At 64.0% G+C, this 110,931-nt stretch carries 111 protein-coding genes and 1 riboswitch (1 of these 112 only partly in view); of the genes, 57 read left to right on the top strand and 54 right to left on the bottom strand.

What is annotated here, in order from left to right; translation table 11 throughout:
• A protein-coding gene (locus ABEH27_RS16725; RefSeq protein ID WP_346614669.1) for a helix-turn-helix domain-containing protein crosses the window boundary here: on the bottom strand, positions 1-398 show its 5' portion. It extends 46 nt beyond the left edge of the window; only the first 398 of its 444 coding nucleotides appear in the window; its start codon is at positions 396-398; its stop codon lies off the left edge, out of view.
• Between the two features lie 104 nt (positions 399-502).
• Here ABEH27_RS16725 and ABEH27_RS16720 point away from each other — a divergent pair, with 104 nt between their 5' ends.
• The gene (locus ABEH27_RS16720; protein ID WP_346614668.1) at positions 503-1,708 is read left to right on the top strand and encodes an MFS transporter; all 1,206 of its coding nucleotides are present in this window, start codon (positions 503-505) and stop codon (positions 1,706-1,708) included.
• Here the strand turns inward: ABEH27_RS16720 and ABEH27_RS16715 are convergent.
• The 5 genes from ABEH27_RS16715 to ABEH27_RS16695 form a co-directional block, all read right to left on the bottom strand.
• Positions 1,696-2,379: an OmpW family outer membrane protein gene (locus tag ABEH27_RS16715; protein WP_346614667.1), complete on the bottom strand. Its 684-nt coding sequence runs from the start codon at positions 2,377-2,379 to the stop codon at positions 1,696-1,698. The genes ABEH27_RS16720 and ABEH27_RS16715 overlap by 13 nt on opposite strands.
• A 109-nt stretch (positions 2,380-2,488) precedes the next feature.
• Positions 2,489-3,004, bottom strand: a complete 516-nt coding sequence (locus tag ABEH27_RS16710) for a DUF3299 domain-containing protein (protein ID WP_346614666.1) — start codon at positions 3,002-3,004, stop codon at positions 2,489-2,491.
• 9 nt (positions 3,005-3,013) lie between these two features.
• The gene (locus tag ABEH27_RS16705; RefSeq protein ID WP_346614665.1) at positions 3,014-4,279 is read right to left on the bottom strand and encodes an ABC transporter permease; all 1,266 of its coding nucleotides are present in this window, start codon (positions 4,277-4,279) and stop codon (positions 3,014-3,016) included.
• Positions 4,279-4,989 (bottom strand): ATP-binding cassette domain-containing protein, encoded by a 711-nt coding sequence (locus ABEH27_RS16700; protein ID WP_346614664.1) that lies wholly within the window; start codon positions 4,987-4,989, stop codon positions 4,279-4,281. The genes ABEH27_RS16705 and ABEH27_RS16700 overlap by 1 nt, the downstream gene beginning before the upstream one ends.
• Positions 4,990-5,562, bottom strand: coding sequence for a DUF2796 domain-containing protein (locus tag ABEH27_RS16695; protein WP_346614663.1), 573 nt, complete (start codon positions 5,560-5,562; stop codon positions 4,990-4,992).
• A 133-nt stretch (positions 5,563-5,695) separates the two neighbouring features.
• Here ABEH27_RS16695 and ABEH27_RS16690 point away from each other — a divergent pair, with 133 nt between their 5' ends.
• On the top strand, positions 5,696-6,040 hold the full coding sequence (locus ABEH27_RS16690) for a hypothetical protein (RefSeq protein ID WP_346614662.1): 345 nt from the start codon (positions 5,696-5,698) through the stop codon (positions 6,038-6,040).
• Positions 6,041-6,170: 130 nt separating this feature from the next.
• On the opposite strand, the gene trxA is transcribed toward ABEH27_RS16690, so the two are convergent.
• Genes trxA through ABEH27_RS16675 form a run of 3 tightly spaced genes read right to left on the bottom strand, consistent with a single transcriptional unit; the run spans position 6,171 to position 8,199 of the window.
• Complete coding sequence (gene trxA / locus ABEH27_RS16685) at positions 6,171-7,055, bottom strand: thioredoxin (protein WP_346614661.1); 885 nt, start codon at positions 7,053-7,055, stop codon at positions 6,171-6,173.
• 31 nt (positions 7,056-7,086) lie between these two features.
• On the bottom strand, positions 7,087-7,746 hold the full coding sequence (locus ABEH27_RS16680) for a 50S ribosomal protein L11 methyltransferase (RefSeq protein WP_346614660.1): 660 nt from the start codon (positions 7,744-7,746) through the stop codon (positions 7,087-7,089).
• Entirely contained in the window at positions 7,747-8,199 is a 453-nt protein-coding gene (locus tag ABEH27_RS16675) for a YbaY family lipoprotein (RefSeq protein WP_346614659.1), read from the bottom strand.
• A 105-nt stretch (positions 8,200-8,304) separates the two neighbouring features.
• Here ABEH27_RS16675 and nrdR point away from each other — a divergent pair, with 105 nt between their 5' ends.
• The 12 genes from nrdR (at position 8,305) to ABEH27_RS16615 (ending at position 16,990) form a co-directional block, all read left to right on the top strand.
• Complete coding sequence (gene nrdR, locus ABEH27_RS16670; protein ID WP_016393425.1) at positions 8,305-8,769, top strand: transcriptional regulator NrdR; 465 nt, start codon at positions 8,305-8,307, stop codon at positions 8,767-8,769.
• 2 nt (positions 8,770-8,771) lie between these two features.
• Positions 8,772-9,902, top strand: coding sequence for a bifunctional diaminohydroxyphosphoribosylaminopyrimidine deaminase/5-amino-6-(5-phosphoribosylamino)uracil reductase RibD (ribD, locus tag ABEH27_RS16665; protein WP_346614658.1), 1,131 nt, complete (start codon positions 8,772-8,774; stop codon positions 9,900-9,902).
• Between the two features lie 42 nt (positions 9,903-9,944).
• Positions 9,945-10,610 (top strand): riboflavin synthase, encoded by a 666-nt coding sequence (locus tag ABEH27_RS16660; protein ID WP_346614657.1) that lies wholly within the window; start codon positions 9,945-9,947, stop codon positions 10,608-10,610.
• A gap of 18 nt (positions 10,611-10,628) precedes the next feature.
• Positions 10,629-11,720: a bifunctional 3,4-dihydroxy-2-butanone-4-phosphate synthase/GTP cyclohydrolase II gene (ribBA, locus tag ABEH27_RS16655; RefSeq protein WP_346614656.1), complete on the top strand. Its 1,092-nt coding sequence runs from the start codon at positions 10,629-10,631 to the stop codon at positions 11,718-11,720.
• Between the two features lie 91 nt (positions 11,721-11,811).
• The gene (gene ribE / locus ABEH27_RS16650) at positions 11,812-12,288 is read left to right on the top strand and encodes a 6,7-dimethyl-8-ribityllumazine synthase (RefSeq protein ID WP_176518320.1); all 477 of its coding nucleotides are present in this window, start codon (positions 11,812-11,814) and stop codon (positions 12,286-12,288) included.
• Complete coding sequence (nusB, locus tag ABEH27_RS16645; protein WP_346614655.1) at positions 12,285-12,785, top strand: transcription antitermination factor NusB; 501 nt, start codon at positions 12,285-12,287, stop codon at positions 12,783-12,785. Before ribE ends, nusB begins: the two co-directional genes overlap by 4 nt.
• 18 nt (positions 12,786-12,803) lie before the next feature.
• Positions 12,804-13,763, top strand: a complete 960-nt coding sequence (gene thiL / locus ABEH27_RS16640) for a thiamine-phosphate kinase (protein ID WP_346614654.1) — start codon at positions 12,804-12,806, stop codon at positions 13,761-13,763.
• Positions 13,760-14,263, top strand: coding sequence for a phosphatidylglycerophosphatase A (locus tag ABEH27_RS16635; protein WP_313714135.1), 504 nt, complete (start codon positions 13,760-13,762; stop codon positions 14,261-14,263). The genes thiL and ABEH27_RS16635 overlap by 4 nt, the downstream gene beginning before the upstream one ends.
• Before the next feature lie 16 nt (positions 14,264-14,279).
• Complete coding sequence (locus tag ABEH27_RS16630) at positions 14,280-15,023, top strand: transporter substrate-binding domain-containing protein (protein ID WP_346614653.1); 744 nt, start codon at positions 14,280-14,282, stop codon at positions 15,021-15,023.
• 121 nt (positions 15,024-15,144) lie between these two features.
• Positions 15,145-15,762: a GTP cyclohydrolase II gene (gene ribA, locus ABEH27_RS16625; RefSeq protein WP_346614652.1), complete on the top strand. Its 618-nt coding sequence runs from the start codon at positions 15,145-15,147 to the stop codon at positions 15,760-15,762.
• Positions 15,759-16,178, top strand: a complete 420-nt coding sequence (locus tag ABEH27_RS16620; protein ID WP_346614651.1) for an MFS transporter — start codon at positions 15,759-15,761, stop codon at positions 16,176-16,178. Before ribA ends, ABEH27_RS16620 begins: the two co-directional genes overlap by 4 nt.
• Positions 16,178-16,990, top strand: a complete 813-nt coding sequence (locus tag ABEH27_RS16615) for a cobalamin-binding protein (RefSeq protein ID WP_346614650.1) — start codon at positions 16,178-16,180, stop codon at positions 16,988-16,990. Before ABEH27_RS16620 ends, ABEH27_RS16615 begins: the two co-directional genes overlap by 1 nt.
• On the opposite strand, the gene ABEH27_RS16610 is transcribed toward ABEH27_RS16615, so the two are convergent.
• From ABEH27_RS16610 to ribB, 5 genes are all read right to left on the bottom strand, one after another.
• The gene (locus ABEH27_RS16610; RefSeq protein WP_346614649.1) at positions 16,968-18,845 is read right to left on the bottom strand and encodes a TonB-dependent receptor; all 1,878 of its coding nucleotides are present in this window, start codon (positions 18,843-18,845) and stop codon (positions 16,968-16,970) included. The two genes, ABEH27_RS16615 and ABEH27_RS16610, sit on opposite strands and share 23 nt — an antisense overlap.
• Before the next feature lie 106 nt (positions 18,846-18,951).
• Entirely contained in the window at positions 18,952-20,847 is a 1,896-nt protein-coding gene (gene dxs / locus ABEH27_RS16605; RefSeq protein WP_346614648.1) for a 1-deoxy-D-xylulose-5-phosphate synthase, read from the bottom strand.
• Between the two features lie 101 nt (positions 20,848-20,948).
• Positions 20,949-21,836, bottom strand: a complete 888-nt coding sequence (ispA, locus tag ABEH27_RS16600; protein WP_346614647.1) for a (2E,6E)-farnesyl diphosphate synthase — start codon at positions 21,834-21,836, stop codon at positions 20,949-20,951.
• Complete coding sequence (locus ABEH27_RS16595) at positions 21,833-22,075, bottom strand: exodeoxyribonuclease VII small subunit (protein WP_008092375.1); 243 nt, start codon at positions 22,073-22,075, stop codon at positions 21,833-21,835. The genes ispA and ABEH27_RS16595 overlap by 4 nt, the downstream gene beginning before the upstream one ends.
• 211 nt (positions 22,076-22,286) lie before the next feature.
• A complete protein-coding gene (gene ribB, locus ABEH27_RS16590; RefSeq protein ID WP_346614646.1) occupies positions 22,287-22,937 on the bottom strand; it encodes a 3,4-dihydroxy-2-butanone-4-phosphate synthase in 651 nt (216 codons plus the stop codon).
• A gap of 80 nt (positions 22,938-23,017) precedes the next feature.
• Positions 23,018-23,159: riboswitch (FMN riboswitch) on the bottom strand.
• Between the two features lie 249 nt (positions 23,160-23,408).
• On the opposite strand from ribB, the gene ABEH27_RS16585 reads away from it, so the two are divergent.
• Complete coding sequence (locus ABEH27_RS16585; protein ID WP_346614645.1) at positions 23,409-23,627, top strand: hypothetical protein; 219 nt, start codon at positions 23,409-23,411, stop codon at positions 23,625-23,627.
• A 61-nt stretch (positions 23,628-23,688) separates the two neighbouring features.
• Here ABEH27_RS16585 and ABEH27_RS16580 read toward each other — a convergent pair whose 3' ends face one another.
• From ABEH27_RS16580 to ABEH27_RS16570, 3 genes are all read right to left on the bottom strand, one after another.
• Entirely contained in the window at positions 23,689-24,579 is an 891-nt protein-coding gene (locus ABEH27_RS16580; protein ID WP_346614644.1) for an alpha/beta hydrolase, read from the bottom strand.
• Positions 24,580-24,660: 81 nt separating this feature from the next.
• Positions 24,661-26,007: a sensor histidine kinase gene (locus ABEH27_RS16575; RefSeq protein ID WP_346614643.1), complete on the bottom strand. Its 1,347-nt coding sequence runs from the start codon at positions 26,005-26,007 to the stop codon at positions 24,661-24,663.
• Positions 26,007-26,699: a response regulator transcription factor gene (locus ABEH27_RS16570; protein WP_346614642.1), complete on the bottom strand. Its 693-nt coding sequence runs from the start codon at positions 26,697-26,699 to the stop codon at positions 26,007-26,009. Before ABEH27_RS16570 ends, ABEH27_RS16575 begins: the two co-directional genes overlap by 1 nt.
• A gap of 194 nt (positions 26,700-26,893) precedes the next feature.
• Here ABEH27_RS16570 and ABEH27_RS16565 point away from each other — a divergent pair, with 194 nt between their 5' ends.
• Entirely contained in the window at positions 26,894-29,071 is a 2,178-nt protein-coding gene (locus ABEH27_RS16565; RefSeq protein WP_346614641.1) for a TonB-dependent siderophore receptor, read from the top strand.
• A gap of 523 nt (positions 29,072-29,594) precedes the next feature.
• Here the strand turns inward: ABEH27_RS16565 and ABEH27_RS16560 are convergent.
• The 9 genes from ABEH27_RS16560 to ABEH27_RS16520 all read right to left on the bottom strand — a co-directional run bounded on the left by ABEH27_RS16560 (position 29,595) and on the right by ABEH27_RS16520 (position 38,740).
• Positions 29,595-30,296: a S24 family peptidase gene (locus tag ABEH27_RS16560; protein ID WP_346614640.1), complete on the bottom strand. Its 702-nt coding sequence runs from the start codon at positions 30,294-30,296 to the stop codon at positions 29,595-29,597.
• Positions 30,297-30,539: 243 nt separating this feature from the next.
• A complete protein-coding gene (gene ppa / locus ABEH27_RS16555; protein ID WP_016484715.1) occupies positions 30,540-31,067 on the bottom strand; it encodes an inorganic diphosphatase in 528 nt (175 codons plus the stop codon).
• A gap of 92 nt (positions 31,068-31,159) precedes the next feature.
• Positions 31,160-31,975: a M90 family metallopeptidase gene (locus tag ABEH27_RS16550; protein ID WP_346614639.1), complete on the bottom strand. Its 816-nt coding sequence runs from the start codon at positions 31,973-31,975 to the stop codon at positions 31,160-31,162.
• Between the two features lie 8 nt (positions 31,976-31,983).
• Entirely contained in the window at positions 31,984-32,631 is a 648-nt protein-coding gene (locus ABEH27_RS16545) for a DedA family protein (protein WP_346614638.1), read from the bottom strand.
• A 189-nt stretch (positions 32,632-32,820) separates the two neighbouring features.
• Complete coding sequence (locus ABEH27_RS16540; RefSeq protein ID WP_346614637.1) at positions 32,821-33,279, bottom strand: GNAT family N-acetyltransferase; 459 nt, start codon at positions 33,277-33,279, stop codon at positions 32,821-32,823.
• Positions 33,280-33,389: 110 nt separating this feature from the next.
• Positions 33,390-34,208, bottom strand: a complete 819-nt coding sequence (gene eutC, locus ABEH27_RS16535) for an ethanolamine ammonia-lyase subunit EutC (protein WP_346614636.1) — start codon at positions 34,206-34,208, stop codon at positions 33,390-33,392.
• An 8-nt stretch (positions 34,209-34,216) separates the two neighbouring features.
• Positions 34,217-35,611 carry an ethanolamine ammonia-lyase subunit EutB gene (locus tag ABEH27_RS16530; RefSeq protein ID WP_346614635.1) on the bottom strand — a complete coding sequence of 465 codons (1,395 nt, stop codon included), beginning with the start codon at positions 35,609-35,611 and terminating at the stop codon, positions 34,217-34,219.
• Between the two features lie 47 nt (positions 35,612-35,658).
• Positions 35,659-37,107, bottom strand: a complete 1,449-nt coding sequence (gene eat, locus ABEH27_RS16525; RefSeq protein WP_346614634.1) for an ethanolamine permease — start codon at positions 37,105-37,107, stop codon at positions 35,659-35,661.
• A gap of 112 nt (positions 37,108-37,219) precedes the next feature.
• A complete protein-coding gene (locus tag ABEH27_RS16520; protein ID WP_346614633.1) occupies positions 37,220-38,740 on the bottom strand; it encodes an aldehyde dehydrogenase family protein in 1,521 nt (506 codons plus the stop codon).
• A gap of 256 nt (positions 38,741-38,996) precedes the next feature.
• Here ABEH27_RS16520 and ABEH27_RS16515 point away from each other — a divergent pair, with 256 nt between their 5' ends.
• The 4 genes from ABEH27_RS16515 to ABEH27_RS16500 all read left to right on the top strand — a co-directional run bounded on the left by ABEH27_RS16515 (position 38,997) and on the right by ABEH27_RS16500 (position 43,302).
• Entirely contained in the window at positions 38,997-40,976 is a 1,980-nt protein-coding gene (locus tag ABEH27_RS16515; protein ID WP_346614632.1) for a sigma-54-dependent Fis family transcriptional regulator, read from the top strand.
• Between the two features lie 66 nt (positions 40,977-41,042).
• Positions 41,043-42,392 carry a UDP-N-acetylmuramate:L-alanyl-gamma-D-glutamyl-meso-diaminopimelate ligase gene (gene mpl / locus ABEH27_RS16510; protein ID WP_346614631.1) on the top strand — a complete coding sequence of 450 codons (1,350 nt, stop codon included), beginning with the start codon at positions 41,043-41,045 and terminating at the stop codon, positions 42,390-42,392.
• The gene (gene ubiX / locus ABEH27_RS16505; protein ID WP_346614630.1) at positions 42,389-43,018 is read left to right on the top strand and encodes a flavin prenyltransferase UbiX; all 630 of its coding nucleotides are present in this window, start codon (positions 42,389-42,391) and stop codon (positions 43,016-43,018) included. Before mpl ends, ubiX begins: the two co-directional genes overlap by 4 nt.
• Positions 43,015-43,302 (top strand): YceK/YidQ family lipoprotein, encoded by a 288-nt coding sequence (locus tag ABEH27_RS16500; protein WP_346614629.1) that lies wholly within the window; start codon positions 43,015-43,017, stop codon positions 43,300-43,302. Before ubiX ends, ABEH27_RS16500 begins: the two co-directional genes overlap by 4 nt.
• Positions 43,303-43,310: 8 nt before the next feature.
• On the opposite strand, the gene ABEH27_RS16495 is transcribed toward ABEH27_RS16500, so the two are convergent.
• From ABEH27_RS16495 to ABEH27_RS16485, 3 genes are all read right to left on the bottom strand, one after another.
• Positions 43,311-43,955 (bottom strand): oxidoreductase, encoded by a 645-nt coding sequence (locus tag ABEH27_RS16495; RefSeq protein WP_346614628.1) that lies wholly within the window; start codon positions 43,953-43,955, stop codon positions 43,311-43,313.
• Positions 43,956-43,982: 27 nt separating this feature from the next.
• Positions 43,983-45,716, bottom strand: coding sequence for a C13 family peptidase (locus ABEH27_RS16490; RefSeq protein ID WP_346614627.1), 1,734 nt, complete (start codon positions 45,714-45,716; stop codon positions 43,983-43,985).
• A gap of 93 nt (positions 45,717-45,809) precedes the next feature.
• A complete protein-coding gene (locus tag ABEH27_RS16485; RefSeq protein ID WP_346614626.1) occupies positions 45,810-46,265 on the bottom strand; it encodes a MaoC family dehydratase in 456 nt (151 codons plus the stop codon).
• A gap of 145 nt (positions 46,266-46,410) precedes the next feature.
• Here ABEH27_RS16485 and ABEH27_RS16480 point away from each other — a divergent pair, with 145 nt between their 5' ends.
• The 3 genes from ABEH27_RS16480 to ABEH27_RS16470 are packed head-to-tail and all read left to right on the top strand — an operon-like array spanning position 46,411 to position 48,086.
• On the top strand, positions 46,411-46,773 hold the full coding sequence (locus tag ABEH27_RS16480) for a CidA/LrgA family protein (protein WP_346614625.1): 363 nt from the start codon (positions 46,411-46,413) through the stop codon (positions 46,771-46,773).
• Positions 46,770-47,486: an LrgB family protein gene (locus ABEH27_RS16475; RefSeq protein WP_346614624.1), complete on the top strand. Its 717-nt coding sequence runs from the start codon at positions 46,770-46,772 to the stop codon at positions 47,484-47,486. Before ABEH27_RS16480 ends, ABEH27_RS16475 begins: the two co-directional genes overlap by 4 nt.
• A gap of 9 nt (positions 47,487-47,495) precedes the next feature.
• Positions 47,496-48,086: an LON peptidase substrate-binding domain-containing protein gene (locus tag ABEH27_RS16470; protein ID WP_346614623.1), complete on the top strand. Its 591-nt coding sequence runs from the start codon at positions 47,496-47,498 to the stop codon at positions 48,084-48,086.
• A gap of 137 nt (positions 48,087-48,223) precedes the next feature.
• Here ABEH27_RS16470 and ABEH27_RS16465 read toward each other — a convergent pair whose 3' ends face one another.
• Both ABEH27_RS16465 and ABEH27_RS16460 read right to left on the bottom strand, forming a co-directional pair.
• Positions 48,224-49,540, bottom strand: coding sequence for a bifunctional DedA family/phosphatase PAP2 family protein (locus tag ABEH27_RS16465; protein WP_346614622.1), 1,317 nt, complete (start codon positions 49,538-49,540; stop codon positions 48,224-48,226).
• Positions 49,541-49,543: 3 nt separating this feature from the next.
• The gene (locus ABEH27_RS16460; protein WP_346614621.1) at positions 49,544-50,236 is read right to left on the bottom strand and encodes a DNA-3-methyladenine glycosylase; all 693 of its coding nucleotides are present in this window, start codon (positions 50,234-50,236) and stop codon (positions 49,544-49,546) included.
• A gap of 204 nt (positions 50,237-50,440) precedes the next feature.
• Between ABEH27_RS16460 and ABEH27_RS16455 the strand changes: the two genes are divergently transcribed.
• The 13 genes from ABEH27_RS16455 (at position 50,441) to ABEH27_RS16395 (ending at position 62,792) form a co-directional block, all read left to right on the top strand.
• A complete protein-coding gene (locus ABEH27_RS16455; protein ID WP_346614620.1) occupies positions 50,441-51,712 on the top strand; it encodes a glutamate-5-semialdehyde dehydrogenase in 1,272 nt (423 codons plus the stop codon).
• A 1-nt stretch (position 51,713) separates the two neighbouring features.
• On the top strand, positions 51,714-52,373 hold the full coding sequence (gene nadD / locus ABEH27_RS16450; protein ID WP_346614619.1) for a nicotinate-nucleotide adenylyltransferase: 660 nt from the start codon (positions 51,714-51,716) through the stop codon (positions 52,371-52,373).
• Positions 52,374-52,418: 45 nt separating this feature from the next.
• On the top strand, positions 52,419-52,850 hold the full coding sequence (gene rsfS, locus ABEH27_RS16445; RefSeq protein ID WP_346614618.1) for a ribosome silencing factor: 432 nt from the start codon (positions 52,419-52,421) through the stop codon (positions 52,848-52,850).
• Between the two features lie 9 nt (positions 52,851-52,859).
• Positions 52,860-53,327: a 23S rRNA (pseudouridine(1915)-N(3))-methyltransferase RlmH gene (rlmH, locus tag ABEH27_RS16440; RefSeq protein ID WP_008090421.1), complete on the top strand. Its 468-nt coding sequence runs from the start codon at positions 52,860-52,862 to the stop codon at positions 53,325-53,327.
• Positions 53,328-53,343: 16 nt separating this feature from the next.
• Complete coding sequence (gene mrdA, locus ABEH27_RS16435) at positions 53,344-55,233, top strand: penicillin-binding protein 2 (protein WP_346614617.1); 1,890 nt, start codon at positions 53,344-53,346, stop codon at positions 55,231-55,233.
• Positions 55,234-55,271: 38 nt separating this feature from the next.
• Complete coding sequence (gene rodA, locus ABEH27_RS16430) at positions 55,272-56,375, top strand: rod shape-determining protein RodA (RefSeq protein WP_346614700.1); 1,104 nt, start codon at positions 55,272-55,274, stop codon at positions 56,373-56,375.
• 17 nt (positions 56,376-56,392) lie between these two features.
• Positions 56,393-57,403: a lytic murein transglycosylase B gene (gene mltB / locus ABEH27_RS16425; RefSeq protein WP_346614616.1), complete on the top strand. Its 1,011-nt coding sequence runs from the start codon at positions 56,393-56,395 to the stop codon at positions 57,401-57,403.
• On the top strand, positions 57,403-58,407 hold the full coding sequence (locus ABEH27_RS16420; protein WP_346614615.1) for a septal ring lytic transglycosylase RlpA family protein: 1,005 nt from the start codon (positions 57,403-57,405) through the stop codon (positions 58,405-58,407). The genes mltB and ABEH27_RS16420 overlap by 1 nt, the downstream gene beginning before the upstream one ends.
• 181 nt (positions 58,408-58,588) lie before the next feature.
• Complete coding sequence (locus tag ABEH27_RS16415) at positions 58,589-59,749, top strand: D-alanyl-D-alanine carboxypeptidase family protein (protein WP_346614614.1); 1,161 nt, start codon at positions 58,589-58,591, stop codon at positions 59,747-59,749.
• Positions 59,750-59,825: 76 nt separating this feature from the next.
• On the top strand, positions 59,826-60,101 hold the full coding sequence (locus ABEH27_RS16410) for a DUF493 domain-containing protein (protein ID WP_346614613.1): 276 nt from the start codon (positions 59,826-59,828) through the stop codon (positions 60,099-60,101).
• Positions 60,101-60,748: a lipoyl(octanoyl) transferase LipB gene (gene lipB, locus ABEH27_RS16405; RefSeq protein WP_346614612.1), complete on the top strand. Its 648-nt coding sequence runs from the start codon at positions 60,101-60,103 to the stop codon at positions 60,746-60,748. Before ABEH27_RS16410 ends, lipB begins: the two co-directional genes overlap by 1 nt.
• 2 nt (positions 60,749-60,750) lie before the next feature.
• Complete coding sequence (gene lipA / locus ABEH27_RS16400) at positions 60,751-61,767, top strand: lipoyl synthase (protein ID WP_346614611.1); 1,017 nt, start codon at positions 60,751-60,753, stop codon at positions 61,765-61,767.
• Between the two features lie 86 nt (positions 61,768-61,853).
• On the top strand, positions 61,854-62,792 hold the full coding sequence (locus ABEH27_RS16395; RefSeq protein ID WP_346614610.1) for an LD-carboxypeptidase: 939 nt from the start codon (positions 61,854-61,856) through the stop codon (positions 62,790-62,792).
• Positions 62,793-62,889: 97 nt separating this feature from the next.
• On the opposite strand, the gene ABEH27_RS16390 is transcribed toward ABEH27_RS16395, so the two are convergent.
• The 5 genes from ABEH27_RS16390 to leuS all read right to left on the bottom strand — a co-directional run bounded on the left by ABEH27_RS16390 (position 62,890) and on the right by leuS (position 68,869).
• Positions 62,890-64,206, bottom strand: coding sequence for a lytic murein transglycosylase (locus tag ABEH27_RS16390; protein WP_346614609.1), 1,317 nt, complete (start codon positions 64,204-64,206; stop codon positions 62,890-62,892).
• Between the two features lie 60 nt (positions 64,207-64,266).
• The gene (arfA, locus tag ABEH27_RS16385; RefSeq protein ID WP_016501800.1) at positions 64,267-64,431 is read right to left on the bottom strand and encodes an alternative ribosome rescue factor ArfA; all 165 of its coding nucleotides are present in this window, start codon (positions 64,429-64,431) and stop codon (positions 64,267-64,269) included.
• 89 nt (positions 64,432-64,520) lie between these two features.
• Positions 64,521-65,558 (bottom strand): DNA polymerase III subunit delta, encoded by a 1,038-nt coding sequence (holA, locus tag ABEH27_RS16380; protein ID WP_346614608.1) that lies wholly within the window; start codon positions 65,556-65,558, stop codon positions 64,521-64,523.
• A gap of 37 nt (positions 65,559-65,595) precedes the next feature.
• Positions 65,596-66,201, bottom strand: coding sequence for an LPS assembly lipoprotein LptE (gene lptE, locus ABEH27_RS16375; RefSeq protein WP_346614607.1), 606 nt, complete (start codon positions 66,199-66,201; stop codon positions 65,596-65,598).
• Positions 66,202-66,262: 61 nt separating this feature from the next.
• On the bottom strand, positions 66,263-68,869 hold the full coding sequence (leuS, locus tag ABEH27_RS16370) for a leucine--tRNA ligase (protein WP_346614606.1): 2,607 nt from the start codon (positions 68,867-68,869) through the stop codon (positions 66,263-66,265).
• 227 nt (positions 68,870-69,096) lie between these two features.
• Here leuS and ABEH27_RS16365 point away from each other — a divergent pair, with 227 nt between their 5' ends.
• Positions 69,097-69,411: a hypothetical protein gene (locus ABEH27_RS16365; RefSeq protein ID WP_346614605.1), complete on the top strand. Its 315-nt coding sequence runs from the start codon at positions 69,097-69,099 to the stop codon at positions 69,409-69,411.
• A gap of 133 nt (positions 69,412-69,544) precedes the next feature.
• Positions 69,545-70,306, top strand: a complete 762-nt coding sequence (locus tag ABEH27_RS16360) for a YdcF family protein (protein ID WP_346614604.1) — start codon at positions 69,545-69,547, stop codon at positions 70,304-70,306.
• 128 nt (positions 70,307-70,434) lie between these two features.
• On the opposite strand, the gene lnt is transcribed toward ABEH27_RS16360, so the two are convergent.
• From lnt to ABEH27_RS16340, 4 genes are read right to left on the bottom strand one after another with little or no spacing between them, the layout of a single operon-like run.
• A complete protein-coding gene (gene lnt / locus ABEH27_RS16355; protein WP_346614603.1) occupies positions 70,435-71,952 on the bottom strand; it encodes an apolipoprotein N-acyltransferase in 1,518 nt (505 codons plus the stop codon).
• Positions 71,953-71,960: 8 nt separating this feature from the next.
• A complete protein-coding gene (locus ABEH27_RS16350; protein ID WP_346614602.1) occupies positions 71,961-72,800 on the bottom strand; it encodes an HlyC/CorC family transporter in 840 nt (279 codons plus the stop codon).
• 25 nt (positions 72,801-72,825) lie between these two features.
• A complete protein-coding gene (gene ybeY / locus ABEH27_RS16345) occupies positions 72,826-73,299 on the bottom strand; it encodes an rRNA maturation RNase YbeY (RefSeq protein ID WP_346614601.1) in 474 nt (157 codons plus the stop codon).
• Complete coding sequence (locus ABEH27_RS16340; RefSeq protein WP_346614600.1) at positions 73,292-74,290, bottom strand: PhoH family protein; 999 nt, start codon at positions 74,288-74,290, stop codon at positions 73,292-73,294. The genes ybeY and ABEH27_RS16340 overlap by 8 nt, the downstream gene beginning before the upstream one ends.
• A 238-nt stretch (positions 74,291-74,528) precedes the next feature.
• Between ABEH27_RS16340 and ABEH27_RS16335 the strand changes: the two genes are divergently transcribed.
• Entirely contained in the window at positions 74,529-74,855 is a 327-nt protein-coding gene (locus ABEH27_RS16335; RefSeq protein ID WP_346614599.1) for a DUF1820 family protein, read from the top strand.
• A 6-nt stretch (positions 74,856-74,861) separates the two neighbouring features.
• Here the strand turns inward: ABEH27_RS16335 and ABEH27_RS16330 are convergent, their stop codons facing one another.
• The 4 genes from ABEH27_RS16330 to ABEH27_RS16315 all read right to left on the bottom strand — a co-directional run bounded on the left by ABEH27_RS16330 (position 74,862) and on the right by ABEH27_RS16315 (position 78,363).
• Positions 74,862-75,407, bottom strand: coding sequence for a tetratricopeptide repeat protein (locus ABEH27_RS16330; protein WP_346614598.1), 546 nt, complete (start codon positions 75,405-75,407; stop codon positions 74,862-74,864).
• A 219-nt stretch (positions 75,408-75,626) separates the two neighbouring features.
• Complete coding sequence (hemL, locus tag ABEH27_RS16325) at positions 75,627-76,910, bottom strand: glutamate-1-semialdehyde 2,1-aminomutase (protein ID WP_346614597.1); 1,284 nt, start codon at positions 76,908-76,910, stop codon at positions 75,627-75,629.
• A 17-nt stretch (positions 76,911-76,927) separates the two neighbouring features.
• Complete coding sequence (gene thiE / locus ABEH27_RS16320; protein ID WP_346614596.1) at positions 76,928-77,551, bottom strand: thiamine phosphate synthase; 624 nt, start codon at positions 77,549-77,551, stop codon at positions 76,928-76,930.
• 14 nt (positions 77,552-77,565) lie between these two features.
• Complete coding sequence (locus tag ABEH27_RS16315; RefSeq protein ID WP_346614699.1) at positions 77,566-78,363, bottom strand: hydroxymethylpyrimidine/phosphomethylpyrimidine kinase; 798 nt, start codon at positions 78,361-78,363, stop codon at positions 77,566-77,568.
• A gap of 265 nt (positions 78,364-78,628) precedes the next feature.
• Between ABEH27_RS16315 and ABEH27_RS16310 the strand changes: the two genes are divergently transcribed.
• A complete protein-coding gene (locus ABEH27_RS16310; protein WP_346614595.1) occupies positions 78,629-80,620 on the top strand; it encodes a 7TM diverse intracellular signaling domain-containing protein in 1,992 nt (663 codons plus the stop codon).
• 449 nt (positions 80,621-81,069) lie between these two features.
• On the opposite strand, the gene ABEH27_RS16305 is transcribed toward ABEH27_RS16310, so the two are convergent.
• On the bottom strand, positions 81,070-82,476 hold the full coding sequence (locus tag ABEH27_RS16305; RefSeq protein WP_346614594.1) for a PAAR domain-containing protein: 1,407 nt from the start codon (positions 82,474-82,476) through the stop codon (positions 81,070-81,072).
• A gap of 263 nt (positions 82,477-82,739) precedes the next feature.
• Between ABEH27_RS16305 and ABEH27_RS16300 the strand changes: the two genes are divergently transcribed.
• The 3 genes from ABEH27_RS16300 to ABEH27_RS16290 all read left to right on the top strand — a co-directional run bounded on the left by ABEH27_RS16300 (position 82,740) and on the right by ABEH27_RS16290 (position 86,611).
• The gene (locus tag ABEH27_RS16300) at positions 82,740-84,392 is read left to right on the top strand and encodes an acyl-CoA dehydrogenase family protein (RefSeq protein WP_346614593.1); all 1,653 of its coding nucleotides are present in this window, start codon (positions 82,740-82,742) and stop codon (positions 84,390-84,392) included.
• 116 nt (positions 84,393-84,508) lie between these two features.
• Complete coding sequence (gene amn, locus ABEH27_RS16295) at positions 84,509-85,972, top strand: AMP nucleosidase (RefSeq protein ID WP_346614592.1); 1,464 nt, start codon at positions 84,509-84,511, stop codon at positions 85,970-85,972.
• 6 nt (positions 85,973-85,978) lie between these two features.
• The gene (locus ABEH27_RS16290) at positions 85,979-86,611 is read left to right on the top strand and encodes a pseudouridine synthase (RefSeq protein ID WP_346614591.1); all 633 of its coding nucleotides are present in this window, start codon (positions 85,979-85,981) and stop codon (positions 86,609-86,611) included.
• Here the strand turns inward: ABEH27_RS16290 and ABEH27_RS16285 are convergent.
• A complete protein-coding gene (locus tag ABEH27_RS16285) occupies positions 86,608-86,811 on the bottom strand; it encodes a DUF2788 domain-containing protein (protein WP_346614590.1) in 204 nt (67 codons plus the stop codon). The genes ABEH27_RS16290 and ABEH27_RS16285 overlap by 4 nt on opposite strands.
• 54 nt (positions 86,812-86,865) lie before the next feature.
• On the bottom strand, positions 86,866-87,342 hold the full coding sequence (locus ABEH27_RS16280; protein WP_003249795.1) for an Lrp/AsnC family transcriptional regulator: 477 nt from the start codon (positions 87,340-87,342) through the stop codon (positions 86,866-86,868).
• A gap of 394 nt (positions 87,343-87,736) precedes the next feature.
• On the opposite strand from ABEH27_RS16280, the gene ABEH27_RS16275 reads away from it, so the two are divergent.
• Positions 87,737-88,576 carry a DUF6515 family protein gene (locus tag ABEH27_RS16275; RefSeq protein WP_346614589.1) on the top strand — a complete coding sequence of 280 codons (840 nt, stop codon included), beginning with the start codon at positions 87,737-87,739 and terminating at the stop codon, positions 88,574-88,576.
• 3 nt (positions 88,577-88,579) lie between these two features.
• Here ABEH27_RS16275 and ABEH27_RS16270 read toward each other — a convergent pair whose 3' ends face one another.
• The gene (locus tag ABEH27_RS16270) at positions 88,580-89,449 is read right to left on the bottom strand and encodes a cation diffusion facilitator family transporter (RefSeq protein ID WP_346614588.1); all 870 of its coding nucleotides are present in this window, start codon (positions 89,447-89,449) and stop codon (positions 88,580-88,582) included.
• A gap of 25 nt (positions 89,450-89,474) precedes the next feature.
• The gene (locus ABEH27_RS16265; protein ID WP_346614587.1) at positions 89,475-89,894 is read right to left on the bottom strand and encodes a polyribonucleotide nucleotidyltransferase; all 420 of its coding nucleotides are present in this window, start codon (positions 89,892-89,894) and stop codon (positions 89,475-89,477) included.
• Positions 89,895-90,011: 117 nt separating this feature from the next.
• On the opposite strand from ABEH27_RS16265, the gene hrpB reads away from it, so the two are divergent.
• Positions 90,012-92,537: an ATP-dependent helicase HrpB gene (gene hrpB, locus ABEH27_RS16260; RefSeq protein ID WP_346614586.1), complete on the top strand. Its 2,526-nt coding sequence runs from the start codon at positions 90,012-90,014 to the stop codon at positions 92,535-92,537.
• A gap of 55 nt (positions 92,538-92,592) precedes the next feature.
• Here hrpB and ABEH27_RS16255 read toward each other — a convergent pair whose 3' ends face one another.
• Complete coding sequence (locus tag ABEH27_RS16255) at positions 92,593-93,249, bottom strand: YciC family protein (protein ID WP_346614585.1); 657 nt, start codon at positions 93,247-93,249, stop codon at positions 92,593-92,595.
• Between the two features lie 154 nt (positions 93,250-93,403).
• Here ABEH27_RS16255 and ABEH27_RS16250 point away from each other — a divergent pair, with 154 nt between their 5' ends.
• From ABEH27_RS16250 to ABEH27_RS16235, 4 genes are all read left to right on the top strand, one after another.
• Entirely contained in the window at positions 93,404-94,159 is a 756-nt protein-coding gene (locus tag ABEH27_RS16250) for a DUF2076 domain-containing protein (RefSeq protein ID WP_346614584.1), read from the top strand.
• A 65-nt stretch (positions 94,160-94,224) separates the two neighbouring features.
• On the top strand, positions 94,225-94,704 hold the full coding sequence (locus ABEH27_RS16245) for an NYN domain-containing protein (RefSeq protein WP_346614583.1): 480 nt from the start codon (positions 94,225-94,227) through the stop codon (positions 94,702-94,704).
• Between the two features lie 494 nt (positions 94,705-95,198).
• Entirely contained in the window at positions 95,199-96,119 is a 921-nt protein-coding gene (gene yedA, locus ABEH27_RS16240; protein WP_346614582.1) for a drug/metabolite exporter YedA, read from the top strand.
• Positions 96,120-96,174: 55 nt separating this feature from the next.
• Positions 96,175-97,494 carry a DEAD/DEAH box helicase gene (locus tag ABEH27_RS16235; RefSeq protein WP_346614581.1) on the top strand — a complete coding sequence of 440 codons (1,320 nt, stop codon included), beginning with the start codon at positions 96,175-96,177 and terminating at the stop codon, positions 97,492-97,494.
• Between the two features lie 36 nt (positions 97,495-97,530).
• On the opposite strand, the gene ABEH27_RS16230 is transcribed toward ABEH27_RS16235, so the two are convergent.
• Complete coding sequence (locus ABEH27_RS16230) at positions 97,531-98,772, bottom strand: TIGR03862 family flavoprotein (RefSeq protein WP_346614580.1); 1,242 nt, start codon at positions 98,770-98,772, stop codon at positions 97,531-97,533.
• Positions 98,773-98,920: 148 nt separating this feature from the next.
• Complete coding sequence (locus tag ABEH27_RS16225; RefSeq protein WP_346614579.1) at positions 98,921-99,835, bottom strand: histone deacetylase; 915 nt, start codon at positions 99,833-99,835, stop codon at positions 98,921-98,923.
• A gap of 113 nt (positions 99,836-99,948) precedes the next feature.
• Here ABEH27_RS16225 and ABEH27_RS16220 point away from each other — a divergent pair, with 113 nt between their 5' ends.
• The 4 genes from ABEH27_RS16220 (at position 99,949) to ABEH27_RS16205 (ending at position 103,222) form a co-directional block, all read left to right on the top strand.
• Positions 99,949-100,521, top strand: a complete 573-nt coding sequence (locus tag ABEH27_RS16220) for a GNAT family N-acetyltransferase (protein ID WP_346614578.1) — start codon at positions 99,949-99,951, stop codon at positions 100,519-100,521.
• 91 nt (positions 100,522-100,612) lie between these two features.
• Positions 100,613-101,482 (top strand): acyl-CoA thioesterase II, encoded by an 870-nt coding sequence (gene tesB, locus ABEH27_RS16215; protein WP_346614577.1) that lies wholly within the window; start codon positions 100,613-100,615, stop codon positions 101,480-101,482.
• Positions 101,479-102,069, top strand: coding sequence for an HAD family hydrolase (locus ABEH27_RS16210; protein WP_346614576.1), 591 nt, complete (start codon positions 101,479-101,481; stop codon positions 102,067-102,069). The genes tesB and ABEH27_RS16210 overlap by 4 nt, the downstream gene beginning before the upstream one ends.
• Before the next feature lie 142 nt (positions 102,070-102,211).
• Positions 102,212-103,222, top strand: coding sequence for an NAD(P)-dependent alcohol dehydrogenase (locus tag ABEH27_RS16205; RefSeq protein WP_346614575.1), 1,011 nt, complete (start codon positions 102,212-102,214; stop codon positions 103,220-103,222).
• A 204-nt stretch (positions 103,223-103,426) separates the two neighbouring features.
• On the opposite strand, the gene ABEH27_RS16200 is transcribed toward ABEH27_RS16205, so the two are convergent.
• Entirely contained in the window at positions 103,427-104,125 is a 699-nt protein-coding gene (locus ABEH27_RS16200; protein ID WP_346614574.1) for a FadR/GntR family transcriptional regulator, read from the bottom strand.
• A gap of 263 nt (positions 104,126-104,388) precedes the next feature.
• Here ABEH27_RS16200 and ABEH27_RS16195 point away from each other — a divergent pair, with 263 nt between their 5' ends.
• Together ABEH27_RS16195 and gudD are read left to right on the top strand one after the other, a co-directional pair.
• On the top strand, positions 104,389-105,741 hold the full coding sequence (locus ABEH27_RS16195) for an MFS transporter (protein ID WP_346614573.1): 1,353 nt from the start codon (positions 104,389-104,391) through the stop codon (positions 105,739-105,741).
• Positions 105,742-105,760: 19 nt separating this feature from the next.
• Positions 105,761-107,116 carry a glucarate dehydratase gene (gene gudD / locus ABEH27_RS16190; RefSeq protein WP_346614698.1) on the top strand — a complete coding sequence of 452 codons (1,356 nt, stop codon included), beginning with the start codon at positions 105,761-105,763 and terminating at the stop codon, positions 107,114-107,116.
• 173 nt (positions 107,117-107,289) lie between these two features.
• Here gudD and ABEH27_RS16185 read toward each other — a convergent pair whose 3' ends face one another.
• Entirely contained in the window at positions 107,290-108,177 is an 888-nt protein-coding gene (locus ABEH27_RS16185) for a LysR substrate-binding domain-containing protein (protein ID WP_346614572.1), read from the bottom strand.
• A 99-nt stretch (positions 108,178-108,276) separates the two neighbouring features.
• Between ABEH27_RS16185 and ABEH27_RS16180 the strand changes: the two genes are divergently transcribed.
• On the top strand, positions 108,277-109,218 hold the full coding sequence (locus ABEH27_RS16180; RefSeq protein WP_346614571.1) for a 2-hydroxyacid dehydrogenase: 942 nt from the start codon (positions 108,277-108,279) through the stop codon (positions 109,216-109,218).
• A gap of 154 nt (positions 109,219-109,372) precedes the next feature.
• Entirely contained in the window at positions 109,373-110,716 is a 1,344-nt protein-coding gene (locus ABEH27_RS16175) for an MFS transporter (RefSeq protein WP_346614570.1), read from the top strand.
• Positions 110,717-110,931 lie beyond the last annotated feature (215 nt).

Below are 110,931 nucleotides of genomic sequence, written 5' to 3'. Positions count from 1 at the left end.
ACCCGGCCATCCTGCGCCCGTACCAGCAGCGTCTCGATCGGCTTGCCGCTGGCGCTGTCGAGTAGCTCCGAGCGCGCCTCCCCCGCCTCGAACAAAAACCGCTCCCCCCATTGCCGCAGCCCCACCACGATCGGAAACACCGACCGCCCTTTGTCGGTGAGCACATATTCCTTGTAGGCACTGCCATCTGATGCCGGCTGCAGCTGCAGCAGGCCGCTTTCCAGCAAAAGCTTGAGCCGCGTTGTGAGGATGTTCTTCGCCAGCCCCAGGTTCTTTTGGAATTCACTGAAGCGGCGCAGGCCGTCGAAGGCATCGCGCAGGATCATCAGCGCCCAGCGGTCGCCCAATACTTCCAGGGCCCGCGCTACAGGGCATTGAGCGTTCATGTCATCGAGCATCGGGTGCAACCTTTGGTGATCATCTGGTTGCAGATTAAAACCACATTTGCTAAATAGCCAGCAGGTGGTTTCAATTTGAAACCAGAAGCGCTGGAGCTGAGCCGATGAACGATGTGCTGACCCGCGGGATAACCCTGCTGCTCGCCGCCACCTGCGCCATGGCCGTGGCCACGGTCTATTTCGCCCAACCTTTGCTCGAGTCGATCGCGGCCGACCTGGGCGTGCCTCAGGCACGGATTGGCTGGGTTGTCGGTGCCACCCAGGCGGGTTACGCGCTGGGGCTGATGCTGATCGTGCCGCTCGGTGACTTGTTCGACCGCAAGCGCCTGGTATTGGGCCAGTTGCTGGTCGCGGCGCTGGCGCTGGCCGCCGTTGGCCTGGCGCAGAACTGGGCGGTAATGCTTGGCGCTTTGGCCGTGGTCGGGCTGATGGCGGTGATGGTGCAGGTGATGGTGGCGTATGTCGCGGTCCTTGCCTCACCCGCCCGCCAGGGGCAGGCCGTGGGTACGGTCACCAGCGGTGTCGTGCTGGGCATTCTGCTGGCGCGCCTGGTGTCCGGTGCGCTTGCCGATGTGGCGGGTTGGCGCAGCGTCTACTTCGTGGCGGCGGGGTTGCTGTTGCTGATGGCCGTTGTGCTCTGCCTTTGCTTGCCACCAGGGCGCCGCCCGCAGCATCGATCAGGTTACCTGGCGCTGATCGGCTCGCTGTTCAGCCTGTACCGGCAGGACCGCTTGCTGCGCCGGCGCGGCCTGTTCGGCCTGTTGATCTTTGCCGCGTTCAGCGTGCTGTGGAGCAGCATGGTCTTGCCCCTGGGGGCCGCACCTTTGGCGTTGAGCCACAGCGAAATCGGCCTGTTCGGCCTGGCAGGCATTGCCGGTACGTTGGCGGCGTCGCGCGCAGGGCGTTTGGCTGATCAGGGGTTGGGAGAGCGCACCACGGGCCTGGCGCTGGCACTGCTGACGCTGTCATGGCTGCCGACAGCCTTCGTCGGGCAATCGTTGATGGCTTTCACCCTGGGTGTGCTGATGCTGGACTTCGCCGTGCAGGCGGTGCACGTCACCAACCAGAGCCTGTTGTTGGCCGGGCGGAGCGAGCTGGCCAGCCGGTTGATCGGCGCCTACATGTGCAGTTATGCGATTGGCAGCGGGCTTGGCGCGGTGCTGGCGGGCTGGGTGTATACCCGTTGGGGCTGGGGCGCAGTGTGTGCGCTGGGGATGTCGTTCAGCGCGCTGGCGCTGGGTTACTGGCTGTGGCTGCAAACAGAAAGGGCGGCCTCGGCCGCCCTGTCTCGCAGTGGTCAGAACTTGTAGCCAAGGCCGACCATGTAGACCCACGGGTCGACTTCCACATTGACCTTGGTCTTGCTGTAACCCAGCGCGCTCGGGCCGTCGACGCTGGCCTTGGTGTCGATGTCGACGTACCAGACCGAGGCGTTGACCAGCAGGTTGTCGGTCAGCATGTAGTCCATGCCCAACTGGCCGGCGATACCCACCGAGTCCTGCAGCTTGAGGTTGCTGAAGCCCTGTTGCTTGCGCGCGCTGCTCAGGTCTTCATCGAAGAACAGGGTGTAGTTGATGCCGATACCCGCGTACGGCTGGAAGCGCGAGTTCGGCGCCATCGGGTAGTACTGCAGCGACAGGGTCGGTGGCAGTTGCTTGATGTCGGCCAGCTTGCCGTCCAGGCCGCCGCCCAGGCCTTTGACGCCAACGGTGTGCTGGAACGGCGTGGCGGCCAGCAGCTCAAGGCCGATGTGGTCGGTGAGCATGTAGGCGAAGGTCAGGCCCAGCTGGGTATCGCTGTCCAGGGTTGCCTTGGTGCCCGACACCTTGTTGCCGTCGAACTTCAGGTCGCCGCTGCTTTCGTTTGGGGCGGTGGTGATAGCGCCTGCGCGCAGGATCATATCCCCCGCCTGATAGGCGTGGGCGGCAGGGGCGACGAGCGCAAGGGCCACAAGCGAGGCGCCGAGCAAGGACTTGTTCATGGAAGCTCCCAAAGGACGTTATTAATCGAGTAGTCCAATGGTACGGAGCCGTCTAAACCGATTGTTTGACCCAGCTCAAAGAACTGCGTTCACGAATTCGAAACAGTTCTCACTTCAAGTCATAAACGTATATTTTCTCGGCTTCCATCTGGTAGCCAGCGTCGGCCAGTTCGCTGCTGGAGGCTCTAACCTGCAGCTTTCCTTCGATCCAGTAGGGCTGGTAGAGGTCTTCGACGCGAACGCCCATCTCGCTGAAAATATGCACGATCTGGTTGGAGGGCGGGGGTGGCACATGGATGCAGGCGCCGTAGTAAGGCACCAGCAGAAATTCGGTGGTGCGGCCTTCTTCGCTGACTTCCAGCGGCACGATGTAGCCAGGCAGCTTGATCTGCTGGCCATCCAGGCCTTTGACCACTGGCGCATCCGGCGCTTGCTGGCGCGCCGGTGGCGCCGACTCGGCAGACAGCGCGTTGCTCAGCTGCGACATGTCATGCAGCGGTGCCAGCTGCGGCGGGATGACCGGCGCGCCTTCCGGGATCAGCGCAGGCCAGTCGAGTTCTCGGGGCTCCGCCGCCCAGGTTTGGGCGGCGAACATCAGCAGGGTTAACAACAGCGCGCGGAGCATGGCGTTTTCTCAGAGGTGAATCGACAAGCCATCAGCCAGCGACTGCCGATAGGCGCGCCAGGCCGGCACGCTGCCCATCAGCAGCGCTGCGCCGAGGATGATAGCCAGCAACGTCCACTCGTGCGCGCTGGGCCAGGCCAATGGCAGGTACAACCCGTAGTTGGCCTGCACGTAACCTTGGGCAAGGGCGATACCGGCGTATAGCAGGCCAAGCCCGGCTACGATCCCGGCAGCCGCCAGCGCCAATGCTTCAAGCACCAGCAACCCAGCAATGTGCCAAGGCCGGGCACCCACCGAGCGCAAGATCGCCATCTCCCGGCGGCGCTCGTTGAGGCTGGTGAGGATCGCCGTGAGCATGCCGATCAAGCCGGTCAGCACGACGAACAGCGAGACCACGAACAGCGCCTGTTCGGCGGTGCCCATCAGGCTCCACAGCTCCTGCAGTGCCACCCCCGGCAAAATCGCCAGCAGCGGTTCGTTGCGGTATTCGTTGATCTCGCGCTGCAGGCTGAAGGTGGCGATCTTGTTGTTCAAGCCGAGCATGAATGCGGTGATCGCAGCGGGCTGCAGGTCCATGCCACGCGCCTGATCGGCACTGATGCGCCCGGCGCCACGGGCCGGCACGCCGTTGTGCCAGTCGATATGGATCGCCTCCATGCCTGCCAGGCTGATGTGCAAGGTGCGGTCGACCGGCGTGCCGGTGCGTTTCAGCACGCCGACCACGGTGAAGGGTTTGTCGTCGTGCTTGACCAGGCTGATCGCTGCTACGCCATGTGCCAGCACCAGCTTGTCGCCCAGCTTGTAGTGCAAGGCCTCGGCGACTTCTGCGCCAAGCACCACTTCGAACGGGTCGTCGGCAAACTCACGGCCTTGGCTCAGCGCCAGGTGCTGCCTGCGCCCATATTGATAGTGGCTGAAATAGTCGCCGGTGGTGCCCATCACCCGGTAGCCGCGGTGCGAGTCGCCTAGCGAAATAGGAATAGCCCACTTCACCCGCGGGTCCTGGGCGTAATGCTGGTAGCTGTCCCAGCGAATGTTGTTGGTGGCGTTGCCGATGCGGAACACCGAATACAACAGCAGGTTCACCGAACCTGAGCGGGCGCCGACGATCAGGTCGGTACCGCTGATGGTGCTGGCGAAGCTGGCGCGGGCTTCGGTACGCACGCGCTCTACGGCCAGCAGCAGGCACACCGACAGGGCGATGGCGAACGCGGTAAGAAAGGCGGTGAAGCGACGGTTGGCCAGGCTGGCCAGGGCAAGACGAAGCAGGTACATCAGGCCTCCCGGGGCTTGGCGGCGCGGTTGAGTTCGGCCAGTGAAAGGTGACGGTCGAACAGCGGCGCCAGGCTCTGGTCATGGCTGACGAACAACAGGCTGGAGCCAGCCGCCCGGCACTCGGTGAACAGCAGGCGGATGAACGCTTCGCGGGTGTCGGCGTCCAGTGCCGAGGTTGGCTCGTCGGCGATCACCAGTTCGGGCTGGCCGATCAGCGCGCGGGCCGCAGCCACGCGCTGCTGCTGGCCGATCGACAGGCTGTCAGCGCGCCGCGCAAGCATGGCCGGGTGGTCCAGGCCCAGGTGCGCAAGCAGCTCGGTGGCGGCCTGGTCGACACTGCCGTGACGCTGGCGCGCACGTTCGGCGCGGCTGCGCGAGAAGCGGCAGGGCAGCTCGACATTTTCGCGCACCGAAAGAAAAGGCAGCAGGTTGAACTGCTGGAAGATATAGCCGGTGTGGTCCACCCGGAAGCGGTCCCGGGCGCCTTGGCCCAACGCAGCGAGGTCCTGGCCGAGCAACCGGATACGCCCCTGGCCAGGCAAATGGACCCCGCCCAACAAGCCCAGCAAGGTGGTCTTGCCGCTGCCGCTGGGGCCTTTGAGGAACAACGCCTCACCGGCATCCAGGCGAAACGCCGGGATGTCCAGCAGTGTGGGCTGGTTGGGCCATGCGAACACCACGTCCTGCAGTTCGATCAACGGCAGGCTCATTCAGAACGCGACCATCGCTTTGGCGGGCGAGGTTTCCACGCCTTTCTGGCCGTTCGGGCCGATCAGCTGCACGTTGATTTTCTGTGTGGCGGGAAAAGCCTTGAACAGCGGCGCAAGGTCGAGCTGGGTGAGTTTCTCAGGTGCCGAGCAGTTCAGCTGATAATGGGCACCGATGTCGCTGTGCGGGTGGGTGTGTTCGTGCTCATCGCCGTCGTCATCTTTTACCGCATCACCGAACAGCGGGCTCTCAAGCTCCTGAGCGTCTTCCTTGCAGCCTGCGGCCGCCGCCAGGCCAAACAGTTTCAGCGGTTGTTCGAGCTGCTGGCGCACGGCAGCGACCTTGGCCTTGTCGGCATCAGTGCTGGCCGCGTGCTCGAAGCCGACCAGGTTCATTGCCGGGCTGTCCAGCTCCAGCTCCAGGGTGTTGCCGTCGAGCACGGCGTTGAGCTTGGCCACGCCATGCTCATGGGCACCGAGTGTGCCATGGGCGTGGTCGTGATCATGGTCGTCGTGGGCATGGGCAACGGCCAGGGGCAGCAGAGCGAAAGGCAGGGCGAGCAGCAGGCGACGCATTGACGACTCCAGGAGCGGGCTGGGAATGATTTGGTAATGTTATAACAACTTTTCTCTTGGCCGCCAGCCTGCGTGGCGCAGGTTTCATGTTGATGTAGCATGGCTCTATTGACCTGCTTGCAAGGAAAACATCGTGAGAATACGTGGACAGATCGGCAACTGGCCGGTGGACCTGACCCTCGAGCTGGAGCCGGCGGAGTGGGCACAGTTGGGGCGGCAGCTGGAAGTGCCCGTAGTTGCAGAAGCTACGTCGACGGCCATGCCGGCAGCGCCGCGTCAGGATGACGGGCAGTGGACCGCAGCGCGTGAGGTGCTGCGCGCGGCGGGGCAGATGAACGGGCCAGAATTGCTGGACCGGCTGGAAGGGCTGGCGGGCAGTACTGCGGCCGGCAAGCGGTTGCTGGTGCGGTTGCGGCACAGCAGTGAGGTGAAGGTAGAGAGTGGCGCGGATGCGCCGGTGTATCACTGGGTCGGATAAAGTTGCTGGCCTGTCCGGGCCTCTTCGCGGGGCAAGCCCACAGGTTGACCGTAGACCTGAGAACAGCGCGGTACCTGTGGGAGCGGGCTTGCCCCGCGAACGAGGGCGGAGCCCTCGCCTGATGCGAGGGTCAGAACAGGGCCGAAGACAGCCGGCGGCGGTAAACACCTACCAACGGATGGTCGCTACCTAGCAGCTCGAACACTTGCAGCAGCGCCTTTTGCGGCAACCCGTTCTCATACGCCCGGTTACGCTGGAACAGTTTCAACAGCCCATCCAGCGCCGCTTCATACTGCTGGCGCGCCAGTTGCTGAATGCTCAGCTGGTAGGCCGCTTCGTCATCCTGCGGGTTCTGCGCCAGGCGGCTTTTCAGGTCGGCCACTTCCGGCAGGCTCTCAGCCTGGCGCAGGAACGTCAGCTGAGCCTTGGCACCGGCCAGCGCCGCCTTGTGCTCGTCGGTCTTCACCGCATCCAGTACCACCTGGGCTTCACCCAGTTCGCCACGCTCTGCCAGGCAGCGGGCATACAAGATCAGCGCCTCGGCATTGCTGTTGTCTTCACCCAGCAGCACCTGCAGCAAGGCTTCGGCCTCGGCAAAACGGCTTTCGGCGAACAGCGCCTTGGCCTGCTCCAGTGGCGAAGCGGCCGGGGCGGCAGGCATTTGCACGTGCGGTTCGAGCATGGCGCGGATGCCCGACTCCGGCTGCGCACCGGCAAAGCCATCGACCGGTTGGCCGTCCTTGAACAGCACCACGGTCGGCAGGCTGCGAATGCCGAACTGGGCGACCACCTGCTGCTCCACGTCGCAGTTGATCTTGGCCAGCAGCAGCTCGCCCTGATATTCCTCGGTGATCTTCGCCAGCAGCGGCATCAGCGCCTTGCACGGCGCGCACCATTCGGCCCAGAAGTCCACCAGGACCGGCTTGTGGAAGGAGTTCTCGATGACCAGTTGCTGGAAGTTGGCATCGGTGGCATCGAAGATGTACGGCAGATCTTTACTAGGAGCTTGGCTCATCGCGACTCTCGCAAAACCGTGAATCGCACCACTATAAAGGCTCGCGGCTGGCGTGGTACAGGCTGACCCGGCGGAATTCGTGCGGCTCGGCCAGGTCCGGCAGGGTCAGCGCATCGAGCACGCCCAGTTGCCGGTACAGCGGGTGGCTGAAGTCGCGCACCCGCGAGTCGGCCACCAGGGCCTGGCGACCACGGCCCAGGAAGGCATCGAGCAGCGGCAGGTTGGCGCGGTCGTAGAGCACGTCGGCGACCAGGATCAGGTCGAAGCGGTCTGCCTCGGCGAAAAAATCACTGCTGTAGCCGAGCTCCACGCCATTGAGCAAGGCATTGAACTGGCAGGCTTGCAGCGCCAACGGGTCGAGGTCGCAGGCCACCACTTCGGTTGCCCCAGCCCGGGCAGCGGCAATCCCGGCAATGCCCGAGCCTGCGCCAAAGTCCAGCACGCGTTTGCCTGCAACCCACTCGGGGTGTGCGGCCAGGTAGCGGGCCATGGCCAGGCCGCTGGCCCAGCAGAAGCTCCAGTACGGCGGGTCTTCGAGAATGCGCCGGGTTTCTTCCATGCTGAAGGCGCGGTCCATGTTCTGGTCGTCGATCAGCCACAGCTTGAGTGCGCATTCCGGCAGCTCACTGACCACCAGGCGCGCTTCACCAATCAGGCCGCTGAGAGCCTGTTGCAGGGCAAGTGGCGCCACTTACGGTGCCTTTTCGAACTGCAGCGGGCCGGTGGTCTGGGTTTGCGCTTGCGTGATGCGCACCGGTGGCAGGTGCAGGATCAACTGCCCGGAGTTGCTGGCGCGGCCGCGCAGTTCCACCCTGGCGCCGGCCGGGAAGGCCTCAGGGTTGAAACGCAGCTGGTAGGGCAGGGCCTGGCCGGTCCCCGTCAGGGTGCTGCTGGCCAGCAACTGTTGCGGGCGGCCGCGCTCGTCGATCACCAGCAGTGCCAACTCCACGTTCGCGCCGGCGGGGATCGCCATCAAGGTCCCGCTCAGCTCGCGCTGGTAGGCCGGCAGGGGGCCGAGCGGCTGGGCTTTTTTCGCCACCTTGGCAGGTACGGGCGCGGGGGCTTGTTCAGTCTTGGGCCGGTCACTGCCGCAGGCAGTGAGCAAGGCGGCGCAGCACAGCACGGCGAGCGCTCGAAGATGCATGGGGTAGTCCTTCACGGGCAGAATTCTATGGATGTTAACCCCTTTGGCTTGTCTTGCCAGTGGGATGCGCTACCATGGCCCTCCCTTTTTTTGTTGCCTGCCACCATGCACTGTCCGTTTTGCGGTGCCAACGACACCAAGGTCATCGACTCGCGCCTGGTCGCCGAGGGCGAGCAAGTGCGCCGCCGTCGCGAATGCGTCGCCTGCGGTGAGCGCTTCACCACCTTCGAAACCGCCGAATTGGTACTGCCCCGGCTGATCAAGCAGGACGGTACCCGCCAGCCCTTCGACGAAGACAAGCTGCGTGCCGGCATGCAGCGCGCGCTGGAAAAGCGCCCGGTCAGTGTTGAACGCCTGGAGGCGGCGCTGGCGCATATCAAGAGCCGCCTGCGCGCCACCGGCGAGCGTGAGGTGAAGTCGCTGGTGGTCGGTGAGCTGGTGATGGCCGAGCTGCGCAAGCTCGATGAAGTGGCCTATATCCGTTTCGCTTCGGTGTACCGGCGCTTCCAGGACCTCGACGAATTCCGCGAAGAAATCGACCGCCTGGCCCGCGAGCCGGCTAAAGAGTGAGCATGCCGAGCCAGACCGCGATCCTCGACGCCCATTACATGGCCCGTGCCCTGGAGCTTGCCCGCAAGGGGGTGTACACCACCCACCCCAACCCGCGCGTGGGGTGCGTGATTGTTCGCGATGGTGAGGTGGTCGGTGAGGGCTGGCACGTGCGCGCCGGCGAGCCGCATGCCGAGGTGCATGCCCTGCGCCAGGCCGGTGAGCGTGCCCGCGGTGCCTGTGCCTATGTAACCCTTGAGCCGTGCAGCCATCATGGCCGCACGCCGCCGTGCGCCGAAGCGCTGGTGAACGCGGGCGTGGCGCGCGTGGTGGCCGCCATGCAGGACCCCAACCCTCAGGTCGCAGGCCAAGGCCTGCAACGCCTGGCGGATGCCGGCATCGAAGTCGCCAGCGGCGTGCTCGAAGCCGAGGCCCGCGCCCTCAACCCCGGGTTCCTGAAACGCATGGAACACGGCCTGCCATTCGTCCGCGCCAAGCTGGCCATGAGCCTGGACGGCCGCACCGCCATGGCCAGCGGCGAAAGCCAGTGGATCACCGGCCCCGCCGCCCGTTCTGCGGTGCAGCGCCTGCGTGCCCGCGCCAGTGTGGTGCTGACCAGCGCCGCCAGTGTGCTGGCCGACAACGCACGGATGACCGTACGCGGTGCCGAGCTGGGGCTGGATGAAGAGACCACCGCGCTGGCCCTGAGCCGCACGCCGCTGCGTGTGCTGATCGACGGCCGCCTGCGCTTGCCGCTGGATGCAGCGTTCTTCCGGGCCGGCCCGGCCCTCGTGGTGACCGGCCTGGGCAGCGATCCGCGCTACGCCGAAGCCGGCCACGAACTGCTGAGCCTGCCCGGTAGCGGCGGCCACGTCGATCTGCTGGCCCTGATGCAGGCGCTGGCGGCCCGCGGCGTCAACGAAATCCTGCTCGAAGCCGGCGCCGGCCTGGTCGGCGCCTTCGCCCAACAAGGCCTGGTCGACGAGTACCAGCTGTTCGTCGCCGGCACGTTCCTCGGCTCGCAGGCACGCCCATTGCTGGACTGGCCGCTGAGCAGGATGAGCGAAGCGCCACGGCTGAAAATCACCGAAATGCGCGCAGTGGGCGATGACTGGCGGGTCACGGCCATCCCTCTGCCGGCGCCCGGCGTATAATGCCGGGCTTGCCCCGCGCAAACCGTTTTTGAGGAAGACCCCATGTTCACCGGCATCATCGAATCCATCGGCACCATTCGCAGCATGACCCCCAAGGGCGGTGACGTGCGCGTCTACGTCGAGACCGGAAAACTCGACCTGGGTGACGTCAAGCTCGGCGACAGCATCGCCGTCAACGGCGTGTGCCTGACCGCCGTCGAACTGCCGGGTAACGGTTTCTGGGCCGACGTCAGCGTCGAGACCCTCAAGCGTACCGCCTTCATCGACCTCAAGAGCGGCAGCAAGGTCAACCTGGAAAAAGCCCTGACCCCGACCACCCGCCTGGGCGGCCACCTGGTCAGCGGCCACGTCGACGGCGTCGGCGAAATCATCTCGCGCGCCGATAACGCCCGCGCCATCCAGTTCCGCGTGCGTGCGCCCAAGGAGCTGGCCAAGTACATCGCCCACAAGGGTTCGATCACCGTCGACGGCACCAGCCTGACGGTCAATGAGGTCAATGGCGCCGAATTCGAGCTGACCATCGTCCCGCACACCCTGTCCGAAACCATCATGGCCGACTACCGCGCAGGGCGTCGGGTAAACCTTGAGGTCGACCTGCTGGCCCGTTACCTGGAGCGTCTGCTGCTGGGTGACAAGGCTGCCGAACCGAGCAAGGGCAGTGGCATTACCGAAAGCTTCCTGGCCGCCAACGGCTTCTTGAAATCCTGATTGAGAAGGGGGTGCCGCGTGGCGCTCAACAGCATCGAAGAACTGGTTGAAGACATCCGCCAGGGCAAAATGGTCATCCTCATGGATGACGAAGACCGCGAGAACGAAGGCGATATCATCATGGCGGCCGAATGCTGCCTGCCTGAGCACATCAACTTCATGGCCAAGCATGCCCGCGGTCTGATCTGCATGCCGATGACCCGCGAGCGCTGCGAAACGCTGAAGCTGCCGCTGATGGCTCCGCGCAACGGCTCGGGCTTCGGCACCAAGTTCACCGTCTCGATCGAAGCTGCCGAAGGCGTCACCACCGGCATTTCCGCTGCCGACCGTGCGCGTACCGTGCAGGCTGCTGCCGCCAAGGACGCCAAGGCCGACGACATCGTCAGCCCGGGCCACATCTTCCCGCTGATGGCCCAGCCCGGCGGTACCCTGGCCCGCGCCGGCCACACCGAAGCGGCCTGCGACCTGGCGCGCATGGCCGGCTTCGAGCCGAGCGGCGTCATCTGCGAAGTGATGAACGACGACGGCACCATGTCGCGCCGCGCCGAGCTGGAAGTGTTCGCCGCCGAGCACGGCCTGAAGATCGGCACCATCGCCGACCTGATCCACTACCGCATGATCCACGAGCGCACTGTGCAGCGCGTGTCCGAGCAGCCGATCGAAAGCGAGCTGGGCGAGTTCAACCTGGTCACCTACCGCGACGCGGTGGAAGGCGATGTGCACATGGCCCTGACCCTGGGCAAGATCTGCGCCGAAGAGCCGACCCTGGTGCGCGTGCACAACATGGACCCGCTGCGCGACCTGCTGATGGTCAAGCAACCGGGCCGCTGGAGCCTGCGCGCGGCCATGTCCGCCGTGGCCGAGGCCGGCAGCGGCGTGGTGCTGCTGCTGGGCCACCCGCTGGACGGCGACGTGCTGCTGGCGCACATCCGCGAAAGCGCCGGCGACGCCCCGACCAAGGCCCCGACCACTTACAGCACCGTCGGTGCCGGCTCGCAGATCCTGCGTGACCTCGGTGTGCGCAAGATGCGCCTGATGAGTTCGCCGATGAAGTTCAATGCGATATCCGGATTCGATCTGGAAGTTGTAGAATACGTGCCCTCCGAGTGACTTGAGGCGGCGCTTGCGCCCTCACGCTCGAGTCCAAACCCTCCCGAGGCCGCCAGTGCGCGGCCTCGCTCTTGAAGATGAGAACATCGGAATGACCCTGAAGACCATCGAAGGTACCTTCATCGCCCCCAAAGGTCGCTATGCTTTGGTGGTTGGCCGCTTCAACAGCTTCGTCGTCGAAAGCCTGGTAAGCGGTGCCGTTGATGCCCTGGTACGCCACGGCGTCAGCGAAAGCGACATCACCATCATCCGTGCCCCGGGCGCGTTCGAAATCCCGCTGGTGGCACAGAAAGTCGCCCAGCAAGGCGAATACAACGCGATCATCGCCCTGGGCGCAGTGATCCGCGGCGGTACCCCGCACTTCGAATACGTGGCGGGCGAATGCACCAAGGGCCTGGCCCAGGTGTCCATGGAGTTCGGCGTGCCGGTGGCCTTCGGCGTCCTGACCGTCGACTCCATCGAGCAAGCCATCGAGCGTTCCGGCACCAAGGCCGGTAACAAAGGTGCTGAAGCTGCCCTGTCCGCACTGGAAATGGTCAGCCTGCTGGCGCAGTTGGAGGCCAAGTGATTAGCGACGAAAGCGATCGTTTCAACCCGCGCGATCCAAAACCTGCGGATGCCGGCAAGCCATCGAAAAGCGCCAAGCGCCGCGAAGCCCGCAAGCTCGCGACCCAGGCCCTGTACCAATGGCACATGGCTCAGCATTCGCTGAACGAGATCGAAGCGCAGTTCCGGGTCGATAACGATTTTACCGATGTCGACGGTGCCTACTTCCGCGAGATCCTGCATGGGGTCCCGGCGATCAAGGGCGAAATCGACAGCGCACTGAAGCCGTGCATGACCATGACCCTCGAAGAACTCGACCCGGTCGAGCTGGCCGTGCTGCGCCTGTCCACCTGGGAGCTGATCAAGCGGGTCGACGTACCGTACCGCGTTGTGATCAACGAAGGCGTGGAACTGGCCAAGGTTTTCGGCGCCACCGACGGCCACAAGTTCGTCAACGGCGTGCTGGACAAGCTGGCACCTTCGCTGCGCGAAGCAGAAGTCAAGGCGAACAAGCGCTGATCCTGGCGCTGTCGAGCCATGGGTGAGTTCGAGCTGATCAACCACTACTTTGCCGCCGCGCCCTGTGCGCAGGGCGGTGAGGGCGTGGCCCTGGGTATCGGCGACGACTGCGCCTTGCTCGACCTTCCCCCCGGCGAGCAACTGGCGGTGTCCACCGACACCCTGGTGGCCGGGGTGCACTTCCCCGCGGTCTGCGACCCGTGCCTGCTTGGCCAGCGTTCATTGGCCGTGGCGGCCAGCGACCTGGCGGCCATGGGTGCCCAGGCCATCGGCTTCACCCTCGCCCTGACCCTGCCCGATGTCGGCCCTGACTGGCTCGCAGCCTTTGCCGACGGCCTCAGCCGCATGGCCGAGCGTTGCCGCATGAGCCTGATTGGCGGCGACACCACACGCGGCCCCCTGAGCATTACCGTCACCGTGTTCGGTCGCGTGCCGGCCGGTCAGGCCCTGCGCCGCAGCGGTGCGCGGCCGGGCGACCTGCTGTGTGTCGGTGGCGTGCTGGGCAAGGCGGCAGGTGCGTTGCCACTGGTGCTGGGCGAGCGCGAAGCGCCGGCCGAGCAGGCCGAGCCGCTGCTGGCCCATTACTGGTCGCCGCTGCCGCAGCTCGACCTCGGCCTGCGTTTGCGCGGCCTGGCCACGTCGGCGCTGGACATTTCCGATGGCCTGCTGGCCGATTGCGGCCATATCGCCAAGGCCTCCAGGGTCGCGCTCGAGGTGAACCAGGCGCAGGTGCCAGTGTCTCCTGCACTAGAGGCGTTTCTCGGTCGCGAAGCGGCGGTGCGGGCGGCGCTCACCGGTGGCGACGACTACGTGCTGGCATTCACCTTGCCGCCCGAGGCCCTTTCAGCCCTGGCCGATGCCGGCGTGCATGTGATCGGCCGGGTGTGCGAAGGGCAGGGCGTCATCCTGCGTGACCCGCAGGGCCAGGACATCACCCCCGTACAGCGGGGCTATCAACACTTTAGGGAGACACCGTGACCGACCACCCGAACCAGGTGCCTGCGGAGTTCGTTCCGCCATCGGTCTGGCGCAACCCGTGGCACTTCATCGCCTTTGGCTTCGGCTCTGGCACCCTGCCCAAGGCCCCCGGTACCTGGGGGTCGATGGTGGCCATTCCGTTCATCCCGCTGTGGCAGATGCTGCCCGATTGGGGGTACTGGCTCCTGTTGGGCGTGACCATGCTGTTCGGCTTCTGGCTGTGCGGCAAGGTGGCGAATGACTTGCGTGTACACGACCATGAAGGCATTGTCTGGGACGAGATGGTCGGCATGTGGATCACCCTGTGGCTGGTGCCCGAAGGGTGGCAGTGGATCCTCGCTGGGTTCCTGATGTTCCGCTTCTTCGACATCCTCAAGCCGTGGCCGATTCGCTGGATTGATCGCCACGTGCACGGCGGTGTCGGCATCATGCTCGACGATATCCTGGCCGGTGTCTTTGCCTGGCTGGGCATGCAGGTTCTGGTGTGGGCGGTTGGCTGAGACAGGGAGCGCTTTGATGGCCATACGGACTGTGCTGCTGGCAATGATGCTTGGCCTTGCCCCATGGGTGGCGGCGGCGGAGGGGACGCCGAAGCAGGTCCATCTGGTCAGCGAAGAATGGCTCGACTACACCAATGCCGATGGCAGCGGCGTAGCCTGGGACGTGCTGCGCAAGGTGTTCGAGCCAGCAGGGGTCAAGGTGGTGGCGCAAAGCGCGCCTTACAGCCGGGCAGTTGGGCTGGTCAAGCGCGGCGAGGCCGATGCCTGGGTCGGCTCGTACAAGGATGAGAACGAAGACAACCTCTACCCACGCTGGCACTTCGACATGGACCATATCTATGCCTTGGGCCTTGCCAGCAAGCCTGTGCCAACCCTGAACACCGTCGGCCAGTACCGCCTGGCATGGGTACGCGGCTATGACTACAGCAGCTACCTGCCGAACGCCAAGACCTTCCGCGAGATCCAGCGCCGCGAGGGCATCTTGCCGATGCTCGAGCATGATCGGGTGGACTTCTACATCGATGCACTGACCGAGGTGGACTACGTGCTCGGCCAGAGCCCCCAGCCCGAGCGCTTCCGCCGCACCCACGTGGCCGAACTGCCGCTGTACCTGGCGTTCGCCCGCAACGACCAGGCCAGGGCCTTGCGAGACCTGTTCGACCGGCGCATGGACGAGCTGGTGCGCAGTGGCGAGCTGCGGCCGATTTTCGAGCACTGGAAACAGCCGTATCCATTCGCTACCGACAGCCAGCCGCAGTGATGCCACCCTGCTCAGCATCGAACTTTTCGATCTTAAGCCACGGTATTCAACGAGCGCGCAGCCGCCGACCTGCTGATACAATCGCTTCACGAGAAATTTCCTACTTATCCAGGAGCACAACGTGCCCGTCGTCTTTGTTGCCGCCTCTAAACTCCCGACGCCTTTTGCGACTTTCACCATGCATGGCTTTCTCGAAGAAGCCACCGGCCGTGAGCACGTGGTGCTCAGCCTGGGTGATATTGCCGACGGCGAGCCGGTGCTGGGGCGCCTGCACTCCGAGTGCCTGACCGGCGATGCCTTGTTCAGCCAGCGTTGCGACTGCGGCTCGCAACTGGAAGCCGCTTTGCAGGCGATCGCCCGTGAAGGCCGTGGTGTGCTGCTGTACCTGCGCCAGGAAGGCCGTGGCATTGGTTTGTTGAACAAGATCCGCGCCTACGAGCTGCAGGACGGTGGTGCCGACACCGTCGAGGCCAACGAGCGTCTGGGCTTTGCCGCCGACCAGCGTGATTACGCGATCTGCCTGCCTATGCTTGAGCACCTGGGCGTGAAGTCGCTGCGCTTGATGACCAACAACCCGCGCAAGGTCAAGGCGCTGACCGACATGAACATCAAGGTCGCCGAGCGCGTGCCGCTGCACACCGGCCACAACCCGCACAACCGCTACTACCTGGCCACCAAGGCCGACAAACTGGGCCACATGCTGGGTAACGAGCACCAGGGCGAGGTGCCCCAGGCGTGACCCGGGGCGAGGTGAAGCGGCGCCTGGCGCTGGCCTGGTGGCAATACCTGGCGGTCGGCGTGGTGCCGCTGCCGGTCATGGCCTGGGCCTTTGGTGGTGGCGATGCGCTGATCCCGGTGCTGGCCATGCCGCTGTTCATCGCGGGCGCGGCGACCATGTTCCTGAGCCTGCCGCGCTTTGGTGCCTACAAACGTTCTTTGATTGCGGCCTCCAAGGTCATGGGCACTGCTGAAGAGCCCGAGGCCTGGATCGAGTTGGCGCGGGTGCGTCGTATGGCGATGCTGTACGCCTGTTTCCCTGCCTGGGTGGCCGCGCTGTCGGTGCTGGTGGGGCTTGAGGCGGTTCCGCAGATCCTCCTGGCGCTGTCCACCGTGGTCATCCTTTACCTCTACCGCATTCCGCGTCAGCTGGGCTGATGCGCATCCTGCTCTGCCTGCTGACGCTGCTGGCCTGCACCGCCCGGGCTGGCGAGCCCTTGCGGGTGGTCAGCCTCGCGCCCTCGATGAGCGAGATCATGCTTGAACTGCACGCCGATGACCTGCTGGTGGGCGTGCTCGATGGCGGCGAGCGGCCAGCGGCGCTGCGCAACCTGCCTTCGGTGGGGCGCCAGGGGCAACTGGACATGGAGCGCTTGCTGAGCCTCAAGCCGGACCTGTTGTTGTTCTGGCCTGGCAGCGTGGTGCCGGCCCAGCGCGATCAGCTCAAGCGCCTGGGCATTGCCATGTATAGCGCCGAACCCCACACCCTTGACCAGCTACTCGAACAGATCGAGGCCATTGGCGTGCGGGTCGGGCGGGCAGAGCAGGGGCGGCGCTACGTGACGGGCTTGCGTGAGCGCTTGGCGCAGTTGCGCCAGCAGTATCGGCGCGAGCAGCCGCTGCGGGTGTTCTATCAGGTCTGGGACCGGCCGTTGTACACCTTGGGTGGGCGCCAGGTGGTCAGCGACGCCTTGGTGGTGTGCGGGGCGCGCAACATATTTGCCGACTTGAGCCAGCCGGCCCCGCAGGTGAATGTCGAGTCGGTGCTGCTGCGTGATCCGCAGGTGATCCTTGCCGGCGATGCGGCGCAGCTTGCCAGCTGGAAGGCCTGGCCACGCCTCAGTGCGGTGGCCAGTAACAGCTTGTTGGTGGTGCCGGACAAGGGCCTGGAGCGGCCCAGCGGGCAAATGATCGAAGCCACTGCCCGCCTGTGCGCGTTGCTTGCGGCTAAAGCGCCGGTGTCCAGGTGACGCTGAACAGCGCTGTGCGGCCTTCTTCGCGGTAGCCGTAGCTGGCGCCTTCGTAGCTGTACAGTGCGCGGCTGTAGCCCTTGTCCAGCAGGTTGTCCAGCTTCAACTCCAGTTTCACCTCATCCGTCGCAGCCCAGCTGCCACGCAGGCCCAGCAGGCCGTAGCCACCCAGGCGATTGCGGTTGGCCTCGTCGTCGTAGCTGGCGCTGACGGCTTGCCAGCTGCCGCCGACGGTAAAGCGCTCGAACTGCCGGTCCAGATCCAGGCTCAAGGTGCGCCGGGCGCGGCGGGCGAGGGTGTGGCCGCTGTCCCGATCACGCGGGTCGATCAACGCCAGGCCGAGCTGGCTGCGCCACTCACCCCACTGCTGATCCAGGGCCATTTCAAAGCCGTTGATGCGTGCCGAGGCAACGTTACGCGGGATCGAGTCCTGCCCGAAGATGATCGCATCGCGCAAATCAGTGCGGTACAGCGAGGCTTCCAGGCGGCTGTCGTGGCTCAGTTGGCTGCGCCACTGCAGCTCGTAACTCTTCGAGTGCTCCGGGTCCAGGTTCGGGTTGCTGAACTGTGGGTAATACAGGTCGTTGAAGGTCGGGGCGCGGAAGCCTTCGCTGTAGGACAGCAGCACATCGTTGTGCGCGTTCAACGGTACGGTGACGCTGCCGCTCCAGGTGGTCTGGCCGCCGAACTGCTGGTTCTGGTCGCGGCGCACGCCGAGCTCGGTGGAGAAGTGCTCGCCACTGAAGCGGTGCTGGATGAAGGCGGCGCGGTTCCAGCGGCTGTCCTCGGTGAAGTCGGTGCTGCCGTGCACGCGGTCCTCGTACCAGTCGCCACCCACCAGCAGGTTGTGCTGCTCGGTCAGGGCCAGGTCGTTCTGCCAGGTGACCTGGTCGCGATAGGTGTTGAACACCGAGCGTTCGGCGCTCAGCTTGTCGCGCTTGTCATCCCGGTTTTCGCTGTGGCCCAGCTCCAGGCGGGAATGCCACGCGTCGGTAAGCTGGGCGTCGAAGTAAGTGCCGATGCTACTGACGCTGAAGTCGGTGTAGGGCTTTTGCCCGAAGCTTTCAAACGTCACCGGGTCAAAGCCGCCGAATGGGTTGTCGTACTCACTGCGGCCACGGCTGTCGAGCAGGTTCAGGCCCGCTTCAAAGCGTTCGCCAAAGGTGCGGCTCAGGCTCAGGTTCAGCGATTTGTTGCGGTAGGCATCGTGGTCGCCATCGCTGGCGAAGGACGGCCCGGTGGCGTCGATGCCGGCCGTTTCGTCCAGGCTGGCGCCCAGGTTGAAGCGCGTGGCGCCGTCACCGCCGGACAGGCCCAGGCTGCGTTGCCAGGTGTGGTTGCTGCCGGCGGCCAGGCGCAGGCGCGGTTGCAGGCCGGGGCCAGTGCTGCGGCGGGTGAAGATCTGGATCACGCCGCCGATGGCATCGCTGCCGTAGACCGCCGAGCGTGAGCCGCGCAGTACCTCGACGCGTTCGATCTGTTCGACATCGAGAAACTGCAGGCCGCTGTCGCCGGAGGTGGCATTGGCGATGCGCACGCCATCCACCAGCACCAGGCTCTGGGCGGCCTTGGTGCCACGGATGAAGATACCCGGCAGGCTGCCGCGGCCCCCGGTGGGCGCAACTTGTACGCCCGGTACTCGGCTGAGCAGGTCGGTGACGCTGGTGGGTTGCAGGCGGTCGATGTCGCTGCGGGTGAAGACAGTGTTGGCTGCGCTGGTGGCGGTTCGGGATTCGACCTGGCGGTTGGCGCTGATCAGCACGTCAGGGAGTTTCAGGGCGTCATCGCGGGCAGGTTCTGCTGCTACGGCAGCGGCGGGGACACAGAGCAAGGCGGCAAAGGTCGGGATCTTCATCGGTTTTTCCAAAGCATTCGCGGGACAAGCCCGCTCCCACGGGTCATGCGCTGAACCCTGTAGGAGCGGGCTTGCCCGCGAAAGGGCCGCAATGCGGCCCCGAGGATTACAAGCCGAGCTTAGCCATGCGGGCCTTCACCGAGGCTTCGATCCCGGCAGCGTCCAGCCCACACTCAGCCAGCATCTGCGCAGGCTTGGCATGCTCGACATAGATGTCCGGAAGCCCCAGGTGCAGTAGCGGCTTGATCACGGCCTGGCTGGCCAGGAATTCACCGACGGCAGCGCCCGCGCCGCCCATGATGGCGTTCTCTTCGAGGGTAACCAGCAGCTCATGGCTGGCAGCCAGTTCGAGTACCAGCGCCTCGTCCAGCGGCTTGACGAAGCGCATGTCGACCACGGTGGCGTTGATCTGCTCGGCCACCTGCAGCGCTTCGGCCAGTTGCACACCAAACACCAGCAGGGCGACTTTTTCACCCTGGCGGCGGATGACGCCCTTGCCGATCTCCAGGGGTTCCAGGTCGCCGCTGATCGGTGCGTTCGGGCCCGTGCCGCGTGGGTAGCGCACCGCCGCTGGGCCGTTGTACAGGTGCCCGGTACTGAGCATCTTGCGCAGTTCGTTCTCGTCGCTCGGCGTCATCACCAGCATGCCTGGGATGCAGCGCAGGTACGACAGGTCGTAGCTGCCGGCGTGGGTCGGGCCGTCTTCGCCGACCAGGCCTGCACGGTCGATGGCGAACAGCACGTCGAGGTTCTGCACCGCCACGTCGTGGATCAGCTGGTCGTAGGCGCGCTGCAGGAAGGTCGAATAGATCGCCACCACCGGCTTGCTGCCTTCGCACGCCATGCCTGCAGCCAGGGTAACGGCGTGCTGCTCGGCGATGGCGACGTCGAAGTAGCGCTCCGGGAAGCGCTCGCTGAACTCGACCAGGTCGGAGCCTTCCTTCATCGCCGGGGTGATGCCCACCAGCCGGTTGTCGGCCGCGGCCATGTCGCACAGCCACTGGCCGAACACTGCGGAGTACTTCGGCCCGCTGGCCTTCTTCGGCGCTGCCGGCTTGTCGGCAGGCTCGAGTTTGGTGATGGCGTGGTAGCCGATCGGGTCGATCTCGGCCGGCGCGAAACCTTTGCCCTTTTTGGTCACCACATGCAGGAACTGCGGGCCCTTGAGGTCACGCATGTTGCGCAGGGTGGCGATCATGGTGGGCAGGTCGTGGCCGTCGATCGGGCCGATGTAGTTCCAGCCCAGCTCTTCGAACAGGGTGCCGGGGACCAGCATGCCCTTGGCGTACTCTTCGGTGCGGCGGGCGATTTCCCAGGCGCCGGGCAGGCGCGACAGCACCTTCTTGCTGCCCTCGCGCATGCTCGCGTAGGTGCGGCTGGAGAGAATCTTGGCCAGGTAGTTGGACAACCCACCGACGTTGCGCGAAATCGACATGTCGTTGTCGTTGAGGATAACGAGCATGTCGGCGTTGACTTCCTGGGCGTGGTTCAACGCCTCGAAGGCCATGCCGGCGGTCAGGGCGCCGTCGCCGATGACCGCAATCGACTTGCGTGCACTGTTTTGCAGGCGGGCGGCAATCGCCATGCCCAGCGCTGCGCTGATCGAGGTGCTGGAGTGGCCCACGCCGAAGGTGTCGTACTCACTCTCGCTGCGGCGCGGGAAGGCGGCGATGCCGTCCTTCTGGCGCAGGCTGAGCATGCGGTTACGCCGGCCGGTGAGGATCTTGTGCGGGTAGGCCTGGTGGCCAACGTCCCACACCAGCCGGTCGTCCGGGGTGTCGAAGACGTAGTGCAGGGCGATCGTCAGCTCGATGACGCCCAGGCCGGCGCCAAAGTGCCCACCGGTCTGACCCACGGTGTAGAGCAGCTCCTGGCGCAACTCGTCGGCCAGGGTCTCCAGGTCGGCTTCGGCCAGCCGGCGCAGGCCGGCAGGCGTGTCAGCGCGGTCGAGCAACGGCGTGACCGGGCGTTCGCGGGGGATCTCTTGAAACGTCGTGGGCATCAGGCGAGTCGTTATAGATGTTAAGACGCGGCAGTTTACCCCATTGTGGGAAATACTGCCCATTCAGGCGGGTGTGGGATTGGGCCGCAAGGCGGCCGCAATCAATGGCGGCGTTCGACGATGTAGCGCGCCAGCGCCCGCAGGGGTTCTGCGTTTTCACCCAAGCCTTGCAGTGCGTCCAGCGCCTGGTCGCGCAGTTCGATTGCATAGGCTTTGGCAGCCTCCAGGCCGAGCAGGGCCGGGTAGGTCGGTTTGTCACGGGCTATGTCTGCGCCCTGTCGCTTGCCAAGGGTGGCGGTATCGCTTTCCACGTCGAGGATGTCGTCCTGAACCTGGAATGCGAGGCCGATGGCCTGTGCATAAATCTGCAGGGCATCCAGCTGAGCCTGCTCGGCGCGGCCGCTGGCCAGGGCGCCCAGGCGCACGCTGGCTTCGATCAGCGCGCCGGTCTTGTGCCGGTGCATGAATTCGAGTGCCTGCTGGTCCAGCTTGAGGCCTACCGAACCGAGGTCGATGGCCTGCCCGCCGACCATACCGGCCGGGCCGGCCGCTTTGGCCAGCGCCTGGACCATGGCCAGGCGGATGCTGTCGGGTTGCGGGCTCAGGCGTGGGTCGAGCAGGGCGCTGAACGCCAGGCTCTGCAGGCCGTCGCCAGCAAGGATGGCGCACGCTTCATCGAACGCCTTGTGGGTGGTCGGCTGTCCACGGCGCAGGTCATCGTCGTCCATGGCCGGCAGGTCGTCATGCACCAGCGAATAGGCGTGGATCAGTTCCACTGCGCAGGCGGCGCCGTTGGCCTGTTCGGCCGGCACACCCAGCGCCTCGCAGGCGGCATAGGCCAGCAGCGGGCGCACGCGCTTGCCGCCGTTCATCACGCTGTAGCGCATGGCGGCGTACAGGCGCTCGAGTTCTTTGGTCGGTGCGATGAACAGCGGTTCGAGGGCGGCGTCAACGCGGGCCTGGCTGCTGGCCTGGTAGGCGCTGATCATGCCTCTGGCTCCGCATCGAAGGGCTGCGCGGCGAGCTCGCCGTCACGCTCCAGCAAAATCTGTACTTTCTGTTCGGCCTGGGCCAACGCACCTTGGCAGTCGCGGGTCAGGGCAATGCCCTGCTCGAAGGCGGCAAGCGAGTCTTCCAGCGACAACTCGCCGTTCTCCAGGCGCTCGACCAGTGCTTGCAGGTCTGCGAGGGATTGCTCGAAATCGATGGAGGCTTTTTTGCGGGCCATGGCGACAGGTCTCGGTAGCGGTTCAGAACGGCGCGACACTAGCAGAGCGGGGCGGGGGGAGCAAATTGCAGGTTCGGTGAGGTTGAATTTACGGGCCTCATCGCCGGCAAGCCGGCTCCCACAGATACCGTGCTGGTAGTGAGTAAAGCGCAGAAACCTGTGGGAGCCGGCTTGCCGGCGAAAGGGCCGCATAGCGGCCCCATGCATTCGATCAGGCGAGCTCAGCTTCCAGCTCCACCATCGCCTCGCGGCAGCGCGCCAGCTCTGCAATGGTCAGCACCGGCAGGTTGTATTGCCGCGCATACACCGCCACCTGCTCGCCACGGGCCATGCTGCCGTCGGGGTTCATCAGTTCGCACAGCACGGCCGCCGGGCGCAACCCGGCGAGGCGGGCCAGGTCCACCGAACCTTCGGTATGGCCACGGCGGGCAAGCACGCCACCATCACGCGCGCGCAACGGGAACACATGGCCGGGGCTGACGATATGGCGTTGTTCCGCCGTCGAGCGCAGTGCCGCTTCGATGGTAGTGATGCGGTCCTGGGCAGAAACGCCCGTGCTGACGCCTTCGGCGGCTTCGATGGTGACGGTGAAGCCGGTGCCATGGCGAGCCTGGTTGTTCTGCACCATTGGTGCCAGCTGCAGGGCATCGACGGTGGCTTCGTCCAGGCACAGGCAGACGATGCCGCTGCAGTCGCGAATCATCATGGCCATGGTCTGCAAAGACAGGTTTTCGGCAGCGGCAACGATGTCCGCTTCGTCCTCGCGGTCGTCATCGTCGAGCAGCAGCACGGGGCGGCCGGCCTGGAAGGCGGCAATGGCGGCGGAAACATTGGGGAATTGCTGGTGATGCTTGGGGGACATGAAACGCTCCTCGTGATTGATCGATGAACGTCTCGGGGCGAACAAAATGCGCGCGCAAGGGCGCCCGAATGGCCCTTGGCTGACGCCTTCTTTCATCCGGACTATGACCGTCGGCTCTGGAGTCGCACCAGATCTGCTGACCCCCGGCATGGCCGGGGCGCTCGCGGGCTCATCTTTCGATTTACCGCCGGTGGGGACTTTCACCCCGCCCTGAAGACCCGCCAAGCATACAGCACAGTGCCACACTGCTGGCAACCCACGGGGCTAAGACTTTAGGCGACCTGCATGGCGGGCACGTTCTATTCGGAATCGACCTCAGGGACACTCTTCAGGCCGCCGCAACTGACATTTTTACCAGTTGCCCAGGTTATAGGCCTGGCGCTAAATGACCCAAACCCATCGTCCTTGACGGTTGATTTTCCATCTCCATCAATAGGCTGCTGGCGAAGCCGTACTGTGCCGAGGCGTCATATGAGCAAAGATCTTGCATCCCTGGCCAAGCGGATCAAGAAGTTGGAGGGTGTGGATATCTCGAAGGCTTCGCTGGCTGATAAGTTGGAGAGTTATATCGACGGGCCAGAGGGGCTTGTATATCTAATTTTCAATTTGGCCCCGCACACTGATCAAGACTGGTCGGAATTAGAAACAATCCAGGACTTCCTCAACATCATCCCGGAGGCGAATCTTTAGTTTCGAAAACGGTGAACCCCCTGTGGGAGCGGGTTCACCCGCGAGAAGGCCAGCGCAAATCCTACTGGGACATGCCTTCTATCACCTTCTTGAGCGAAGCCGGCAACATCGGCCCATGCCCCAGTCCCTCGAACCGCTCGTAGCGCACCTGCAGCCCTGCCACCTTGGCCAGGTCCGCCGCCAGCTCACGCGCCGGCCGCTCCACGTCGCCCTTTACCTGGGCCCGCGGGTTCGCCGGTTCATCACTTCCTCGCATCAGCATCAGCGTCGGGCGGTGATCACCCAGGCGCCCCTGCAGCCCCTGCGCTTCACCAACGATCACGCCGTCATGCCACCAGAGCGACGGGCTTGCCGCGGCGTAGTCACTGAATGCCCCAGGCCGGGTGAACAGCGCATGCAACACCGCCAGCCCACCATACGAATGCCCCCACAGCGTCTGCCGTTGCGGGTCGATTGGCGCCACGCCGGCCACCATCGGCCGCATGCGCTGTGTCAGCAGGTCGAAGAACGCATCCACGCCGCCGCTCGGCAGGCCGGTCAGCGGGTCGCGCTGCTCGGCCTGCCCGGCAATCGCCGGGGTGTAGTCATACGTCCGCCCTGCGCGCTCGATGCGCTGCTCGGTCTGGTAACCCACCGCTACCAGCAGTGGTGCCTGGCCGGCTGCCAGTTTGCCTAGCAATGCACTGTCCAGGGCGCCCAATGCGGCATTGCCGTCGAGCATCCACAGCACCGGGTAACCTGCGGCGGGTGCGGGGCGGTCCGGTTTGCCGATCCACAGGCGGTAATGGCGCTGGCCATCGGCCGAGTCCAGGTCGAGGTGGCTGAAGCGGTAGGCCAGGTCCTGGCGCTGCAGCAGGGACGTGTCCATCTTCTGCTCGCGCTCGGGCTGTGCCAGGGCAACCGGAGCCGCAAGGGCCAGCGCCAAAGCCAGGGGCAGGTAAATCTTGCTCATCAGGCGTCTCATCAGGGCTTTGCAGGGGCGCAAGGCGGGAGAACCAAGATGATAATCAGTCCTGATTGAGCGTAAAGCGCATTAACTTTCTAAACATTCCTGGGCCATAGGTAGCACCAGATGCAGGCAAAGGCCGGGGTGGCCATTGCTTGCCCACAGCCGACCGCCTTGCAGTTCGATCGCGCGGCGGGCAATGGCCAGCCCCAGGCCGAAGCCTGCGCCGCTGTCGGGCAGGCGTTGGTAAGGTTTGAAGATGCGTTCCAGGTCCGCTTGAGGTACGCCGGGGCCCTGGTCGCTCAGGCGCAGGTGCCAGCTGTCGCCTTCACGCCAGCCATCCAGGCTGACCCGGCCGTCGGCGGGCGAGTGACGAATGGCATTGCGCAGCAAGTTTTCCAACGCCTGGGCCAGGCTGTCCAGGTGCACCTGGACCCGGCAATCGGGGCCGAGCGAGCAGGGCAGGCGCTCGGCGGCCCAGCCGCTTTCGAAGCAGGCGTCCTGGGTTAACGCTTCCCACACCGACACCATCAGCACCGGCTCGGTGGGTAGCTGCGGCTGCTCGGTGTCCAGCCAGGCAAGGTCCAGGGTGTCCTCGAGCAGCTTCTGCATGTCGTTTACCTCGTGCTCCAGGCGCTCGCGCAACTGGGCCGGTGGCAGGTGGCTGTCGTGGGCGATGCGCAGCCGCGCCAAGGGTGTACGCAGCTCGTGGGACAGTGTGCGCAGCAGCAGGCGTTGTTGATCAAGGCTTTGGCGCAGGCGGCCGGCCATGTGTTCGAAGGCTTGCGCCAGCTCACCCAGTTCATCACGGCGTTTCTGCAAAGGCAGGCCAGGGGTGTCCAGATCATCCGCGCGCAAGGCGTCGGCGCGGTCGCGCAACCGGTTGAGCGGCACCACAAGGTGTCGATAAATCGCCAGGCCCAGCAGCAATGCCAGCACCGTAGGTGCTACGCCATGGGTGATGACGTGGGTCCAGGGTGTCAGGCCCGTGGGCAACAGCCGTTCTGGCAGCTGCATGACCAGCCGACCGTCCTCGGGGTGCTGCGGGAACTCGATGCTGACGTAGGGCAGTTCATCCTGCAGCCGCCGGCTCATCGGCCAGTCGAGTTTGCGCATGAAGGTCAGGTGGCTGGCCTCCTCGGCGCTTAGCGGCGTAGTGCCAAGGCTTTGCAGGTGCGGGCCGACCAGCCCCACCCAGGTGTCTTCGGCGTGCGCCAGCTTACTGCGCAAGGCTTCTGCGCCGGCCGCCCCACCTTGGCGCCAGGCCTGTTCGGCCTGCTGCGCATAACGCGCCAGGTAATCCTGGTCGGCCTGGGACAAAAAATAGGTACTGCGCTCTACCGACAGGCCCCAGGTCCAGATCAGCCAGGTCAACAGCAGGCAGAAGCTGACTTGCAGCGCCGCCAGTTTCCACAGCAGAGGGTGTCGGCGCATCACGCTTTTTCCGTGTCGACCAGGATGTACCCCTGGCCGCGCACGGCCTGGATCTGTACATGCTGGGCGCCGATATCGGCTAGCTTGCGACGCAGGTTGCACACATGCACATCCAGGCCGCGGTCCAGACGTGTGTACGCACGATGCAAGACGGTCTGGTAAAGAAATGCTTTGCTCAAGGCCTCGCCCGGGTGGGCGCTGAGGGTGGCCAGCAAGCGGAATTCTGAGCTGGTAAGGCCGGCAGTTTTGCCGTGGTGAACGACATCGTGGTGGTCCTGGTCGAGGGTCACCCGGCCCGCTTCAGTTTGCAGCAGCGCCCCGCGGCCAAAGGCGACGCGCCTTAGCAGTGCATCCACACGTGCATCCAGTTCGGCCAGGCTGAACGGTTTGGGCAGGTAATCGTCCGCGCCGCGGGTAAAGCCACTGATGCGGTCCTGCTCGGCCCCCAGCGCCGACATCAGCATCACCGGGACTGCCTGGTGGCGGCGTAGCTCATCAAGCAGGCTGAGGCCGTCAAGGCCTGGAAGCATGATGTCCAGCAACACCAGGTCGAAGCGGCTGTGCTGCACCGCGCTCAACGCCTGAGTGCCGGTGGCGCGCGCGGTTACCTGAAAGCTGCGGTTGAGGAAGTGGCGCTGGAGGTCCTCACGCAAGCGTGGGTCATCTTCGACGAGCAGGAGTGAGGTTGGCATGGGGCAGTCTTGAATGAGAATTTGTATCAGTTATCGATCATCCCATTGCGGGCAGGGGGAGGGCAATCGCCCTGTGCGAGGCGCATGTGTTAAGAAGGTTAATCCTGCTGCACCTCAGGATTTGCTCCGGTATCGTTCGCAAAAAGCAACGTATTTCGTTTGCGATTAAATATCATTTGGGCGATAGGTGCGTCATGAGCGGTTTCAAAGGTGTGGGGAGCCCGCAACGGGTTCGGGGATGGCTGGTACTGGGGTTGCTGGCGCCGTTTTCGTTGTCGGCACTGGCTGAAACGGTAGCGACGCAGTCTGCGGCTGCGGACACCTCGCTCGATCTGCCGGCATTGACCATCGAAGGCAACCGCCTGTACGACATGCTGCCCTCGGAGCAAACCGGTGGCTACAGCGTCGACGCTGCAACCGTAGGCACCAAGACCCCAGCGTCGCTCAAAGAGATCCCGCAGTCCGTCACCGTCTACACCCAGGACTACATCAAAGACCGCCAATTCGTGCACCTGGATGACCTGGCCAAATACACGGCGGGCCTACGCACGCTGACCAACGACAGCGGCCGTTCGTCGATCTACGCCCGTGGCTACGAGTACAGCGAGTTCAACATCGACGGCCTGCCCGCGCCTATGGCGAGCATCTTCGGCACCGTGCCGTCGCTGGCGGCCTTCGACCGTGTCGAGATCATGCGTGGCCCGGCTGGCTTGTTCAGCAGCACCAGTGAACTGGGCGGCATCGTCAACATGGTGCGCAAGCGTCCGACCGCCGAGTTCCAGGGCCACGTCGAAGCGAGCTACGGCACCTGGGACACCAACCACGAAGAAATCGACCTGGGCGGGCCGCTGGATGACGCTGGCCGAGTGCGTGGCCGTTTCGTTGCATCACGTGACGACAGCAACGGTGAAGTCGATTACAACGCCAACACCAGTAACAGCTACTACGGCGCGCTGGATATCGACCTGGACGACGACACCCAGTTGTCGTTCGGCCTGATCCACGAAGTGAAGAACATCACACCGCACAACGGCTATCCGGCCACGCTGTCCGGTGAAGTCCCGGACTTCAGCCATTCCAGGTTTCTTGGCGCTGACTGGAACTACTTCGACGGCAAGACCACCGACCTGGTTGCCGAGTTGACGCACCGCTTCGATAACGGCGGTTATGGCCGTATCGCCGCCCGCGGTTCGCACCGCGACACCAACTACCTGTATGCCTTTACCGCGACCAATGGCACCACCGGTGCCAACTCCGAGCGCGCCAGCGCCAGGGACTTTACCCAGGACACCTACTCGCTGGACGCCAGCTACAGCCAGCCGTTCGAAACCTTTGGCCAGGTCAGCGAGTTCGTGGTTGGCACCGACTACAAGAACTACGACACCGAGTACCTCAACGGCACCACCAACCTGGGCCCCATCAACGTCAACAGCTATTCGCCGACGCAGTTCGCCAAACCATCGCCGAACTACAGCACCGAAACCGGCATGCAAGAGGAAGAATACGGCCTATATTCAAAGGTCACCTTCCGCCCGATCGAGCGCCTGGCGCTGATCGCCGGGGGCCGCTTCAGCTGGTATCGCGGTGATTTCTACACCACCACCCTGAGCAGCGGCTCGACTGTCGATGACAACAAACGTGTCGATGGCCGCTTCACGCCGTACGGTGGTGTGGTCTACGACCTGACCGAAAACCATGCGCTGTACGCCAGTTATTCGCAGGTGTTCAAGCCCCAGTCTGATACCGATGGCAATGGCCGAGTGCTCAAACCGCGGCAGGGCGAGCAGTACGAATTCGGCCTCAAGAGCAGCTACTTCGGTGGCGACCTGAATACCCGTTTCTCGGTATTTCGCCTGACCGACGAAAACCGCGCCAGCACCGAATACGATGCCGATGGCGTCGACACTGGCTTCTCCGTCGCCTCGGGCAAGACTCGCGTAAAGGGCGCCGAAGTGGAAGTCAGCGGCAAGCTTACGCAGAACTGGGAGGTGCTAGCGGGCTACACCTGGATGGAAACCGAAACCGTGGAGGGTGATGCCGAAACCACGTTCTTCATCATGCCGCGCAACCAGGCGTCGCTGTGGAGCAAGTACACCATCAGCCAAGGGCCGCTGACCGGGCTGGCAATCGGCGGTGGCGTCTCGGCGATGAGCCACTTCTATTCCGAGAATGGCGGCGTGCGCATTGATGCACCTGGCTATGCGACCGTGGATGCGATGCTGTCTTACCCGGTTACCTCGAAGCTGACGGCAACCCTTAACGTGAATAACCTGTTCGACCGGGATTACCTGTCGCGGGTGGGGTCGACTTCGACGTTCAACTTCTATGGTCCCTCGCGCAGCATGATGGTGGGCGCGCGGTATGATTTCTGACGAACAGGCCCGGAAATCTTCAGGGTTTTCCCGTTGCGTATAGTCCATTTCTGACTAGGGCTGAGTCTATCTGGAGCCCGAGGTGGCTTCATCGCCGGCAAGCCGGCTCCCACAGGGTTCAGCAGCGCTGCGCACATTGTAGGAGCCGGCTTGCCGGCGATGAGGCCACCTCGGGCTGCAGATAAACTCAGCGCCATGGCCAAGGCCCTGATGGATGATGCGGAGCTGGGCATGGGGCACTGACAATAGCGGTCAGCATGCCGCTGACCCAGTGCGTTCTGCCGAAAAGCGGGCATTAAAAAGCCGGCTTGTGGCCGGCTTCTCGGGGACGCTTCCGACTAATTTATGGTAAGTCGCAACCGCCTTAACTGTGTGGTCGCAAGGACCTGATAGAGATGGCCAACGCCCGTATGGGGTGTCGCCGAGCCCTCTGCTACGCGGCTTGCGCCGGTAGGGGCTGAATGTGCCGCGTAGCATACAAGGGCCGGTGCAGGATGCCCAGCAAAAAATGGCACAGGGTGTTTCAGTCTGGGCGTTGCTGGCGGAAATGCGACCAGTGGAATACCCAGCCGAGGACCTGCAGTTGCTGGGCCTGGCGTTGGGCGGGGGTGTAGCGTTCCACGGTGTAGTTGTGGCGGTCGTGGCTGTGCAGGCACAACGTGCCGTTATGCCCGAGGCTGAGGCTGTTCACCCTGACCGCGCCATTGTGCAGCAGGGCATAGGTTTCACCGTCGATCACTTGCGTCACGCTGACGTCGATGGCAAGGATGGCGTCGCGGGGGACCCATGGCGCCATGTTGCCGGCTGGCATGGCCAGGCACGCGGCGTTGGCGGGCGCGACGCCCAGTGCCTTCAGTGCCTGGGCCGGCAGCTGCAGGCAATGGTTGTCGAGGGCAGCGAGTTGGCCATCCTGCACTTCGTAGAAGGGGACATGCAGCAGTTGGGTCGCCGGGGTCAACAGCGCGGTTGGCAAGGCATCCCGGGTTGGTTGAACCGCGCAACTGCGCAGGATCGAACTGGGGTGCTTGGGGCCTTCGCCGCTGCGCAACCAGCGACGGTGCACGCAGAACAGGTCGGCCAGCTCGTCGAGGCGAGCCAGGGGGATGCCGCGCTTGAACCAGTTGTTGACGTGCTGGGGTGTGACACGGCGCTGGGCGGCGAAATCGGAAGGGGTCAGGCCACACTCGTGGAGGAGGGCTTTGAGGCGGTCACCGGATGTGTTCATGCGGCCGAGTGTAGCGGCGGTGTGCGAGCAGCGATATGAACCGGGTGTTGACGCAACGTGTACGAAAAGTCCCTGGCTGTAGGGCGCTGGATTAGGAATGCGTAGGATTTTTTACTGCCTGCCGAGCGCCCACAAAAAAGCCCCAGCTCGGCGGTAATCCTTTTCACTTGAGAATGCCGGGGCCGCTTTGCGGCCCCGGCATTCTTGAGTGAACAGCCGAGGCGGGGCTTTCTGCAATCGGTATCAGCCCTTGTAGGCAGCGACCGATTTGGTGATCGCGGCGCGGGCGGCGTCGGCGCCGTCCCAGCCTTCGATCTTGACCCACTTGCCCTTCTCGAGATCTTTGTAGTTCGCGAAGAAGTGCTCGATCTGCTGAATCAGCAGGGCGGGCAGGTCGGTGTATTCCTTCACGTCAACGTACAGCTGCGACAGCTTGTCGTGCGGAACAGCGATGACCTTGGCGTCGCCGCCGCCGTCGTCGGTCATGTTCAGGACGCCGACCGGACGGGCGCGGATGACCGAACCTGGGGCAACCGGGTATGGGGTAACGACCAGCACGTCCAGCGGATCACCGTCGTCGGCCAGGGTGTTGGGGATGAAGCCGTAGTTGGCTGGGTAGAACATCGGGGTAGCCATGAAGCGATCGACGAACAGGGTGTCGCTGTCCTTGTCGATTTCGTACTTGATCGGCGCGTGGTTGGCCGGGATCTCGATGGCGACGTAGATGTCGTTCGGCAGGTCTTTGCCAGCCGGAATCTTGCTGTAGCTCATTGGGCAGTGCCCCCGTGTTTGGTCAAAAAGTGGCGGCGATTATAGGCACATTCCGCCCGTGCATGCCACGCCCCACCTGATGCGCGGGCGCATCAGGCGTGGCTTTCGCGGTAGTCCGGGTGCTCGGCCTGCAAGCGTGTCAGGCGCGCCAGCGGGTCCTGGCGGTAGAACAGCGCGAGCTGCTGGTACACCTGTGGATAAGCCTGCTGCAGCAGGTCGGGGGCGCTGAAGAAGTATTCGCTGCTGACAGCGAAAAATTCCGCCGGGTTTTCGGCCGCGTACGGGTCGATGAGGGTTTCGGCGTCCGGCGCGGCGTCCAGCTGGCGGTTGAGGTCGTCATAGGCTCGCTGCATGGCCGTGGCCCAGGCTTGCACCTGCATGCCGCTGTGCAGCGGTGGCAGGCCGTTGGCATCGCCGTTGAGCATGTCGAGCTTGTGCGCCAGCTCGTGGATCACCAGGTTGTAAGCCTCCCAGCCGCCGCTGGCCAGCACCCCGGCCCAGGCCATGATTACCGGGCCTTGCTGCCAGGCTTCGCCGCTGTGCTCGGCGTCCCACACATGCTCCACGCCGCTGGCGTCGCGATGGCGCTGGGGGCTCTTGAAATCGTCGGGGTAGAGGATGATCTCGTGGAAGCCCTGGTACCAGTTCAGCTCGCCCAGGTGCAGCAGCGGCAGTTGGGCTTGTGCGGCGAGGAACAGGCGCTGCTCATCGCCCAGCTCCACCCCAGGCAGGGTGGTCAAGTGCTTGTCGAGCAGGAACAGGATGCAGGCTTCGCGCAGCCAGCGGTCTTCGTCATCACTGATGCCGTCAAGCATCGGCAGGCGTTCGCGCACCGCCTGCCATTGCTGCGGGTCGACCGGGTAGCGCGCCAGGGTGCGTTTGCGCCGCCAGGCGCTGAACGACCACATGCCTGCTGTCAGTGCGCCTTGGCCGTGCGGCCAAGGCGGCCACGCAGCAGGCCGAGGACCATCGGCACCAGCGACAGGAAGATGATGCCGACCACCATCAGCGACAGGTGCTGCTTGATGAATGGCACGTTGCCGAAGAAGTAGCCGAGGGTCACCAGGCCGCCGACCCACAACAGAGACCCGGCGACGCTGAAGCCCAGGAAGCGCGGGTAATGCATGTGGGCGATGCCGGCGACGAACGGTGCGAAGGTCCGCAGGATGGGCAGAAAGCGCGCCAGGGTCACGGTCTTGCCGCCATGGCGTTCGTAGAATTCGTGGGTGCGCTGCAGGTAATCGCGGCGGAAGATTTTCGAGTTGGGGTTGTTGAACAGCCGTTCACCCGCCGTTCGCCCGATCACGTAGTTGGTGCTGTCGCCCATGATTGCCGCAGCCATCAGCAGGCCAGCCAACAGTACTGGGTCCATGCCGCCACCGGCGGCCACGGCACCGGCGATGAACAGCAGCGAATCGCCCGGCAGGAACGGCATGACCACAAGGCCGGTCTCGCAGAAGATCACGGTGAACAGGATGGCGTAGATCCAGGGGCCGTAGTTGGTGACCAGCAGATCAAGGTAGGCATCGAGATGCAGGATGAGGTCCAGCGGGTTGAAATCCATGTACAGCACCTGTGTTCTTGACCCGCAGCTACGGGCGCGCGGACCTGCGGGAGGGTAAATTTTCACACATGTCAGGAGGGGGCATTATACGGCTATGTAGGAAACATGCCCGGGGAGATTGTAGCGGGGGGTTACTGGGCGGGCTGCAGCTGCCTCATCGCGGGCAAGCCCGCGATGAGGCCAGTAGGTTCAGTCCAACGTAATTGGCAGGATGTAGCTCTCGAACTCAGTGTCCTTGCGAAACCCGATCGACTCATACGTCTTGCGCGCCGCCTCGTTATTCGCACTGGTCGATACCCGCATACGCACGGCCTGGGTGTCCTTGGCCATCTTCCTGGCCTCACGCATCAGGTGGTCGGCTACCAGCATGCGCCGCGAGTCTTCGGCGACGTAGATATCGTTGAGAATCCAGACGCGCTTGAGCGACAGCGACGAGAAGCTCGGGTACAGCTGGCAGAAGCCCAGCAGCTTGGCGTCGTCGTCATCCGGCAAGGCCAGGTAGATGACCGATTCGTCACGCTTGAGGCGGGTTTCGAGGAATTTGCGCGAGCTGTCCGGATAGGGCAGTTGGCCGTAGAACTCGCGGTATCTGACGAACAGCGGGGTGAGCAGGTCGAGGTGTTCCAGGGTTGCCTTGATGATGCGCATGTGCGGCCCTCAGAGTCCATTTGGGGAAACAGCGGAATGCCAGCAGCTTTCAAACGCATGCTGCCCCAATGCGGGCCAGAAGCGCAATCCGCCTTCCGTGACATGTTTTATTACCCTTCGCCGAGTAGGAAGTTTCCTTTTTGTGTGGGGGTGTTTTCACTGTCGAGCGTATGGACCTCCGCCTCATCCTTCAGACTCACGCCCGACAACTGCCTGCGGCAGGCCTCGCGCATCAGGTAAAGCAGGCGATGTGCGGCCATGCCGTAGCTCAAGCCCTCCAGGCGCACGTTGGAGATGCAGTTGCGGTAGGCGTCGGTCAGGCCGACCTTCGGCGCGTAGGTGAAATACAGGCCAAGGCTGTCGGGCGAGCTAAGGCCGGGCCGCTCCCCGATCAGCATCACGGTCATGCGCGCACCGAGCAACTGGCCGACTTCGTCAGCCACCGCCACTCGGCCTTGCTCCACCAGCACCACCGGTGCGCAGGTCCAGCCATCGGCTGCTGCCTGTTCCTCGAAGCGGGCCAGAAACGGCAAGGTATGGCGGTGCACGGCCAGGGCAGAGAGGCCATCGGCGACCACGATGGCCAGATCGAACCCGCTCGGGTTGGCCTGGGCATGCTGGCGCAGTTGCTCGACCGAGTCGTCGTTCAAGCGCCGGCCCAGGTCGGGCCGTTGCAGGTACTGGTGGCGGTCGCTGGCGGCGCTGTGCAGTACCAGGCTGTCACGGCCGCGGCCCTTGAGTTGCTCGGCCAGGGCCTGGTGGTCGAAGGCCAGGTGCACGGCGTCCCGCGCCTGGGCGTGGGCGAACTGGAAGTCCAGTTGGGCGGCGGTCGGCAGGCTGATGCCGGTGCGGCCCAGGGCGATGCGCGCCGGGGTCAGGTTGCGCAGGGCCAGCCAGGGGTTTTCGGGGGTGGGGGTGCGATGGTCCATGGTCACCTCTATGCCAGCTGTGCCAGCGCCTGGCGAAACGCCGGCGGCAGGTTGTCGCCGAAGCGCACGCGGCCATCGGCCTGGGTGAAGATGCCGGTGCGCTGCAACCAGGCCTCGAACTCCGGCCCAGGCTTGAGGCCCAGGGTCTGGCGCGCGTACAGCGCGTCGTGGAACGAGGTGGTCTGGTAGTTGAGCATGATGTCGTCGGAACCCGGGATGCCCATGATGAAGTTGATGCCGGCCACGCCCAGCAGGGTCAGCAGGGTGTCCATGTCGTCCTGGTCGGCCTCGGCGTGGTTGGTGTAGCAGATGTCGCAGCCCATCGGCACGCCGAGCAGCTTGCCGCAGAAGTGGTCTTCGAGGCCGGCGCGGATGATCTGCTTGCCGTTGTACAGGTACTCGGGCCCGATGAAGCCGACCACGGTGTTGACCAGGAACGGTTTGAAATGGCGGGCCACAGCGTAGGCGCGGGTTTCGCAGGTCTGCTGGTCGACGCCGTGGTGGGCGTTGGCCGACAGCGCACTGCCCTGGCCGGTCTCGAAATACATCAGGTTTTGCCCGAGGGTTCCGCGCTTGAGCGACAAGCCGGCCTCGTAGCCTTCCTGCAGCACGTTGAGGTTGATGCCGAAGCCTGCGTTGGCCGCTTCGGTGCCGGCAATCGACTGGAACACCAGGTCCAGCGGCACGCCACGGTTGATCGCTTCGATCGAGGTGGTGACGTGGGTCAGCACACAGGCTTGGGTGGGGATGTCGTAGCGCTGGATAATGGCATCGAGCATCTCCAGCATGGCGCAGATCGAGGCGATGCTGTCGGTGGCCGGGTTGATGCCGATCATGGCGTCGCCATTGCCGTACAGCAGGCCGTCGAGGATGCTGGCGGCGATGCCGGCCGGCTCATCGGTGGGGTGGTTGGGCTGCAGGCGGGTCGACAGCCGACCGCGCAGGCCCATGGTGCCGCGAAAACGGGTGACCACACGGATTTTCTGCGCCACCAGCACCAGGTCCTGCACGCGCATGATTTTCGACACGGCGGCGGCCATCTCCGGGGTCAGGCCCGGCGCCAGGGCGCGCAGGCTGTCCTCGTTGGCTTCGTCGCCGAGCAACCAGTCACGCAGCCCACCCACGGTCAGGTGGCTGACCGGGGCGAAGGCCTGGGCGTCGTGGGTGTCGATGATCAGGCGGGTAACTTCGTCCTGTTCGTAAGGGATCAGCGCTTCAGTGAGAAAGTGGCTGAGCGGGATATTGGCCAGGGCCATTTGCGCGGCCACCCGCTCACCGTCGTTGCTGGCCGCCACGCCAGCCAGGTAATCGCCCGAACGTGCCGGGCTGGCCTTGGCCATGACTTCTTTGAGGCTGTCGAAGCGGTAGACCAGGTGGCCAACCGTGTGTACGAAACTTGCCATACAGAATCTCCAGAGCGCCGCGGGCGGGCCCGCGGCGAGTGTCGGCGTCAGTGCAAGGCCTCTTCGGCCTTCTGGATCGCGGCGAATTCCTCTTCCGGTGTACCCGCGACCAGGTGGTGGCGGCTGTAAAACGCAAAGTAGGCGATCAATACTGCATAGATCACTGCGGCGCCAATCACCACCCGAGGGTCGACCAAAAAGCCGGCAACCACCGCGATGCAGGCCAGCACCAGGGCCAGGCCCGAGGTGAAGATGCCGCCAGGGGTGCGATACGGGCGCTCCATTTTTGGCCGACGGATGCGCAGGGTGATATGCGCGGCCATCATCAGTACGTACGACAGCGTGGCACCGAATACCGCCACCAGGATCAGCAAGTCGCCTTGGCCGGTCAGCGACAGGGCAAAGCCAATGATGCCGGGGATAATCAGCGCCAGTACCGGCGCCTTGCTCTTGTTGGTTTCGGAAAGTTTGCGCGGCAGGTAGCCAGCACGGGAGAGCGCGAAAATCTGCCGTGAATAGGCATAGATGATCGAGAAGAAACTGGCAATCAGGCCAGCCAGGCCGACCAGGTTGACGAACCCGCCCATCCAGGTGGAACCGCCATACGCCTTGGACAGCGCCTCGACCAGCGGATTGCCCGACGCTTTAAGGGCTTCGGAACCGGCGCCGCCGGGGCCGACCACCAGAATCAGCAAGGCAAAGGCCAGCAGCACCAGCATCGCGCCGATAAGGCCGCGGGGCAGGTCGCGTTTCGGGTTTTTGGTTTCTTCGGCGGCCAACGGCACGCCTTCGACGGCCAGGAAGAACCAGATCGCGTAGGGGATGGCCGCCCACACGCCAACATAGCCGAATGGCAGGAAGCTGCTGGCACCGACCGCGTCGGTCTGGGCGATGTCGAACAGGTTCGCTGCATCAAAATGGGGCGCCATGCTCACCAGGAATACCGCCAGGGCGATGGCGGCGATGGCGGTGATGATGAACATCAGCTTCAAGGCTTCACCCACCCCAAAGATATGGATGCCGATGAAGACGATGTAGAACGCCAGGTAAATCATCCAGCCGCCAATCCCGAACAGTGACTGGCAGTAGGCGCCGATGAACACGGCGATGGCCGCCGGGGCAATGGCGTACTCGATGAGGATGGCAGTGCCGGTCAAGAACCCGCCCCAAGGCCCGAATGCACTGCGTGCGAAGCCGTAGCCGCCGCCGGCGGTAGGGATCATCGAGGACAGCTCGGCCAGCGAGAAGCACATGCACAGGTACATGGTCGCCATCAGCAAGGTGGCGAGGAACATGCCGCCCCAGCCGCCCTGAGCCAGGCCGAAGTTCCAGCCGGCGTAGTCGCCGGAAATCACGTAGGCCACGCCCAGGCCCACCAGCAGCACCCAGCCGGCTGCGCCCTTTTTAAGTTCACGTTGCTGGAAGTAGTCCGAGCCGACTTTTTCGAAGTCGACGGATGCACCTGCCGGCGTGCCGGCGGATTGATCGCTTGGCATAGATTCACCTGTTGTTTTTCTTGGTGGCCGGAACGGTTCCGGCCGATGGTGATGGGTACTGCAGGAAGCGAGCCAGAGCGGTTGGTGCACGCCAACCGCTCTGCTGAGGGGCTTAGAAGAAGCCCAGTGGGTTGATGTCGTAGCTCACCAGCAGGTTCTTGGTCTGCTGGTAATGGTCGAGCATCATCTTGTGGGTTTCACGGCCAACGCCGGACTTCTTGTAGCCACCGAACGCGGCATGCGCCGGGTACAGGTGGTAGCAGTTGGTCCACACGCGGCCGGCCTTGATGCCGCGGCCCATGCGGTAGGCACGGTTGATGTCGCGGGTCCACACACCGGCGCCGAGGCCGAACTCGGTGTCGTTGGCGATGGCCAGGGCTTCTGCTTCGTCCTTGAAGGTGGTGACGCTGACCACCGGGCCGAAGATTTCTTCCTGGAACACACGCATCTTGTTGTTGCCCTTGAGCAGGGTCGGCTGGATGTAATACCCGGTGGCCAGCGCGCCCTCCAGCTTCTCGACCTTGCCGCCGGTCAGCAGCTCGGCGCCTTCGTCCTGGGCGATCTGCAGGTACGAGAGGATTTTTTCGAACTGCTGCTGCGAGGCCTGGGCGCCGACCATGGTGTCGGTGTCGAGCGGGTCGCCGCGCTTGATCTGCAGCACCTTCTTCATCACCACTTCCATGAACTGCGGGTAGATCGACTCCTGTACCAGCGCCCGCGACGGGCACGTGCACACTTCACCTTGGTTGAAGAACGCCAGCACCATGCCTTCGGCGGCTTTGTCGATGAAGCTCGGCTCGGCCTGCATGATGTCTTCGAAGTAGACGTTCGGCGACTTGCCGCCCAGCTCGACGGTGGACGGAATGATGTTTTCGGCCGCGCATTTCATGATGTGCGAGCCGACCGGGGTGGAGCCGGTGAAGGCAATCTTGGCGATGCGCTTGCTGGTGGCCAGCGCTTCACCGGCCTCGCGGCCATAGCCTTGCACTACGTTGAGTACGCCGGGTGGCAGCAGGTCGCCGATCAGCTCGGCCAGCACGGTGATGCCCAGCGGGGTCTGTTCGGCCGGCTTGAGCACCACGCAGTTGCCGGCGGCCAGGGCCGGGGCGAGCTTCCAGGCGGCCATCAGGATCGGGAAGTTCCACGGGATGATCTGCCCGACCACGCCCAATGGCTCATGGATGTGATAGGCGACGGTGTTTTCGTTGATTTCTGCGGCGCCGCCTTCCTGCGCACGGATGCAACCGGCGAAGTAACGGAAATGGTCGACCGCCAGCGGGATGTCGGCGTTCAGGGTTTCGCGGACGGGCTTGCCGTTGTCCCAGGTTTCGGTGATGGCCAGGACTTCGAGGTTCTGCTCGATACGGTCGGCGATCTTCAGCAGGACATTGGAGCGGTCCTGCACCGACGTGCGGCCCCAGGCGTCGGCGGCGGCGTGGGCGGCGTCCAGCGCCTTGTCGATGTCTTCGGCAGTGGAACGGGGAAATTCTGCGATCAGTTTGCCATTCACCGGGGAGGTGTTTTCAAAATACTGCCCCTTGACCGGAGCTACGAACTCACCACCGATGAAGTTGCCGTAGCGGCTCTTGAAGGAAACCTTCGCGCCTTCGGTACCGGGATGTGCATAACGCATGGTGTGTCTCCTGGTTAATTGTGTTTTGTTGAGGAGTTCAAAAGCCTAGTGCAAAGGTCGGGCCAGCGGGGTGGCGACTTCTGAATCAATGGTTTGGGTTGCCCCAAAAGGTTTCGCAAAGGTGCGTTGTGTCGCCGCTGGCACGGCCCAGGTGACACTTTGTACCGTTTGCGACACGCTGCAGGGCGGTGCATTGCAAAGCCTGGGCGGGTGGAGGATGCTGGATGGACGCTCTATCTGCGGAGAACAACAACTAATGCAGAGCAACCACCTCAGCCGCCATGCCCAGCAGGTGCACACCGTCGCCCATGGCGAAGCCGGCGGGGCCGGCAGCGACCCTTCCATCGCCCGCTCCTGGCTGCGTTGCCTGGAGGATTACCATCTCGACCCGTCGGTGATTGCCGCACCGGTGGTGCTGGAGCATGGCCGCCTGCTGGAGAGCCGTGAACGCCTGCGCCAGGTGTTGAAGATCGCCGATAACGAGATGACCAGCCTGCACCAGCAGCTTTCCGGTGCTGGCCATGCGGTGCTGTTGACCGACGCCCGCGGGGTGATCCTCAATTGCGTGACCGCCCCCAGCGAGCGCCGTATCTTCGAGCGCGCCGGCCTGTGGCTGGGTGCGGACTGGAGTGAGGCCCGAGAGGGCACCAACGGCATCGGCACCTGCCTGGTCGAGCGCCAGGCCCTGACCATCCACCAGAATGAACACTTTCGCGGTCGCCATACCGGTTTGACCTGCTCGGCCAGCCCGGTATTCGACCCTCATGGCGAGCTGCTGGCGGTGCTCGATGTCTCGTCGGCGCGGCCGGATGTGTCGCGCCAGAGCCAGTTCCACACCATGGCACTGGTCAACCTCTCGGCGAAGATGATCGAGAGCTGCTATTTCCTGCGCCACTTCGAGCAGCAATGGCTGCTGCGCTTTCATCTGCAGGCCGAGTCGGTCGGCTTGTTCAGCGAGGGGTTACTGGCTTTCGACGGCGATGGCCGGATTTGCGCTGCCAACCAGAGCGCCCTGAACCTGCTGGGCACCATCCGTGGCGGCGTGCTGGGCAAGCCGCTGGATATGTTTTTTGCCTGCAACCATGACGAGCTGTTCAGCCGCGCCATGCCTAACGGCAGCGCGGCCTGGCCGTTGTACACCCGTGATGGCCGCCAGGTATTCGCCAGCCTGCGGGGCCAGGCGAGGGCGCCGGTGTGGGCTGTGCCGGTTGGCCTGCCTCAGCCTCAGGCGCGAGCGCAGGCGATGCCGAGTGTCTGTCTGCTGGACCCTGCGCTGCAAAGCGGCTTCCACCGCGCCGTGCGGGTGTTCGAGCGGGATGTGCCGCTGCTGCTCAGCGGCGAGACCGGCTGCGGCAAAGAGGCATTCGCCCAGGCTGTGCACCAGGCCAGCCAGCGTTGCGGCAAACCGTTCGTGGCGGTCAACTGTGCGTCAATCCCTGAAAGCCTGATCGAGAGCGAGCTGTTCGGTTACCGCGGCGGCAGCTTTACCGGCGCGCGCAAGGAAGGCATGCGCGGCAAGCTGCTGCAGGCCGATGGCGGCACCCTGCTGCTGGATGAGATCGGTGACATGCCGCTTGCGTTGCAGACCCGCCTGTTGCGGGTGCTGGAAGAGCGCCAGGTGGTGCCGATCGGCGGTGAGCCACAGGCGGTGGATGTGCGCATCGTAAGTGCCACGCACCGGGATTTGCTCGAGCGTGTGCAGCAGGGGACCTTCCGCGAAGACCTGTATTACCGGCTCAATGGGTTGGAGGTCGCATTGCCTGCGGTACGTGAGCGCAGTGACAAGTCACAGTTGCTGGACTTCCTGCTGCGCCAGGAGGCGCAGGGCCAGGTTATCGAGATCGAACCGAGTGCACGCCAGGCGTTGCTGGATTTTGCCTGGCCGGGCAACGTGCGGCAGATGCGTAACGTGCTGCGAACATTGGTGGCGTTGTGTGACAACAGCTATATCGGTCTTGCCGATCTACCCGCAGTCGTCAAGGCAGCCGGGGCCTCTGTTGGAGCGGACTTGCCCCGCGAATGCGTTGGTTCAGGCAACAAACTTGATATTGCTGGCCCTTTCGCGGGGCAAGCCCGCTCCCACAATGGTTGCCTGGACCACGCGGAATGCCAGGCCCTGCTGTGCGTACTGGAGGCAAACCGCTGGCACATGACCCGTGTTGCCGAGCATTTGGGTATCAGCCGCAATACCTTGTATCGAAAACTGCGCAAACACGGCATCGCCAGGGGCGTCTGAGCGAAACAGCGGGTGCGATTTCCCGAGCCTTGGGCTACCCTGCCTCGACGTTTTGCGAGGTCTTCCATGCATATTCATATTCTCGGTATTTGCGGCACTTTCATGGGCTCGCTGGCGGTGCTGGCCAAAGAGCTCGGCCACCGCGTCACTGGCTCGGACGCCAACGTCTACCCGCCCATGAGCACCCAGCTCGAAGCCCAGGGCATCGAGCTGACCCAGGGCTACGACCCGGCCCAGCTGGACCCGGCACCCGACCTGGTGGTCATCGGCAACGCCATGTCGCGGGGCAACCCGGCGGTGGAGTATGTGCTGAACAAAGGCCTGCCTTATGTGTCTGGCCCTCAGTGGCTGGCTGACCACGTGCTGCAGGGCCGTTGGGTCCTGGCTGTCGCCGGCACCCATGGCAAGACCACCACCAGCAGCATGCTGGCCTGGGTGCTGGAGCATGCCGGCATGAGCCCGGGCTTCCTCATCGGTGGCGTGCCGCAGAACTTTTCGGTGTCGGCGCGCCTGGGCGGTACGCCGTTCTTCGTGGTCGAGGCCGATGAATACGACAGCGCGTTCTTCGACAAGCGTTCGAAGTTCGTGCACTACCACCCCCGCACCGCGATCCTCAACAACCTTGAGTTCGATCATGCGGATATCTTCCCTGATCTGGCGTCCATCGAGCGGCAGTTCCATCACTTGGTACGTACCATTCCGAGCGAGGGCCTGGTCATCCACCCGACCACCGAGCTGGCGCTGGAGCGCGTGATCGGCATGGGTTGCTGGACACTGGTGCAGACCACAGGTGAACGTGGCCAATGGCAGGCGCGCTTGCTCAGCGCTGACGGATCGCGTTTCGAAGTGCTGTTCGAGGGTGAAGCGCAAGGCGTGGTGGACTGGGCGCTGACCGGCCAGCACAACGTTGCCAACGCCTTGGCCACTTTGGCCGCCGCACGCCATGTAGGTGTGGTACCCGCCATGGCCATCGAAGGCCTCAGCGCCTTCAAGAGCGTCAAGCGACGCATGGAGAAGGTCGCCGAAGTGCAGGGCGTGACTATCTACGACGACTTCGCTCACCACCCGACTGCTATCGCCACCACCCTCGACGGCCTGCGCAAGCGGGTGGGCGAGGCACCGGTGATTGCCATCATCGAGCCGCGTTCCAACTCCATGAAGCTGGGCGCGCACCGTGATGGTCTGCCGGAAAGCGTCAACGACGCTGACCAGGTGATCTGGTACGCACCGGCCAACCTGGGCTGGGACCTGGCAGCCACCGCGTCGCAGTGCAAGGTGCCGAGCGTGGTCGCCGACAGCCTCGAAGCGATCATCGAGCGGGTCAAAGGCCAGGCGCGGCCGGGCACCCACGTGGTGATCATGAGCAACGGCGGCTTCGGCGGCCTGCACGGCAAGCTGGCCGAGGCCCTGAAGTGAACGGGCCTGACCGCATCACCCTGGCCATGACCGGGGCCTCCGGCGCGCAATACGGCCTGCGTTTGCTCGATTGCCTGGTGCGCGAAGACCGCGAGGTGCATTTCCTCATCTCCAAGGCAGCGCAACTGGTGATGTCGACCGAGACCGACGTCGTGCTGCCGGCCAAGCCCCAGGCGATGCAGGCGTTTCTGACCGAATACACCGGCGCTGCCAGCGGGCAGATCCGCGTGTACGGCAAAGAGGACTGGATGTCGCCGGTGGCCTCGGGCTCCGGCGCCCCGGCGGCAATGGTCGTGGTGCCCTGTTCCACCGGTACCTTGTCGGCCATTGCCACCGGTGCGTGCAACAACCTGATCGAGCGTGCGGCCGATGTGACGCTGAAGGAGCGCCGCCAGCTGATCCTGGTCCCGCGTGAGGCGCCACTGTCGACCATCCACCTGGAGAACATGCTAAAGCTGTCGCAGATGGGCGCGGTGATCCTGCCTGCAGCACCTGGCTTCTACCACCAGCCGCAAACCATCGATGACCTGGTCGACTTCGTCGTGGCGCGCATTCTCAACTTGCTGAACATCCCGCAGGACATGTTGCCGCGCTGGGGTGAGCATCATCTTGGGGCGGATGATTGAGGCATAGCCTGATTGGCCTGCTGGCTGTGCTGGCAGTCAGCGGCTGTGCCACGGTGCGCACGCTGGATGCCAACAAGCCGGGCGCGCCGGTGGTGTACGCCGGCACGCGCCTGGACTTGTATGTGATCAATGGCGGGTGTTGCCCGAAGGACCGTTTCGGCGCTGAAGCGCCAACGTATCCGCGGCTGGACCTGCCGGGGAGCATGCTGCTGGATACCCTGTTCCTGCCGCTGTCATTGCTGACAGCGGCAGGGGTTGGTTTTCAGGCGACTGGCGGGCTGTAGGGCTGGCGCTATTTCTTGCCCAGCCTGCGCAGTTCATCCGACTCGATCACCCGAATTCCGTCTTCCTCCTCCAGCGCCAGGCGCCACAGCGCCCGTGCCAAGGTGCAGGCCTCGATGCCCCGGTACTTGCCCGGCATCAACCGCGCAAAGGGCGAAGCCAGCCGCTCACCCAGGCGCGGCTCAATGCGCTCACCTATCAGCAGTGACGGCCGAACGATGGTGAGCTGAGGCCAGTCTTGCGCTTTCAGCGCTTCCTCCATTTCGCCCTTCACCCGGTTGTAGAAAATCGTCGACTTGGGGTCTGCGCCGATGGCGCTGACCACCAGCAGGTGGCGCGCACCCATCTCCCGCGCGCGCTTGCTGAAGGCCACGACCATGTCCAGGTCGACCGCGCGAAACGCCTGTTCGGAGCCGGCCTGCTTCAGGGTTGTGCCCAGGCAGCAGTAGGCAATGTCGACACGCCCGGCCAGTTGCGGCAGAAACACCGCAGGGTCGCCGACCGGGTTTTCCAGGTGCGGGTGTTCGGCCAGCGGCCGACGGGTCGGCGCCAGCACGCGGCTGATGGTGGGCTCGTTGAGCAGGCGGTCCAGCAGGTGTTCACCCGTCAGGCCAGTCGCTCCGGCAAGCAGGACATGCTGAGGCGTCAAGTACATGATGTCTCTCCTGTGTTACACACAAGCTTAGTGGCTGGCGGGGGTTTTTTCCTGTTCCCCAGCGGTCGCCTGTGCGGCATTACGCAAGGCTTCCTCGGCCTGCTGCTGGCGCAGGCGCTGCCAATGTGCCAGTACGGCGGGCGGTGCCCACAGTTGTGGCTCGGAGGCTTCGAAACCTTCCCTTCCTTCCCGTTCGGCAACACTGGTACGCGCCAGTTCAAACGCTTGTTTCAGGTCATCGGTCTGGTTCAATGCCTCGGCGAACAGGGCGTCGCCGAAGTAGGTGAAGTCGGCCTCTTCCGAGCAGCCGAAGGACACCCGGTCCGCGCGAGCTGCCGTCATGATGACGGTCCGCTCATCTTTCAGCGGGGCGATGTAACCCCCGGAATAGCAGGCGGAGATGACAATCACTTTGTCGCGATCTTTAAGCGGCGCCAGGGCACTGGCCAGTTCATCGGCAGACAGGTCTGCCAGCTGCAGGCGCGGCTGGTCCAACACCAGTTGGTGGTCCTGGCTGCCATGGCTGGTCAGGTAGATGAACACCAGGTCTTCCGGGCCGCTACGTTCGGCCAAAGTGCGGGCGGCGCGGGTGAGGTTTTCGCGGGTGGCCATGGGGCGGGTGGCCATCTGGTCGCGGTGGTTGACCAGGGTAACCTGGCCACGGGCGCCGAAGCGTACCTTGAGCAAGTTGCTGACGTAGTCGGCTTCGCGCAGAAATACGCTTTGCTGGCCATCACCGGCGACCACCAGGCTGTATAGCTGGATGGGCGGCGCAGAGTGCGGCACGCGGGCCAGCGCCTCTTCCAGCAGCCTGCCCTGGTTGAGCAGGGCCAGGTCCAGCGGGTCGGGGAGCAACGTGCCCTTGTGGTCGCGCACGCGCACGCCGTTGACCCAGAAGCCGCTTTCGACCTTGCCACTGGCCAGGGTCAGTTTGCCCTGGCCCTGGTAGGCATCATTCTCGAAGCCGCCCACGTACTTGCTGCCGTCGGGCAATTGCAGGCTGCCGTGGCCGGACAGGCGCCAGTCAACGAAGCTGCCCTTGTAGTGGCTACCGTCGCTGCCAAGCAGTTCGCCTTCGCCGAGCAGCGAACCGTCCTTGAATTCTCCGATCCACACATCGCCGTCGGCGTTCTCGTAGCGGCCGCGGCCTTCCAGGCGGTTGTCCTTGAATTCGCCAATGTACTGCTCACCGTCGACGCTGTCGTAGGTGCCACTGCCCTGCAGCAGGCCGTCGACGAAGCGGCCGCTGAACTGGTTGCCGCTGGCATCGCTGCGCACGCCGGCCCCATTGGGCTTGCCCTTGGCGAACAGGCCTTGGTAGCGGCTGCCGTCGGCCAGTTCGAGCTCGCCCGCGCCCTCGTACTGGTCGTCCTTGAACTGGCCGCGGTAGGTCTGGTCGGCCTGCTTGAGCGTACCTTCGCCGTCGCGGCGGCCGTGGCTGAAGGTGCCGGCATAATGGCTGCCTGGGGTGGTCAGGTCGCCCAGGCCCTGGAACAGGCCAGCGGCGAACTGGCCGCGATAGACCTCGCCGTTGCTGCCGTGCCACTCGCCCGGGCCGTGCCACTGGCCGTCCTTGAAACCGCCGGCGTACCAGCTGCCGTTGGGGTAATCGATGCGCCCCTCGCCCTGCAACAGGCCGTCCACCACCTGGCCCCGATAACGCCCGCCATCGGGCAGGCGGGCGTCCGGTGGCGACAGCGCTTCGCCATCACCACAGGCGGCGAGCATCAAGGTCAGGGCGATTGGCAGCAGAGGACGCATGGCGGAATCCGGGCAAAAGGTCTGCCGAGTATGCCGCAGAATGGGGCCGATGAGACAGCCATGGTAGGGGCCGCGTGGCGGCCCCGGGAACCCTCAGACGAAGCAGAGTGAAAGCGGCTCGGCGATGTAGGCAGGTTTCGCTTCGCCCTCGATCTCCAGGGTCACGGTGGCTTTCAGCAACCACTGCCCAGGCTTCTTCTCGGTCACTTCGCCCAGGTCCACCTTCAGCCGCACGTTGCTGTCGACTTTGACCGGCTGAATGAAGCGCACGCTGTCCAGCCCGTAGTTGACCACCATCTTCAGGCCTTCAGGCAACACCAGAATGTCTTCCATCAGCTTCGGGATCAGCGACAAGGTCAGAAAACCATGGGCAATGGTGCTGCCAAAGGGCGTTTTGGCGGCCTTTTCCGGGTCGACATGGATGAACTGGAAATCGCCGGTGGCCTCGGCGAACAGGTTGATGCGTTGCTGGTCGATCTTGAGCCATTCGGAACGTCCCAGTTCCTTTCCAACGTACTGCGCAAGCTCGGTAACCGGTACATAGGGCATCGCGACTCTCCAAGGTTGTCATTTGGTACGAAGGTGCAAGATCAGCACGGTGAACAGTGAGAGTCAAGTTGCCAGCACCCAGGCGAATAGCCGCTTATAGCCGGCAGCATGCTTATAATGGCCGGCATGCTCGAAGGAGATCCTTATGCTGTTGCGTGGTTTGACCTGGCTGGTGCTGTTTCAGCTGCTGGGTACGGCGATCAACCATCTGATCGTACCGATTCTGCCTGGGCCGATCATTGGCCTGTTACTGCTGTTGATCTACCTCATGGCCCGCGGTGAGGTCGGCAAGCCGCTGAACGAGGCGGCCAGCAGCTTGTTGCGCTACCTGCCGCTGCTGCTGGTCCCGCCTGCGGTGGGGGTGATGGTGTATGCCAAGGACATCGCGGCAGACTTCTGGGCCATTGCCGGGGCGCTGCTGATCTCCTGCCTGCTGACCTTGGTGTTCGTCGGTGTGCTGATGCAGAGGCTGATGCACCGCCAGGGTAAGCGCGAGGAGCAGCCATGAACCTCGATTGGCAAGGCGCCCTCGATGCGGTTGTTCACGATCCACTCTTCGGCATCGGCATCACGCTGGGTGCCTACCAGATTGTGCTGGCAGCCTATGAGAAGACGCGCTGGATTTTCCTTCAGCCGGTACTGGTGTCGATGGTACTGGTGATCGGGGTGTTGCTGGCCTGCGGCATCGATTACCGCGAGTACCGCAAAAGTACCGAAATCATGAACATACTCCTCGGCCCCGCCACGGTGGCCTTGGCCGTGCCGCTCTACCTCAACCTGCGGCGCATCCGTCAGCTGTTCTGGCCGACATTTACTACGCTGGTAATCGGGGGCCTGTTCGCCACGGTCTGCTGCCTGGTGCTGGGCTGGTGGTTCGGCGCCGAACACATGATCCTGATGACCATGGCACCCAAGTCGGTCACTTCGCCGATCGCCATGTTGGTGGCCGAGCAGATTGGTGGTGTTGCGGCCCTGGCGGCGGTGTTCGTGCTGATAACCGGTGTTATCGGGGCCATTTTTGGCCCGGCGCTGTTAAGCCGCTTTGGTGTACACAGCCCCGAGGCGCGCGGTATGTCGTTAGGTGTGACGGCCCATGCCGTGGGCACCTCGGTGGCCCTGCAGGAAAGTGACGAGTGCGGCGCGTTTGCCGCGCTGGCGATGAGCCTGATGGGGGTGGCCACGGCGGTGTTCCTGCCGTTGGCGGTCAGCCTGGTGGCTTGAGGAGTTGTGATGACGCTACCGCTGTTTCCCCTCAATACCGTGCTGTTTCCCGGGTGCCTGCTGGATTTGCAGATCTTCGAGGCGCGCTACCTGGACATGATCAGCCGCTGCATGAAGCAAGGCACCGGCTTTGGCGTGGTGTGCATTGTCGAAGGCGAGCAGGTCGGCAAGGCGCCGCCTGTGGTGGCGTCAATTGGCTGTGAGGCGCTGATTCGTGATTTCGTCCAGCAGGACAATGGCCTGCTGGGCATCCGTGTGGAGGGTGTGCGGCGCTTCGAATTGAGCCAGACCGAGGTGCAGAAGGATCAGCTGCTGCTCGGCGAAGTGCACTGGCTGCCGGAGCGGGCAGATAGCCCGCTGACCGACCAGGATGACGACCTGCTGGCTTTGCTGGTGGCGCTAGGCGAGCACCCGATGGTCGAGGCGCTCGACATGCCCCGGGATGTCGATGGGCGCCAGGCGCTGGCCAACCAGTTGGCCTATCTGCTGCCCTTCATGGAGGAGGACAAGCTGGACCTGCTGGCGCTCGACTCGCCGTCGGAGCGGCTGGCCGAGATCCAGAAGCTGCTGGAGCGGATTCAAGGCGAATTGTTTGCCTGATTGATATGTGCTGCTTGTACCGGCCTCTTCGCGGGGCAAGCCCGCTCCCACCGGTTGGATTGGTGTCCAACTTCTTGGGGGCAGTCCACTGGTGGTGGGAGCGGGCTTGCCCCGCGAAGAGGCCGATACAGGCGCCATCAATACTGGTAACGCTCCAGCGCATGCGGCAGCGCATGCATGGCAAAGAACGCCAGTAGCGCTACACACGCCGGCACCACCAGCCACCACACCCGCAGCGGCAGTGCATTGAGCGGCTGGCGGTGCTGCACCAGCGTCAGGCTCACTGCGCACACGCAGCAGGCCAGCAAGGCGCCCGCCAGAATGTCGGTCGGCCAGTGCGCCCCCAGGTAAACCCGCGACAAGGCAATGGCCAGTGCTGGAATGCACCCCAGCAATATCCACGTCAGGCGCATGCGCGGCGGTTGCCCGCGCCCAGCCAGCACCGCCATCACCAGAAAGAACGCAAACGACGCCGAACTGTGCCCGCTGGGCATGCTGTAGCTGGTCAACGGGTCGGTCAGCACCTCCGGCCGTGCTCGCGCAAACAGCCATTTCAGCGAACCGTTGGCGATCGCCGTGCCCATCAGCGCACCCCCGGCGAACAGCGCATGGCGCCACTGACGGGCCAGCAGCAGCAGGCCGGTGAGCAACCCACCGAGGAAGAACTGGGTACGGAAATCACCCAGGCGGGTCACCAGCACCACGGTACCGTCGATGGCCTGGCTGCGATGCTCCTGCACCAGAGTCATCACGCCCTGGTCGAACTCGTGCAGAAACGGCCAGCCCAGAAACACCCCGGCCAACGCCAGGAAGCTCAGCCCGGCGATCAGCCGCGTGCCATGGCGCTGGTCACGGATGCTGCTGTTCAGGCTCAAGCCGATCAGCACCGCAAGGGTGCCGGCGATGATGCCTGCGTCCAGCCAGAACCCTTCTGGCAAAGGCAGGCGCATGGCCGCGCCAGTGGCCCAACCGGGCAACAGGTAAGCGACCGACCAGCCCGCACCGGCCAGCAGGCTGACCGCGATGAAGCGCGGCAGGGGCATGTCGAACATGCCCGCGACCATGGGCAGCATCGGCCGCAGTGGGCCGATGAAGCGGCCCACTAGCAGGCTGGCGATGCCGTAACGCTGGAAGTAGGTTTCAGCGCTGCCAATCCATTCCGGGTGGTGGCGCAGCAGCGGCAAGCGCCGGATGTTCTGGTGGAAGTACTTGCCTATCGTGTACGACAGGGCATCGCCGAGCAGGCCACCAAGGAACCCCAGCAGCAAGGTTTCGCCGAGTGAAAAGGTACCGCTGCCGGCCAGCACCGCCACGGCGAACAGCAACACCGTGCCCGGCACGATGATGCCGGCAATGGCCAGGCACTCGATGCAGGCCACCAGGAAAATCGCCACACCAAGCCACTGCGGGTTGGCGCTGAGCCAGCCGGTCAGGCTGTCGAGCCATTGGCCCATGTTTCAGCTTCCTTGTTCGAGAATGAAAAAGTCTTGCCCTTCGACTTGGCCCCGGCGTAGCGGGTTCCGCGTACAAAAGCGGGCGTATTCGGCGTCGACGAAACGGTACGGCAGGTGCTCGTCGCGGCCATGCGGGATGCCCAGGCGCGTAGCCTGGATGATCCGTGGCACGTCGATAGCGCAATCTTCGACGTACAGGCGTTCAGGGTCGAAGCGCTGGGCATCCCACTGCGGCACCTTCAGGCCCAGCGCCCGACACAACAGGGTCTGGCCGGCGCACAGGCGCTCGGCAGGGCGCAGGTTGCCGCTGGCGTCGGGGTTGTTCAGCTGCATCTGCGCCAGGCTGTTGGCATCGGAGATGGCGTCCACCCACGGGAAGGCGGATTTGATCAGCACGGCATTGCCAGGGCCGTGGGCGCTGAAGTTCAGCGAATCGCCACCCCGGGCGTAGTACATGTAGATGTGCCCGCCATCGAGGAACAGCGCCTTGCGTTTCTCCGTATAGCCCAACGACGCGTGGCTGCCCTTGTCGCTGAGGTAATAGGCCTCGGTCTCGATGATCCGCGCGGCCAGCCACAGGTCGCCATGGCGATGGCGGATGACCTTGCCCAGCAGGGCCCTGGCCAGGGTCTGGGCGTCACGGTCGAAGAAACTGTCGGGCAGGGCGCGGGCAGGGCAGGGGGTGGTATCTGGCATGCTGGCGATTCGTCGTGGTGAAGGCGCGGATGATAGCAACGAATGGCTTAATCGAGGCTGAACCAAGACACTTCGATAAGTGCCGTTACATCTTTCCTACAGATTCTCGTCGGCCATTTTCTACCATCCGCCACCCGCCGCTGGGCGTATACCTGCGCGACAGTTATAATCAGCCGATTTCCCCTTCGCCAAGACACCGAACCCATGACTGAGTCCGTTCTTGACTATATGACCCGTTTGGGTCGCGCCGCTCGCCAGGCCTCCCGGGTGATCGCGCGTGCCAGCACCGCGCAGAAAAACCGCGCCCTGCAGGCCGCCGCCAATGCCTTGGACGCTGCGCGTGCCGAGCTTACCGCAGCCAACGAACTGGATTTGGCCGCCGGCCGTGCCAATGGCCTGGAGCCAGCGCTGCTCGACCGTCTGGCCCTGACCCCGGCGCGCATCGACGGCATGATCACCGGCCTGCGCCAGGTGGCCAGCCTGCCAGACCCGGTCGGCGCCATCCGCGACATGAGCTATCGCCCGTCGGGCATCCAGGTCGGCAAGATGCGCGTGCCACTGGGGGTGATCGGGATCATCTACGAGTCGCGCCCGAACGTGACCATCGATGCCGCCAGCCTGTGCCTGAAGTCGGGCAACGCCACCATCCTGCGTGGCGGCTCCGAGGCCATCCACTCCAACCGTGCCATCGCCACCTGCATTCAGCGCGGCCTGGCCGAGGCCGGCCTGCCGGCAGCGGTGGTGCAAGTGGTCGAGACCACCGACCGTGAGGCAGTAGGCGCGCTGATCAGCATGCCCGAGTTCGTCGATGTCATCGTCCCGCGCGGTGGCCGTGGCCTGATCGAACGCATCAGCCGCGATGCCCGCGTGCCGGTGATCAAGCACCTGGACGGCATCTGCCATGTCTACGTTGCCGAACACGCCGACCTGGACAAGGCCTGGCGCGTTGCTTTCAACGCCAAGACCTACCGTTATGGTATTTGCGGCGCCATGGAAACCCTGCTGGTCGACCAGCGCGTGGCCGAAGGCTTCCTGCCGGAAATGGCCCGCCGCTTCCAGGAAAAGGGCGTGGAACTGCGTGGTTGCGAGCGTACCCGTGCATTGGTCGATGCCAAGCCGGCCAGTGAAGACGACTGGCACACCGAGTACCTCGACGCCATCCTGTCGATTCGTGTGGTCGACGGCCTGGACCAGGCCATCGAGCACATCAACCACTATGGCTCGCACCATACCGATTCGATCATCACCGAACACCAGGGCCAGGCCCGTCAGTTCATGGCCGAGGTCGACTCGGCATCGGTGATGCTCAATACCCCCACCTGCTTTGCCGATGGCTTCGAATACGGCTTGGGTGCGGAAATCGGCATTTCCACCGACAAGCTGCACGCCCGCGGCCCGGTTGGCCTCGAAGGCCTGACCTGCGAGAAGTTCGTGGTGATCGGTGACGGCCAGCTGCGTGGCCAGGAGTCCTGCTGAGTTGAGCAAGGCCCAGGCAGTCCGGCGCATCGGCATTCTTGGCGGTACGTTCGACCCCGTGCACATCGGCCACCTGCGCAGCGCGCTGGAAGTGGCCGAGTACATGGCGCTCGACGAGCTGCGCCTGTTGCCCAATGCCCGCCCGCCGCACCGCGACACTCCGCAGGTGTCGGCACAGGATCGCTTGGCCATGGTGCGCGAGGCGGTGCAGGGCGTCGAACGCCTGAGCGTGGATGCCCGCGAGCTGGAGCGAGACAAACCGTCGTATACCATCGACACGCTGGAATCGATCCGCGCCGAACTGGGCGCCAACGACCAGCTGTACTTGCTGTTGGGCTGGGACGCCTTCTGTGGCCTGCCTGGCTGGCATCGATGGGAAGAACTGCTGCAACACTGTCACATCCTGGTGCTGCAACGCCCGGATGCGGACGTAGAACCCCCTGACGAGCTGCGCAACCTGCTGGCTGCGCGCTCCGAGAGCGATCCCACCGCCATGTCCGGCCCGGCGGGGAATATTTCGTTCGTCTGGCAGACGCCGCTTGCGGTGTCGGCTACACAGATCCGACAGCTGCTGGCCAGCGGCAGATCGGTGAGGTTCCTGGTGCCGGACGCCGTACTGGCCTACATCGAGGCACACGAACTGTATCGTGTGCCTAACTGACGGCGCCCCGTGGGCGCCTCATCCAACGAGTTGAACGAGTTTTATATGAGCAAGCAGAAAACCAATGGCATCAGCGGCGAAGCACTGGTCAAGCTGACCATCAGCGCTCTGGAAGACGTCAAGGCCCAGGACATCCAGGTCATCGACGTGCGCGAAAAGCACAGCCTGACCGACTACATGATCATTGCCACCGGTACCTCCAACCGCCAGATCAACGCGATGCTGGAAAAGGTCCGTGAAGCGGTGAAGAAAGAAGGCGCGCAGCCGCTGGGCGAAGAAGGCAAAGGCGACAGCGACTGGGTGCTGCTGGACCTGAACGACGTCATCGTGCACATGATGACCGCCGCTGCCCGCCAGTTCTACGATCTGGAGCGCCTGTGGCTGGGTGCCGAGCAGAGCCGTGCCGCCGATGCCAAGCACCACAGCCCGGAAAACGCCAGCGACTACTTCACCGACAAGCTCAAAGACCGGGAATAAGGAAGCGTCGTGCGTCTGCGCCTGATCGCGGTCGGCTCGCGCATGCCCAAGTGGGTCGAGGAAGGCTGGCATGAATATGCCAAGCGCCTGCCCCAGGAGCTGTCGCTTGAGCTGGTGGAAATCCCGCTGAACACCCGTGGCAAGAATGCCGACGTCGCCCGCCTGATTCGTCAGGAGGGTGAGGCCATGCTGAGCAAAGTTCAGCCTGGGGAACGCATTGTCACCCTCGAGGTCCATGGCAAGCCCTGGAGTACCGAGCAGCTGGCGACCGAGCTGGACCGCTGGCGCCTGGACTCGCGCACGGTGAATTTGATGGTGGGCGGCCCGGAAGGGCTGGCGCCTGAGGTCTGCGCGCGCGCCGAGCAGCGCTGGTCGCTGTCGCCGCTTACCTTGCCGCACCCGTTGGTAAGGATACTCATCGGCGAGCAGATCTATCGCGCCTGGACTGTATTGTCCGGGCACCCTTACCACAAATGAGCCTGTAAGCAGTCCGATGTCGCAGCCGATCCGTCTCAAGGACCACGAGAAAGACGCCCGCCTGGTGCGTAACCGCGTCGTGGTCGGCGCTGTGGCGATCATGCTGCTTATCTGCGTGCTGATTGCGCGGCTGTATTACCTGCAGATCATCCAGTACGACTATCACTCGACGCTGTCGGAGAACAACCGGGTGCATGTGCAGCCGATCCCGCCCACGCGCGGGCTGATCTTCGACCGCAACGGGGTGATCATCGCCGATAACCGGCCCAGCTTCAGCCTGTCCATGACCCGTGAACGTGCGGGTAACTGGCAGGAAGTGTTGGACAACATCGTCGAAGTGCTGGAGCTCACGCCAGACGACCGCGCGCTCTTCGAAAAACGCATGCGGCAGGGGCGGCGGCCATTCGAGCCGGTGCCGATCCTGTTCGAGCTGAATGAGGAGCAGATCGCCCGCGTCGCGGTCAACCAGTTCCGCCTGCCCGGTGTGGAGGTGGTCGCCCAGTTGGTCCGGCACTACCCGCAGGGTGCGCATTTTGCCCACTCGGTGGGCTATGTGGGGCGCATCAACGAGAAAGAGCTGAAAGTGCTCGACCCGGTGAACTACAGCGGCACGCACCACATCGGCAAGACCGGTATCGAGCGCTTCTACGAGGACGACCTGCATGGCCAGGTCGGCTATGAAGAAGTCGAGACCAATGCCCGCGGCCGCGTGTTGCGGGTGCTCAAGCGCACCGACCCGAAGCCCGGCAAGGACATCGTGCTGAGCCTCGACATCAAGCTGCAGGAAGCCGCAGAGGCCGCCCTGGGTGGCCGCCGTGGTGCAGTGGTGGCGCTCGACCCGCGCACCGGCGAGGTGCTGGCGATGGTCAGCCAGCCAAGCTTCGACCCCAACCTGTTCGTCACCGGCATCGGCTTCAAGGCTTATGCCGAGTTGCGTGACTCGATTGACCGGCCGCTGTTCAACCGGGTGTTGCGCGGGCTGTATCCGCCAGGCTCGACCATCAAGCCAGCGGTGGCCATCGCCGGCCTGGACAGTGGTGTGGTCAACGCCGGCAGCCGGGTGTTCGACCCGGGCTATTACCAGTTGCCCAACTACGACCACAAATACCGTAACTGGAACCGCAGCGGTGATGGCTGGGTCGACCTGGACACCGCGATCATGCGCTCCAATGACACCTACTTCTACGATCTTGCCCACAAGATGGGTATTGATCGGCTGTCCGGCTACATGAACAAGTTCGGCATCGGCCAGAAGGTCGCGCTCGACATGTTCGAAGAATCGGCCGGGCTGATGCCATCGCGCGAATGGAAGCGTGCCACCCGCCGCCAGGCATGGTTCCCGGGTGAAACGCTGATCCTCGGTATCGGCCAGGGCTACATGCAGGCCACGCCCTTGCAGCTGGCCCAGGCCACTGCGCTGATCGCCAACAAAGGCGTGTGGAACCGCCCGCACCTGGCCAGGACCATCGAAGGCCAGCCCCCAGTGGACCCGAACCCCATGGAAAACATCGTGCTGCGTGACAAGTCCGATTGGGCCAAGGTCACCCACGGCATGGAGCAGGTGATGCACAACGCCCGTGGTACCGCGCGCAAGGCTGCGGCCGGCGCGCAATACCGCATCGCCGGCAAGAGCGGTACCGCCCAGGTGGTGGCGATCAAGCAAGGCGAGAAGTACGACCGCAACAAACTTCAGGAGCGCCACCGCGACCACGCGTTGTTCGTCGCCTTCGCCCCAGCCGACGATCCGAAGATCGTTGTCTCGGTGATGGTCGAGAACGGCGAGTCCGGCTCCGGCGTTGCCGCACCCGTGGTGCGGCAGATCATGGACGCCTGGCTGCTCGACGAGCATGGCCGGCTGAAGTCCGAGTTCGCTCCTGCCACCGTCGCCCAGGAAACGGCCCCGTGATGAACAATTTCGATCGCATGCTCTCCAGCGAGGACGTGATGCGTCGACGCGCCAGCTTCCTGCAGCGCATCCACATCGACGGCCCCTTGCTGGTCATCCTGCTGACCCTCGCGGCCGGCAGCCTGTTCGTGCTCTATTCGGCCAGCGGCAAAAACTGGGACCTGTTGCTCAAGCAGGCCACCTCGTTCGGCCTCGGCCTGGTGTCGATGTTCGTCATCGCCCAGCTCGAACCGCGCTTCATGGCCCGCTGGGTGCCGCTTGCGTACCTTGCCGGGGTATTGCTGCTGGTCGTGGTGGACGTCATGGGCCATAACGCCATGGGCGCTACACGCTGGATCAACATTCCCGGGGTGATCCGCTTCCAGCCCTCGGAGTTCATGAAGATCATCATGCCGGCGACCATCGCCTGGTACCTGTCCAAGCGCACCTTGCCGCCGCAGCTCAAGCACGTGGCAATCAGCCTGGTGCTGATCGGCGTGCCGTTCATTCTCATCGTCCGCCAGCCGGACCTGGGCACGGCGCTGCTGATTCTGGCGTCGGGTGCGTTCGTGCTGTTCATGGGCGGGCTGCGCTGGCGCTGGATCCTCAGCGTGCTGGCGGCGGCAGTACCGGTGGCGGTGGCCATGTGGTTCTTTGTCATGCACGACTACCAGAAGCAGCGGGTACTGACCTTCCTCGACCCGGAAAGCGACCCGCTGGGCACCGGTTGGAACATCATCCAGTCCAAGGCGGCAATCGGCTCTGGCGGGGTGTTCGGCAAGGGCTGGCTGCTGGGCACCCAGTCGCACCTGGACTTCCTCCCGGAAAGCCATACCGACTTCATCATCGCCGTGCTCGGCGAGGAATTCGGCCTGGTCGGCATCTGCCTGCTGCTGATTGTCTACCTGCTGCTGATTGGCCGCGGCCTGATGATCACCGCGCAAGCGCAGACCCTTTTCGGCAAGCTGCTGGCAGGCAGCCTGACCATGACTTTCTTTGTATATGTGTTCGTCAATATCGGTATGGTCAGCGGCCTTCTGCCCGTGGTGGGCGTGCCGCTGCCCTTCATTAGTTATGGCGGAACTTCGTTGGTGACGCTGCTGTCAGCGTTTGGCGTTCTCATGTCGATCCACACGCACCGCAAATGGATCGCCCAGGTTTGAATAAGGTGAAGAATTTCATGCAAGCAGTGCGTAACTGGGCTGCCCGATGTGCGCCGTGGATCGGTGCGGTGGGCCTGTTCGGCGCTGTCCAGCAGGCTCACGCCGGTGATTATGACGGCTCGCCGCAAGTGGCCGAGTTCGTCGGCGAAATGAGCCGCGACTACGGCTTTGCCAGCGAGCAGTTGATGGGCGTGTTCCGCGAGGTGCAACGCAAGCAATCGATCCTCGACGCCATTTCGCGTCCGGCCGAACGGGTAAAACCGTGGAAGGAATACCGGCCGATGTTCATCACCGACGCGCGCATCGCCCGCGGTGTGGATTTCTGGCGCCAGCACGAAGCGGTGCTGGCCCGCGCCGAGCAGGCCTACGGCGTACCGGCGCAATACATTGTCGCGATCATCGGGGTGGAAACCTTCTTCGGTCGAAACACGGGCAATTACCGGGTGATCGACGCGCTGTCGACCCTGGGGTTCGACTACCCGCCGCGTGCCGAATTCTTCCGCAAGGAACTGCGCGAGTACCTGCTGCTGGCGCGCGACGAGCAGCTTGACCCGCTGACCCTCAAAGGTTCTTACGCCGGGGCCATGGGCCTGCCGCAGTTCATGCCGAGCAGTTTCCGCAACTACGCGGTGGACTTCGACGGCGACGGCCACATCAATATCTGGAACAACCCGGACGATGCCATCGGCAGCGTCGCCAGCTATTTCCAGCGCCATGGCTGGGTAGCCGGGCAGGGCGTGGTCAGCCGCGCCCAAGTCACTGGCAACCGGGCCGACGAAGGCTTGACCACCGGCATCGAGCCGGTGAAGACCGTCGGGGAGTTGCGAGCGCTGGGCTGGTCGAGCCATGATGCGCTGCGCGATGATCTGCCGGTTACCGCCTTCCGCCTGGAGGGCGACAACGGCCCGGAATACTGGATGGGCCTGAAGAACTTCTACGCGATCACTCGCTACAACCGCAGCGTGATGTATGCCATGGCGGTGCATCAGCTCGCGCAACAGCTGGTCCAAGTACGGGGCGTCAAGTAATGCGCGCAATCATCTCTGCCAATAGCTTCAAGCTGCTGACCTGCATGGCGGTCGGCATGTTGCTGGTCAGCTGCTCTTCCAGTCGCCCGACCACCCCTAAGCAAAGCGGTAATACCGTCCGTGCTCAGCCCGGGCTGGACATCAACCGTGCCCACAAGGACGGTGCGCCCTGGTGGGACGTGGATGTGAACAAGATCCCCGACGCCACACCGACCGTGCATACCGGCAATTACAAGGCCAACCCGTATACGGTGCTGGGCAAGACCTACTACCCGATGCAGGACTCGCGCAACTACCGCGCCGAGGGCACGGCGTCGTGGTACGGCACCAAGTTCCACGGGCAGAACACTGCCAATGGCGAGCTGTACGACCTGTATGGCATGAGCGCAGCGCACAAGACCCTGCCACTGCCGGCCTACGTGCGGGTGACCAACCTGGCCAACGGGCGCAGCGTGGTGCTGCGGGTCAATGACCGCGGCCCGTTCTATTCCGACCGCATCATCGACTTGTCCTACGCGGCGGCGAAGAAGCTCGGCTATGCCGAGATCGGCACCGCGCACGTACGGGTCGAAGGTATCGACCCGCAACAATGGTGGGCCCAGAAAGGCCAGCAACCGCCGTTGATGCTCAAGGAACCTCAGGCCGCCCAACCCCAGGCGATTGCCGCCAACACCGGGCGCGTCGAGCAATGGACACCGCCGCCGCAGCAGCACGCAGCGCCTGTGGTGCCGGTGCAGGTGGGGGGCAACAATGTGCCAGCGGGCAGCGGGGGCAACTTCCTGCAGGTGGGCGCCTTTGCCAACCCGGACGCCGCCGAGTTGCTGCGTTCGAAACTGAGCACCATGGTCAGTGCACCGGTGTTCATCAGCTCCATCGTGCGCAACCAGCAGACCCTGCACCGCGTACGCCTGGGGCCGATCAACAGCCAGGGCGAGATCCAGCAGGCGCAGGACAGCATTCGCCTGGCGAACCTTGGCCAGGCCAAGTTGGTCACAGCTGACTGACCTGTCTGTTTTGTCATGAATTGCCGGGCGCGGGCATGTACAATGTCCGCTTTTGCCCGCAGCGACATAAAGCCGCACTTTGCAGGCTCGGCCCAAGGCCGCAAAAACTAGACTGACTGGCGCTGGGCACACGACGTGGCCCAGGGAACATCTCAGACCATTAGCGATTTTCGAGAGACGGATGAACATCACCAACCTTGCCAAACGACTTTGCCTGCCTGTACTGCTGCTGATCACGCCTGTCGCCTTCGCGGCAGAGCAGATGATGCCTGCACCTCCGCAATTGGCAGCCAAGTCCTACGTACTCATGGACGCGTCCAGCGGCAACGTGCTGGTCGAGAACAATGGTGACGAGCGCCTGCCGCCGGCCAGCCTGACCAAGCTGATGACCGCCTACATCGCCACCCTGGACATCCGCCGTGGCCAGATCGGCGAGAACGACCCGGTTACCGTCAGCGAAAACGCCTGGCGTACCGGCGGTTCGCGCATGTTCATCAAGGTTGGCAGCCAGGTGACCGTCAGCGACCTGCTGCACGGCATCATCATCCAGTCGGGCAACGATGCATCGGTCGCCCTGGCCGAGCACATCGCCGGCAGTGAAGACGCCTTTGCCGACATGATGAACAAGACTGCCGCCGACCTGGGCATGTCCAACAGCCACTTCATGAACCCCACCGGCCTGCCGAACCCTGAGCATTACTCCTCGGCCCACGACATGGCCTCGCTGGCGCGCGCGATCATCAACGTCGACCCGGCGCACTACGCGATCTACTCGCAGAAAGAGTTCTTCTGGAACAACATCAAGCAGCCGAACCGCAACCTGCTGCTGTGGCGTGACAAGACGGTCGATGGCCTGAAAACCGGCCACACCGACGAAGCCGGCTACTGCATGGTCGCTTCGGCCGTGCGTGACGGCCAGCGCCTGATCGCCGTGGTGTTCGGCACCAACAGCGAACAATCGCGTGCTGCCGAGACCCAGAAGCTGCTGACCTACGGTTTCCGCTTCTTCGAAACCCAGACCTTCTACCAGAAGGGCACCGAGCTGGCGCAGGCTCCGGTCTGGAAAGGCGCCACCAGCATCGTAAAGGCTGGCCTGGCTGACGACCTGACCATGACTATGCCTAAAGGCCAATTGAAGCGCCTGCAGGCTTCGATGACCATGAACCCGCAGCTCACCGCACCGATCGCCAAAGGTGACGTGATCGGCAAAGTGGAAGTCAAACTGGATGAGAACGTGGTTCACAGCGCCGACCTGATCGCCCTCGATGGCGTTGAGGAAGGTGGTTTCATCCGTCGTATGTGGGATAGCATCCGTCTATTCTTCTACGGGTTGTTCAACTGATAACGTGACCTGCCACGCCCCCGCTGATCGTTGCGGGGGCGTTGTTGTTGCCACGGCTTACGAGGCCGTTTCCGCCATGAGCGAACCTGACGTCAAGTCGCACAAAATCGAATTCCCTTGCGCCGATTACCCCATCAAGGTCATCGGCGATACCGTTGTCGGCTTCAAGGACACGGTGATCGAGATTCTCAGCAAGCACGCCAAGGTCGACCTTGCCACGCTGGCCGAGCGCCAGAGCAAGGAAGGCAAGTACACCACTGTGCAGCTGCACATCGTTGCCACCAGCGAAGACCAGCTGCACGACATCAACAGCGCCCTGCGCGCGACCGGCATCGTGAAAATGGTGCTTTGATGTCCCTTTGTCTCGGTTTTCGCGATCTTGGCCTGCAGCCCTATGAACCGGTGCTGCAAGCCATGCGTCGCTTCACCGAGCAGCGTAGCCCCGACAGCCAGGACGAAATCTGGCTGGTCGAGCACCCCGCGGTCTTCACCCAGGGCCAGGCCGGCAAGGCCGAGCACCTGCTGGTGCCGGGCGACATCCCGGTGGTGCAGACCGACCGTGGCGGCCAGGTGACCTACCACGGCCCCGGGCAACTGGTGGCCTACCTGTTGCTGGACGTGCGCCGCCTGGGCTTTGGCGTGCGCGAACTGGTCAGCCGCATCGAGCAGACACTGATCGAGCTGCTCGCCAGCTACGGTGTCACTGCTGCGGCCAAGCCCGATGCGCCGGGTGTCTATGTCGATGGAGCGAAAATCGCCTCCCTCGGCCTGCGAATCCGCAACGGCCGTTGCTTCCACGGCCTTGCTCTGAATGTGGACATGGACCTTGCTCCATTCCGCCGAATCAACCCCTGTGGGTATGCGGGGCTGGCCATGACCCAGCTGCGTGACCTGGCAGGCCCGATCGAACTCGACGAGGTCAGGACAAGGCTGCGCGGACAGCTGGTCAAGCACCTCGACTATGCTGAGCAGACGACCCTGACGGGCGGAATCGACTGAATATGACAACTGTGCAAGAAGCCGTGCCGAACCTGATACCTACCCAGGATGCCACCCCGCGCCCAGCGCCGAAGAAGGTGGAAGCTGGGGTCAAGCTGCGTGGCGCCGACAAGGTGGCGCGCATCCCGGTGAAGATCATCCCCACCGATGAACTGCCGAAGAAACCCGACTGGATCCGCGTGCGCATCCCGGTATCCCCTGAGGTTGACCGCATCAAGCAGCTGCTGCGCAAGCACAAGCTGCACAGCGTGTGCGAAGAGGCGTCCTGCCCGAACCTGGGCGAATGCTTCTCCGGTGGCACCGCGACCTTCATGATCATGGGTGACATCTGCACCCGTCGCTGCCCGTTCTGCGACGTCGGCCACGGCCGACCGAAGCCACTGGACGTGGACGAGCCGAAGAACCTGGCCGTGGCCATTGCCGACCTGCGCCTGAAGTACGTGGTGATTACCTCGGTGGACCGCGACGACCTGCGTGACGGGGGTGCCCAGCACTTCGCCGACTGCATCCGCGAAATTCGCGCACTGTCGCCGGGCGTGCAGCTGGAAACCCTGGTGCCGGACTACCGCGGCCGCATGGACGTGGCCTTGGAGATCACCGCGCAAGAGCCGCCGGATGTCTTCAACCACAACCTCGAAACCGTACCGCGCCTGTACAAGGCTGCGCGCCCGGGTTCGGACTACGATTGGTCGCTGGACCTGCTGCAGAAGTTCAAGCAGCTGGTCCCGCACGTGCCGACCAAGTCGGGCCTGATGCTCGGCCTGGGTGAAACCGACGAAGAAGTGATCGAAGTGATGCACCGCATGCGCGAGCATGACATCGACATGCTGACCCTCGGCCAGTACCTGCAGCCTTCGCGCAGCCACTTGCCGGTGCAGCGCTTCGTGCACCCGGACACCTTCGCCTGGTTCGCCGAGGAAGGCTACAAGATGGGCTTCAAGAACGTCGCTTCGGGCCCGTTGGTGCGCTCGTCCTACCACGCCGACCAGCAGGCTCACGAAGCCAAGATCAAGCTCTGATCCTGGTTTGAGCCACCCATGCCGATGCGCGCCGAAAGGTGGCATCGGCATTTTTGTTTGTGTGCCATGCGCTGCAAGGAGTTGCGATGAATTGCGCCGAAACCTTTGAATGCCGCCTTCCTGCTGCAGTGCCGGGCAATGCCTGCTTTGCCATCGTCGCCCCAGCCGGCCCAGCCCGGCTGGACGCACAAAAGGCCAGCCAGTGGTTCGCCGAGCGTGGCTACCGCTGCCGTATCTACCCAGGCGTGGGGCAGGCCCAAGGCTACCTGGCAGGCTCCGATCAGCAACGCGTGCAAGACCTGCACGACGCCTTCGCAGACCCGGCGATCGACGCGATCCTGTGCATGCGCGGTGGTTACGGGAGCATGCGCCTGCTCGACAGGCTCGACTTCGACCTGATCCGCCGCAACCCCAAGCCGCTGATTGGCTACAGCGACATTACCGCGTTGCACATGGCCATCTACCGCAAAACCGGTTTGGTCACGTTCCACGGGGCCATGCTCAATGCCGACCTGCTCGGCGCCAAGCTCGCGCCGACCGAGTCTTCGCTTGTGGCACAGTTGAGTGGGGCGTTAGCGGCGGGGGATGCGCTTGTTCATCCCGCCGAGTTCCCCTTGAGCAGTGTGGTGCCGGGTGTTGCAAGGGGGCGTCTGCTGGGCGGCAACTTGTCGATCCTGGGCGCTACCATGGGTACGCTGGCGGAAATCGATACGCAGGGCTGCATCCTGTTCATCGAGGACGTCAACGAGCCGCTTTATCGGGTGGACCGCTTGCTTACCCAGCTGCGCCTTGCCGGCAAGCTGGAGGGCGTGAAGGGTGTGCTGGTGGGGGATTTTGCCGGGATTACCGTTGCGGCCTTGACGCCACTGTTGCACGACATCTTCGGGGCGCTGGGTGTGCCGGTGCTGGCCGGCTGGCGCAGTGGGCATTGTGATCCGAATGTGTGTTTGCCTATGGGGGCTGAGGTGGTGCTGGACAGCGAGGCGCAGAGCCTGGTGTTGGCGCAGGATTTGTTCAAGGCTTGAGAAGGTTGGGGCCGCTTTGCGGCCCATCGCCGGCAAGCCAGCTCCTACAAGGCTTGCGTTACGCCTGTGGGAACCGGCTTGCCGGCCACTCTCAGCATTATTGTTGGCGCAAGCTATCGAGCAGCTTGTGCGTCGGGTACCCGTCCGCTGGCCAGCCCAGCCCCTGCTGCGCATTGCGGATGGCTTTGCGGGTATTGGCGCCGATGATGCCATCCGGGTTGCCTGCCTGGTGCCCGCTGGCGTTCAGCAGGTTCTGCAACTCCATGCGCTCGCTGCGGCTCAGCGGCAGGTCTTCCTTCGGCCAGCTGCCGGCAATGAAGCCCCAGCCCGAGAAGCGGTCCCCCAGCAAGCTCACCGCCAGGGCATAGGACGACGAGTTGTTGTACTTGAGGATGGCGCGGAAGTTGTCCAGCACCAGGAACGCCGGGCCACGGGCGCCTGCCGGCAGCAGCAGTGCAGCAGAGAGCTGGTTGCTATTGGCGGGCAGCTGCGTGCCTGCCGGTAGCTTCACACCCATCTGCAGCCATTCGCTGACAGGCTTGCGCAGCGAGCCGTCGGCCAGCCAGTAGTCGAAACCTGCCGGTACCTGTACCTCGAAGCCCCAAGACTGACCGCGTTTCCAGCCGGAGCTTTGCAGGTAGTGGGCCGTGGACGCCAGGGCGTCCGGCGTGCTGTTCCAGATGTCGCGACGGCCGTCGCCGTCGAAGTCCACCGCATGGGTGTTGTAGGTGGTCGGGATGAACTGGGTCTGGCCCATCGCGCCGGCCCACGAGCCACGCATGGCCTCGGGCTGGATATCGCCGTGCTGGATGATCTGCAGGGCGGCGATCAGCTGGTCCTGGGCGAACTGCGGCCGGCGGCCTTCGTAAGCCAGCGTGGCCAGCGAGCGGATCACCGACTTGCTGCCCTGGAACTGGCCAAAATTACTCTCCATGCCCCACACCGAGACCAGAACCTGGCGGTCAACGCCATAACGCTGCTCCAGGCGGGTCAGCAGTTCAGCATTCTGCTCAAGCAGCTTTTTGCCGTTGCGCACGCGCAGCGGCGACAACGCGCCTTCGAGGTACTCCCACACCGGGCGGGTGAATTCGGGCTGGCTGCGGTCGGCCTTGATCACGTCCATGTCCGGCGTGACGCCGAGGAACGCGCGGTCGAAGGTGCTTGCCGAAATGCCGGCTTGCAAGGCTTGTTCACGGAAACCGGCCTGCCACTGTGCAAAGGTTTGCAGCGGCTGGATTTCAGTACTGACGTCGGTTGTGGCGCTGGGCAGGGTGACTGCCGGCGCGGGCTGGGCGGGGGCCAGCGGCAGGGCGTCGGCGGCGGTGGGTTTTTCCGCGCAGGCGACGAGCAGGATGAAGCTGGAGGCCGCGATCAGCTGGCGGGATTTCCAACGAGGGAGAAGACTGAAGAGCATGCACAGATCCAGAATTTCAGGTCAGGTGCCGACCATACCATGCCTGCGCTTTCGATGCTTTCATGCGGCCAAAAAGTAAGAAGCCTCCCAATCTCTCGATTGGAAGGCTTCGCGGCGGTAGCTGCCTTTGCCCTTGTCCGGTTGTTCCTGGCGGCAGCGGAACAGTGGCTGGGCGACGATGGATTTGGCCTTGTTGGGGCCGTGCTTTTTCGGCTTTTTGCTCATGGCGAGGTTCCCGTTGGGGTGGAGTGCGGGTGGACTCTAGGCCTGAAGGGAGGGGAGGGCCAATTGATTGTGTGTATGGCCCTCGGCGCTTACTCGGGAGGCAGCGCCAGGCGCTGGCCGGCCATGAGCAGCGACAGCCGCGATAGACCGGTCCAAGGCGACCCCTCGGCCTGCCCTTTGATCTGTGCGTCGATACGTTGGGCATCCTGCAGCAACTGTGCCCAGCGCTGCGCCGAAAGGCGCTGCAGGGCTTTGCTGACCAGCGGCCGGCGTTTGTCCCACACCGGTGGGCGGGCCTGGCTGAACGCCTTGTCCAGCGGCACGCCCTGGCTGAACTGCTGCGCCAGCCCGGCCAGCAGGCGCAGTTCGCGGGCCAGCGCCCAGAGAATCACCGGTGGCTCCACTCCTTCACCGCGCAGGCCTTCGAGCATGCGCAGGGCGTGTGCGGCCTCGCCATTGAGGATGGCATCGACCAGGCCGAAGACATCGAAGCGCGCACTGTCGGCAACAGCCGCCTGTACGGTTTCGACGGTGATCTGGTTGCCCTCGGCAAGCAGCTTGAGCTTTTCGATTTCTTGCGCTGCGGCCAGCAGGTTGCCTTCGACCCGCGCGGCGATCAGGTCGACCGCGTCGCGCTGGGCCGACAGACCCGCCTGCGCCAAGCGCTGGTTGATCCACTGCGGCAACTGTTGGGCATCCACCGGCCAGATCTGGATGAACTGGCAGTGGGCGCCTTCGATCAAGGCCTTGCCCCACTTGGTCTTCTGCGCGCTGCCATCGAGCTTGGGCAGGCTGACCAGCAGCAAGGTGTCTTCGGCGGGGTTGGCGCAGTACTCCATCAGGGCCGCGGCGCCTTTGTCACCGGGCTTGCCCGAGGGCAGGCGCAGTTCCAGCAGGCGGCGCTGGGCGAACAGCGACAGGCTGGCGCCGGCCTGGAGCAGGGTGCCCCAGTCGAAGTTGGCGTCGGCGCTGAACACCTGGCGCTCGTCGAAACCTTGCTGACGCGCCGTATTACGGATGGCGTCGGCAGCTTCCTGACACAGCAGCGGGTCGTCGCCGCTGACCACGTAGACCGGGGCCAAGGTGCCTTGCAGGTGCTTGTTGAGTTGGGCGGGGGCGAGTTTCATGGGAAACAGGCGGGGCACCGGGGTGCCCCGCGCGGGCTTATTTGCCCGGGATTTCCAGCGGCGACTGCTGCGGCGTTTCCGCCTGCTGACGGCGCGCGGCTTCCAGCGCGTCGGCTTCGGCTTTGGCGCGTTCGTCGGCCTTGCGCTGCAGCTCGTCAAGCTGCGTCGGGGTCAGGTTCTGCAGGCGCGCCATCATCGACTGCACCAGTTCGCGGCGCATTTCCACGCGGGCCTGGCTGGCTTCCTGGTCGGAGCCGGTGATGTTGCCACCGTCACGCACGTAGATCTTGCGCACTTCAACCTTGTCGCTCAGCAGCTCCAGGTTGTTCAAGCCCAGGATGCTGTAGTTGAGGGTGGTGGTCAGCTCGTATTCGGCCGTACGGCTGCCGCCGCTGTAGCTCGCCGAACGCTGGTTTTCCTGCTCGTTGGTCAGCTCCAGGCGATAAGGCGCGCCGGTGTGAACGTTGACGCCGCTACGCTCCAGAGCCTGGCGAAGCTGGACCACGGTCTGGCCGTAGGCGTTGCGCGCGCCGACGTCCATCTCCTTGACGCTGAGTTCGTTGGTGCCGGTGCCGCGCAGCTGGAAACCGCAGGCGCTGAGCATTACGGCCAGGCCCATTACCAGCAGATTGCGTTTGATCATGTTGTAGCTCCCTTGTGGGCCAATACCGCCCACCTGCACTGGCTGCAGGTGGGCGTTGCCATCAGTTGGCGACGATGTTGACCAGCTTGCCCGGTACCACGATGACCTTGCGGATGGTCAGGCCATCGATGAAGCGCAGGACATTTTCGTTGCTGCGGGCGGCGGCTTCGACTTCTTCGCGGCTGGCAGCGGCCGGCATCTCTACCTGGCCACGCAGTTTACCGTTGACCTGGACCACCAGGGTAATGGTGTCCTGCACCAGCGCTTGTTCATCGACGCTTGGCCAGGCGGCATCGATCACCGAGCCTGCGTGGCCCAGTTGCTGCCACAGCTCATGGCTGATGTGCGGGGTGATCGGGGCCAGCAGCAGGGTTACGGCTTCCAGGCCTTCCTGCAGCAGGGCACGGTCTTGCTCGGTGGCCTGCGGGGCCTTCTCCAGCACGTTCATCACTGTCATCACCTGGGCGATGGCGGTGTTGAACTTGTGGTACTGGCCGATATCGGTGCTGGCCTGCTTGATGGCGGCATGGATGGCACGGCGGATGACCTTCTGCTCGTCGCTCAGTGCAGCGGTGTCCAGCTTGCCCGGCAGCCCTTGGCTGACGTGGCCCTGGGCCAGGCGCCAGACCCGGCGCAGGAAGCGGCTGGCACCCTCGACGCCGGAGTCGGACCATTCCAGGCTCATGTCGGGCGGCGAAGCGAACATCATGAACAGGCGGCAGGTGTCGGCGCCGTAGGCTTCGATCATCGACTGCGGGTCGACGCCGTTGTTCTTCGACTTCGACATCTTCTCGGTGCCGCCGATTTCCACTGGCAGGCCGTCGGTCTTCAGGCGTGCGCCAATGATCTTGGCCTTGGCATCGCGCTCGATTTCGACGTCGGCCGGGTTGAACCAGTCCTTGCCGCCATTGCTGGCAACGCGGTAGTAGGTCTCGGCGACCACCATGCCCTGGGTCAGGAGGTTCTTGAAAGGCTCGTTGGAGGTGACCAGGCCTTCGTCACGCATCAGCTTGTGGAAGAAACGCGCGTACAGCAGGTGCAGGATCGCGTGCTCGATGCCGCCGATGTACTGATCGACCGGCAGCCAGTGATTGGCGGCTTTCGGGTCGACCAGGCCCTGGTCATAGTTGGGCGAGGCGTAGCGGGCGAAATACCAGGACGATTCCACGAAGGTGTCCATGGTGTCGGTTTCGCGCTTGGCCGCAGTGCCACATTTAGGGCAGGTGCACGCGTAGAACTCAGGCATGCGCGCCAGTGGCGAACCGGCGCCGTCCGGCACCACGTTCTCGGGCAGAGTGACCGGCAGCTGGTCTTCCGGCACCGGCACGTCGCCGCAGGACGGGCAGTGGATGATCGGGATCGGGCAGCCCCAGTAGCGCTGGCGGCTGATGCCCCAGTCGCGCAGGCGGAACTGGGTACGCGATTTGCCCAGGTCCTTGCGGATCAGCGCGGCTTCGATGGCGTCGAAGGCGCCGGCGAAGTCCAGGCCGTCGAATTCGCCGGAGTTGATCAACTGGCCATGCTCGCCGTAGGCAGCCTGCCACTCGCTGCTGACTTCATCGCCAGCGCTGGTGCGCACCACGGACTTGACCGGCAGGTTGTACTTGTGGGCGAACTCGAAATCGCGCTCGTCGTGGGCCGGCACGGCCATCACGGCGCCGTCGCCGTAGTGCATCAGCACGTAGTTGGCGACCCACACTGGCAGCTTCTCGCCGGTCAGCGGGTGCTCGACCAGGAGGGAAGTGGCCATGCCCTTCTTCTCCTGGGTGGCCATGTCGGCTTCGGCCACGCTGCCGCTCTTGCACTCGTCGATGAACGCCTGCAGCGCCGGGTTGCCCTGGGCGGCCTGAGTGGCCAACGGGTGTTCGGCGGCGACGGCAACGTAGGTTGCGCCCATCAGGGTGTCCGGACGGGTAGTGAATACCTTCAGGGTGCCTGCGTGGCCGATGCTCGCCTGGTCGTAAGGGAACTGCACTTCCATGCCGCGCGACTTGCCGATCCAGTTGCGCTGCATGGTCTTGACCTGTTCAGGCCAGCCCGGCAGCTCGTCGAGGCTTTCCAGCAGCTCGTCGGCGTAATCGGTGATGCGGAAGTAGTACATCGGGATTTCGCGCTTTTCGATCAGCGCGCCGGAACGCCAGCCGCGGCCATCGATGACCTGCTCGTTGGCGAGTACGGTCTGGTCGGCCGGGTCCCAGTTCACGGTCCCGTTCTTGCGGTAGATGATGCCTTTTTCGAACAGGCGGGTGAACAGCCACTGTTCCCAGCGGTAGTAGTCCGGCTTGCAGGTGGTGACTTCACGTGCCCAATCGATGGCCAGGCCCAGGCTCTTGAGCTGGGTCTTCATGTAGTCGATGTTTTCGTATGTCCACTTGGCCGGGGCGACGTTGTTTTTCATCGCCGCGTTTTCCGCAGGCATGCCGAAGGCGTCCCAGCCCATCGGCTGCAGGACGTTTTTGCCCAGCATGCGCTGGTAGCGGGCAATCACGTCGCCGATGGTGTAGTTGCGAACGTGGCCCATGTGTAGCTTGCCGCTCGGGTACGGGAACATCGATAGGCAATAGTAGGTGTCTTTGCCTGGCTGTTCGGTAACAGCGAACGACTGTTGCTCGTCCCAGAAATGCTGGGCGGCGGCTTCGATATCACGGGGCGTGTATTGTTCGTGCATGGCTACTTTTGGCTGAGAGAGAAGAGACCTTGTTCCAGGCAGCGGAACCTCGCTGCGGCCGGCACTCCGGTGTCATGAGGGTGAACGCCGTAGCATACAGCAGCGCCGCGCATCGTGGGAAACCCTGATTGCGAATGCCCGCTGGTCGCTGCATCCGGCTGCTTTTCATAGCGCCGCTAAGCTCAGTTGTGGGGGGAGATATTCTTTATCTTCAATGAGGTGAACGGATGGGAGAGACGCAGCTTACCGCAAGCAAACCGGAGCTTTACGAACGCCTGATCGACCGTCTTGGCCTGGCATTGGAAGTTGCCAGGACGTCGGTACGGTTGCGCGACGAGATGCCAGCCGAGCTGGAATTGCGCGGTTTGAGTCATGCAGAGTTCGAAGTGATCAAGGCTTACCTGGAGACGCTTCCGGAACGCCGTAATGCCACTGCCGGTACATACCCACAAGCGGAACCGACATCGGCAAAGATCATCTGGCTCAAGGACAAGAAACGCCCCGCCACGACGGCGAGATCCAGGACGCTGCCGCATCGCTAGCCGTTCAGGCCGCCAGGCGCAGGCCATCGCGCCGGTACTTCACACACACACTTCTCACGATCGGCGCCGGCTACGCACTTGTTGACCGGCGCCGATCCTCTTAGGCTGCACGCCTGCCAAGGAGGTGTGGCCGATGCCGCTTCGATTCTTCATCAAACAATGGTTGATGCCCCCCGGCATCCTGTTCCTGCTGCTACTGGCCGGCTGGTGGCTGCGCAGCCGTCGCCCGCGGTTGGCTGCAGCGTGCTTCGTGCTCGGGCTGGGCGGCTTGTGGCTGATGAGCTTGCCGCTGGTGGTACAGCAGGGCGCGCGCCTTCTGGAAACCGAGCCGCCCCTGGCGGTAAGCGAATGGGCAAGCCTGGCCAACCGTGCAGATGCCATTGTGGTACTGGGCGCGGGGCGAGAGCGCGGTGACCCGGCCTGGGGTGGCGATGACCAGCCTACTGCGACGGCCCTGGAGCGCATGCGCTTTGCCGCGCGGCTGGCGAAGGCTTCGGGTTTGCCGGTGCTGACCAGTGGCGGTTTGCACTACGGCACGCCGCCCAGTGAGGCGCGCTTGATGGCCGACAGGCTGCGCGAAGACTTTGCCGTCGAGGTGAAGTGGAAGGAGGAGGCCAGCCGCACCACTTGGGAAAATGCCCGGTTCAGTGCGGACATCCTGCAACCCCTGGGCATTCGCCGGGTGGTGGTGGTGACCCAGGCCTGGCACATGCAGCGCTCGCGGTGGAGCTTCGAGCAGGCGGGGTTCGAGGTGGTGCCAGCGCCGATGGGGTTCCTTGGGCGCGATCATGCCCGGCCGTTTGCCGGGTTGCTGCCGGAAAGCCGTGCGATGTGGCAGAGCGGGCAGTTGCTGAATGAGGTGGTGGGGTTGGTGGGGTATCGGGTGTTCTACTGAATGGTTGGCTGTCAGCACCGGCCTCTTCGCGGGGCGAGCCCGCTCCCACAGGTGCACCACAGTATTCGAATCCGGTTGTATACCTGTGGGAGCGGGCTTGCCCCGCGAAGAGGCCGGTGGAGGCTACATCAGACCGTCTTGGCAATCCGCCCAGCCGCCAGCGCCCACCCAAACAGCAGCACACACACCATCGCCAGCGGCCACGAGCGCCATTGCAGGTACGGTGTCAGTTGCTGCATCGGCACCACCTCGCCATACAGCACCGCGCGCTGGAACTGCGGCACCTCGGCAGTGATCCGGCCAAACGGGTCGATCAGCGCGGTCACGCCGTTGTTGGTGGCGCGGATCATCCAGCGGCCGGCCTCCAGTGCACGCATCTGCGCCATCTGCAGGTGCTGCAGCGGCCCGATCGAGGTGCCGAACCAGGTGTCGTTGCTGATGGTCAGCAACAGGTCGCTGCGTGCCGCAAGGCCCGCCGCGAACTCCGGGTAGACCACTTCGTAGCAGATGTACGGGGCAATCTGGTAACCCTTGGCCTGCAGCAGTGGCTGGTCTTCAGGGCCGCGGGCGAAGTCCGACATGGGCAGGTTGAAGAACTCGATCATGCCGCGAAGCATGTCCTGCAACGGCACGTACTCGCCAAAGGGCACCAGCTTCTGCTTGAGGTAGGTGCCATCGCCTTCGCCGGTGACGGTCACGCCGTTGTAGTAGCGGCGCTGGTGATGCACCACTTCGCGCACCGGCACGCCGGTAATCAGCGCCGAGTGGCGATCAGCGGCAAAACGGCCCATGACGTCGATGTAGCCTTGCGCCTGGTCCTTGAGGATCGGCACGGCAGTCTCTGGCCAGACCAGCAGGTCCACAGGTTTGGAGCTGAAGCTCATGTCGCGGTACAGCGCCAATTGCGCATCGATGTGCGCCGGGTCCCACTTCAGTTCCTGCTCGACGTTGCCCTGCAAGGCAGCAACCTTGAGCGGGTCGCCAGCCGGTTTGGTCCAGGCGTGGCCCTTGAGTGCCATGCCGACCACCCACGGGGCCAGCAGCAGCAGGGCACCTACGGCCAGAAACGAAGGGCGTGCGCGCAGGCGGTGCAGGTTGCACAGCAGGGCAGCAGTCAACGCCAGGGCAAAGGAAATCAGCCACACCCCGCCCAGTGGCGCCAGGCCGGCCAGTGGGCCATCCAGTTGGCTGTAACCGGCATACAGCCACGGGAAGCCGGTCAGGAACCAGCCGCGGAAGGCCTCTTGCAGCAGCCACAACGCGGCAAAGCACAGGGCGTCCGCCAGCGGTGCCTCGTTGCGCCGCAGCCAGCGTGCCCATAGCCAGGCAGGCAAGGCGAAGAACCAGGCAAGGGCGGCGAAGAACGCCAGCAACAGCACGATCGCCAGCAGCGGCGAGGCGCCGCCGTAGGTGTTCATGCTGACGTAGATCCACCAGGTGCCAGCACCGTACAGGCCGAAACCAAAGCACCAGCCGCGCCACATGGCTTGACGCGGGGTAAGCTCGCGCAGGCCAAGGTAGAGCACCGCGATCGACAGCAAGGCCAGCGGCCAGATGTCGAATGGCGCCAGGGCCAGAAGGGTAGAGGCGCCGGCCGCCAGGGCCAGCAGGTTACCGGGCCAGCCGGGGCGGGTGATCCAACGCATGTTTGTCCTTAACGGGTGATCGGTGTCAGGCGCAGCAAGTGTATCCGCCGGCTGTCGGCATTGAGAATACGGAACTTGTAGGTGCCGATTTCAGTGGTCTCGTTGCGCTTGGGCAAGTGGCCGAAGGCGCTCATCACCAGGCCGCCCACTGTGTCGAACTCGTCGTCGGAGAACTGGCTGTCGAAGAACTCGTTGAAGTTCTCGATCGGCGTCAGTGCCTTGACCAGGAAGTCGCCGCTGGGAAGTGGCTTGATGTAGCTGTCTTCCTCGACGTCATGCTCGTCTTCGATGTCACCGACGATCTGCTCGAGTACGTCCTCGATGGTCACCAGGCCCGCCACGCCGCCGTATTCGTCGATGACGACGGCCATGTGGTTGTGGTTGGCGCGGAACTCGCGCAGCAGCACGTTCAGCCGCTTGGACTCGGGCACGAAGGTGGCAGGGCGCAGCAGGTCCTTGATGTTGAAGCTGTCGCCGTTCTCCTTGAGGATCAGCGGCAGCAGGTCCTTGGCCAGCAGGATCCCGAGCACATCGTCGTGGCTCTCACCGATCACCGGGTAGCGCGAGTGCGCGGCATCGATGATGGCCGGCAGGAATTCGCGGGGCGACTGGGTAGCCTTGATGCTGATCATCTGCGAACGCGGGACCATGATGTCGCGTACCTGCAGGTCCGCGACCTGGATGGCACCTTCGACAATGGTCAGTGCTTCGCTGTCGAGCAGCTTGTTCTGATGGGCTTCGCGCAGCAGCTCAAGGAGCTCCTGGCGGTTTTTCGGCTCATGGGCAAAAGCCTGGGTCAGTTTACCCAGCCAGGACTTTTGCCCGTTGCTCGATCGATCTTCGCTCATGGCGGTTCTCGTGATCCTTGCAGTATCAGTGTGTGATTGATTCGTTTTCATCGTCGGCATACGGGTCAGGGTGACCCAGTTCTGCCAGCAATTCCCGTTCCAGCGCTTCCATTTCCTCGGCCTCATCGTCTTCGATGTGGTCGTAGCCGAGCAGGTGCAGGCAACCGTGAATGACCAGGTGCGCCCAGTGCGCCTCTAGTGCCTTGCCCTGTTCGGCAGCCTCGCGTACGACCACAGGCACGCAGATCACCAGGTCGCCCAGCAGCGGGATGTCGAGCAGTTCGTCGGGCACGTCGGCCGGGAACGACAGCACATTGGTCGCGTAGTCTTTGTGCCGGTAGGTGTGGTTGAGCTCGCGGCCTTCGGCTTCGTCGACCAGGCGGATGGTCATTTCCGAATCGGCCGTGCGCTGGCGCAAGGCCAGTTCGCACCAGCGGCGGAAGGCAGCATCGTCAGGGGCAGCGGCGTCCGTGGCCCGTTGCAGGTCAAGTTCAAGCATCTTTGTTGCTGACCTCGGGCTTGGCCTGACGGGCTTCGAAGCGGTCGTAGGCTTCGACGATACGCTGCACCAGTGGGTGACGAACCACATCTTTGGGTTGGAAGTGGGTAAAGCTGATACCCGGAACGTCCTTGAGCACCTCGATCACGTGGGCCAGGCCCGACTTGGTGCCGCGTGGCAAGTCGACCTGGGTGATGTCGCCAGTGATCACTGCGGTGGAGCCGAAGCCGATGCGGGTGAGGAACATCTTCATCTGCTCGAGCGTGGTGTTCTGGCTCTCGTCGAGGATGATGAAGCTGTTGTTCAGGGTGCGGCCACGCATGTAGGCCAGCGGGGCGATCTCGATCACCTGGCGCTCGATCAGCTTGGCAACGTGCTCGAACCCGAGCATTTCGTACAGGGCGTCATACAGCGGGCGCAGGTACGGGTCGATTTTCTGGGCCAGGTCGCCAGGCAGAAAGCCGAGCTTCTCGCCGGCTTCGACCGCCGGGCGCACCAGCAGAATGCGGCGCACTTGCTCGCGCTCCAGGGCGTCCACGGCGCAGGCCACGGCAAGATAGGTCTTGCCGGTACCGGCCGGGCCAACACCGAAGTTGATGTCGTTGGCGAGGATTTCTTTCACGTAGCGCTGCTGGTTGACCCCGCGCGGGCGAATGTTGCCCTTGCGCGTGCGCAGCGAGACGCTGACCTCGTTCACCGCCGGGTTGTCGAGGGCCTCGACGGTCGATTCCTGCAGGTACAGGTGCACGGTCTCCGGCGACAGCTCGGTGGCCTTGGCCTCGCGGTAGAGGCGGCGCAGCAGTTGCTCGGCAGCAGAGGTGGTCTTGGGTTCGCCGATCAGCTCGAATTGATTGCCGCGGTTGCGGATCTCGATGGCCAGGCGTTGCTCGATGAGGCGCAAGTGCTCGTCGAACTGGCCGCACAGGTTGGCGAAACGGTGGGCCTCGAAAGGTTCGAGGATGAAACGATGGGGTTCTATGGGTGCGTTCAAGGTCGTTTTAAGCCGCTCGACGGCAATAAGGGTGAACCCAAGAATAACCCTTGAAGGGCAGGGGCGAAAGCACTGAAACGATCAAGGGTATGTGTGGCCTGTCCCGGCCGCTTTGCGGGTAAACCCACTCCCACAAGTACTCCAGCGTTTTCAAGGCTGTGGGCTCGGGTTCACCCGCGTAGCGGCTGGCACTGCTATGATGCGCGCCTTTTCTTACGCATGTGTTATCCCGCCCAACATGAGCAAACGCGAACCCGCCATCTATAAAGTGATCTTCCTCAACCAGGGGCAGGTCTTCGAGATGTATGCCAAGCAGATCTACCAGAGCGACCTGTGGGGCTTTCTGGAAATCGAGGAATTCGTCTTCGGTGAGCGCGCCCAGATCGTCGTCGATCCGAGCGAAGAGAAACTGAAGAACCAGTTCGAGGGCGTGATCCGCAGCTTCGTGCCGATGCACTCGATCGTGCGCATCGACGAGGTGGAGCGGCTGGGCACGGCAAAGATCAGCGAGGCCAAGGGTGGCGGCAATGTGATGCCGTTCCCGATGCCGATGCCGGAGAAGTAAGTACAGTCAGGGAAGTGGCGAGAACGGTGTGCGGCCTTCGGCGTTCTGCAGCTCCAGCAGGTACTTGCGGAAGATCTGGCCGAGCACCTGGGTGGCGTGTTCCAGTTCGTCGCGGGGCATCTGCTCGGTGACTTCGTCAGCCATGTCCAGCGCGTCTTCGGCGCCGTTGACGGCGGCCATCTTCAGCAGAATATAAGCCTGCACGTTGTTGGCCTTGACCCCTTCGCCATGGAAGAACATGGCGCCGAGGCGGTATTGCGCGTCGGCATGGCCCTGCAGCGAGGCCTTGCCGAACCAGTCCACGGCCTTTTTCAGGTCTTTGGGCGTTTGCGTGTAGTAGTACTCACCCAGTTCGAACTGCGCTTGGGCGTCCCCGGTCGCCGCCGTCTGCTCGCAAGCCTTGAGGGCGTTGGCCTGGTCTTCTGGCTGGACATTGAGCGTGCAGCGCCCCGTTGCCGGAATCAGCAACGAGTTACCGCCCTCCGCCAGTGCCAGCAGGGGCTGAAGAAGCAACAGGCAGCCCAGTGTCAGGGCGCGGCCGGTGCGGTTCATGGGGATCGACTTACCTCTGCAAAGCTACGGCCAAGGTCTCTGGTGGCACATTATGGGATAAGCAGCGCCTACCTTACAAAGTTTTACTCGAATTTCTGTGTTGGTGGGCAAACTTGCTGGTGAAGGAAGAGATTTTATTGCTTGTACCGGCCTCGTCGCGGATGAATCCACGAGCGTAGGAGCGGATTCATCCGCGATGAGGCCGGTGCAGATTGTCGCTTACTTCAGCTTGGCAAACGCTTTTTCAGCGGCATCCAGGGTGATCTTCAGCTCCGCCTCGCCATGGGCGATCGAGGTGAAGCCCGCCTCGAACGCGCTCGGTGCCAGGTAAACACCACCTTCGAGCATCAGGTGGAAGAAGCGCTTGAAGCGGTCTGCGTCGCTGGCCATCACGTCGTCGAAGGTGACGATGTCGTCGGCACCGCTGAAGTACAGGCCGAACATCGCGCCTGCCTGGGTGGTGACAAACGGTACGCCAGCGGCATCCGCCAGTTGCTGCAGGCCGTCGAGCATGCGGCTGGTGTAGGCGGTCAGTTCGTCATGGAAGCCCGGGCGGCTGATCAGCTTCAGGGTAGTCAGGCCGGCGGCCATGGCCAGCGGGTTACCCGACAGGGTGCCGGCCTGGTACACCGGGCCCAGCGGGGCGATGCAGCCCATGATTTCACGCTTGCCGCCGAAGCAGCCCACCGGCATGCCACCACCGACGATCTTGCCGAAGGTCGACAGGTCTGGGGTGATGCCGTAGTAGCCCTGGGCACCGCCGAGCGATACACGGAAGCCGGTCATCACTTCGTCGAAGATCAGCACCACGCCGTGCTTGTCACACTGCTCGCGCAGGCCTTCGAGGAAGCCAGGGGCGGGCGGCACGCAGTTCATGTTGCCGGCCACCGGCTCGACGATGATGCAAGCCACGGTCTGGCCGACTTCGGCCAAGGTCTTCTCGACGGCGGCGATGTCGTTGAACGGCAGGGTCAGGGTGTGTTTGGCGAAGTCCGCCGGTACGCCCGCCGAGCTCGGCACGCCCTGGGTCAGCAAGCCGGAGCCAGCCTTGACCAGCAGGCTGTCGGAGTGGCCGTGGTAGCAGCCTTCGAACTTGATGATGGCGTCGCGGCCGGTGTAGCCACGGGCCAGGCGGATCGCGCTCATGGTGGCTTCGGTGCCGGAGCTGACCATGCGCACCATCTCCATCGACGGCACCAGCGAGCAGACCAGGTCGGCCATCTCGGTTTCCATCGCGGTCGGTGCCCCGTACGACAAGCCGTGCTGCAACTGGTTACGCACGGCATCCAGCACGTCCGGGTGGCCGTGGCCAAGGATCATCGGGCCCCAGGAGCCTACATAGTCGACGTAGCGCTTGTCGTCCTCGTCGGTGACATACGCACCTTCGGCATGCTTGAAAAACAGTGGGGTGCCGCCGACGCTCTTGAAGGCGCGGACGGGCGAGTTGACGCCGCCGGGGATGTGCTTCTGGGCTTGGGCGAACAGGGATTCGGAACGGGACATGGGATCTTCTCTCGAAATCAGGAAGCGAACAGGGCGTTGAAGGCGCGGGCGCGGCGGGTGACTTCCTGCGCGCTGTCGGCACCGAACAAGCCATGGATCACCGCCAGCAGGTCGGCACCGTGGGCGACCAGCGGGGCGGCGTTGTCGAGGGTGATGCCGCCGATCACGGCGATCGGCAGCCTGACCTGTGCCCGGGCCTGCTGCAGCAACTCGACGTTGGCAGCGGGCGCACCGGGCTTGGTCACGGAATTGAAAAAACGGCCGAAGGCGACATAGCTGGCGCCCTCGCTGGCGGCCTGCGCAGCCAGTTCGAGGCTGGCGTGGCAGGTCGAGCCGATGATGGCCTGGCGGCCCAGCAGGGCACGGGCCGGGGTCAGCGGGCCATCCGTCTGGCCCAGGTGTACGCCGACGCCAAGGCGCGCGGCCAGTTCGGCATCGTCGTTGATCAGCAGCTGCGTGCCGTAGCGCTCGCAGAGCTTCATCAAGCCTTCGGCTTCGCGCAGGCGACGGGCGGCATCATCGCTTTTGTCGCGGTACTGCAGCAGGCACACGCCGCCTTCCAGTGCTGCCTCGACGTGGGACAGGAAACGGCCGGCGAGCAGCTGGCTGTCGGTGATTGCATACAGACCGCGTAGCGTCATCTGAAAGCCTCGTATCAGGAGCAGAAGTCCAGGGGCAGGCGGCGCGGCACGAACTGGCCCTTGCCCAGCTGCTCGGCGTCACGCAGGGTGCGCCAGGTGTAGTCCAGCGCGCTGCGCACGGCGCTTTGCAGTGCTTCGCCCAAGGCCAGCCGGCCGGCCAAGGTGCTGGCCAGGGTGCAACCCGAACCGTGGTAGCTGCCGGGCAGGCGCTGGCAGGTCCAGGTATGGCGCTGGCCATCCCGGCTGTACAGGCGGTTGTGAATTTCGTCTTCGTCGCCGTGACCACCGGTAATCAGCAGGTGTCTACAAAACGGCAACAGTTTTTCGGCACACTCGTCGGCAGTACCTTCGGGCAGTTCGGCGAGGATGCGCGCTTCGGGCAGGTTGGGCGTGGCGATGGCGGCCAGTGGCAGCAGGCGTTCGCGCACGGCGTAGCCGACTTCGTCCTTGCCCAGGCGGCCCCCGCCACCGGCGCGCAGCACCGGGTCGCAGACCACGGGCAAGTGCGGGTGGGCACTGAGCAGTTCGGCGACGGTGTCGACCATTTCGATCGAGCCGAGCATGCCCAGCTTGACCGCGGCCACCGTGGAGTCGGCCAGCACGGCATTGGCCTGGGCCAGCACCCACTCGCGGTCGAGCACGCGGAAGTCGGAAACGTTGACGGTATCCTGTACGGTCAGGGCGGTTACCGCAGGTGCGGCATGACAGCCTTGGGCGATCAGGGCTTCAATATCTGCCTGCAAGCCGGCGCCGCCACTTGGGTCGTGGCCGGAGAGACAGAGGACAACGGGGCGGGAGCTGTAGGTATTCATGGTCGGCGAGCTTACCACCAAACCCATTTGCGCGGATCGTCCTACAAACGGGTTTTGCTGATCAGTTGGTCAGATTTGTGTTTGTGTTATTGCCGAAAGCATTGATTTAGAGCCTTTCCTTCCAAAATTGAAGTGGCTCGTGGCCAGCGTGGAAAGCTATGCTAGAGTGCTCTGATAACTCGATAAACGGGCTCTGCCGGATTTCGTCGTCTCATAGGGATAGGAGGCCACAGCGACGCGACCGAGCAGGCCATGCTGGGGCTGTATGCGCTATTTGCTGATTTTGCTTCTGGGCTACTTGCCCATGCTGGCCGCTGCGGTCGATTTCGACGATGCCACCCGGCACCTTCCACTGGGCAAGGTCATGCAGGTCTATGAGGACCGCGATGGCAGCGCCAGTATTGCCCAGGTTTCCGCGCCCGCATTCGCCAGCCGTTTTCGTGCGCACCGTGAGGACGTATTGAACGCCGGGTATTCGACCTCGGTGTTCTGGTTGAAGATCGACCTGCGGTACCTGGCCTCGGCAGACGCTACACCCCGCCAGTGGTTACTGGAGCTGGCCTACCCGCCGCTGGATCACCTCGAGCTTTACCTGCAGGGTGCCGACGGCGGCTACCGCCTCGCCCAACGCACCGGCGACGCCTTGCCCTACGACAGCCGCCAGATCCGCCAGAACAACTATCTGTTCGAATTGCCCCTGCACCCCGGCCAGGCCACCACCGTGTACCTGCGCCTGCACAGCCAGGGCTCCGTGCAGGCGCCGCTGGCACTGTGGTCTGCCGAGGCGTACATGGAAGATCAGCCTACCCGGCTGTACGTACTGGGGATCATCTACGGCGTATTGTTGGTGATGCTGGTTTATAACCTGTTCATCTTCCTCAGCGTGCGCGATGTCAGTTACCTCTATTACATCCTCTACATCGCCTCGTTCGGCCTGTACCAGGTGTCGGTCAATGGCGCCGGGGTGGCGTACTTCTGGCCGGACAGCCCCTGGTGGGCCAATGCTGCAACACCGCTGTTCATCGGGGCGGCGGGCGTGTTCGGCTGCCAGTTCGCCCGCCATTTCCTGCGCCTGGGCAAGGTCAGCCGTGGCCTGGACCGCCTGCTGCAACTGCTGATGCTGGGTGGGGTGGTGGTGATGCTGCTGGCAGTGAGCATGCCTTACGGCATTGCCTTGCGCATGGCCACGGTGCTGGCGCTGTTGTTCACCGTGAGCATCTTTACTGCCGGGTTGTACGCGTGGTCCCGCGGCTTGCGCGTGGCGCGCTGGTTCATCATCGCCTGGACGGCGTTCTTGCTCGGCGGGCTGGTCAACACCCTGATGGTGCTGGGTTACCTGCCTAATGTGTTCATTACCATGTACGCCAGCCAGCTCGGTTCGGCGCTGGAAGTGGCGCTGTTGTCGCTGGCCCTGGCTGACCGCATCAACAGCATGCGCGAACAGCAGGCGCAGACCCTGCGCGATACCGGGCGGACATTGGAGCAACTGAACCAGCAACTGGCCAGGAGCAACCTCCTCAAGGACGAATTCCTCGCAACGGTCACTCACGAATTGCGCACGCCGATGAATGGTGTGATCGGTTCGCTGGAGCTGATGCAGACCTTGCCCTTGAGCGCCGAGATGGCCCAGTACCACCGCACAGCGGTGGCGTCGTCGCAGAACATGATGGATATGGTCGACGATATCCTCACCCTCACCGAATTGCAGGCCGGCCGCCTGCGCGCGCAGCCTGCGCCGTTCAGCCTGCGTCGCGCCCTCCAGGATTTACGCGCGGGCTACGCCGGAACTGCCCTGGGCAAGGGGCTGTACCTGAGCCTGGACATCCCTGCCGAACTGCCGGACGAGTTGCTTGGCGATGCCCAGAAGCTGATGCGTTGCCTGGGTTGCCTGGTCGACAACGGCCTCAAGTTCACCCACCAGGGCGGGGTTGTGGTGCAGGTCCGTGGCCGGCGCGTGGGGCCGGACAACCTGGCGCTGACCTTCACCATCAGTGACAGCGGTATCGGCTTCGATGACCTGGACCAGGCGATCCTCTACCAGCGCTTCTTCCAGGTCGATGGTTCGATGACCCGGCGCTATGGCGGGCTGGGCATCGGCCTGTCGATCTGTCGGCAGATGGCGGATGTGCTGGGTGGCAAGCTGGTGCATGAGTCGACGCGCGGGCTGGGCAGCCGGTTCGAATTGAGCCTCAATGTGGCGGTCTCGCAGGTGCAGGTGCCGCCGGGCAGGGTTGTGTCGGGAATCTCTCGGCTCTAACGGCACAGTGGTGTAGCCCCTGCAAGGGGCTGCATTACGATTTCTCCTGGCCGGAGTATTTGACCGTTCAGGTGACCGTTCAAAAAACTATTGCGCTCACCATCAACCAAGCAAAAGACAGCCAGCCCAGCCAAGCAGATAGCACCATCTTACGTCTCATGTGTTTTGGGAATTCCAAAACGTCCGTCGCGTCTAATAATCCTTTTTTTATGGACTGTTCACAAAGCGCCATAGCCCCACATAATTGAAAGATTACAAGAAGTTTGGAGGTTGTTCCATAGTTTCCCCAGGTTGTTCTAATGGTGCTCAAGCATTGGCTTCTTTGTAGTGACGAGATTATCAAGTGAAAATTTCGAGTGCTGGCTAACTGCAGGTCGAGTGTAAGCCCGACTGCAAATGCGATCATTGCGGGGCTTAGCGATACTATGGTAATGGACGCGCTTAACTTATCACTCATCGTAAACAACCTGGTAAATCGCTTCGCCCATTATTTCACCAGCCTTCATACCACCCAAACTCCCGGCCAGGGCGGCTAATCCCGTCACAACTAACGAACATACAGGAGTGCCTGGGCCGGCTGCCCAGCAGGCCGAAATTGCAATCGCGCCGCCAGCTTTTGCTCCTGCAATTCCTCCTGCGAGGCCGACTGAAAAATTACCTATCTCAGTGAATTGGGTTTTTTTGCAGTTGCCTGGATTTTCCGATTGGCAGGCCTCGTATATTGTAAGTGCCGAGCCAATCCCACCTAGCGCAATTCCGACGTTTCCTCCGGCTTTCAGATATTTTGACAGAGCCACCAGCTTGTTCAGATGCGTCGAATAGCCTGGGATCTGTCCAGGAGCGCCGGCTTTGCTCCAATGATGCACCAAGCTCCTGCTGGATATTCCCAAATCTCGGCGCAAAGCTTCATATCTGCCCAGGTCCAGGTGTTTGTTGAGAAACGTCATTCTCAACTGTGCATCCAGTTGCTTGAACAGTCTCCTGCGCTCGACAAAGAACTCGTTGCTTTGAAGATGGCCATGAAGGGTGAATTGCTGCTGGTGGAGCGTCTCAATCTTGCGCAGCGTAGTAGTCAGCTCATCCAGCGCCTTTTCCATCATCGCCTGGCCCACGCCCATCGCCAGGCTCACATCGCTAAGCAACCCTGCGATTTCAGCTTGATGCTTCATCATGAACTCGGCTTCTTCAGGCGTAAGACTCGCCAATGCTTCCCTCGCCTGTTTCGCCGCACTCATGGCATACAATTCTTCCTGAGTACAAACCGGGCGACTAAGTCCATCACCAATGACGAAGATCTCCCCAGCTTTGAAACCCAAATGATGCGTCGGGTTCAGCCTCTCCAGTATCGACCGTGGCAGCTTGGCCCGCGGTGCACCGAGTTCGATCAGCACTTCCTGATACGTCATGCACTGCGGCACGATGAAGAAACCAGGCTCCATAGCTTGCGGTCCAGCCGATGGTTGCAAGGAGTGGGGCTGGTAGGAATCCCCTACGGACGGATGGGGACGGAATTGTGGGGGCGTTTCATAAACCGCAGCGGGTGCTGATGTGTGGCGAGGGGCGGGACCTCGGCCCAGCGGGGCAACCACGCGATTGCTGCCCAGTGGGCAGGCGCATTTAACCAAGGCGCCATCAACGGCGGTCGGTATGTTGTTCTGCCGCCAGCGGGGCTCGCCTTCAATTATGGTGCCTTCTACCCCGCAGCGCGGACAGAAGGTCGTCTTGTCACCTTGTAGCAGCCAGTAGCTGCCGTGGACCCGGCCACGGGCTTGGCTGGCGATGCAGATGGCGCCGCTGGTGGTTTCGTCGCCATCCAGTCCTTGGCCTCGGCCAAAGATGTTAATGCGCTGGCTCATGTCTCACCTCGGCTGTGAAGATGGAAGCCTGAACGTAGCAGCCTGGAGGCAATTTTTTTCACGATAAGGAAGGTTTGGGAAAGGTCCTACAAGAGATGAAGAGTTGGATGTCATATTTCCTGTTAAGCAGGCTGGCGTTATCGCGGCTTAAACCTTCCCCGACGCAACCCAAGTCACATGTTTAGTCATTATTGTCACTTTGACTCCCTCCCAGTGAGTGCTTCACTGGAACTCTCAGCCCTACCCGGCCCCAGGAGTTCCCGATGAACCTGCACCAGTACGCTGAAACCCACGAAGTCACCAACCAGCCGCCGTCCCTCGACGGCGCCAACCTGTACCGCCTCGACCTGCCGCTGCAAGAGTGGTCGCGGCGTTGCGGGGCCGGTTGGGCCGAGTCGCGGATCGACGCCTACGGTGCCTTGGCCGGCGGGCCGCTGATGGCCGCCGGCTTTTTGGCCAACGCGCACAAACCGGAATTCAGCAGCCATGACCGCTATGGCCATCGCATCGACCTGGTGGAATTCCACCCCGCCTACCATGAGCTGATGCGCACCGCTGTCGAGCACGGCCTGCCTTCGTTGCCCTGGGCCGAGCCTCGCCCCGGCGCGCACGTGGCCCGGGCATCGATGACCTACCTGCACAGCCAGGCCGAAGCCGGCACCGGCTGCCCGCTGACCATGACCTTTGCCGCCGTCCCCGCGCTCAGGCTGCAACCTGAGCTTGCCGAATACTGGCTGCCGAAGATCCTCGCCCGCGAGTACGACCCGCGCAATGTCGGCGACCGGCACAAGGCCGGGGTGACCATCGGCATGGCCATGACCGAAAAGCAGGGCGGCACCGACGTGCGCGCCAACACCACCCGCGCGTACCCGGTCGGCAGCCCGGGGCCGGGCCAGCCCTACGAGCTGGTCGGGCACAAGTGGTTCTGCTCGGCGCCGATGTGCGATGCCTTCCTCACCCTGGCCCAGACCGACAAAGGCCTGAGCTGCTTCCTGTTGCCACGCCATCGCCCGGATGACAACCGCAACCAGTTCTACATCCAGCGCCTGAAAAACAAGCTCGGCAACAGCTCCAACGCTTCCAGCGAAGTGGAATTCCGTGGTGCCCTGGCCTGGATGATCGGTGAGGAGGGGCGGGGTGTGCCGACCATCATCGAGATGGTGGCGATGACCCGCTTCGACTGCATGGTCGGTTCCAGCGCCCTGATGCGCCAGGCCTTGACCCAGGCCACCCACCACTGTGCCCACCGCAAGGTCGGTGGCCGGGTGCTGAGCGAGCAGCCGCTGATGCAGAACGTACTGGCCGACCTGGCCCTGGAAAGCGAGGCGGCGCTGGCCTTGAGCCTGCGCATGGGCCAGGCCCTGGAACAGCTCGATGACCCGCAGCAAGCACACTTCGCCCGGTTGGTCACCGCCGTGGGCAAGTACTGGATCTGCAAGCGCGCGCCGGCCATGATCAACGAAGCCGCCGAATGCCTGGGCGGTGCCGGGTATGTAGAAGACAGCATCCTGCCCAGGCTGTACCGCGAAGCGCCGGTCAACTCGACCTGGGAGGGCTCTGGCAACGTTCAATGCCTGGACGTGCTACGGGCATTGTCCAAGGAGCCGGGCGTGCTCGATGCGCTGTTCACCGAGTTGGGCGATGGCCATGGCGACCCGCGCCTGGCCGCGCACATCGGCAATCTCAAGGGGGCTTTTGCCGATACCAGCGATATCCAGTACCGCGCTCGCCAGTTGACCGAAGACATCGCCCTGGCCCTGCAGGCCAAACTGTTGCTCGAAGCGGGTAACGCGGCGGTCAGCGACGCGTTCATCGGCAGCCGCCTGGCAGGTGGCGGGCGTGCATACGGTGCGCTGCCACGCGGGGCGGACGTCACGGCGTTGGTAGCGCGAGCGACACCTGCCTGGCCGAGCTGAGTTCAGCGTAGGAGCGGGCTTGCCCGCGAATGGCGGCAGCACCGATCGATGGGGGTGTTTTTAGCGGCGAAGGCAGGCAAGATGGCTGACATGCATGTCCAGACAGGAAGCACAGTGTGAGCCACGCCTTTGTAGTCGTTGATACTCCCGAACAGGCCGTCGACCGTCTGGCGGCCCTGCATGAACAGGCCACCGGGGCCCTCAGCCTGGCCCTCAAGCGTTACCTGAAAGACCGCACCGAGCCGGACGCCGACGAGCGCGCCGTGTACCGCTACCCGGCGCTGCGCCTGACCTATTACAGCCACGGCGAAGTCGCCGCCACCACCCGCGCCTATGCCAAGGTCCAGGTGGCCGGCACCTACAGCGTCACCGTTACCCAGCCGGCGGCATTTCGTGGCTACCTGCTCGAGCAGTTGCGCCCGTTGATGCACGACTACACGGTGACCGTCGAAGTCGGTGTCAGCGAACAGAATATTCCCTACCCGTATGTGGTCGACCAGGGTGACGAACTGGCCGGCAGCGGCATCACCGCCGCCGAGCTGGCGCGGGTATTCCCCAGCACCGACCTGTCGGCCGCGACCGATAACATCGCCGATGGCCTGTGCGACTGGGGCAGTGCCGAAACCCTGCCGCTGGCGCTGTTCGATGCCGCCCGCGTGGACTTCTCGCTGCGCCGCCTGGTGCACTACACCGGCAGCGACTGGCGCCATATGCAGCCGTGGATCCTGCTCACCAACTACCATCGCTATGTCGACCAGTTCATCAGCCACGGCCTGGAGCAGCTGCGTGAAGACCCGCGCTTCGTGCGCATGGTGTTGCCGGGCAATGTGGCGATCGAGAAGGGCATGGACCACGGCGAAGCGCAGGCCTTGGTGGCCAGCGTGGTCTGGCACCGCTACCAGATGCCGGCCTACCACCTGATCGCCGCCGACGGCGATGGCGTGACACTGGTCAATATTGGCGTCGGCCCGTCCAACGCCAAGAACATCACCGACCACCTGGCGGTGCTGCGCCCGCACTGCTGGCTGATGATCGGCCACTGTGGCGGCCTGCGTCAGTCGCAGACCATCGGCGACTATGTGCTGGCGCACGCCTACATGCGCCGTGACGGTATCCTCGACCGCGTAGTGCCGCCGAATATCCCCATTCCGGCCTTGGCCGAGGTGCAACTGGCGCTGCAGGAGGCGGCCGCGCAGGTGACCGGCGAACGTGGCGAGGAGCTGAAAAAGCGCCTGCGCACCGGCACCGTGCTGACCTACGACGACCGTAACTGGGAGCTGCGCTGGGCCCAGGAGCGCCCGCTGATCAACTTGTCGCGCGCCGTGGCGGTAGACATGGAAAGCGGCACCATCGCAGCCCAGGGCTATCGCCTGCGTGTGCCATACGGCACTTTGCTGTGCGTGTCCGACAAGCCGCTGCACAGCGAAATCAAGCTGCCGGGTTCGGCCAACGCCTTCTACAACCGTGCGGTCAGCCAGCACCTGAAGATCGGCATCGCCGCCCTCGATTTGCTGCGTACCGAGCTCAATTCGTTGCACTCGCGTAAACTGCGCAGCTTCGATGAGCCGCCGTTCCGCTGAGGATCCATGCCACTGCCACCCCGTTCCAAGCCGCGCCGCCCCCAGGCGCGGCCTGCCGCCGGCCCACGTCGCCAGCCCAAGGCGCCACCAGCGGAGCCACGCCTGATCCTGTTCAACAAGCCGTTCGATGTGCTGACCCAGTTCAGCGACGGCGACGGGCGCGCGACGCTCAAGGACTTTATCGATATCCCGGGTGTCTACCCGGCAGGGCGGCTGGACCGTGACAGTGAAGGCCTGCTGCTGCTGACCAACGATGGCGCCTTGCAGGCCCGGATTGCCGACCCCCGGCACAAACTGGCGAAAACCTATTGGGTACAGGTGGAAGGCGAGCCGAGCGATGAGCAGTTGCAGCGGCTGCGTGACGGTGTCGAGCTCAACGACGGCCCGACGCTGCCGGCCGAAGCACGGCGCCTTGATGAGCCGGCGCTATGGCCGCGCAACCCGCCAGTGCGGTTTCGCAAGAGCGTGCCGACCAGCTGGCTGGAGCTGGTGATTCGCGAGGGGCGTAACCGCCAGGTGCGGCGTATGACGGCGGCGGTAGGGCTGCCGACCTTGCGCCTGGTGCGTGTGCGGATTGGCAACTGGTCGCTGGATGGGTTGGAGCAGGGGTGCTGGCGCGAGGTTGCAGCCAAGCTTTAAACCCCTTCGAGAAACCCCACCACCACGCTCTTGATGATGAAGGCCAGCACGCCCAGCCCCAGCACGCAGAACAGGATCAAGGTGCCAAACCGTCCGGCCTTGGACTTTTTCGCCAGGTCCCAGACGATGAAGCCCATGAAACCGATCAACACGGTGACCAGGATGATCATCATCCATTCTTCGAATACGGCGGGATCCATCGGTGTTCTCCGGGCAGGCTGGGCTGGCGATTATACGCCGGGCCGCACGCGCATTTAACGAAGGTGGGTCAAAGGCAGCTCGGTGCTCGCCAGCACCTGGTTCAGCACGAAGCTCGAACGCACACTGGTGACGCCTTCGATCCGGGTCAGGCTGCCCAGTAGCAGTTTCTGGTAGTGGTCCATGTCCGGCACCACCACCTTGAGCTGGTAGTCGGCGTCCATACCCGTTACCAGGCTGCATTCGAGCACCTGTGGCAAGTTGCGGATGGCCGCCTCGAACGTCTCGAAACGCTCCGGCGTGTGCCGGTCCATGCCGATCAGCACGTAAGCCGTCAGGCTCAGGCCGAGCTTCTTGCGATCGAGCAGGGCGACCTGGCGCGAGATATAGCCATCGTCTTCCAGTTGCTTGACCCGACGTGAGCACGGCGATGGCGACAAGCCGATGCGTTCGGCCAGCTCCTGGTTGGAGATGCGCGCATCGCGCTGCAATTCGGCGAGGATGCTCAGGTCGTAGCGGTCCAGCTTGCTCATGGAAAAGGCCTTTTCTGTTCAGATTGCGGTGAATTATCAATCCAGGGTTAAAAATTGCGCAAGTGCTATTTATCTGAGCAATCTTCGCAATCCGCTGCTAGGGCCACCCCGGTATCTTTATCAACAGAATCACTGCCCGGACATCAGTCCACGGCGACGCGCCCTAGGCGGGCGGTCGCGGCCAGCAATCCAACAGGATGCGCCAGGCCCCCGGGCTACACACCTTCCAGAAGACGGTGTGAGGTGAGCCGGCACCACAAGTGCCGAGCACGGACGACAATTCTCGAAGGGAGGCCCGATGGCCTCCCTTTTTTCATGTCCGCGATTTCATCTGCCCGCCGGTTACAGGCGCGGTAGACTGGCAGCGTGCCGTTTTCTTACCGTGAGGGACACCATGAAGTCGCGCATCTGGCAGTTGGCAGGTGTTGGTTTGCTGGGTTTGAGCATCAGCTGGGGCGCCATGGCCCAGGGCCCGGACGAGGGGCATGGCGGCAATGGCCGGCAGGACCCCAATGGCGCAGGCGAAGGGCGTTCGCCACTCAACTCGCGTGACGAAGTGCGTCAGACCCAGCCTGCGCGGCAGGGCTATTACCAGGATATCCCTCGGCACAATGGCGACAACCGTCACTGGCAGGCGGGCGGCCCCGGCCAACGGCCAGGCGGCGACTGGCAAGGGCGCCCGGATGGTCATGGCAATGGTTGGGGGCCGGGGCCGCAATACCGCCCTGGGCACAGCGTCGACCATTTCCCTGACCGTTACTGGAAAGTGCCGTACCGTGGCGAGGACTATTTCTATTCCGGTGGCTACTGGTACCGCCCGCACGGTGGCAGCTACATCGTGGTAACCCCGCCTTACGGTGTGCGGGTGGGTTACCTGCCGCCCTATGCCCGCGAAGTCTGGCTGGGCGGCGCGTTGTTCTTCCTGGTCGCCGACACCTACTACCAATACCTGGCCGACAGCCAGCAATACGTGGTGGTCAGCCCGCCCGCAGTCGCCCCGCAACCGGCCGCTCCAGCACCCGCAGGCAACGCTTATGACGTGGTGGCCTACCCGATGAACGGGCAGGGCGAACAGCAGCAAGACCAGGACCGCTACCAGTGCCATCGCTGGGCGGTGAGCCAGTCCGGGTTCGACCCGGCCACGGCAACCTACGCACCGCCGGGCAATGTGGCAGACACCTATCGTCGAGCGCTGGGGGCTTGTTTCAGTGGTCGCGGCTACAGCATCAACTGAGCCTCAGACCGGGTCGGCATGCACCATCACATCCGCCTTCGGATAACGCTGGCGGATCACCTGCGAGGCCTGTACACACAGGGCGTGTGCATCGTGCAGCGGCAACTGGCCGGGCAGCTCAAGGTGCAATTGAACGAACCACTGGTTGCCCGAGACCCGTGTGCGCAGGTCGTGCACGCCCTGCACTCCCGGAATGCCGAGCACCAGCTTGACCATGCCTTCGCCGATGTCGCCGGGCAGCTCCTTGTCCATCAGGATTGCCGTGCTTTCCCGGGCAATCTGCAGCGCGCTCCAGAGGATGTACAGCGCGATACCCAGGCCGAACAGCGCATCCAGCTGTGGCCAGCCGAAGCGTGCCAGCAGCAAGGCCAGCAGGATGCTGCCGTTGAGCAGCAGGTCGGAGCGGTAGTGCAGCGAGTCTGCGCGTACGGCTGTCGAGCCGGTCGCACGGATGACCTTGCGTTGCAGCGCCAGCAAGCCGATGGTCAGCACCAGCGACAGCAGCATCACGCCGATACCGACGCCAGTGTCGCCCAGTGGCTGCGGTGATTGCAGGCGCTCCACCGCTTGTACCCCGATAAGCACCGCACTCACGCCGATGAACAGTGCTTGCGCCATGCCGGCCAGGGCCTCGGCCTTGCCGTGGCCGTAGCGGTGGTCGTCGTCCGCCGGGCGCAACGCGTAGTGGACGGCGAGCAAGTTGAGGAACGAGGCAACGGCATCCAGTGCCGAATCGGTCAGCCCGGCCAGCAGGCTGACCGACCCACTCAACCACCAGGCCACGGCCTTGCTGAGTACCAGGATGCAGGCGACCGCCAGGGACGCCCGGGTGGCCAGGCGTAACAGGCGCTGGTGTTCAGCCGAGGTGGTCATGCCGTGGGTGACTTCCTTGCGGGGTTCAGGCTGCCGGTACCACGCCCAATGCCGCCAACTGCTCGACGCTGCCGCGGTGCTGGATCAGGCGCGGGTCGTCCAGCGGCAGGCGCTGACCCAGTTCGCTTTCGAGAATAGCCTGCAGCTTGAGGTTGTCGACCTTGCCATCGGGCGACACGGCTTCGCGCAGTTTTTCCGGCGATACTTGCGCCGTGGTACCGCCGGGGTAATAGATGGCACCGGTGGCGAAGTCGACGCCAAAAGCGATCAGGCCGGGGATCACGTAGAACAGAATGCCGATGGCATCGAGGGCGACGATGACCGGGTCGACCTTGCCTTCGATCTGCCCGCGGCGGTCAGGGTAGAACAGCGTGCCGCAGGCCGTCAGCTGGGTCAGCAGGGTGGCGATGAGGGCGCCACCGATGACGCGGGATGGGATGCGCATTTAAATCTCCGAAGAAGGTGTGCAACAGGGTGGGCGATGCGCCAGCACCTGATGATAAGACCATGATAGAGCAGGCTGGGTTCGCCGTTATACTCGCGTCACTGTTCGAGGACCACCATGATTTCTTTACCAATCGATGCCGTTTTGCCGGCCCTGCGCCAAGCACTGGAAAACCGTGATGAAGCGGTGCTCGAGGCACCCCCCGGCGCCGGCAAGACCACCCGTGTGCCGCTGGCGCTGCTGAACGAAAGCTGGCTGGCCGGGCAGACCATCCTGATGCTCGAACCCCGCCGGTTGGCGGCGCGCGCGGCGGCGGAACGGCTGGCCAGCGAGCTGGGCGAGAAGGTCGGCGAAACCGTGGGCTACCGCATCCGCCTGGACAGCAAAGTCGGGCCGAAGACCCGTATCGAAGTGGTCACCGAAGGCATCTTGACCCGTCGCCTGCAGGCCGACCCTGCGCTTGAAGGCGTGGGGTTGCTGATTTTCGACGAGTATCACGAGCGCAGCCTCGATGCCGACCTGGCCCTGGCGCTGAGCCTCAATGGCCGGGAGTTGCTACGTGACGATCCGCTGAAAATCCTGCTGATGTCCGCCACCCTTGAAGGCGAGCGCCTGTCGCGCTTGCTCGACGACGCGCCAGTGGTCAGCAGCGAAGGCCGCATGCACCCGGTGGATATCCGTTGGGGGCGCCCGTTCCAGCCTGGGGAGTTCATCGAACCGCGAGTGGTGGACAGCGTGCTGCAGGCGTTGGCCGACCAAACCGGCAGCCTGCTGGTATTCCTGCCTGGCCAGGCCGAGATCCGCAGGGTTCACCAGAGCTTGCAGGAAGCGCTGGGTGAGCGGCCCGATATCCTGCTGTGCCCGCTGCATGGCGAACTCGACCTCAACGCCCAGCGCGCCGCCATCGACCCGGCACCCAAGGGCCTGCGCAAAGTGGTGCTGGCAACCAACATCGCCGAGACCAGCCTGACCATCGACGGTGTGCGCGTGGTGATCGATGCCGGCCTTGCCCGAGTGCCGCGGTTCGACCCCGGCAGCGGCATGGCGCGCCTGGACACTCAGCGTATTTCCCGGGCCAGCGCCACCCAGCGTGCAGGCCGTGCCGGCCGCCTCGAGCCCGGTGTGTGCTACCGCCTGTGGTCCGAAAGCCAGCATGACCAGCTGGCTGCCCACGGCAGCGCCGAAATCCTGCAGGCGGACCTTGCGGGGCTGGCCTTGCAGCTCGGCCGCTGGGGTGTCACGCCGGATCAATTGCGCTGGCTGGACCAGCCGCCAGCCGCGGCCTTTTCCCACGCTCAGGACCTGCTGGCGCGGCTGGGTGCGTTCAAGCCAGGCAGCCGCCACAACCTCAGTGAGCACGGCCAGGCCATGGCCGAACTGCCGGCGCACCCACGCATTGCCCATTTGCTGTTGCGCGGCCAGGACCTTGGCCTGGCCGCCATGGCTTGCGATGTCGCCGCCTTGTTGGGCGAGCGCGATATCCAGCGCGGCGGCGGGGCCGACCTGCACAGCCGGTTGGCTTTGCTGAGTGGCGAGAGTAAGGCCAACCGTGGCGGCCACGGCGGGGTGCAGCGTGCCCGGCAGTTGGCGCGCCAGTACCGTGGCCTGCTGCGCGGCAAAGCTGGCGCGGCGGTTGCCGACCCTGATCACCCGCGCTGGCTGGGTGCCTTGCTGGCGTTGGCCTATCCCGACCGGGTTGCGCAGCAGCGGCGCGAGGGTGGGGCGGAGTATCGCCTGGCCAATGGTCGCGCCGCCTTGTTCGCCGAGGTCGATGCGTTGATGAAATGCCCATGGCTGGTGGTCGCTGACCTCGGTAGCCGCCAGGGTCAGCGGGAAGAACGCATTTATCTGGCTGCGCAATTCGACCCGGCGCTGCTCGATGATGTGCTGGCCGAGCAGGTCGAGCGTCTCGATATCCTCGATTGGGACGAGCGCGAGCAGATGTTGCGTGCCGAGCGCCAGACCAAAGTCGGCGAACTGGTGCTCAGCCGCGAGCCGTTACCTGGCCTGGATGACCAAGCCCGGGCCAAGGCCCTGTTGGGCCTGGTGCGGCGCAAAGGCTTGAACCTGTTGACCTGGACGCCAGAGCTGCGCCAGTGGCAGGCGCGGGTGACGCTGTTGCGTCAGCTCGACATGGAAAAGGGCGGCCAAAGTGAATGGCCCGACCTGGGCGACGAGGCGCTGCTGGCCAGCCTGGAAGACTGGCTGCTGCCCTATCTTGGCAAGGTTTCGCGCCTCAGCCATTTCGCGGCCTTGGACCTGCCCTCGATCCTGCGCAATCTGCTGCCCTGGCCGCTACCCCAGCGCCTGGATGAATGGGCGCCCACGCACCTGGCCGTGCCGTCTGGCTCGAATATCCGCCTGGACTACAGCGAAACCCCGCCGATCCTCGCCGTGCGCTTGCAGGAGCTGTTCGGCCTGGCTGATACGCCACGCATCGCCCAGGGCCGTCAGCAGGTCAAGTTGCACCTGCTGTCGCCGGCTCGCCGGCCAGTGCAGGTGACCCAGGACCTGGCCAATTTCTGGCGCACCACCTATGCCGAGGTGAAAAAAGACTTGAAAGGGCGGTACCCGAAGCACTACTGGCCCGAAGACCCGCTGGTGGCCGAGGCGACCGCGCGTGCCAAACCGCGTGGTACCTGAACCGACGCAGCTCAGGCGCTTTCGCAAAGAACCGCGGCGGCAGGTTGCGGGGTGCTCAAGCGGTGGCTTCTGTCTCCAGCAACATGAACAGGCGATACAGCACCACGGTACTGAACAGCTGCAGGAAACCGCTCAGGCTGTTGATCGCCAGCACCACACCAGGCGCCGGTTCCGGGAAGGCCATCAGCAGCAGCCCCTCGATCAGCCAGATCGGTGCCAGTACGCTGACCACGCAGATCAAGATGCGCATGAAATGCCCGGTGGTCATGCGCGCGCTTTCGCGCATCGCCTGCACCACCGGAAGGCCGCGCAGCACCAGCAGGTACTCGGCGAACACCAGGTTGATCATGATCCACACGCCCGGCACGATTAATAACGCCAGGCCGGCCATGATCAGCAGCGAACTGATCAGCAGCAGCAGCGCCAGCTGCGGCCACAACTGCACGGCGCGGGCGAACAGGTCGCGCCTGGAAATATCCTGGCCATTGCTGCGGGTGTCGAGGTAGAGGATCAGCGCCGCGCTGTACAGCGGGTAGAACAGCAGGCTTACCAGCATGCCGTAGGCAGGCGAGGCCTGGTCGGCCATCTGCCGGTTCAGCAGTTGGGTCAATAGGGCCTCGAGCACTACCAGCGGCAAGCACAGGGCAATGATGCTGGTCAGGTGGTGGCGGAAGAAGTGCAGGGAGTCGCGCAGAACGCTCAGCGGATTCATCAGTCAACATCGCATGGCAGTAAAAGCAGGGGCCTAACTTTAGCCCAGAGCAGTCACTTGCTGAAAAAAGTTTCACCGGCCGGGTGATTGAATCCTTTGCCCGCGCGCCCCATCTTTGACACGTCCGACGTCCCGCTTCCCCATGAGGTAGCCCATGAATTCCGAAGAACAAACCCTGATCGACGGCCTGTTCGGCCGCATCAAGCAAGCCGAAGACCCGAGCCAGCCGCGTGACGCGCAGGCGCAGGCGCGTATCGAGGAGCACCTGCGTCAGCAGCCTGCGGCGCCTTACTACATGGCCCAGGCGATCCTGGTGCAGGAGGCCGCGCTCAAGCGCCTGGACGAGCAGAACAAACAACTGCAAGCCGAGCTCAAGCAGGCCCGCGCCCAGGCCGAAGCACCCCGCGCCAGCGGCAACAACAGCGGCGGCGGCTTCCTGTCCAGCATCTTTGGCTCGGGTGCGCGCAACCCGGAGCCTGCCCCACAACCCCAGCAGCTACAGCGGCCGCCCGCTCCAGCTGCCTCTGGCGGCGGTTGGCGTGAGCCGAGCGCGCCGGGCTTTTCCCAGCCGCAGGCCGCGCAACCCGGCTTTGCCGCCGCGCCTGCCCGTGGCGGTGCCAGCAGCTTCCTGGGCGGTGCGATGCAGACTGCGGCCGGCGTGGCCGGTGGCGTACTGTTGGCGCAAGGTGTCAGCAGCCTGTTCAACCACCATTCGCAGCCGGAGGAGGTGGTTGAAGTGATCAAGGAAGAGCCAGCGCCGGCCAGCGATAGCGGCGGTTGGCAGGACCAGGGTGCGCAGCCGCAGGTGGCCGACAACGGTGGCTGGGGCAATGACCAGGGTGGCTTTGCCGACACCGACTATGGCAACGATGATGGCGGGTTCTTCTCGGACGACGACACCTTCGTCTGATCGGTCTGGCATACTGCAGGCCTTTTTGGGGGGCGCTTCGCGCCCCTTTCAGCCGAGGGTATGTAGTGAAGAAAATCGCACTGTTCGCCGATGTGCAGAACCTCTACTACACCGTGCGCCAAGCCCACGGCTGCCACTTCAACTACACCGCGCTGTGGAACGAGGTCAGCCGCGAGGGCGAGATCGTCGAAGCCGTGGCCTATGCCATCGACCGTGGTGACAGCAAGCAGCAGCAGTTTCAGCAGATCCTGCGCAACCTGGGTTTCGACGTGCGCCTCAAACCGTTCATTCAGCGCAGCGACGGCTCGGCGAAAGGTGACTGGGATGTGGGCATCACCCTTGATGTGATCGATGCAGCCAGCCGCGTCGACCAGGTGGTGCTGGCGTCGGGTGATGGTGATTTCGATCTGTTGCTGGAGCGGGTAATCCAGCGCCATGGCGCCGAGGCGGTGGTGTATGGCGTGCCAGGGTTGACCGCGATGTCGCTGATCCGTGCGGCGAGCCGGTATGTGCCGATCGAAGGGCGTTTGTTGTTGAAGCATTGATGGTGTGGGGCTTTGGGTGCCTGGCTTGGTTTTTTATTGGCCTTGAGATCGAGCGCCGCCCGCGCGGCGCTTCGCGGGGCAAGCCCGCTCCCACATTTGTTGCAACGCGCCGTTCCAGTCAGGCCATGGTTGTCCGCCTTGGCGCATGACTGAAGACAGGTGAGGCGGCAGCAGTGCCAGCCGAAAAACCTCGTCGAGCCACCAAGGCTGACAACTATGGCCTATCAGGCCATGGCACGTTGCAACAAATGTGGGAGCGGGCTTGCCCCGCGAAGCGCCGCGCGGGCGGCGCTCGATCTCAAAGGCGCTGAAGATCCTAAGGCAAGCGCTTCGCGATGCGCCGCGCGGGCGGCGCTCGATCTCGAACTCCCCAAAAACCCTCAGCCATGCACCCCCGATGTGTGCCGCTCAATTAATCCCGTTTTGTAACTTAAGTTCGCGCAAACAACTTCCTAAACTAGGCCCCCGTAAACGGATTTTTCGAGCCTCCCACCATGCCTGCCTCCCGCCGCTTTCCGTTATTGCTCATTGGCGCCTTCCTGGCCTTGTACCTGGTCTGGGGTTCTACCTACCTGTTCATCCGCATCGGCGTCGAATCCTGGCCTCCCATGCTCATGGCAGGGGTGCGCTTTGTCATCGCCGGTGGCCTGCTTTACGGGTTCTTGCGCTGGCGCGGTGTGCCGGCGCCAACCTGGCAACAATGGCGTGCGGCGGGGGCGGTCGGCTTTCTGCTGCTCAGCTGCGGTAATGGCGGGGTAACCGTGGCCGAACACGCGGGTGTTGCCTCGGGTGTGGCGGCGCTGGCGGTGGCCACGGTGCCACTGTTCACGCTGCTGTTCGGCCTGTTGTTCGGCCACCGCAATTCGCGCCTGGAATGGGCCGGCATCCTGCTTGGCCTGCTCGGCATCGGCTTGCTCAACCTGGGTTCCAACCTGCAGGCCAGCCCCATCGGCGCAGCGCTGATCGTGTTCGCTGCCGCCTCCTGGGCGTTTGGCTCGGTGTGGAGCAAAAGCCTGCCATTACCCCAGGGCCCGATGGCCAGCGCTGCAGAAATGCTGGTGGGTGGTGCGGCGCTGCTGCTCGGCAGCGCACTCTCGGGCGAGCGCATGACCCAGATGCCGACGGCGGCCGGCTGGGGCGCGTTGGCCTACCTGGTGTTGTTCGGCTCGATCCTGGCCTTCAGTGCCTACATGTACCTGCTGAAGAATGTGCGGCCGGCAGCGGCCACCAGCTACGCCTACGTCAACCCGGCGGTCGCGGTGTTGCTGGGCATTGTCTTTGCCGGTGAGCAGATTGGTGCCGAGGAATGCTTGGCAATAGCGGTGATCATCGGCGCCGTGGTGCTGATCGGCCTGCCGCAGTGGCGCAAGCCGGCAGCGCCCGAGCAACCGCTGAAGGGCGAAATCTGCAAGTAAGCCGGGGTGTTGCGGTAAACTTGCCGCCTTCGCTGAACCCCCTGACGGTATTGCCATGAATTTCGCCAAACTCGGCCTGATCGAACCGTTGCTGCGCACCTTGCAGCAACTGGACTACACCACCCCGACCCCAGTCCAGGCCCAGGCCATTCCCGCGGTGCTGGCCGGCCGCGACCTGATGGCCGCAGCCCAGACCGGCACCGGCAAGACCGCCGGCTTTGCCCTGCCGGTGCTGCAGCGCCTGGCCCTGGAAGGGGAGAAGGTGGCCAGCAACTCGATCCGCGCGCTGGTGCTGGTGCCCACCCGCGAATTGGCCGAGCAGGTGCACAACAATGTGCGTGAATACGCCGAAAACCTGCCGCTGAGCACCTACGCCGTGTACGGCGGGGTCAGCATCAACCCGCAGATGATGCGCCTGCGCCGGGGTGTCGACCTGTTGGTGGCTACCCCAGGCCGGCTGCTCGACCTGTTCCGCCAGAATGCGGTGAAGTTCAACCAGGTTCAGACCCTGGTGCTCGACGAAGCCGACCGCATGCTCGACCTGGGCTTTGCCGAAGAGCTGCAATCGGTATACGCAGCACTGCCGCGCAAACGCCAGACGCTGTTGTTTTCTGCCACCTTCTCCGAGCAGATCCGCGTGCTGGCCGGGCTGGCGCTGAATGACCCGCTGAGCATCGAAGTCAGCCCACGCAACGCTGCCGCCACTACGGTCAAGCAGTGGCTGGTACCGGTGGACAAGAAACGCAAGGCCGACCTGTTCTGCCACCTGCTGCGCAAGCAGCGCTGGACACAGGTGCTGGTGTTCGCCAAGACCCGCAATGGCGTGGACCAACTGGTCGAGCGCCTGCTGGCCGAGGGGGTGAACGCCGACGGTATTCACGGCGACCGCCCGCAAGCCACCCGCCAACGTGCGCTGGACAGCTTCAAGGCCCGTGAAATTCAGGTGCTGGTCGCCACCGACGTGGCCGCGCGTGGCCTGGACATCGACGACCTGCCGCTGGTGGTCAACCTCGACCTGCCGATCGTTGCCGAAGATTACGTGCACCGTATCGGCCGCACGGGCCGTGCCGGCAACAAGGGTGAGGCGATCTCGCTGGTGTGCGCCGATGAAGTGCAGCAACTGGCAACGATCGAAACGCTGATCCGCCAGACGTTGCCGCGCCATGAAGAGCCGGACTTCATCCCGGATCACCGGGTGCCGATGACCGATGCCAGTGGCCAGGTGATCAAGAAGCCGAAGAAACCGAAGAAGCCGAAAGAAAACAGCGCCAAGCGCGGTTTGGGGCGTTGGATGGACAGCGCCGACGAGGCGCCGGTCAAGGCGGTGCGTAAAGTGCCGAGCTTCAATACCGGGCCGAAAAAGCGCAAGCCTTGAGGATGTTGGGGCCGCAAAAGCGGCCCCGGCGTTGCGTCAGGCAGACCGCGCCAGCCAATCCGCCGCCGCCCGCCCGGCCCGCAACCCGCTGGCAAAGCACGCGGTCAACAGGTACCCGCCGGTCGGCGCTTCCCAGTCCAGCATCTCGCCGGCACAGAACACCCCAGGCATCCCCTTCACCATCAAACCCTCATCCAACCCCTCGAAGCGCACGCCACCGGCACTGCTGATGGCCTCGTCCAGCGGCCGCGTGCGCACCAGCGTAATCGGCAACGCCTTGATCGCCCGTGCCAGTGCAGCCATATCGGCAAACGTCGCTTGATCAGTCAGCTCACGCAATAACGCCGCCTTCACGCCATCGATGCCCAACTGGCTGTGCAGGTGCTTGGCCATCGACCTTGAACCCCGTGGCTTGGCCAGGGCCTGGGCAATTTTGTCCACAGGCTTGTCCGGTAGCAGGTCGAGCAGCAGCGTGCCCTGGCCTTCCTGGTTGATGGCTTCGCGCAGCGGCGCCGACCAGGCATACACCAGGCTGCCTTCGACACCCTGTGCGGTAAGGATGAACTCGCCTTTGCGCGGCGCCTTGCCGGGTACACTCAGGGCAATGTTCTTCAGCGGTGCGCCGGCAAATTTGCCTTTCAGCAGCTCACTCCAGCCCGCCACTTCAAAACCGCAGTTGCTCGCCTGCAGCGGTGAGATATCCACACCCTGCTCGGCCAGCAGTGGCACCCAGGCGCCGTCCGAGCCAAGCCTTGCCCAGCTGCCACCACCCAACGCCAGTACCAGCACATCGGCCTTCACGTTCAACTCACCCTGTGGATAAGCCAGCCGCAAGCTGACATCGGCATTCCACCCCAGCCAGCGGTGACGGGTGTGGATAACTACTCCATTGTCGCGCAGGCGCTTGAGCCAGGCGCGTAGCAGCGGCGCGGCTTTCATGTCAGTGGGGAACACGCGGCCGGAAGTGCCGACGAAGGTTTCGATGCCCAGGCCGTGAATCCACTGGCGCAGGGCATCGGCGTCGAAGTCTTGCAGCAGCCGGCCAATCGCGTCCTGGCGCTCGGCATAGCGCGCAACGAACTGTGGATAAGGTTCCGAATGGGTGATGTTCATGCCGCCGACACCTGCCAGCAGAAACTTGCGACCCACCGATGGCATGGCGTCGAACACCTGCACGGCCAGGCCTTGCTGGGCCAGCGCTTCAGCGGCCATCAAACCGGCAGGGCCCCCGCCGATGACGACGGCGAGGGGAGGGGATGCGGGGTGAAAATCGGACATGGCGGGCGACAGGCTGTGGAAAAGTTACGCATTCTAGCGCAGCCGGGCCTATGGAAGCACTGAACAAAAAATGATCAGCCTGCTGCAAGCCACGCAGGCTTTGGGCTGCAGCCCCTTTCGCTCAGGTTATCCACAAGCGGTTCCACAGTCATTGTGAACAACTGATGACCTTTGCCGCGCTGTGGTGAAGTATGCCGTGGCGCCTGGCCAGCGCTTCGCGGTCCTTGCTGTAGCCGCCGCCGATCACGCCGACCACCGGTATATCCCGCCCCAGGCAATGGCGCATGACCAGCTCGTCGCGCGCGGCCAGGCCGGCATCGGTGAGTTGCAGGTAGCCGAGGGCATCGTCCTGGTGCACGTCCACCCCCGCGTCGTACAGCACCAGGTCGGGCTGGTACAGCGGCAACAGGTAGTTGAGCGCATCCTCCACCACCTTCAGGTAGGCCGCATCGCCCATGCCGCGTGGCAAGGGGATGTCCCAGTCGCTGTGGGCCTTGCGTGCCGGGAAGTTCTGTTCGCAGTGCAGCGATACAGTGATGGCGTCGGGCGTATCCTGCAGGATGCGCGCCGTGCCGTCGCCCTGATGAACGTCGCAATCGAAGATCAGCACCCGGTGCACGCGGCCGGCTTCCAGCAAGTAACGGCTGATCACCGCCAGGTCGTTGAAGATGCAGAAACCTGCCGGGTGGTCGTAGTGGGCGTGGTGGGTGCCGCCTGCCAGGTGGCAGGCAAGGCCGTGCTGCAGGGCCATCTCGGCGGTCAGCAGCGAGCCACCCACTGCGCGCACGGTGCGCCGGGCCAAGGCCTCGCTCCAGGGCAGGCCCAGGCGGCGCTGGTCCTCGCGTGACAGCTCGCCGTTCATGTAGCGCTCGATGTAGCCGCGGTCGTGGGCCAGGGCGAGGATGTCGTTGGGGCAGATTTCCGGGCGCAGCAGGGCCTGGTCGGTGGTCAGCCCGCTGTCGACAAGGTGGTTGCGCAACAGGCGGAACTTGTCCATCGGGAAGCGATGCTCGGGCGGGAACTCCGGGCTGTAGTCATCGTGGTAAATCAGCGGCAACGGCATGGTGGTTTCGCAATCGGGGCCAGCGCTGATCTTGCCAGTTGTTGGCGGGTGGGTAAAAGCGTGCGCCGCGCCTACGCTTTAAACTGCAGGACAGTAAAACCGGAGCACGCCCCATGACCCCCATCCTCGAACTGGACAGCGCACGCCTGGTGTTGCGCCAATGGCAGGACGACGACTTGCGCGAGTTCGCTGCCATGTGCGCCGACCCGCACGTCATGCGCTACTTCCCGGCGCCCCTGACGCGGCTGGAGGCGGCGGCACTTATCGGCAGGATTCGCGGGCATTTCAGCGAGTACGGTTTCGGCCTGTGGGCCTTGGAGCGCAAGGACAGCGGTGCCTTCATCGGCATGACCGGCCTGCTCAACGTCAACTTCGAGGCGCCCTTTGCACCGGCGGTGGAGATCGGCTGGCGCCTGGCCCGGCGGCACTGGGGCCTGGGTTTTGCCAGCGAGGCGGCGTGGACCTGCCTGCGTTGTGCCTTCGCCCAATTGCGCCTGGCGGAAGTGGTGTCGTTCACTAGCGAGCGCAATTTGCCGTCGCAGAAGGTCATGCAGGCCATCGGCATGGTGCAGGACCTGCAGGGCAGTTTCGAGCACCCGCGCCTGCCCAGTGGCCACCCCCTGCGCCCTCACGTGCTGTACCGCATCGACCGTCCCCGCTGGGAGCAGACCTTGCGCACTGAATGAGCCGCCATGCGGAGTACCCATGACAAACCCTGTATCATTCGCCTTCATGAAAGCGCTGTAGAGCTGTGATGCCTTGCTAGGAGAACCCCCGATGAGTCATGTGTTGGACGACCTGGTCGACCTGTTGAGCCTCGAGTCGATCGAGGAGAACCTGTTCCGTGGGCGCAGCCAAGACCTGGGCTTCCGCCAGCTGTACGGCGGCCAGGTGCTGGGCCAGTCACTGTCGGCGGCCAGCCAGACGGTCGAGGACGCGCGCCACGTGCATTCGCTGCACGGCTACTTCCTGCGCCCGGGCGACGCCAGCTTGCCGGTGGTGTACTCGGTCGACCGGGTGCGTGATGGCGGCAGTTTCAGCACCCGGCGGGTAACGGCCATCCAGAAGGGCCAGCCCATCTTCACCTGCAGCGCGTCGTTCCAGTACGACGAGCAGGGCTTCGAGCACCAGGCGCAGATGCCTGATGTGGTCGGGCCGGAGAACCTGCCGAGCGAGGTCGAACTGGCCCGCGCCATGGCCGACCAGTTGCCCGAGCGCATCCGTGACAAGGTGCTGTGCGCCAAGCCGATCGAGATTCGCCCGGTCACCGAGCGCGACCCGTTCAACCCCAAGCCCGGCGACCCGGTGAAGTACGCCTGGTTCCGCGCGGACGGCAACCTGCCGGACATCCCGGCGCTGCACAAGTACCTGCTGGCCTACGCCTCGGACTTCGGCCTGCTGACCACGTCGCTGCAGCCCCATGGCAGGTCGGTGTGGCAGCGCGATATGCAGATCGCCAGCCTCGACCATTCGCTGTGGTTCCACGGCAACCTGCGCGCCGATGACTGGTTGCTGTACGCCACCGACAGCCCCTGGGCTGGCAACGCCCGTGGTTTCTGCCGGGGCAGTATCTACAACCGCGCCGGGCAACTGGTGGCCTCGTCCACCCAGGAAGGTCTGATCCGCCATCGCAAGGACTGGGCATGAGCCTGGCCGATATCCGCAACTGGGTGTTCGACATGGACGGCACCCTCACCGTGGCGGTGCACGATTTTGCCGCGATCCGCGAGGCGCTGGAGATACCGCCCGAGGACGACATCCTCACCCACCTGGCAGCGCTGCCGGCGGCGGAGGCTGCAGCCAAGCATGCCTGGCTGCTGGAGCACGAGCGCGACCTGGCGGTTGCTTCGACCGCCGCCACAGGTGCGGTGGAGTTGGTGCGCGAACTGGCGGGGCGGGGTTGCCGGCTGGGTATTCTCACCCGCAACGCGCGTGAGCTGGCGCATGTCACGCTGGAGGCGATCGGCCTGGCGGACTGCTTCGCCGTCGAGCATATCCTGGGCCGTGACGAAGCAGCGCCAAAGCCCAACCCGGACGGCTTGCTGAAGATCGCCAGTTCCTGGGGCGTGGCGCCGAGCGAGCTGGTAATGGTGGGCGACTACCGTTTTGATCTGGATTGCGGGCGAGCGGCGGGGGCGCGTACGGTGCTGGTGAACCTGCCGGACAACCCGTGGCCGGAGCTGGTGGACTGGCATGCGGCGGATTGCCGGGCTTTGCGGGCGTTGTTGGGCTGAATTTTCTTGAGTCAGGGCGGGCCTCATCGCGGGCAAGCCCGCTCCTACAGGCAACGCAGCATCTGTAGGAGCGGGCTTGCCCGCGATGAGGCCCGCACTGTCTATGCTCAACCCCAGTCTTTTCCCAAATGGAGAACCCGCCATGACCCATAAAGCCATCTACGTCCAACCCGGCGGCGGCTACGACAAGGTCGAAGTCGGCACCCACGACGCCGCCGCGCCCCAGGCCGGCGAGATCACCGTGCGCTTGCACGCCAGCTCCCTCAACTACCATGACTTCGCCGTGGTCAGCGGCATGTGGGGCCCGAGCGAGCGGCGTATTCCCATGGCCGATGGCGCTGGCGAAGTGACTGCGGTCGGCGCTGGCGTTAGCGAGTTCAAGGTCGGCGACAACGTGGTCAGCACCTTCTTCCCAGACTGGCTCGACGGCCAGGCGCTGGTCGAAGGCTTCGCCAGCGTGCCGGGCGATGGCATCGATGGCTATGCCCGTGAGCAAGTGACCGCCCGCGCCACCTCTTTTACCCTGGCGCCCAAAGGCTACAGCCATGCCGAGGCCGCCACACTTACCACCGCCGGCCTTACTGCCTGGCGCGCGCTGATGAGCGACGACCACCTCAAACCCGGTGATACCGTGCTGGTGCAAGGCACCGGCGGCGTGTCGATCTTTGCCCTGCAGTTCGCCAAGCTGGCAGGCGCCACGGTCATCGCCACCTCGTCCAGCGACGCCAAGCTCGAGCGGCTGAAAGCCCTGGGTGCCGACCACCTGATCAACTACAAGACCACCCCGGCCTGGGGCGAGACGGTGCGTGAGCTCACCGGCAACCGTGGCGTCGATCATGTGATCGAAGTAGGCGGGCCGGCGACCTTGGAGCAGTCGATGATCGCGGCAAAAATCGGTGGGCATGTGTCGTTGATCGGCATCCTCACCGGCGTTGCCGGGCAGCTGCCGCTGGTGCAGGCGCTGGTGCGGCAGATCCGCCTGCAAGGGGTGCTGGTGGGCAGCCGTGCGCAGCAGCAGGCGATGGTCCGGGCAATCGATGCCAACGGGCTGCGGCCGGTGGTGGATAAACACTTCGAGCTGGAGCAGATCGTCGAGGCGTTCCGTTACCAGGAGAGCAACCGGCATTTCGGCAAGATCTGCCTGACCTGGTGATGGGCTGCTGTTGACACGGTCATGGTGTGAGCCGCCCGGCATTGTTGGGGCTGCTTTGCAGCCCTATCCGACCGGTCCGGCGCCCCGGCGAGGCCGCTCCCACAGAAGACCGCATCGGCTCAAGCCCTATGCACTACCTGTGGGAGCTGGCTTGCCAGCGATGAGGCCCGCCCAGGCAACACAAGACAGTCGCTTGCCAGAGGCCTAATCCGGCAGCAGCCGGTCCCGGCTGTTGGACAGGTGCAGGCAGATCGCCGCCCGGGCTGCATCCGGGTCTTGCCGGCGGATGGCGTTGAGGATTGCCTCATGCTCGAGGTTGGCCAGGTACGCATGCCGGGCAAGCTTAGCCCCGGCTCGTTCGGCGATGGCCATGCGGTTGCGCGGGATCAGGCCATTGCCCAACTGCGCCATCATCTCGCTGAAATACAAATTGCCCGTGGCCTCGGCGATCAGCAGGTGGAAGCGCCGGTCCGCTTCGATGCAGCTGTCACCCGCAGCGGCCAGGTCCTGGTAATCGTCCAATGCCTGGCGCATACGCAGCAGTTGCTCGTCATTGCGCCGGGTGGCGGCCAGGGCCGCGGCCTGGCCTTCCAGGCCGATGCGCAGCTCCAGCAGGTCGCGCACGCTGGCGGCATTTTCCACACCTACCCGCAACCCCGCCTGCGCCGGGCGCGCCATCACGAACGTGCCGATACCGTGGCGCGGCTCCACCAGGCCTGAGGCCTGCAACTTCGACAAGGCCTCGCGCACCACGGTGCGGCTGACACCGTGTTCGCGCACGAGGGTGTTTTCCGAAGGCAGTTTGTCGCCCGGTTTGAAGGTCCCCAGCAGGATTTGCTGGGTCAGGCTGGAGACCAGGTCGTGGGCGCGGCTGTGGCCGTATTTGCGTGGCGGCTGGGACATGAGACTTCATCCGACAGGTGATTCAACTTGTACGACAAGCTAGCGGATAAAAATAATTTCTGCTGCTTTTTTCGTTGCATGGCGTAAAGGCAGCAAACGATTTCGGTGCTAATTCGCCGCATTTATGCGTTTTATCAGCTTGTATTTTGCCTTTTGAGCACTAATTGGCATCTTGTCGTACAACCATCACGCGCCTATGCTCTGGCCCACTGTCATGCAAGACCCCTCGACCCGCACAAAAACAATTAGTGGGAGATCCACCTGTGAACGACACCCTCGATCCGTCTGCCCGGGCTGGCGGCGACGTGCTGGCCAGCGCCGTGGCCAAGGTCAAGCGCCACGTCCTGCCGCTGTTCGTCATCATGTTCATCGTCAACTACCTTGACCGCGTCAACATCGGCTTCGTCCGCCCGCACCTGGAAAGCGACCTGGGCATCAGTGCCGCGGCCTATGGGTTTGGCGCCGGGCTGTTCTTCATCGGCTACGCGCTGTTCGAAGTGCCCTCCAACATGCTGTTGCAACGCGTCGGTGCGCGCCTGTGGCTGACCCGCATCATGTTCACCTGGGGGCTGGTGGCCACGGCCATGGCCTTTGTGCAGACCGAAACCCAGTTCTACGTCCTGCGTTTTCTGCTCGGCGTTGCCGAAGCGGGCTTCTTCCCTGGGGTAATCTACTACTTCACCCGCTGGCTGCCCGCGGCCGAGCGGGGCAAGGCGATTGCCATCTTCCTCAGCGGCTCGGCGCTGGCTTCGCTGATCTCCGGCCCCTTGGCCGGCGCGCTGATGCAGATCCAGGGCCTGGGCATGCACGGTTGGCAGTGGATGCTGTTCATCGAAGGCATGGCGTCGGTCACCCTGTGCTTCTTCGTGTTCTTCTGGCTGGACTCCAAACCGCATGACGCCAAGTGGCTGAGCAAGGCCGAGCAAGATGCGCTGGTGGCAACCATCGACCGCGAGCAGCGTGAGCGCGAGGCGGTCGGTACGCTCAAGGTGTCGTCCTGGAGCCTGCTCAAGGACCGCCAGATCGTGCTGTTCTGCCTGATCTACTTCTGCATCCAGCTGACCATCTACGCCGCGACCTTCTGGCTGCCGAGCATCATCAAGCGCATGGGCGACCTGAGCGACCTGCAGGTCGGGTTCTTCAACTCGATCCCATGGTTGATCTCGATCCTGGCCATGTACGCCTTCGCCGCCGGCTCGGCACGCTGGAAGTTCCAGCAGGCCTGGGTGGCCGGTGCCTTGGTGATCGCGGCCATCGGCATGTTCATGTCGACCACGGGCGGGCCGGTGTTCGCTTTTGTTGCGGTGTGTTTTGCCGCCATCGGCTTCAAGTCGGCCTCGTCGCTGTTCTGGCCGATCCCCCAGGGCTATCTGGATGCGCGCATCGCCGCGGCGGTAATCGCCCTGATCAACTCGGTCGGCAACCTTGGCGGCTTCGTCGCCCCCACGACCTTCGGCCTGCTGGAGCAGCAGACCGGGTCGATCCAGGGCGGGCTCTACGGCCTGGCCGTGACCTCGGTGCTGGCGGCCATCGCGGTGTTCTTCGTCCGCCTTCGCCCCAAGGGCGCCCCTTCCAATGAGCTCAAGGCGCCTTCGGCCCTGGGCCAGACCCACTGATGACTGCGAGATGACAACCATGAATATGCAGACCACGCCCGCCCTTCACACCAGCACCCCTGTGGTCACCGACCTGCGCGTGATCCCGGTGGCCGGCCATGACAGCATGTTGCTCAACCTCAGTGGTGCCCATGGCCCGTTCTTCACCCGCAACATCGTGGTGCTGCGCGACAGCGCCGGCAACACCGGCCTGGGTGAAGTGCCCGGTGGCGAGAAGATCCGCCAGACCCTCGAAGACGCCCGCAGCCTGGTGGTCGGCCAGCCGATCGGCCACTACCAGCGCGTGCTCAATGCCATGCGCCAGACCTTCGCCAACCGCGATGCCGGTGGCCGTGGCCTGCAGACTTTCGACCTGCGTATCACCGTGCACGCGGTGACCGCCATCGAATCGGCGCTGCTGGACCTGCTCGGCCAGCACCTCAACGTGCCGATGGCGGCGCTGCTCGGCGAAGGGCAGCAACGCGATGCGGTGAAGATGCTCGGCTACCTGTTCTACATCGGCGACCGCCAGCAGACCGACCTGGCCTACCGCAACGAGGCCGATGCCGATGACGACTGGTTCCGTGTGCGCCACGAAAAGGCCCTGACGCCTGAAGCGGTGGTGCGCCTGGCCGAGGCGGCCAAGCAGCGTTACGGCTTCAGCGACTTCAAGCTCAAGGGTGGTGTGCTGCGTGGCGAAGAGGAAATGGAAGCCGTGACGGCCCTGGCCGAGCGCTTCCCTGAAGCGCGCATCACCCTCGACCCCAATGGCGCCTGGTCATTGAAAGAGGCCATCGCGCTGTGCCGCGACAAGCATGATGTGCTGGCCTACGCAGAAGACCCCTGCGGCGCCGAGAACGGCTATTCCGGGCGCGAGGTGATGGCCGAGTTCCGCCGCGCCACCGGGCTGCCGACCGCCACCAACATGATCGCCACCGACTGGCGGCAGATGGGCCATGCGATCCAGCTGCAGTCGGTGGACATCCCCCTGGCCGACCCGCACTTCTGGACCTTGCAGGGCTCGGTGCGGGTGGCGCAGATGTGCAACGACTGGGGCCTGACCTGGGGTTCGCACTCGAACAACCACTTCGATATTTCCCTGGCGATGTTCACCCAGGTGGCAGCGGCGGCGCCCGGCGAGATCACCGCCATCGACACCCACTGGATCTGGCAGGACGGCCAGCGCCTGACCCGTGACCCGCTGCGCATCGTCGACGGCCATGTGCGTGTGCCCGAGCGCCCGGGGCTGGGTGTGGAACTGGATGAAGACCAACTGGCCAAGGCCCATGAGTGTTACCGCAGCATGGGGCTGGGGGCGCGGGATGATGGCGTGGCGATGCAGTTCCTGATCCCCGGGTGGACGTTCGATAACAAACGGCCTTGCCTGGTGCGCTGAGGCTCAAGGCCCCATCGCCGGCAAGCCGGCTCCCACAAGTCCGCCGCCGCTCCTAGAGCTGTGTTGTACCTGTAGAAGCCGGCTTGCCGGCGATGGCCGCACCATAGCTCTGCGGGCTGCGAGGAACCTGTAGGAGCCGGCTTGCCGGCGATTGGGCTGCACAGCAGCCCCCTTCACCCTGCCTCGAAAAACGCCCGCGCCATTGCCACAAACGCTCCCAACACCGGGTTCGGATTATCCCGGCAATACGCCAAAAAAATCTCCGCCTGCTGGTCCGTCCCCACCAGCGGCCTGAACACCACCTGCTCCAACCGCAACGCCTGTGCCGAAGCAGGCACCACCGCACACCCCAGCCCGACATTCACCAAACCCAGAATCGAATGCGTCTGTCCAAGTTGATGCAGGTAACGCGGCTGCACCTCGTGCCGGGCAAACAGATTAGCGAGGCGGTCATGGAAGTAACGCCCTTCGCTGGCGCTATACATCACGAATGGCTGCCCATCGAAGTCGCTCGGCCTGAGGCGCTCGCGCGCCGCCAGCGGATGCTGGGCGGGCAGGGCGGCGACAAAGGGCTCGCGATAGATCGGCAGGTATTCCACACGCGCGCTGGGCAGCACCTGGCGCACCAGGCCGACATCGATCAGGCCTGCCTCCAGGTCATGCACCTGGGTCGCGGAGATACGCTCGCTGAGCACCAATTCGATGTCGGGCACAGTCTGGCCCGCGTGCACCAGCAGGCGCGGGATCATGCTGTAGGCACCGACTGCGGTGAAGCCCAGCGTCAGCCGGCCGGCCTCGCCATGGGCAATGCGCCGCGCCGACTGGCTGGCCGACTCGGCGATTTGCAGAATGCGCCGCGCGTCTTCCAGAAAGTTCTGCCCGGCCAGGGTGAGCCGCGCCTGGCGGTTGTTGCGTTCAAGCAGCAGCACCCCGAGCGAGTGCTCCAGCAGCTGGATCTGCCGGCTCAGCGGTGGCTGTGTTATGTGCAGGCGGGTGGCGGCGCGGCCGAAGTGCAACTCCTCGGCGACGGCCACGAAACAACGCAACTGGTGCAGCTCCATGATTCAATTCCTGAATTATTCGATCCAGTATCTATATTAGACCTGTATCGAATGCCGGCCTAGGATCGACTCATGACCTTGAACTGCCGGATGCGAACGATGAACGAGCACACCGTCGAACTGTTGCTGACTCAACCCGTCCCCGATGCCATCGATGCGCAGTTGGTCAGCGCCTATCAAGTGCATCGCCTGTACCAGCATGACAACCCGCAACAGCTGCTCGAGCAGTGCGGCCCGCGCATTCGTGGGGTGGTCACCGGCGGCGCCAAGGGCATGTCCAATGCCTTGATGGATCAACTGCCCGCGCTGGAAATAATCGCCATCAGTGGCATCGGCACCGACGCTGTCGACCTGCAGCACGCGGCGAAACGCGGCATTCACGTGACCACCACCCCCGGTGTGCTCACCGACGATGTGGCCGATATGGCGATGGGCTTGATCCTCAGCACCTTGCGCCGCCTGGGCGAGGGCGAACGGCTGGTGCGTGATGGCTTGTGGGGCACGGTCAACCTGCCGCTGGCGCGCAAGGCCAGTGGCATCGCGCTGGGCATCGTCGGCCTGGGGCAGGTGGGGCAGGCCATTGCCCGCCGCGCGGCCGCCTTCGACATGCGCATTGCCTACAACGGGCGCCGTGAACAGCCAGGCTGCGGCTACCGCTTTGTCGCCGACCTGGTCGAGCTGGCGCGCTCGGTGGATGTACTGGTGGTGGCGGCGTCTGCCGATGGCGGCGAGGTGCTGGTGACCGCTGAAGTGCTCGATGCGCTGGGCCCGGAGGGTTACCTGATCAACGTGGCGCGCGGCAAGTTGGTGGATGAGCACGCGCTGGTGGAGGCGTTGCGCGAACAGCGGATTGCCGGTGCCGGGCTGGATGTGTTTGTCGATGAACCATATGTGCCGCCCGCTTTGCGTGACCTCAACAACGTGAGCCTGCAGCCGCACCGTGGCAGCGCCACGCTGCAGACCCGGCTGGAAATGGGCCGGATGGTGCTGGCCAACCTGGCGGCCTGTTTCCGCGGTGAGGTGCCACCGAACTGCGCGTAACGCCTGGCGCCGGCACAGGCACTGCGCTGTACCCCAGGGCGCTGCAACCACTGTGGGAGCCGGCTTGCCGGCGACAGGGCCAGTAGCGACACCCCAAGGCCACACCTTCTTTCCACAAGAACAATCGCTTCCACCGAGAAGCAAGAGGGTTCACATGAACAGCAAATCCGCCGTAGCCGCACCGCAGGCGGTGGCCGCGATCGGCCGCCATCGCTTCCTGGTGCTGGCGCTGATCTTCGTCATCACCGTAATCAACTACGCCGACCGCGCCACCCTGTCGATCACCGGCACCGAGGTACTCAACGACCTCGGCCTCGACCCGGTCATGCTCGGCATGATCTTCTCCGCGTTCGCCTGGGCCTACGCCCTCGGCCAGGTGCCCGGTGGCTGGCTGCTGGACCGCTTCGGTGCGCGGCGCGTGTATGGCATCAGCCTGATCCTCTGGTCATTGTTCACGCTGCTGCAAGGCACGGTCGGCTGGATGGGCCTGGCAGGTGTGTCGGCGGCGGTTGCGCTGTTCTCGATGCGCTTCATGCTCGGCCTGGTGGAGTCGCCCGCCTTCCCGGCCAACTCGCGCATCGTCAGCTGCTGGTTCCCCACCCGCGAGCGCGGCACCGCGTCGGCGATGTTCAACTCGGCGCAGTACATGGCGGTGGTCGTGTTCGCGCCGCTGATGGCATGGATGACCCACACCCTGAGCTGGGAGCAGGTGTTCATCTGGATGGGCGTGCTGGGGTTAGTGTTGAGCGTGGTGTGGTTCCGTCTTTACCACGAACCGCACAGTGCACCCGGGCTGAGCCGTGAAGAACTCGACTACATGCGCGAGGGTGGCGCACTGGTCGACCTGGAAAAAGAACGCAAGACCGCCAAGAGCAAGCCGACCCGCGCCGAACTCGCGCTGCTGTTCACCAGCCGCAACCTGTGGGCGGTGTACCTGGGCCAGTACTGCATCACCGCGCTCACCTACTTCTTCATCACCTGGTTCCCGATCTACCTGATCAAGGGCCGTGGCATGACCATCATGGAAGCCGGCTGGGTCGCGGCGCTGCCCGCCATCTGCGGCTTTACCGGTGGCATTCTCGGCGGCTTCGTCTCCGACTGGTTGATCCGCCGTGGCGTGCACCCGTCCAGGGCGCGCAAGACTCCCTTCGTGATCGGCATGGCGTTATCCACCACCCTGGTGCTGGCCAACTATGTCGACAGCAACGCAGCCGTGATCGCCATGATGACCCTGGCCTTCTTCGGCAAAGGCCTGGCGGCGGTGGGCTGGGCGGTGCTCTCGGACGTGGCGCCGAAGAAAATGGTCGGCCTGTGTGGGGGCGTGTTCAATGGCATCGGCAACATCGCCGGCATCATCACCCCGCTGGTGATCGGCTACGTAGTGGCCAGCACCGGCTCGTTCCACAACGCACTCTGGTTCGTGGCCGCCCATGGCGTGCTGGGGATCCTCGCTTACCTGTTGCTGGCCAGGCGCTTCGAGCGTACCGGGCAGGCGTAGGCAGACGCCTTGGCAACAGAGGCCCCGGGAGACCGGGGCTTTTTTGTGGGGGCTGGAAATCGCTTTTGACAGTGCCGGCCCTTTCGCGGGGCAAGCCCGCTTGTATGGTAGGACTTGAAGGGAGGAGGAGGGACATAGCTCGCTTCTGACTGTTCGCAGCAGTACAGACCGTGGGAGAAATCACCCCTCCTCCTTTCAACACCCAAGCGCCGATA

Origin of the sequence: Pseudomonas sp. P39-UII1 (genome assembly GCF_039672635.1) — a bacterium.
In the GTDB taxonomy this organism is placed as follows: domain Bacteria; phylum Pseudomonadota; class Gammaproteobacteria; order Pseudomonadales; family Pseudomonadaceae; genus Aquipseudomonas.
The sequence above is the reverse complement of the archived record's forward strand: the minus strand, read 5'-3'. Positions and strand labels throughout refer to the sequence as shown.

Bases quoted from the DNA above. Each gene is read 5' to 3' on its own strand.
- ABEH27_RS16720 (WP_346614668.1), top strand. From the start codon at position 503: ATGAACGATGTGCTGACCCGCGGGATAACCCTGCTGCTCGCCGCCACC.
- ABEH27_RS16715 (WP_346614667.1), bottom strand. From the start codon at position 2,379: ATGAACAAGTCCTTGCTCGGCGCCTCGCTTGTGGCCCTTGCGCTCGTC.
- ABEH27_RS16710 (WP_346614666.1), bottom strand. From the start codon at position 3,004: ATGCTCCGCGCGCTGTTGTTAACCCTGCTGATGTTCGCCGCCCAAACC.
- ABEH27_RS16705 (WP_346614665.1), bottom strand. From the start codon at position 4,279: ATGTACCTGCTTCGTCTTGCCCTGGCCAGCCTGGCCAACCGTCGCTTC.
- ABEH27_RS16700 (WP_346614664.1), bottom strand. From the start codon at position 4,989: ATGAGCCTGCCGTTGATCGAACTGCAGGACGTGGTGTTCGCATGGCCC.
- ABEH27_RS16695 (WP_346614663.1), bottom strand. From the start codon at position 5,562: ATGCGTCGCCTGCTGCTCGCCCTGCCTTTCGCTCTGCTGCCCCTGGCC.
- trxA (WP_346614661.1), bottom strand. From the start codon at position 7,055: ATGAGCCAAGCTCCTAGTAAAGATCTGCCGTACATCTTCGATGCCACC.
- ABEH27_RS16675 (WP_346614659.1), bottom strand. From the start codon at position 8,199: ATGCATCTTCGAGCGCTCGCCGTGCTGTGCTGCGCCGCCTTGCTCACT.
- nrdR (WP_016393425.1), top strand. From the start codon at position 8,305: ATGCACTGTCCGTTTTGCGGTGCCAACGACACCAAGGTCATCGACTCG.
- ribD (WP_346614658.1), top strand. From the start codon at position 8,772: ATGCCGAGCCAGACCGCGATCCTCGACGCCCATTACATGGCCCGTGCC.
- ABEH27_RS16660 (WP_346614657.1), top strand. From the start codon at position 9,945: ATGTTCACCGGCATCATCGAATCCATCGGCACCATTCGCAGCATGACC.
- ribE (WP_176518320.1), top strand. From the start codon at position 11,812: ATGACCCTGAAGACCATCGAAGGTACCTTCATCGCCCCCAAAGGTCGC.
- thiL (WP_346614654.1), top strand. From the start codon at position 12,804: ATGGGTGAGTTCGAGCTGATCAACCACTACTTTGCCGCCGCGCCCTGT.
- ABEH27_RS16630 (WP_346614653.1), top strand. From the start codon at position 14,280: ATGGCCATACGGACTGTGCTGCTGGCAATGATGCTTGGCCTTGCCCCA.
- ABEH27_RS16615 (WP_346614650.1), top strand. From the start codon at position 16,178: ATGCGCATCCTGCTCTGCCTGCTGACGCTGCTGGCCTGCACCGCCCGG.
- ABEH27_RS16610 (WP_346614649.1), bottom strand. From the start codon at position 18,845: ATGAAGATCCCGACCTTTGCCGCCTTGCTCTGTGTCCCCGCCGCTGCC.
- dxs (WP_346614648.1), bottom strand. From the start codon at position 20,847: ATGCCCACGACGTTTCAAGAGATCCCCCGCGAACGCCCGGTCACGCCG.
- ispA (WP_346614647.1), bottom strand. From the start codon at position 21,836: ATGATCAGCGCCTACCAGGCCAGCAGCCAGGCCCGCGTTGACGCCGCC.
- ABEH27_RS16595 (WP_008092375.1), bottom strand. From the start codon at position 22,075: ATGGCCCGCAAAAAAGCCTCCATCGATTTCGAGCAATCCCTCGCAGAC.
- ribB (WP_346614646.1), bottom strand. From the start codon at position 22,937: ATGTCCCCCAAGCATCACCAGCAATTCCCCAATGTTTCCGCCGCCATT.
- ABEH27_RS16585 (WP_346614645.1), top strand. From the start codon at position 23,409: ATGAGCAAAGATCTTGCATCCCTGGCCAAGCGGATCAAGAAGTTGGAG.
- ABEH27_RS16580 (WP_346614644.1), bottom strand. From the start codon at position 24,579: ATGAGCAAGATTTACCTGCCCCTGGCTTTGGCGCTGGCCCTTGCGGCT.
- ABEH27_RS16575 (WP_346614643.1), bottom strand. From the start codon at position 26,007: ATGCGCCGACACCCTCTGCTGTGGAAACTGGCGGCGCTGCAAGTCAGC.
- ABEH27_RS16570 (WP_346614642.1), bottom strand. From the start codon at position 26,699: ATGCCAACCTCACTCCTGCTCGTCGAAGATGACCCACGCTTGCGTGAG.
- ABEH27_RS16565 (WP_346614641.1), top strand. From the start codon at position 26,894: ATGAGCGGTTTCAAAGGTGTGGGGAGCCCGCAACGGGTTCGGGGATGG.
- ABEH27_RS16560 (WP_346614640.1), bottom strand. From the start codon at position 30,296: ATGAACACATCCGGTGACCGCCTCAAAGCCCTCCTCCACGAGTGTGGC.
- ppa (WP_016484715.1), bottom strand. From the start codon at position 31,067: ATGAGCTACAGCAAGATTCCGGCTGGCAAAGACCTGCCGAACGACATC.
- ABEH27_RS16550 (WP_346614639.1), bottom strand. From the start codon at position 31,975: ATGTGGTCGTTCAGCGCCTGGCGGCGCAAACGCACCCTGGCGCGCTAC.
- ABEH27_RS16545 (WP_346614638.1), bottom strand. From the start codon at position 32,631: ATGGATTTCAACCCGCTGGACCTCATCCTGCATCTCGATGCCTACCTT.
- ABEH27_RS16540 (WP_346614637.1), bottom strand. From the start codon at position 33,279: ATGCGCATCATCAAGGCAACCCTGGAACACCTCGACCTGCTCACCCCG.
- eutC (WP_346614636.1), bottom strand. From the start codon at position 34,208: ATGGACCATCGCACCCCCACCCCCGAAAACCCCTGGCTGGCCCTGCGC.
- ABEH27_RS16530 (WP_346614635.1), bottom strand. From the start codon at position 35,611: ATGGCAAGTTTCGTACACACGGTTGGCCACCTGGTCTACCGCTTCGAC.
- eat (WP_346614634.1), bottom strand. From the start codon at position 37,107: ATGCCAAGCGATCAATCCGCCGGCACGCCGGCAGGTGCATCCGTCGAC.
- ABEH27_RS16520 (WP_346614633.1), bottom strand. From the start codon at position 38,740: ATGCGTTATGCACATCCCGGTACCGAAGGCGCGAAGGTTTCCTTCAAG.
- ABEH27_RS16515 (WP_346614632.1), top strand. From the start codon at position 38,997: ATGCAGAGCAACCACCTCAGCCGCCATGCCCAGCAGGTGCACACCGTC.
- mpl (WP_346614631.1), top strand. From the start codon at position 41,043: ATGCATATTCATATTCTCGGTATTTGCGGCACTTTCATGGGCTCGCTG.
- ABEH27_RS16495 (WP_346614628.1), bottom strand. From the start codon at position 43,955: ATGTACTTGACGCCTCAGCATGTCCTGCTTGCCGGAGCGACTGGCCTG.
- ABEH27_RS16490 (WP_346614627.1), bottom strand. From the start codon at position 45,716: ATGCGTCCTCTGCTGCCAATCGCCCTGACCTTGATGCTCGCCGCCTGT.
- ABEH27_RS16485 (WP_346614626.1), bottom strand. From the start codon at position 46,265: ATGCCCTATGTACCGGTTACCGAGCTTGCGCAGTACGTTGGAAAGGAA.
- ABEH27_RS16480 (WP_346614625.1), top strand. From the start codon at position 46,411: ATGCTGTTGCGTGGTTTGACCTGGCTGGTGCTGTTTCAGCTGCTGGGT.
- ABEH27_RS16475 (WP_346614624.1), top strand. From the start codon at position 46,770: ATGAACCTCGATTGGCAAGGCGCCCTCGATGCGGTTGTTCACGATCCA.
- ABEH27_RS16470 (WP_346614623.1), top strand. From the start codon at position 47,496: ATGACGCTACCGCTGTTTCCCCTCAATACCGTGCTGTTTCCCGGGTGC.
- ABEH27_RS16465 (WP_346614622.1), bottom strand. From the start codon at position 49,540: ATGGGCCAATGGCTCGACAGCCTGACCGGCTGGCTCAGCGCCAACCCG.
- ABEH27_RS16460 (WP_346614621.1), bottom strand. From the start codon at position 50,236: ATGCCAGATACCACCCCCTGCCCTGCCCGCGCCCTGCCCGACAGTTTC.
- ABEH27_RS16455 (WP_346614620.1), top strand. From the start codon at position 50,441: ATGACTGAGTCCGTTCTTGACTATATGACCCGTTTGGGTCGCGCCGCT.
- rsfS (WP_346614618.1), top strand. From the start codon at position 52,419: ATGAGCAAGCAGAAAACCAATGGCATCAGCGGCGAAGCACTGGTCAAG.
- mrdA (WP_346614617.1), top strand. From the start codon at position 53,344: ATGTCGCAGCCGATCCGTCTCAAGGACCACGAGAAAGACGCCCGCCTG.
- rodA (WP_346614700.1), top strand. From the start codon at position 55,272: ATGCGTCGACGCGCCAGCTTCCTGCAGCGCATCCACATCGACGGCCCC.
- mltB (WP_346614616.1), top strand. From the start codon at position 56,393: ATGCAAGCAGTGCGTAACTGGGCTGCCCGATGTGCGCCGTGGATCGGT.
- ABEH27_RS16420 (WP_346614615.1), top strand. From the start codon at position 57,403: ATGCGCGCAATCATCTCTGCCAATAGCTTCAAGCTGCTGACCTGCATG.
- ABEH27_RS16415 (WP_346614614.1), top strand. From the start codon at position 58,589: ATGAACATCACCAACCTTGCCAAACGACTTTGCCTGCCTGTACTGCTG.
- ABEH27_RS16410 (WP_346614613.1), top strand. From the start codon at position 59,826: ATGAGCGAACCTGACGTCAAGTCGCACAAAATCGAATTCCCTTGCGCC.
- lipB (WP_346614612.1), top strand. From the start codon at position 60,101: ATGTCCCTTTGTCTCGGTTTTCGCGATCTTGGCCTGCAGCCCTATGAA.
- lipA (WP_346614611.1), top strand. From the start codon at position 60,751: ATGACAACTGTGCAAGAAGCCGTGCCGAACCTGATACCTACCCAGGAT.
- ABEH27_RS16395 (WP_346614610.1), top strand. From the start codon at position 61,854: ATGAATTGCGCCGAAACCTTTGAATGCCGCCTTCCTGCTGCAGTGCCG.
- ABEH27_RS16390 (WP_346614609.1), bottom strand. From the start codon at position 64,206: ATGCTCTTCAGTCTTCTCCCTCGTTGGAAATCCCGCCAGCTGATCGCG.
- arfA (WP_016501800.1), bottom strand. From the start codon at position 64,431: ATGAGCAAAAAGCCGAAAAAGCACGGCCCCAACAAGGCCAAATCCATC.
- holA (WP_346614608.1), bottom strand. From the start codon at position 65,558: ATGAAACTCGCCCCCGCCCAACTCAACAAGCACCTGCAAGGCACCTTG.
- lptE (WP_346614607.1), bottom strand. From the start codon at position 66,201: ATGATCAAACGCAATCTGCTGGTAATGGGCCTGGCCGTAATGCTCAGC.
- leuS (WP_346614606.1), bottom strand. From the start codon at position 68,869: ATGCACGAACAATACACGCCCCGTGATATCGAAGCCGCCGCCCAGCAT.
- ABEH27_RS16365 (WP_346614605.1), top strand. From the start codon at position 69,097: ATGGGAGAGACGCAGCTTACCGCAAGCAAACCGGAGCTTTACGAACGC.
- ABEH27_RS16360 (WP_346614604.1), top strand. From the start codon at position 69,545: ATGCCGCTTCGATTCTTCATCAAACAATGGTTGATGCCCCCCGGCATC.
- lnt (WP_346614603.1), bottom strand. From the start codon at position 71,952: ATGCGTTGGATCACCCGCCCCGGCTGGCCCGGTAACCTGCTGGCCCTG.
- ABEH27_RS16350 (WP_346614602.1), bottom strand. From the start codon at position 72,800: ATGAGCGAAGATCGATCGAGCAACGGGCAAAAGTCCTGGCTGGGTAAA.
- ybeY (WP_346614601.1), bottom strand. From the start codon at position 73,299: ATGCTTGAACTTGACCTGCAACGGGCCACGGACGCCGCTGCCCCTGAC.
- ABEH27_RS16335 (WP_346614599.1), top strand. From the start codon at position 74,529: ATGAGCAAACGCGAACCCGCCATCTATAAAGTGATCTTCCTCAACCAG.
- ABEH27_RS16330 (WP_346614598.1), bottom strand. From the start codon at position 75,407: ATGAACCGCACCGGCCGCGCCCTGACACTGGGCTGCCTGTTGCTTCTT.
- hemL (WP_346614597.1), bottom strand. From the start codon at position 76,910: ATGTCCCGTTCCGAATCCCTGTTCGCCCAAGCCCAGAAGCACATCCCC.
- thiE (WP_346614596.1), bottom strand. From the start codon at position 77,551: ATGACGCTACGCGGTCTGTATGCAATCACCGACAGCCAGCTGCTCGCC.
- ABEH27_RS16315 (WP_346614699.1), bottom strand. From the start codon at position 78,363: ATGAATACCTACAGCTCCCGCCCCGTTGTCCTCTGTCTCTCCGGCCAC.
- ABEH27_RS16310 (WP_346614595.1), top strand. From the start codon at position 78,629: ATGCGCTATTTGCTGATTTTGCTTCTGGGCTACTTGCCCATGCTGGCC.
- ABEH27_RS16305 (WP_346614594.1), bottom strand. From the start codon at position 82,476: ATGAGCCAGCGCATTAACATCTTTGGCCGAGGCCAAGGACTGGATGGC.
- ABEH27_RS16300 (WP_346614593.1), top strand. From the start codon at position 82,740: ATGAACCTGCACCAGTACGCTGAAACCCACGAAGTCACCAACCAGCCG.
- ABEH27_RS16290 (WP_346614591.1), top strand. From the start codon at position 85,979: ATGCCACTGCCACCCCGTTCCAAGCCGCGCCGCCCCCAGGCGCGGCCT.
- ABEH27_RS16285 (WP_346614590.1), bottom strand. From the start codon at position 86,811: ATGGATCCCGCCGTATTCGAAGAATGGATGATGATCATCCTGGTCACC.
- ABEH27_RS16280 (WP_003249795.1), bottom strand. From the start codon at position 87,342: ATGAGCAAGCTGGACCGCTACGACCTGAGCATCCTCGCCGAATTGCAG.
- ABEH27_RS16275 (WP_346614589.1), top strand. From the start codon at position 87,737: ATGAAGTCGCGCATCTGGCAGTTGGCAGGTGTTGGTTTGCTGGGTTTG.
- ABEH27_RS16270 (WP_346614588.1), bottom strand. From the start codon at position 89,449: ATGACCACCTCGGCTGAACACCAGCGCCTGTTACGCCTGGCCACCCGG.
- ABEH27_RS16265 (WP_346614587.1), bottom strand. From the start codon at position 89,894: ATGCGCATCCCATCCCGCGTCATCGGTGGCGCCCTCATCGCCACCCTG.
- hrpB (WP_346614586.1), top strand. From the start codon at position 90,012: ATGATTTCTTTACCAATCGATGCCGTTTTGCCGGCCCTGCGCCAAGCA.
- ABEH27_RS16255 (WP_346614585.1), bottom strand. From the start codon at position 93,249: ATGAATCCGCTGAGCGTTCTGCGCGACTCCCTGCACTTCTTCCGCCAC.
- ABEH27_RS16250 (WP_346614584.1), top strand. From the start codon at position 93,404: ATGAATTCCGAAGAACAAACCCTGATCGACGGCCTGTTCGGCCGCATC.
- yedA (WP_346614582.1), top strand. From the start codon at position 95,199: ATGCCTGCCTCCCGCCGCTTTCCGTTATTGCTCATTGGCGCCTTCCTG.
- ABEH27_RS16235 (WP_346614581.1), top strand. From the start codon at position 96,175: ATGAATTTCGCCAAACTCGGCCTGATCGAACCGTTGCTGCGCACCTTG.
- ABEH27_RS16230 (WP_346614580.1), bottom strand. From the start codon at position 98,772: ATGTCCGATTTTCACCCCGCATCCCCTCCCCTCGCCGTCGTCATCGGC.
- ABEH27_RS16225 (WP_346614579.1), bottom strand. From the start codon at position 99,835: ATGCCGTTGCCGCTGATTTACCACGATGACTACAGCCCGGAGTTCCCG.
- ABEH27_RS16220 (WP_346614578.1), top strand. From the start codon at position 99,949: ATGACCCCCATCCTCGAACTGGACAGCGCACGCCTGGTGTTGCGCCAA.
- tesB (WP_346614577.1), top strand. From the start codon at position 100,613: ATGAGTCATGTGTTGGACGACCTGGTCGACCTGTTGAGCCTCGAGTCG.
- ABEH27_RS16210 (WP_346614576.1), top strand. From the start codon at position 101,479: ATGAGCCTGGCCGATATCCGCAACTGGGTGTTCGACATGGACGGCACC.
- ABEH27_RS16205 (WP_346614575.1), top strand. From the start codon at position 102,212: ATGACCCATAAAGCCATCTACGTCCAACCCGGCGGCGGCTACGACAAG.
- ABEH27_RS16200 (WP_346614574.1), bottom strand. From the start codon at position 104,125: ATGTCCCAGCCGCCACGCAAATACGGCCACAGCCGCGCCCACGACCTG.
- gudD (WP_346614698.1), top strand. From the start codon at position 105,761: ATGAATATGCAGACCACGCCCGCCCTTCACACCAGCACCCCTGTGGTC.
- ABEH27_RS16185 (WP_346614572.1), bottom strand. From the start codon at position 108,177: ATGGAGCTGCACCAGTTGCGTTGTTTCGTGGCCGTCGCCGAGGAGTTG.
- ABEH27_RS16180 (WP_346614571.1), top strand. From the start codon at position 108,277: ATGAACGAGCACACCGTCGAACTGTTGCTGACTCAACCCGTCCCCGAT.
- ABEH27_RS16175 (WP_346614570.1), top strand. From the start codon at position 109,373: ATGAACAGCAAATCCGCCGTAGCCGCACCGCAGGCGGTGGCCGCGATC.